This is a genomic window from Schumannella sp. GW821-FHT10F01 (assembly GCF_058809295.1).
Map to the genome: position 1 here is coordinate 56,870 of NZ_JBXASM010000006.1, position 108,943 is coordinate 165,812.

A 108,943-nucleotide genomic window follows, 5' to 3' on the forward strand; every position below is an offset into this window, starting at 1 on the left:
GAAGATGAACCACTCGTGCTCGAGCTCCGGGCCCTCGCCGATCTCCCACCCCATGCCGGTGAAGATGTCGGCCATCCGGTCCATGAGCAGGCCGAGCGGATGCCGGGCTCCCTCGCGTCGCCGCGACGGCAGCGCCGTGACGTCGATCGTCTCGCGCGCGAGGCGGGCGGTCTCCTCCGCGACGAGCACGACCGCCTCCTGGTCGGCGAGCGCCTGGTTCACCCGTCCGCGGGCCTGGCCGACGAGCTTGCCCGCGGCGGCCTTCCGGTCGCCGGGCAGGTCGCGGATGGCGGCGTTGAGCCGCGCGAGCGGCGAGCCCTCGGCGGTGTGCGCGCTGCGGGCCGCCTTCAGCGTCGCGGAATCGGAGGCCGTCGCGATCGCGGCGAGCGCGGCGTCGACCGCGTCGGCGACCGACTGCTCGGTGATCTCCGGGGTGGAGTCGGGGGTCTCGGACACGGTAGACGAGCCTACCGGCGGAGCGCTCGACTACTCGCCGACGGCCTGCAGCAGCCGCGCGCGCTGCGCGAAGGCGGACTCGTAGAGACAGACCGACGCGGCGGTGGCGAGGTTCATCGACTCCGCGTGGCCGTAGATCGGCACCCGCACGCTGCGGTCGGCGAGCGCGATCTGCTCGTCGGGCAGGCCGTGCGCCTCGTTGCCGAACAGCCAGGCGGTCGGTCCGTCGAGCTCGCCCGCGGCCCGCACGTCGAGCAGGTCCACCCCGTCGATGTCGGCCGCGAGCACCCGGATGCCCACCGAGCGCAGCGCGTCGAGCGCCTCGGCCAGCTCGACGTCCTGCGCGAAGGGCAGGTGGAAGATCGAGCCGGTGGTCGAGCGGACGACCTTCGGGTTGTAGATGTCGACGCTGCGGCCGGTCAGCACGACGGCGTCCGCGCCGGCGGCATCCGCGGCCCGGATGATGGTGCCGGCGTTGCCGGGGTCGCGAACCTCCTCGAGAACGGCGACGAGCCGCGGTCGGGTGGCGACGAGGTCGGCGAGCGAGGTCGTGAAGTGGCGGCCGGTGGCGACGACGCCCTGCGGCGTGACGGTGTCGGCCATCGCCTCGAGCACCTGCTCGGTGACGTGCTTCACCTCGAGCCCCGCGCGGGCGGCGCCGGCGACGAGATCGGGGTGCCGCTCCACCGCGGCGCGCGTCGCGAAGAGCTCGACGAGCACGTCCGGGTGGTACTGCAGCGCCTCCGACACGGCCTGGCGCCCCTCGATGAGGAACAGTCCCGTGTCGGCTCGGGCGGCGCGCTTGGCCAGCTTGGCCACCGCGCGAACCCGCGGAGACCGCGGATTGTCGATCATGGCGCACAGCGTAACGAGAAAGCGCGTCCGAAACGGAAACGGCGCGCACCCCCGTTCGGGATGCGCGCCGTCACAGGCCGAGCAGGTCAGGCGACCGGCTGGACCTTCGCGTTGACGTCGGCCGGCAGGGCCTTCTTGGCCGTCTCGACGATCGTGGCGAACGTCGCGGCGTCGTTCACGGCGAGGTCGGCCAGGATGCGACGGTCCACCTCGACGCCGGCCAGGGCCAGGCCCTGGATGAGCCGGTTGTAGGTGAGGCCGTTGGCGCGCGACGCGGCGTTGATGCGCTGGATCCACAGGCGACGGAACTCGCCCTTCTTCGCGTGACGGTCGCGGTACGCGTAGACGAGGGAGTGGGTGACCTGCTCCTTGGCCTTGCGGTAGAGGCGCGACCGCTGACCGCGGTAGCCCTCGGCGCGCTCCAGGATGACCCGGCGCTTCTTGTGGGCGTTGACGGCCCGCTTGACTCTTGCCATTTCTCTAGTCCTTCTTCGTTCCGGGCCGGATCACTTGCCGAGGAGGCGCTTGATGATCTTCGCCTCGCCGGGCGCGATGATGACGTCGCGGTTCTGGCGGCGGGTCACGCGCGACGACTTGTGCTCGAGGTGGTGGCGCATGCCCGAGCCCTGCTTCTTGACCTTGCCGGTGCCGGTGATCTTGAAGCGCTTCTTCGCACCGGAGTGCGTCTTCTGCTTAGGCATTCTCTTCCTTCGTCTGGACGGCGGCGTCTGCCGCCGGTGCGGCAGCGTCTGCCGTGGTCTCGACCGGGGTGCCGGCCTCGTTCGTGGGGCGCGCGCGGTTCGCGGCGCGCTTCGCGTTGGCCTCGGCCTTCGCGTCGACCTTGCTCTTCAGCGGACCGATGATCATCACCATGTTGCGGCCGTCCTGGACGGGCCGCGACTCGACGGTGCCGAACTCCGAGACGTCCTCGGCGAAGCGCTGCAGCAGCCGCACGCCCTGCTCGGGACGCGACTGCTCACGGCCGCGGAACAGGATCATCGCCTTGACCTTGTCGCCGCCCTGGAGGAAGCCCTCCGCGCGCTTGAGCTTGGTCTCGTAGTCGTGCTTGTCGATCTTCAGGCGGAAGCGCACCTCCTTGAGGATGGTGTTCGCCTGGTTGCGACGAGCCTCCTTGGCCTTCTGCGCCGCCTCGTACTTGAACTTGCCGTAGTCCATGATCTTGACGACCGGCGGGCGCGAGTTCGGGGCCACCTCGACGAGATCGAGGTCGGCCTCCTGCGCCAGCTTGAGCGCCTGCTCGATGCGGACGACGCCGACCTGCTCCCCGTTGGGTCCGACGAGGCGCACCTCGGGGACTCGGATGCGGTCGTTCGTTCTGGGATCGCTGATGCGTTGCTCCTGTTACTCGGTCTGACTGACACGAGAGGAGGGACGCCGCGGAACGAACCGCCACTGCACCCTGGCTGCCCGGCGGTGGTGCGTGCCGGGCGGAGTGCGAACGACCTCGGCGACCTGGACGGCCGACGGGTGGGATCTCTCCTCTTGCGGACCCGGGACAGGCGTGCCCCGAGAACCTGTCGAGGATAGCAGACGGGCGGCGGATCCGGCAGGCCGCGCTCGCCTAGGCTGGAGCGGTGAGCGACTCCGGGTCCCAGCGATTCTCCTACGACGAGGCCATGGACGGGGTGCCGGCGGTCGACGGCGAGGTGCGCGACATCGGCGAGGTGCCCGCGGTCGAGGTGATCAACACCGTCGCGATCCACCTGCTCAGCGCCGCCGCCGTGAAATGCGGGCTCGCGGAGGAGGGCGACGCCGCACTCGACCTCGACGAGGCCCGCAAGCTCATCGACGCCCTCGCCGGACTCGTCACAGCCGCGGCGCCGTCGCTCGGCGACCACCACGCCCGCGCGCTGCGCGACGGCCTCCGCTCGGTGCAGCTCGCGTTCCGCGAGGCGTCGTCGCACCCGGACCCGATCGGCAAGGGCCCCGGCGAGAAGTGGACGGGGCCGGTCACCTAGACCGGACCCGCCTCAGTCAGCTCTCCTCGGCCGGGACGAGGCGCAGGGCGATCGAGTCGACCGCCTCGGTGAGCGCGGCGTCCTCGGCCCAGCGCGCGCCGAGCCGGCGCGTGATCGCGGCGATCCGCTCCGCGTCGAGACCGGCGCGCAGCGCGAGCACGACGACGATCTCCGGGCCCGCGAGGCGCGCCTCCGGGTCGCCAGCCGTGACACGCGCGGCGAGCACGTCGAGCTCGTCCGCGACGTCGCGGTCCACGGCGGCGGCGACGCGCGGGTCGTCGACCGCGGGCACCCAGTGCTCGCCGAGCGCGAGCGCGCGGAGCGCCGGGCGGCGGACGGCGAACTCGGTCGGCGAGGTCGGGTCGAGCACGACGAGGTCGGTGCCCTCCCCCGCGGCCGCGAGGGCGACCCGCCGCGCCTCCACCGGGATGGGCCGCGCCGCGGGATTCCAGGCGGCGAGCGTCTCGACCCCGCTGAACGCCGGCAGCACCCGTCGGCCGTCCGGCCCGGACACCGTGACGATCGAGAGCTCCTGGGTCTTGTCGACGAGGTGGCCCGCGGGCCCGATGCCCTCGTCGCCGCGCTCTGCGAGCAGCGGCACGAGCAGGCGCGCGCCCCGGAGCGCCTCGAGCACGTCCTGCTGCGCGAGCTCGTGCGCGCGGAACCGGCGCAGGGCCTCGATCAGGCGCGGATCCGGCTTCCCGTCGTCGCCGGCGGCCGGGTTCGGCTCGAACCGCCGGCCCGCCCACGGCGTGCCGGCGCTGTCCGCACCTCCGGCCTCCGAGCTCACGGCCGGCCGGCGACCTCCAGCGCCTCGGCCAGCGTGAACGCGCCGGCGTAGAGGGCCTTGCCGACGATGGCGCCCTCGACCCCGAGCGGCACGAGGTCGCGCAGCGCGCGCAGGTCGTCGAGGCTCGAGACGCCGCCGGAGGCGATCACCGGCTTGCCGGTGCGCTCCGTCATCGCGGTCAGCAGCTCGAGGTTCGGGCCGTTGAGCATGCCGTCGCGGGCGACATCCGTCACGACGTAGCGGGCGCAGCCGGCGGCCTCGAGGCGCGCGAGCACCTCCCAGATGTTGCCGCCCTCCCGGGTCCAGCCGCGGGCGGCGAGCGTCTCGCCGCGCACGTCGAGCCCGACGGCGACGCGGTCGCCGTAGTCGCGGGCGACGCGGTCGGCCCACTCCGGGTCCTCGAGCGCGGCCGTGCCGAGGTTGACGCGGCGGGCGCCGGTCGCGAGCGCGGCCTCGAGCGACGCGTCGTCGCGGATGCCGCCGGAGAGCTCGATGCTGACGCCCTCCGGGATGCGGTCGATCACGCGGCGGATCACGGCGCGGTTGTCGCCGCGGCCGAACGCCGCGTCGAGGTCGACGAGGTGGATCCACTCCGCGCCCTGCTCGACCCACTCCGCGGCGGCGTCGGCCGGGTCGCCGTAGGAGGTCTCGGACCCCGCCGCGCCCTGGGTGAGGCGCACGGCCTGGCCGTCGGCCACGTCGACGGCGGGCAGGAGGATGAGGCGGTCGGTCACAGCGATCGGATCCAGTTCGTCAGCAGGCGGATGCCGGCGGCGCCGGACTTCTCGGGGTGGAACTGCGTGGCCGCGAGCGGGCCGTTCTCGACGGCCGCGACGAACGGCCCGCCGTGGTCGGCCCAGGTGACGGTCGGCGCCGCGCGGCGCGCGTCCGGCTCCAGCGTCCACTCGCGCGCGGCGTAGGAGTGCACGAAGTAGAAGCGCTCGTCGGCGATGCCGTCGAACAGGACGCTGTCCGCGTCGGCGCTGACGGTGTTCCAGCCCATGTGCGGCAGCACCGGCGCGTCGAGGCGGTCGACCACGCCGGGCCATTCTCCGAGGCCCTCGGTGTCGGTGCCGCGCTCGATGCCGCGCTCGAACAGCACCTGCATGCCGACGCAGATGCCGAGCACCGGGCGGCCGCCGGCGAGCCGGCGGTCGACGAGCTCGTCGCCGTGCACCGCGCGCAGCGCGCCCATGACCGCGGCGAAGGCGCCGACGCCCGGCACGAGCAGTCCGCCGGCCTCCATCACCGCGGCGCGGTCGGCGGTGAGCTCCACGTCGGCGCCGGCCAGCTCGAGCGCCTTGACCGCGGAGTGGACGTTGCCGGATCCGTAGTCGAGCACCACGACGGACGGACGCGCCACTACAGCGCGCCCTTCGTCGACGGGATGCCGCGCACGCGCGCATCCGGCTCCACCGCGGCCCGGAACGCACGCGCGAACGCCTTGAACTCGGCCTCGGCGATGTGGTGCGGGTCGCGGCCCGCGAGCAGGTTCACATGCACGGTCAGGCCGCCGTTGAACGCGATCGCCTCGAAGACGTGCCGCACCATCGAGCCGGTGAAGTGGCCGCCGATGAGGTGCAGCGCGAACCCCTCCGGTTCGCCGCCGTGCACGAGGTACGGGCGTCCGGACACGTCGACGACCGCCTGCGCGAGGGCGTCGTCGAGCGGCACGAGCGCGTCGCCGTAGCGGCCGATGCCCGACTTGTCGCCGAGGGCCTGGCGGATCGCCTGCCCGAGCACGATGCCGGTGTCCTCGACCGTGTGGTGCACGTCGATGTCGGTGTCGCCCGTCGCGCGCACCGTCAGGTCGACGAGCGAGTGCTTCGCGAACGCCGTGAGCAGGTGGTCGAAGAACGGCACCGACGTCGAGATGTCGGACGTGCCCGTGCCGTCGAGGTCGATGCTCAGCTCGATGCTCGACTCGCTCGTGGAGCGGGTGAGGGAGGCGCTGCGGCTCATGCGCTCAGCCTACTTGCGCGCGGGCGCGCCCCCGGGCCCGAGCGCCCGCAGGGACTCGAGGAACCAGGTGGTCTCCGCCTCGGTGCCGGCCGTGACGCGGAGGGCGTTCGGGATGCCGACGTCGCGCACGAGGATGTCGCGCTCGAGCAGCGCCTCGAAGGTCGCGTGCGGATCGTCGACCCCGCCGAACAGCACGAAGTTCGCGTGGCTGTCGTACGGCGAGTAGCCGAGCTCGGCGAGCTCGCCGAGCAGCCGGTCGCGCTGGCCCCGGATGTCGCCGACCATCGCGAGCATCTCGGGCGCGTGCTGGAGCGCGGCCACCGCCGCCGCCTGCGTCAGCGCCGACAGGTGGTAGGGCAGCCGGACGAGCCGGAGCGCGTCGATCGCGGCCGGATCGGCGACGAGGTAGCCGACGCGGCCGCCCGCGAAGGCGAAGGCCTTGCTCATGGTGCGCGACACGAGCAGCCGCTCGCGGCCGGGCAGCAGGGTCAGCGCCGTCGGGGTGCCCTCGGGCATGAACTCGGCGTAGGCCTCGTCGACCATGACCATGCCGCCGGTCGCGTCGTAGGCGGCCGCGATGGTCTCGAGCGCCAGCGCCGTGCCGGTCGGGTTGTTCGGGGCGCAGAAGAACACGAGGTCCGGACGCTCGCGCTCGATCGCCGCGACGGCCGTCTCGGGCGAGATCGCGTACCGGGCGTCGCGCTCCGCCGGAACCCACCGGGTGCCCGTGCCCGCGGCGATGATCGGGTGCATCGAATAGGTCGGCGGGAAGCCGAGCACCGAGCGGCCGGGGCCCCCGAACGCCTGGAGGATGTGCTGGATCACCTCGTTCGAGCCGTTCGCCGCCCAGACCTGCGCCGGATCGACGTACTGCGGCTCGACGCCCGAGCCGGGACCGCCTGCGGTCGACAGATACGACGCGAGGTGCTCGCGGAGCAGCGTGAACTCGCGGTCCGGGTACCGGTTGATCGTGAGGATCGCGCCGGCGACGGCCTCGACGACCGAGCGGGCCACATCCTCCGGCACCGGGTGCGTGTTCTCGTTGACGTTGAGCGCGTAGCGGACCGGCTGCTGCGGTGCGCCGTACGGCGTCTGCCCGCGGAGGTCGTCGCGGATCGGGAGATCGGAGAGCGGACTCACCCGCCGAGCCTACCGAGCGGCAGGGGGTCGACCGGTGCTAGCCGCGAGCGGGCTCAGCGACCCAGGTCGGTCGGGACGGCGATCCGCTCGCCGGCGCGGAGGTCGCCGGACGCGAGCTGGTTCAGGTCGACGATCCGGTCGACGACGACGCGGCGGTCGGCTCCGGGAGCGACGTCGCCCGCGATCGTCCAGAGGGTGTCCCCCGGCTGCACGGTCACGTAGGCGAAGTCGCCGGTCGCGGACGAGGCGGCGTGCGGGCCGGCCTGGTCGGCTGCGGCGGCCTGGCCGAGCCCGACGACCACGGCGCCGAACGCGAGCGGCGTGGCGATGAGCACGGCGACGACGGCACGGCCGCGGCGCGTGATCCGCAGGCGCGGACCCGTCGCGGTCGACGAGGTCGCGGCAGTGGAGACCGGACGCCGCACCGGGCGGGCAGGGGCGGCGGTGCGGCGGATCCCGGTTCCGATGGCGATGGCGCTCATGGCTGCCTCCTGGCTGCTGATGTCGGGGGAGATGGTGCTCGTGCGTGTGCGTGCGATGGTCTGGACAGGTCCGCCCGGCACTCGGCCGGGAGTGCCGGGTCGAACCTGTGTTTCGAATGTATCTTCTATCGAACGCATGTTCAACCCCTTCTGCTCTGCGGCTCCGCTCCGGCCGATCCGCCGGTTCCGCCCTCGGAAACAGGGATATCGGCATCCACCGACATCGCGACACACTCGAACGGATGTTTGGTACGACACCCTGGACCGGATACAGTTCCGAATGTCTGGACACACATCACCAGATGCCACCGACATCGGGAGACGCGCATGAGCGACCAGCCCACGAGCGGACCGTCAGCGGCCGGCGGCACGCGCCGCCGACGCAGCCTCAGCGAGAAGCAGCTGGCGATCCTGGAGGCGATCCAGCTCTCCGTCGCGCGCCAGGGGTATCCGCCGAGCATGCGCGAGATCGGCGACGCCGTCGGCCTGTCGTCTCTCTCCAGCGTCACGCACCAGCTCAACCAGCTCGAGCTCAGCGGCTACCTCCGCCGCGACCCGAAGCGGCCCCGTGCGCTCGAAGTGCTCATCGACCTGCCCGGCTCCGAGTCCCCCGCCGACTCCGCGCCCCCGGTCGGCGACGCCGCGATGGTGCCGCTCGTCGGCCGCATCGCCGCCGGCGTGCCGATCACCGCGGAGCAGCAGGTCGAGGAGGTCTTCCCGCTCCCCCGCCAGCTGGTCGGCAAGGGCGAGCTCTTCATGCTCAAGGTGTCGGGCGAGTCGATGATCGACGCCGCCATCTGCGACGGCGACTGGGTCGTCGTGCGCACGCAGAACACGGCCGAGAACGGCGAGATCGTCGCCGCCATGCTCGACGGCGAGGCGACCGTCAAGGTGTTCCGGCAGCGCGACGGCCACACCTGGCTGCTGCCCCGCAACACGGCGTTCGAGCCGATCCTCGGCGACCAGGCCGAGGTGCTCGGCAAGGTCGTCGCGATCCTCCGCGCCGTCTAGCCGGAGGTCTCCCCCGCGCCCGGCGTCGACGGCCGGACCGCCGACGCGGCATTCGTCGTCGTGCTCGACTATGCACTCGTCGCCCCGGTCGACGGCTCGCTCGTCGGCCCGACTCGTCGTGCCTCGCGGCGCCGGACCACGTGCCACGCCAGGCACAGGAGCACCGCCAGCGCGACGGCGCCGCCGATCGACACGACGGCGACCCGGAATACGAGCGACGGCGTGAGCGGACCCGCGCCGCCGAGTATCCCGGCCGCCCAGACGCCGGCCGCGAGCAGCACCCACGTGCCGGCGACGGCCGCCCGCGCCGCGTGCCGCAGCCGGGGCGGTGTCGTCGCGGGGCGCGGCTCCGGTGCCGTGCACCGCATCCAGCGCGCCGCCCAGACGGCGAGCACGACGAGTCCCGCGACCGTCGACGCGTGCTGCAGCCAGCGGGAGAGCTCGAGCGGCCCGAGCCGTGTGCTCCAGAGCGGGAGGACCGTCGCGAGCCCGTCCGGATGCGTGAACCAGTCCCACGCGAGATGGGTCGCGATCCCGATCAGCGCGGCCGCGAGCGCGAGGAGCGCCGTGCGGACCGCGGTGCCGAGCGCCGTGCGTCCGCGTCCGAGTACGGGCCGGGGCGGCATCCGCTCGCGCAGCGCGTCGGGTGCGAGGTCGACGACGGGCGCGCGCAGCACCCCCCACCAGAGCGCGAGCGCTGCGAGGGCGATGAGCGGATCGACCGTGACGGCGCCGAGCAGCGAGTGGGTCAGCCCGCGCGGCACGCCGAGCGGCGCGTAGTACGGGAGGTCCGGCGCCATCGTGCCGAGCACCAGCGCCGCGGCGGGCAGCGGCGTGCGGAGGAACGGCAGCGCCGCGGCCGCGTGGCTCGGGGTGAAGGGCACGGCTCAGTATCGGGAGCGGGCGGGCGCGTCCGGATCAGCCGCGCGACGGACATCCGCCGTGCGTCTCCTGCGTGCCGAGCGGGTCGCTCGCCTGCATGCCGGGCGGGGGCCGCTCGCCTGTATGCCCGCGAGCCGGCGCGACCGGTCCGCACGCCCGGCCCGGCACTCCCGGCTCAGACCCCCGCGGCCACCCGCCCCCGCACGCGCAGGGTCGCGGCGACCACGTTCTCGAGCGAGGCGACCGTCTCGTCGTAGCCGCGGGTCTTGAGCCCGCAGTCCGGGTTCACCCAGAGCAGCGTGCGCGGCACGCCCGTGAGGGCGGTCTCGAGCAGCTCGGTCACCTCGTCGACGCCCGGCACGCGGGGCGAGTGGATGTCGTAGACGCCCGGTCCGATGCCGCGGGAGAAGCCGCTGCGCTCGAGATCCCGCACCACGTCCATCCGCGAGCGCGCCGCCTCGATCGAGGTGACGTCGGCATCGAGGCCGTCGATCGCGTCGATGACCACGCCGAACTCGGAGTAGCAGAGGTGCGTGTGGATCTGCGTCGCGTCCGCGACCCCGGCCGTGGCGAGCCGGAACGAGCCGACCGACCAGTCCAGGTAGGCCGGCTGGTCCGCGGCCTTGAGCGGCAGCAGCTCCCGCAGCGCCGGCTCGTCGACCTGCACGATCCGGATGCCGGCGGACTCGAGGTCGGCGATCTCGTCGCGCAGCGCGAGGGCTACCTGATCGGCCGTGTCGCCGAGCGGCTGGTCGTCGCGCACGAACGACCAGGCGAGGATTGTCACCGGTCCCGTCAGCATGCCCTTCACCGGCTTCGCCGTGAGGCTCTGCGTGAACACCGACCACTCGACCGTGATCGGCGCGGGCCGCGACACGTCGCCCCAGAGGATCGACGGCCGCGTCGCGCGCGAGCCGTACGACTGCACCCAGCCGTTCCGCGTCACCGCGAAGCCGTCGAGGTGCTCGGCGAAGTACTGCACCATGTCGTTGCGCTCCGGCTCGCCGTGCACGAGCACGTCGAGCCCGATCCGCTCCTGGAGGTCGACGACGCGGCGGATCTCGTCGCGGAGGAAGCCGGTGTACTCGTCGTCGGTGATCTGCCCGGCGGCGAACCGCGCCCGCTCGCGCCGGATGTCGCCGGTCTGCGGGAAGGACCCGATCGTCGTCGTGGGCAGCAGCGGCAGGCCGAGCGCGGCCTCCTGGGCCGTGCGCCGTGCGGCGGCGTCGCCGCGAGTGCGATCGGCCTCGGCGAGGGTAGCGGCGCGCTGCCGCACCGCCCCGTCGCGCACGCCGGGGGCCGACAGCCGGTCCTCGAGCGCCGCGGCCGCGGCGTCGAGCTCGGCCGCGATCGCGTCCCGGCCATCGACGAGCCCGCGGGCCAGCACGGCGACCTGCTCGACCTTCTGGTCGGCGAACGCGAGCCACGACCGCAGCCGCGGGTCGAGCTGCGGCTCGTCCTCCACGTCGTGCGGGGTGTGGAACAGGCTCGTCGACGTGCCGGCGGCGATGGACGGCGACACGGCGCGCAGCTCCTCGAGACGCGAGAACGCGCCCGCCAGGTCGCCGCGCCAGATGTTGTGGCCGTCGATCACGCCGCCGACCAGCACCTTGTCGGTGGTGATGCCCGACGGCACCGCGCCGCGGACCAGGTCGAGTGCGATCGCGTCGATCGGCGCGTCGGCGAGCACCGGCAGCGCCGCGTCGAGGGCCGCGTAGGGCGCCGCGACGAGGATGCCGAGCGGACGGTCCGCGCCGAGCGCGGCGTACGCCGTCCGGGCGGCGTCCCGCAGGGCCTCGGACGACGCCGGGAGCGACTCGCTCACGAGCGCCGGCTCGTCGAGCTGCACCCATCGGGCGCCGGCCTCCGCGAGTCGCCCGAGCAGCTCGCGGTAGACGGGCAGCAGGTCCGCGAGCCGCGACAGCGGGTCGAAGCCCTCGGGGGCGCCGTCCTCCGCCTTCGCGAGCGCGAGCAGGGTGACGGGGCCGACGATGACGGGCCGGGTGACCAGGCCCTCCGCATGGGCCTCGCGCACCTGCTCCACGAGGCGGTCGGAGGCGAGCCGGAACGCCGTGCCGGGTCCGATCTCGGGCACCAGGTAGTGGTAGTTCGAGTCGAACCATTTCGTCATCTCGAGCGGCGGACGCTCCCCCTCGCCACGCGCGAGCGTGAAGTAGCCGGCGAGGTCGACGCGGCCCTCGTCGTCCGCCAGGTCGGCGAACCGCGCCGGGATGGCCCCGACGGTCACGGCGGCGTCGAGCACCTGGTCGTAGAAGCTGAACGACTCCGGGATCGCCGAGTCGCCGCGGCCCAGGCCGAGGGCGGCGAGCCGCGTGCGGGTGGCGGTGCGGAGCCCGGCGGCCTCGGCCTCGAGGGCCTCGGCGTCGATGCGGCCGGCCCAGAAGGACTCGACCGCGCGCTTGAGCTCGCGGCGGCGGCCCAGTCGCGGGTAGCCCAGGATGGTGCCGGCAGGGAACACGGGTGTCTCGGTCATGGTCTCCTCGAATCGCGTGAGGGACGCATGCCGGGCTCGGCTTCGGTCCTGCCGCCCGTCGGACGACCGTTCCACCGTAGCGAGGCGCCCCGCCGCGCGTCGAAGATGACGCCCGGTTTCAGCGGCCGCCGGAGGCCCGCGGGAGGCCGGCCGCCGGCCCGCCGGAGGCCCGCCGCCGAGCATCCGGAGCGGGCCGCGGCTACCCTATGCGGGTGCCCCCGACGCTCGTCTCCCGCTCCCCGCTCGACATCGAGGGCGTGCCCCGTCCGGAGCGGTCGCAGGCGCTCCTCGACGCCGTCCGCTCCCGCGTCGTCATCGCCGACGGCGCCATGGGCACGATGCTGCAGGCCGTCGAGCCGAGCATTGAGGACTTCCAGCACCACGAGGGCTGCAACGAGATCCTCAACGTCACCCGCCCCGACATCGTCGCGGACGTGCACAGCACCTACCTCGAGACCGGCATCGACGCGATCGAGACGAACACGTTCGGCGCGAACTGGTCGAACCTGTCCGACTACGGCATCGAGGACCGCATCGAGGAGCTCGCGGAGGCCGGCGCCGCGATCGCCCGCCGCACCGCCGAGTCGTTCGAGGCGCGCGACGGCCGGATGCGCTGGGTGCTCGGCTCGATGGGCCCCGGCACGAAGCTGCCGAGCCTCGGCCACACGACCTACGAGAACCTCAAGACGACGTTCGCCCAGCAGGCCGTCGGCCTGATCCGCGGCGGTGCCGACGCGCTGCTCATCGAGACCTCGCAGGACCTGCTGCAGACGAAGTCGGCCGTGAACGGCTGCAAGCAGGCCATCGTCGAGACCGGCGTGCGCGTGCCGATCTTCGTGGAGGTCACCGTCGAGACCACGGGCACGATGCTCATGGGCAGCGAGATCGGCGCGGCGCTCACCACGCTCGAGCCGCTCGGCATCGACATGATCGGCCTCAACTGCGCCACCGGCCCGACCGAGATGAGCGAGCACCTCCGCCACCTGTCGCAGCACGCCCGCGTGCCCGTCATGTGCATGCCGAACGCCGGCCTCCCGATCCTCACGGCCGACGGCGCGAGCTATCCGCTCACCCCGGACGAGCTCGCGACCGCGCACGAGCAGTTCGTCAAGGAGTTCGGCCTCGGCCTCGTCGGCGGCTGCTGCGGCACGACCCCGGAGCACCTCCGCGCGGTCGTCGAGCGGATCGGCGGCACCGCCGCCCGCGAGCGCGCGATCGAGGTGGAGGCCGGCGTCGCCAGCCTCTACCAGCACGTGCCGTTCCGCCAGGACGCCTCCTACCTGGCGATCGGCGAGCGGACGAACGCGAACGGCTCCCTCGCGTTCCGCAACGCGATGCTCGAGTCGCGCTGGGAGGACTGCGTCGACATCGCGCGGGCCCAGGTGCGCGAGGGCGCCCACCTGCTCGACGTCTGCATCGACTACGTGGGGCGCGACGGCGTGGCCGACGTGCGCGAGGTCGTCTCGCGGCTCGCGAGCGCCTCGACGCTGCCGCTCGTCGTCGACTCGACCGAGCCGGCGGTGCTGCAGGCCGGCATGGAGCTCATCGGCGGCCGCCCGGTCGTCAACTCGGTCAACTTCGAGGACGGCGACGGGCCGGACTCCCGCTTCGGCCGGATCATGCCGCTCGTCCAGGAGCACGGCGCCGCGGTCGTCGCGCTGACCATCGACGAGCAGGGCCAGGCGCGCACCGCCGACGACAAGGTGCGCATCGCCTCGCGGCTCGTCGACGCGCTCGTCGGCGACTGGGGCATGCGCGTCGACGACATCATCGTCGACGCCCTGACGTTCCCGATCGCCACCGGCCAGGAGGAGACCCGGCGCGACGCGATCGAGACGATCGAGGCGATCCGCCGCATCACGGCGAAGTACCCCGGCATCCACACCACGCTCGGCGTCTCGAACGTGTCGTTCGGCCTCAACCCGGCGGCCCGCTCGGTGCTGAACTCCGTGTTCCTGCACGAGGCCGTCGAGGCCGGCCTCGACTCCGCGATCGTCAACGCCGCGAAGATCGTGCCGCTGGCCTCCATCTCCGACGAGCAGCGCAAGGTCGCGCTCGACCTGGTCTGGGACCGCCGTGAGCGCGCCGAGGACGGCTCGGTCACCTACGACCCCCTCGCCACGATGCTCGACCTGTTCGCGGGCGTCGACTCCGCGGCGCTGCGCGACCAGCGCGCGGCCGAGCTGGCGGCCCTGCCGGTCGGCGAGCGGCTGGAGCGGCGCATCATCGACGGCGCCGCCAAGGGGCTCGACGCGGACCTCGAGGAGGCGATGGCCGGCGGCCTCACCGCGCTCGAGATCGTCAACGTGCACCTCCTGGCCGGCATGCAGGTCGTCGGCGAGCGCTTCGGCAAGGGCGAGATGCAGCTGCCGTTCGTGCTGCAGTCCGCCGAGGTCATGAAGACCGCGGTCGCGCTGCTCGAGCCGCACATGGAGCGCACGGAGGCCTCCGGCAAGGGCACGATCGTGCTCGGCACGGTGCGCGGCGACGTGCACGACATCGGCAAGAACCTGGTCGACATCATCCTGACCAACAACGGCTACGACGTGATCAACATCGGCATCAAGCAGCCGCTCAGCGCCTTCATCGAGGCCGCGGAGGAGCACGGCGCCGACGTGATCGGCATGAGCGGCCTGCTCGTGAAGTCGACCGTGGTGATGAAGGAGAACCTGCAGGAGCTGTCGTCCCGCGGGCTCGGCACCCGCTGGCCGGTGCTGCTCGGCGGCGCCGCGCTCACGCGCACCTTCGTCGAGGACGACCTCCAGTCGCAGTTCGACGGCACCGTGCGCTACGCCCGCGACGCCTTCGAGGGCCTCGCGCTCATGGAGCCGCTGGTCGCGATCGCGCGCGGCGCGGAGCCGGAGTCGGTCGGTCTCCCCGCGCTGAAGAAGCGCATCCACGCCCGCACCACCCCGCAGACCACCGAGCCGGAGAACATGCCGGCGCGGTCGGCGGTCGCCGCGGACAACCCGATCCCCGCCCCGCCGTTCTGGGGCACGCGGATCGTGAAGGGCGTGGCGCTGGCCGAGTACGCCGCGTTCCTCGACGAGCGCGCGACGTTCATGGGGCAGTGGGGGCTCAAGCCGGGCCGCGGCGACGACGGCGCCAGCTACGAGGAGCTCGTCGAGCAGGAGGGTCGGCCGCGCCTGCGCTACTGGCTCGACCGCATCCTCACCGAGGGCATCCTCGACGCGTCCGTCGTCTACGGCTACTTCCCGGTCTACTCCGAGGGCGACGACCTCGTCGTGCTGCACCACGGCGACGACCCGACGGGCGCGCTCGGCGTGCCCGGCCTGCTCTCGCCGGACGGCGGATCGGGCGGCGCGGTCGGCACCGAGCGGATGCGCTTCAGCTTCCCGCGCCAGCGCCGCGACGAGCACCTCTGCCTCGCCGACTACATCCGGTCGAAGGACTCCGGGCAGGTCGACGTGCTGGGCGTGCAGCTCGTGACCGCGGGCTCCGCCGTCGACGCGGTGACCGCGCGGCTGTTCGCCGAGAACCGCTACCGCGACTACCTCGAGCTCAACGGGCTCACCATGCAGCTCACCGAGTCGCTCGCCGAGTACTGGCACTCGCGGGTGCGGGCGGAGCTCGGCTACGCCGCCCAGGACCCGACGGACCTCGAGGGCATGCTCAAGGTGCGCTACCGGGGTGCCCGCTTCTCGCTCGGCTACCCGGCGTGCCCGGAGATGGAGGACCGCCGCAAGGTGGTCGAGCTGCTCAAGCCCGAGCGGATGGGGGTGGAGCTGTCGGAGGAGCTGCAGCTGCATCCGGAGCAGTCGACGGACGCGTTCGTGTTCCACCACCCGGACGCGCGCTACTTCTCGGTCTGACGCCCGCCGCGGCGCCGCGTCCGGCGCCGCCGAGCCGCGCCCGGCGGAGGGCGGACAGCACCGCCGGTCCGACGAGCGCGATGCCGACGGCGGACGTGATCGCCCGCACGGTGTCCCAGGTCAGGGTCGACGTGACGAGCGAGTACAGCCCGAACGACGCGAGGTTGCGGCCGAGCGGCGCGCCGGGCTCGTACGAGAGGCCGGTGCCCGATCCGACGGCGAACGGCCAGAACCAGAGGTTCATGATGAGCCCGAAGGCGTAGGCCGCGACCACGCCGTACCCGGCCAGCAGCACGGTCTCCGCGACCGCCCGGCGCCGCGGCGTCCGTCCGCCGGTGCGCGGCAGCAGGCCGGCGCCCGCGGCGACCCAGCCGCAGGCGAAGGCCTGGAACGGCGTCCACGGCCCGATGCCGCCCCAGAGCACGGACGACAGCGCGATCGTCGTGATGCCGAGCAGCAGGCCGAAGCGGGCGCCGTAGGCGCGGCCGGCGAGGATCAGGACGATGAAGACGGCCTCGACGCCGCCGACGCCGGTGCTCGCGATGCGCACGGCGGCGCCGACCGCGCTGAGCACGCCGAGCATCGCGACGGTGCGGGCGTTGTGCATCTCGCGGTCGAGCAGCAGGGCCACCGCGACGACGAGGGCGGGCAGCAGCGCGACGGCGACGACCGGCACGGCCGCCTGGGCCTCCTCCGGGACTGCGGCCACGACGAGCGGCCAGGCGAAGCCCGCGAGGGCCGCGAGGCTCGTGGCGGCGAGCGCCCACCCGGTCCAGCGCCGGCTCATCGGGCGGCCTCCGCCTCGAGCACGCGCCCGGCGCCCATCGCGATGCCGCGACCGGCCCGGTGCGCCGCGAACCCGGCGTCGTGGGTCGCGAAGAGCACCGCCGCGCCGTCCTCGGCCGCCCGCATCAGAGCCGCGCCCACGGTCCGGCGCGCCGCCGGGTCGAGGCCGCGCGTCGGCTCGTCGACGAGCAGCACGCGCGGGCGCGCGGAGAGCTGGACGGCGATGACGAGGCAGAGCCGCTGGCCGGAAGACAGGTCGCGCGGATGCCGGTCGAGCAGCTCGTCGAGGTCCGCGTCGTCGAGCGCCAGGAGGCGCTGCAGCACCGCCGCGGTCGGCGCGGCGCCGGCGGCGGCCCGGCGGTCCGCGCGGCGGCACTCCCCCGCGGCGCTCGTCGCGAACAGCAGGTCGTCGAACGCCTCCGGCACGAGCGCGACGGCACCACGGCGCTCCCGCCGGCGGAGGGACGCGACGTCGCCGCCATCCACGAGGACCGTGCCCGTCTCCCTCGGTCGCGCGATCGCCCGGAGGAGCGTGCTCTTCCCGGCCCCGTTCGGACCGGTCAGTGCGACGAGCTCCCCCGCCGCGAGCGAGAGGCGCGCGTCCTCGACGGCGGCGACGCCCGCGTGGCGGACCGTCACGCCCCGGATCTCGGCGATCGGCGGGCGGGCGGGGGCGGCGTCCGTCGCCCCCGCGGCCTCCGTGGTCTGCGTGGTCTCCTCGCCGCCGAGACGGAGGTCGGAGTCCGGGCCGGCCCCGTGTTCAGACCCGGATCCGCGCGCGAGGCGACGCGCCGTGCCGCCCGCGAGCACGATCCGGGCGTCCGCCACCGCGGCCCACTCGGCGATCGCGTGGTCCGCGACGACGACGCAGACCCCGTCGCGGTGCGCGAGCTGATCCACGACCTCGACGATGCGCACCCGCGCCGCCGCGTCGAGGTCGGCGAGCGGCTCGTCGAGCAGCAGCACGCGCGGGCGGGCGGCGAGGGCGCCGCCGATGGCCACCAGGCAGGCCTCCCCCGCCGACAGCGCGGTGACCGGACGCCCCACGAGGTGCTCGATGCGCAGCTCGGCGGCGACCTCCGCGACCCGGCGGTCGATCGCGGCCGCGTCATCCCCGCGCACGGCGAGCGCGAAGCCGAGCTCCCCCGCGACGGAGTCGGCGACGAACGACAGCGGCACCGGCGGCACGACGCCGACCACCGCGGCCGTATCCCGCGGCGGCACCGCGAGGCGGTCGACGCCGGCGACGAGGATCCGACCGGACTGCTCGCCGTCGTCGAGGTGCTGGTGCAGCCCGCTGACGGCGCGCAGCAGCGTCGACTTGCCCGAGCCGGTCGGTCCGCTGACGAGCGTCAGTGCGCCCGCGGGGAGCTCGAGGTCGAGTCCGGAGAGCACGGTCCGGCCCGCGAAGCCGAGTGCGGCGCCGTCGAGCACGACGGCGGCCCCGGCGGCGACGTCATCGTCGGCGCCGGCGTCATCCCGCGGTCGTGCCGGTCGCGTGGCGGCGAAGCCGCGCAGCTCCATCGCGGCGCCGAGGGCGATGGCCCGCTCGACCGTCTGCTCGAGCACCGGGACGAGCAGCGACGCGAGCGACCGCTCCCCCCGCAGCTCGCGCGCCTCGCGCACGCGGACGACCGCGTCGCGCAGTGCCGGGAACGTCGACCAGGCGACGACGAGCGAGCGGGCGACCGTGCGGAGCGGCCCCCGCGCGGCGCCGCGGGCCAGCAGCGCCGGCAGGTCGACGAGCGCCGTCAGCACGCCGATCGCGAGCACGACGGCGGCGAACGGCACCGCGCTCATCGCCGCCGCGGCGACGCCGCCCGTCGTGATCGGCCCGAGCAGCGTGATGTGCGCGAACGGGCCCGCGAGCCGGATCGACGGCAGGTCGACGAGCAGCACGCCGCCGCCCGAGCCGCCGCCGAACACGATCCGGTAGACGACGCGCAGCAGCACGAACCCGACGGCCAGCAGCGCCGCCGAGCGCAGTCCCGCGAGCCGGCCCCGGTGCATCAGCCCTTCGGCGGCGTCGAGTCGTCGCCCTGCGTGTAGACGAGGCCGAGCGACTGGCCGGCCTCCACCTTCTGCTCGTTCACGCCGACCTGCGCGTACTCCCACGCGGCGTCGGCGGAGGTCTTCACCCAGACGGCCCAGTATCCGGTCGACGAGAGCGTCGCGCACGAGTCCTCGGCGGGCGTGGGCTTGTCCTCGACGCGGCAGACCACGGCGTCGCCGTAGTCGGCGGTGCCCTCGGTCGCGATGCCGGCGTCCTTCAGCACGTCGGTGGCGACGCCGGCCTTGCCGCAGGCGTCCACCGGGTCGCCGCCGAGCGCGCCGAACTCCACGCGCACGGTGACGTCGGTGCACTCCGCGGGGGCGGACGAGGTCGGCGAGGCGGACGGGGTCTTCGTCTCGGCGGTGCCGGCCGTGCCGCCGGCGCAGCCGGTCAGGGCGAGCGCGAGCAGCAGCGGGGCGGCGGCGCGGGCCAGGAGGGTTCGCGTCGGGGTCGAGGCGGTCATGCGGTGGTCTCCCTGGAGGTGGTGAGGATCCCCGCCTCGCGGAGGACCGCGAGGGGGGCGTCGGATCGGTTGAAGGTGTACAGGTGCACGCCGGGGGCGCCGCCGGCCAGCACGTCGCGCGCCAGCTCGGCCGCGTGGCTGATGCCGGCCGCGGCGGGATCGTCGGCCCCGAGCAGCAGTGCGCGGAGCCGCTCCGGCATCCGCTCGCCGGTGAGCTCGAGCACGCGGTGCAGCCGCGGCTCGCTGAGCACCGGCATGATGCCCGGCAGGATCGGCATGGTCACGCCGGCCGCCCGCGCGTCGTCGACGAAGCCGAGGTAGTCGTCGGCCTCGAAGAAGAGCTGCGTGATGGCGAGGTTCGCCCCCGCCGCCTCCTTCGCGAGCAGCGTGTCGAGGTCCTGCGCGCGCGAGCGGGAGCTCGGATGCCCGTTCGGGAACGCGGCGACCGCGATCGTGGCCCGGCGCCCGGAGCTGAGGCGGCGCGCGGCGGGCACGCCCGGCAGCGGATGCGCCTGGAACGGCTCGCGCTCGGCCTGCACGCCGTGGATGAGCTGCACGAGCTCACTCGCGCTGCCGAAGTCGCCGAGCACGATCTCCGCCTCGGGCACGCCCTGCGGCGGGTCGCCGCGGAGGGCGAGGAAGCTCGTGATGCCGGCGTCCATGAACTCGCGCAGCAGGCGCGAGGCGTCGGCGTAGGTGGATCCGACCGCCGTGAAGTGCGCCATCGGCGAGATGTCGGTCTCGTGCACGAGACGGCGGAGCAGGTCGAGGGAGACGTCGCGGGAGGAGCCGTTCGCCCCGTAGGTCACGGAGATGAAGGCCGGACGCGAGGCGACGAGCTCGACGAGCGCGACGTCGAGGGACTTCGCGGCGGCCGGCGAGCGCGGCGGCAGGATCTCGAAGGAGAACCGGGGCGGGGCGTCCTCGACGGAGGCCGCGACGGCCTCCGCGCGATCGTGTCCAGTCATCCTGACCCTCCGATGACGGCGCCGACGGCGCCGCTCCGTGGGGCGGGTGCCGGGCTCGGCGGTCGCTCCGCGCCTCGGGATCCCGCGGCGCGCGTCGATCCTAGCGGAGCCCCGCCACGGCCCGGCGGCGCGTCGCCGCGCGTCCGGATCAGACCGCCCGGGCGTCCTCCGCCGCCATCGCGCGCAGCTGCGCCGCGACCGCCTCGGTGGCGAGGATCGTGAGGCGGGTGCCGGCCTCCTCGTAGGCCGTGTCGATGATCCGCGCGTTCGCGTGGGCGAACGACACGATCGCGCCGCGGTCGTAGGGCACGAGCAGCTCGACCTCGACGTCCGGCTGCGGCAGCAGGTCGGCGATCCGCTGCTGCAGCTCGGCGACCCCCTCCCCCGTGCGGGCGGAGACGAACAGGGCGCCGGGCTCGAGGCCGCGCAGCACGAGCCGCGTGGGCTCGTCGAGCAGATCGGCCTTGTTGAACACCACGATCTCGGGCAGGTCGCGGGCGCCCGCCTCGCCGATCACGTCGCGCACGGTCGCCATCTGCGCCGACGGGTCCGGATGCGCGCCGTCGACCACGTGGACGACGACGTCGGACTCGCCGACCTCCTCGAGCGTGGAGCGGAACGCCTCGACCAGCTGGTGCGGCAGGTTGCGTACGAAGCCGACCGTGTCGCTCAGCGTGTAGAGCCGGCCGTCGGCGGTGCGCGAGCGGCGCACCGTCGGGTCGAGCGTCGCGAACAGCGCGTTCTCGACGAGCACGCCGGCCCGCGTGATGCGGTTCAGCAGGCTCGACTTGCCGGCGTTCGTGTACCCGGTGATCGCGACGCCGGGCACGGCGTAGCGGTCGCGGTTCGCGCGCTTCGCCTCACGGGCGGGCGCGTAGCCCTTGATCTGCCGGCGCAGCTTCGCCATCCGGGTGTGGATGCGGCGGCGATCGAGCTCGATCTTCGTCTCACCGGGTCCGCGGCTGCCCATGCCCTGGCCGCCGGCGGCCTGGCCGCCCGCCTGCCTGGACATCGACTCGCCCCAGCCGCGGAGGCGCGGCAGCAGGTACTCGAGCTGCGCGAGCTCGACCTGCGCCTTGCCCTCCCGGCTCTTCGCGTGCTGGCTGAAGATGTCGAGGATGACGGCCGTGCGGTCGATGACCTTGACCTTCACCACGTCCTCGAGCGCACGGCGCTGGCTCGGCGCGAGCTCCGTGTCGGCGATCACGGTGTCGGCGCCGAGGCTCGCCACGATGGCGGCGAGCTCGTCGGCCTTGCCGCGGCCGATGTAGGTGGCGGGGTCCGGGTGCGGACGCCGCTGCAGCAGGCCGTCGAGTACCGAGGCGCCCGCGGTCTCGGCGAGCGCGGCGAGCTCGCGCAGCGAGTTCTCCGCGTCGTCGAGCGTGCCGCCGGAGTAGACGCCGATGAGCACGACGTTCTCGAGCCGCAGCTGCCGGTACTCGACCTCGGTGACGTCCTCGAGCTCGGTGCTGAGGCCGGCGACGCGGCGCAGGGCGGCGCGCTCCTCGCGGTCGAGCTGGTCGCCGTCGCGATCGTCGAGGTAGTCGTCGCGATCCTGCAGCGCGGAGGCGCGGGAGCCCGCGCCGAAGCGCGCCACGGCGGCGCGCCGGCCGTCGGAGGCCAGCACGCGGTCGACGGCGTCGGCGGACGCGGTCTCGAGGGAGGTGTCCACGGCGTCCTCGTCGCGGATCGGATCGGAGTCGGTCATCAGGCGGTTAACGATAGTTCCTTACCAGTCGATAGGTTCTGTTCATGGAGGGCGACCACTACTTCTCGGCGCAGCCCGGCAGCGACTTCGTCCCGAAGCGGGTGCCGGTGACGCTCGCCGGGCGGCACGTCGAGGTCGAGACCTCGGGCGGCATCTTCAGTCCGGATCGCATCGACACGGGCACCTCGGTGCTGCTCGGCACGGTCCCGACCCCGCCGCCGGGCGGGCATCTGCTCGACCTCGGCTGCGGCTGGGGGCCGATCGCCCTCACGCTCGCGCTCGAGTCGCCGCGATCCACGGTGTGGGCCGTCGACGTCAACGAGCGCGCCCTCGAGCTGACGCGCCGGAACGCGCTCACCCTGGGGCTCGACAATGTCAACGCCGTGACGCCCGACGGTGTTCCCGACGACGTCGAGTTCCGCACCATCTGGTCGAACCCGCCGATCCGCGTCGGCAAGAACGAGCTGCACGCGCTGCTCGAGCGCTGGCTGCCGCGGCTCGGCCCCGGATCGGATGCCTGGCTCGTCGTGCAGCGCAACCTCGGCTCCGACTCGCTGCACCGCTGGCTGCAGGCGGAGATGCACGACGACGCGGCCGTGCTCCGCGCGGCGACCGGCAAGGGCTACCGGGTGCTCAGGGTGCGCCGGCGCGGCGACGAGCCGCTGCCGCTCGGCGACGACTGAGCGGGCCCCTCCTCCGGCGTCGCACTCGGCCACCGGACGGCGCCGGCCGCCCGGCCGACGACCGGGACCAGCGTCGCCGCCCGGAACGCGAGCAACCCGAGCAGCGCGCCGGCCGTGTTCGCGAGCAGGTCGTCGATGTCCGCGACGCGCCCGGTGCTGATCGTGGCGTCCATCAGCAGCTGCGTGAGCTCGATGCCGAGGCTGATCGCGGCGGCGACCGCGAGCATCCGCAGCGCGCTCGGACGTCGCAGGAGGAGCGGCAGCAGCACGCCGAGCGGCACGAACAGCAGCACGTTGAGCGCGATGCCCTCGGGATCCGCGTCGGCGAGCGGCACGAGCTGGACGAACGCCCCGAACGGCGCCAGCTGCGACCGGGACTCGCCGAGCAGCAGGCCGAACGGCAGGAGCACCGAGCGCAGCACGCCGACCCCGTAGACGCAGACCACGATCGCGAGCCCGAGCCGCGGCAGGGTCAGCGCGGCGCGGCGCCGCAGCCGGGCGAGCAGCAGCAGGAACGCGATGGCGGCCGGCACGAGCAGGGTCGGGAACGCCGGGATCGCGAGGTGGACGTCGAGGGGCACCCTGCGACGGTACGCACGGTGCTCACTCACTCGGATCGGCCGAGCGGATGAGGCCGCGCGACTGGAGGGGGAGGTCGGGGCTTCGACAGGCTCAGCCACCCGGGGCGGCTCAGCCACCCGGGGCGGCTCAGCCACCCGGGTCGGCTCAACCGCCCCCGGGTCGGATGCGGGCTACGCCTCGATGACGCCCGTGAACATGAGCTCGGCGGGGCCGCTGAGCTCCGCGTGCTCGACGCCGTTCCGGCCGAACATGCGTACGCCGAGCACGCCGCCCGGCACCCGGACCTCCCAGCTGTCGGGCGCCGAGTCCCCGGCCCACCAGCGGGTCGCCACGGCCGCCGCGGCCGCACCGGTGCCGCACGAGAGCGTCTCGCCGCTGCCGCGCTCGTGCACGCGCATCCGGATGCGGCCGATCCCCGCCGCGATGAGCGGCTCCGCGGGCACGACGAACTCGATGTTCGCGCCGTGCTCGGGGCGCGGGGTGACCTTCGGCGCGCGGGCCAGGTCGAGGGCCTCCAGCTCGTCGTCGTCGGCGAGCGCGACCACGACGTGCGGGTTGCCCATGTCGATCGCGAGCCCGGGGCGGTCGACGTCGAGCCCGGTCGCGGCGACGAGCTCGTCGCCCGGGTCGATGCTGAAGGCGCCGAGGTCGGCGGCCCACCCCTCCTCGGTGCGGCGGAGCGCCCGGACGCCGGTCCGGGTGCCGATCGAGACGGTCTGGCCGACGGCGATCTCGGCCAGCCCCTCGGTGATCAGGTACTCGCCGAACACCCGGATGCCGTTGCCGCACATCTCGGCGACGCTGCCGTCGGCGTTGCGGTAGTCCATGAACCACTCGGCCGACGGGTCCTCCTCGAGCGACGCGGCGCCGTCCGGGATCGCGGCGCTGCGCACGGCGCGGATGACGCCGTCGCCGCCGACGCCGAACCGGCGGTGCGCGATCACGCGCACGCGCTCCGGCGGCAGGTCGAGCGCGCCGTCCGGGTCGCTGAGCAGCACGAAGTCGTTGCCCGTGCCCTGGCCCTTGGTGAAGCGGAGGGTGTCCACGGGATCAGGCTAGCCGCGCGACGACGGCCTCGACTGCGAGGTCGGTGCGGCGCGGGTCGTCGGCGTCGAGCCGGAGCGCGGTGTCGTCCCGCCGGAACCACGAGACCTGGCGCCGCGCGTACCGCCGGGTCAGCGCGGCGGTCTGCTCGATCGCGTCCCGCTCCCCCGTCTCGCCGTGCAGCTGCGCCAGCGCCTGGGCGTAGCCGATCGCGCGCGCGGCGGTCGTGCCCAGCCCCGCCGGCTCGAGCCGCGCGACCTCCTCGACGAGCCCGTCGCGCCACATCCGCTCGACGCGCGCGTCGAGCCGCGGCACGAGCGCGGCCCGGTCGAGGCCGAGCGCGAGGGTCACGGTCGGCATCCACGTCGTCCGCTCGTCGGGCAGGCCGGAGCCGAACGGCTCGCCGGTCAGCTCGATCACCTCGAGCGCCCGCACCAGCCGCCGGCCGTTCGCGGGCCCGATCGCCGTCGCGGCGTCCGGGTCCAGCGCCCGCAGGCGCACATGCATCGCGCCCGGTCCGGACGCCGCGAGCTCCGCCTCGAGCCGGGCGCGCACCTCCGGGTCGCGCGCCGGGAAGGCGAAGTCGCCGACGACGCTCGCGACGTAGAGGCCGCTGCCGCCGACGAGGATCGGAACGGCGCCGCGCGCGACGATGCCCGCGATCGCCTCGCGCGCGGCAGGCTGGTACGCCGCGACGCTGGCATCCTCGCGCGGCTCCAGCACGTCGAGGAGGTGGTGCGGGATGCCGCGGCGCTCCGCCTCCGGCAGCTTCGCGGTGCCGACGTCCATGCCGCGGTAGAGCTGCATCGCGTCGGCGTTGACGATCTCCGCCGGACGCCCGCGCGCGGCGAGCCGCTCGGCGAGGTCGAGCGAGAGGGCGCTCTTGCCCGTACCGGTGGCGCCGACGACGGTGACGAGCAGCCCGTCCGGGGCGACCTCGGTCACGCCCGTCCGATCAGCGGACGGACGCGGCGCCGAGCCCGTCGCGCAGCATCGGCAGTCCGAGCCCGATCCCGCCGCCGGACGCCGTCGTGGTGCCGTGGGCGGGCACGCCGCACGACTCCGCGTCCTGGCGGTCCCAGGCGTCGCCCGAGCGTGTGCGGCGCACCGGCACCGGCGAGCCGTCCGCCGAGTCGGCGATGAGGTAGTGCGGGGTGGCGCGGCTGACCGTGACGGTGGCGACGTCGCCCGGGCGCGGCACGGGGCTGCCCTCGGTGAGCTCGAAGTGGACGAGCCGGCCATCCTCGGCGCGGCCGGACCAGCGGCGGGTCTCGGCGTCGCGGCGGCCTTCACCGGGCGCGACGAGCACCTCGACGGACCGGCCGACGAGCGCCGCGCTCTCCTCTCCCGAGATGCGCTCCTGGAGCTCGATCAGGCGCTCGTAGCGCTCCTGCACGACCTCCTTCGGCAGCTGGTCGGCCATCGTCGCGGCGGGCGTGCCCGGCCGGATCGAGTACTGGAACGTGAAGGCGCTCGCGAAGCGGGCCTGCTCGACGACCCGGAGCGTCTCGGCGAAGTCCTCCTCGGTCTCGCCGGGGAAGCCGACGATGATGTCGGTGCTGATCGCTGCCTGGGGCATCCGATCGCGCACGCGGTCGAGGATGCCGAGGAAGCGCTCGGAGCGGTAGGAGCGCCGCATGGCCTTGAGCACGCGATCGGAGCCGGACTGCAGCGGCATGTGCAGCTGCGGCATCACGGACGGGGTCTCCGCCATCGCGTCGATCACGTCGTCGGTGAACGCGGCCGGGTGCGGGCTCGTGAAGCGGATGCGCTCCAGCCCCTCGATGGCGCCCGCGGCGCGCAGCAGCTTGCCGAACGCCTGGCGGTCGCCGAACTCGACGCCGTAGGAGTTCACGTTCTGGCCGAGCAGCGTGACCTCGATCGCGCCGTCGTCGACGAGCAGCTGGATCTCGCTGAGGATGTCGCCGGGCCGGCGGTCGCGCTCCTTGCCGCGCAGCGCGGGCACGATGCAGAAGGTGCAGGTGTTGTTGCAGCCGACGCTGATCGACACCCAGCCGCTCGCGAGCGACTCGCGGCGCGTGGGCAGCGTGGACGGGAACACGTCGAGCGACTCGAGGATCTCGAGCTGCGCCTCGTCGTTGTGGCGAGCCCGCTCGAGCAGGGTCGGGAGCGAGCCCATGTTGTGGGTGCCGAACACGACGTCCACCCAGGGCGCCTTGTCGAGGATGGTCGACTTGTCCTTCTGGGCGAGGCAGCCGCCGACGGCGATCTGCATGCCGTCCCGCTCGCGCTTCGCGGCGGCGAGGTGCCCGAGGGTGCCGTAGAGCTTGTTGTCCGCGTTCTCGCGCACCGCGCAGGTGTTGATCACGACGACGTCCGCGGCCGAGCCGAGATCGGCCTTCACGTAGCCGGCGGCCTCGAGCGAGCCGCTGAGCCGCTCGGAGTCGTGCGCGTTCATCTGGCACCCGAACGTGCGCACCTCGTAGGTGCGGCCCGTCGTGGGGCGCGGGGCGGGTGAGGTCTCGACCAGCGTCATGGTGGCGACAGTCTACGTCCGGCGGATGCCGCCGACCGGCGCTCGCGGGTCCGCTCAGACGTGCTCGGCGACGCCCCGGCAGACGGTGAGGAACAGCTCGATCGCGCGGACGCTCTCGCCGCGGCCGACCCGCTTGGAGATCATCGTGCGCGGGAAGACCAGCACGGGTCCGGCACCGGCGAGCAGCGCGGGATCGCGGCCGTACTCGTCCTCGACGAGGACCCACGGCACGCCGAGCCGCTCCGCGAGCGCATCGCCCAGCACCACGCCGAGCGCCTCGAGCTCCCAGGACGCGGACGGATCCACGCCCGAGGCCAGCACGGCGTCGACCTGCTGCAGGCGCACCGCCGCGTCGGCCGCTGCGGCGCGGACGCCGGAGCCGCCGTCGGCGCGCTCGGCGACCCAGGCTCGCTGCTGGTCGAGCTCGGCGAGCGTGCCGGCATCGAGCTCGGTGATGGTCTGCTCAGCGGGCATGGGAACCCCCGTCGTGTCGACGCGCCCGTCGGGACCGGACGCGATGTGCTCCGACGGTAGCCCGGCCCTCCCCGCCCCGTCGCCCCCGCATTCGGGGAGCACCCGCGTGACCGCAGCGGGCCGGCAGGGCCTCGATCGGCGCTCGATCCGCAGCCGATCAGAGCTCGATCCGGCGAGGACCGCGGGCAGGAGGACGCGAGACCGCCTCGCACACGGCCCGTCCGCGCAGCCGGGCGAACTCGTGCGGCGGCAGACCGAGGGTGTCCGCGAAGTCGCGCAGGGAGGCGAACGGAGCCGCGCTCCGGGCTTCGACGGCGCTCCGCGCGAGCTCCGGCGTCATGCCCGGGAGCTCCGCGAGCTGCCGCTCGGGTGCGGAGTTGACATCGATCGGCGGGCCGGCGCTGGCCGACACGGATCCGGTCTCGGGCACCCGCACGGATCCGGTCCCGGTGGACGCGGCGGCCGACGATCCGCCCGCGGCCGTCGTGGACGCGCCCGACGCGCGAGTTCGTCGGGTGCGGGGCTTCGCCGATCCGCGGCGGCGCCGCGCCGGGGCGGCCGGCCGCTCCGCCGAGTCCGGCCCGCTCGCCGTATCGAGCAGCGCGGCACGCTCCCGGTCGGCGGCGGCGACGAGCGCGACGGCCTCGGCCGGCGACTCGACGACGGACCGCCCGCCCGACACGCGCCGGCGCGGCGTCGACGGCCGGCCGCCGGCCGTCGCGGCTCGCCCGCCGGCGCTCGGGATGCCGTCGCGGCCGGGGCTGCGCGACCCGGGGCCGATCATCCGCTGGCCGTTCTCACGTCGCCAGACGAGCGTCCGCAGCAGCTGGCGGTTGACGATGATCGCGTGCACGAGCGCGACGAGCTGCACGATGCCCGACAGCACGATGACGACGGCCGCGTCGTCGATCGAGCGGAGCACGATCAGCGCCACGCCGTAGATCGCGGCGCCGACGAAGGCGGAGGTCTGGAACGCGAGCACCCCGGCGATGAGGAAGCCGAGCCAGGTCGTCCAGCCGTAGGGCACGAGCACCAGCAGGATCCAGGAGCTGGCGCCGAGCAGCAGCCCCCAGCTCGGCGGACGCTCGATGCTCGGAGTCCAGCTCACGATCCGTCCCTGACGTCGAGCAGCATCGTCACCGTCTGGTCCTCGCCGACCGACTCCGAGACCAGGTCCAGTCCGGCAGCACCGGCGCGCTGCCGGATCCGGTCCGCGACGGCGGACTGCACCCGCGCCGCGTAGGCGCGGTCGAGGTCGGTCAGCAGCGCGACGACCCGATCCTGCTCCGGCTCGGCGACGCCGGGGCGGGAGACGTGCGCGGTCCAGACGCCGTCCTCGGCGCGGTGCATCTCCAGCTCCAGCTCGCCGGCCCTGGCGCGCACGTGGTCGTCACCGGACTCGACCTCGTCGGCGCCGAGATCCTCCAGCGCCGCGCGGAGCAGGCCGATGTCCTTCATCCGCGTGCGCACCTGCAGCGCGGCGGATCCGTCGGCGAGGCTCGCGATCCCGTTCGCAGCGCCCGCGGCGCCGGCGGCGCTCGTGGCGGCCCCCGTCGCGAGGGCGGCGATCATCCAGGGCAGCAGGATGATGGTGGCGCTCATGGCGCGCTCCTTCCGGAGTCGGTCTGCCGGTCCGCCACGCGGTCCGTGCGCGGTCCGAGGTCGTCGAGCAGCTCGGCCAGCACGGCGTCGTCGGCCCAGCCGTTGACGGCGACGGTGCCGTCGCGGGCGATGCGCACCTCGAGCCGGTCGCGCCCGCCGTCGCGCTCGAGCCGGGCGACCTCCGCCGCGTAGACGGGTGTGAGCGCGCGGAGGCCCTGGTTCTCGGAGCCGATCCAGGGACGGCGGTGGTCCGGCCGCTCCCGCAGGAACGGCCCGTCGGCGAGCAGGTCGGTCGCCGCGAGCAGCCGAGCGAGGTCGGGCCGTCGCTCCGCCCAGCGCACGAGGTCGCCGTGGCGGTAGCCGGTGAACGTCATCACGGTCAGACCGCGGGCGCGGAACGCCTCGGCGACCGCGGCCGTGGCGTCAGCCTGATCCATCGGCTCGCCGCCGAGCAGCGTGAGTCCCTCGGCGCCGGCCGCCGCCGCCTCGTCGGCGAAGCGCTCACCGGCCGCCGCCGCATCCTCCCGGATGCCGCCGCGGTCCGCCCAGAGGTGCGGATTGAAGCAGCCGGGGCAGCGCACCGAGCAGCCCTGCACCCAGAGCGCAGCGCGGATTCCCGGGCCCTCCACCGACGTCGCGGCGAGGAATCGGGCCCAGGCCAGCGGTGCGCCGACGGCCGCGGCCGGCGCCGTCGCGGCGAGATCGAGTGCGATCACGTGTCGCCGCCGACCGTCTGCGTGTCCTCGTCCTGCGCGGCCGTGGCGGCCGACGCGCGCCGCTGCGCCGCGGCATCCACGTCCTCGGTCGCGCGGGCCCGCGCGTAGTCGGCGGTGTAGGTCGAATCCACGACCTCGGCGTCGAGCAGGTCCTCGAGCACGGAGAAGTAGTCGAGGCACTCCTCGCCGACCATGCCGACCGTCTCGGCCTCCACCGCGCCGTCGCGCGAGATCCGCACCACCAGCTGCTTGCGTGCCATCGCCGTCGTCCTCTCGTCCTCGTGCCGGCTCAGAACTCGACCGTGCGGCCGCCGCGGCGCACCGCGGCCGGCGCCGGTGGCGCGGCGGGCTCGGTCGCCACCGCCTCGGTCGGCGCGATGTCCTCGCTGCCGGTGGCGCGGACGGCGCGGATCTCCGCCCAGCGTCGGATCCGCTCGACCTGCTCGGACTGCGTGATCGACAGCGGGATGGTCGTGGTGATCGCGTGCTCGAGATCGCCGACGACCACCTCGCGATGGTCGTTCCACGCCTCGTACAGCCCGACGACGACGGCCTGCTCGATCTCCGCGCCGGAGTAGCCGTCGCTGATCTCGGCGAGGTCGTCGAGCGCCGTCGGATCGACGGCCAGCGCGGCGAGCCCGTTGCCGTCGCGCGAGCGCGCGCCGAGCTGGATGGCCCAGATCTGCCGGCGCTCCAGCTGGGTCGGCAGGTCGACGAAGAACACCTCGTCGAAGCGGCCCTTGCGGATGAACTCCGGCGGCAGCGACTCGATGTTGTTCGCGGTCGCGACGACGAATACCGGCGCGGTCTTCTCCTGCATCCAGGTCAGGAAGTAGCCGAAGACCCGCGCACTCGTGCCCGCGTCCTGCTGGCCGGATACCCCCGAGAATCCCTTCTCGATCTCGTCGACCCAGAGGATGCAGGGCGCGGCCGCCTCGGCCGTGGCGATGGCCGTGCGCAGGTTCTGCTCCGATGAGCCGACGAGCCCGGAGAAGACCCGGCCGATGTCGAGGCGGAGCAGGGGCAGGCCCCAGCTCGCCGCCGTCGACTTCGCCGTGAGGGACTTGCCGCAGCCCGGCACCCCCGTGATGAGCACGCCCTTCGGTGACGGGAGGCCGAAGGCCTCGGCCCCGCTGAGCCAGGCGCCCTCCCGCCGCGACAGCCAGCGCTTGAGGTTGCTGAGCCCGCCGACGCCGTCGAGGTCCAGGTCGTTCTTCAGGAACTCCAGCAGCCCCGCCTTGCGCACGGCCTGGCGCTTCTCGTCGAGCACCACGGCGATGTCGGCCCGGTCGAGTCGGCCGTCGTCGACCATCGCGCGGGCGAAGGCGTTCTCCGCCTCGATCATGGTGAGTCCGAGCGCCGCCTGCACCAGCTGCTCCCGGACCTTCGCGTCGGCGTCGACCTTCACGCCGGCGCTGCGGTTCGCGTCGATGAGGGTGTCGAGCAGGACGGCGAGCTCGTCGCGGCCCGGCAGGGGGAAGTCGAGCAGGGTGGTCAGCTTGTCGAGCTCCGGCGGGATCGCACGCACGGCCGACGCGAGCACGATCGTCTTCGCCGCCTCCGACTGCCGGAAGTCGAGGGCCGCCTCCTTCAGCTTGCGGATCACCGTGGGATCGCCGGGCCGGTGGTCGGTGCCGAGCTGGGCGTGCAGGTCGTTGAACAGGTAGACCGCACTCTCCTCGGCGGCCATCGCCACCTCCAGCGCCCGGACGGCGCCTGCGGTGTTGCCGACGACCTTGCCGTCGGGGCCGACCAGGCCGACGGTGGTCGACCAGGTCCACACCGGACGAGGGCGTCGGAGCGCGCCGGCCACCCTGGTGACCTCGTCGAGGACCCGGAGCTCCTCGCTCGACTCGATGTAGATGAGCGGCAGGCGCGCCTTCAGCGCGTCGTCGAGCACGTCGGCGAATCCGCGGTGCGCAGCGGCCATCAGGTGCCTTCCGGATCGGGGTCTGGCGACGGGGTCGTGCTCGGAGCGGGGCTGCCGCCCGGAGCCGGATCCCCGCCGGCGCCGGTGCCCGGCGAGGGCGAGGCGAGTTCGTCGATGTCGATGAACCAGGCGCCGCGGTCGGCATCCGACTGCACCTGGAAGATCACGGTGCGGCTGAGCTTCCACGACACCCGCGTGTCGACCGGGTCGGACTCGATGATCGGAGTCTCGTCGCCGTCATCGGTCCAGATCCGGAACAGGAAGAGTCCCTCCCCCTCGAACCGGACGTGCGCGCTGAGCGCATCTCCTCGGTAGACGAGGAACCGGTTGCCCTTGCCGCCCTGCGTGTCCGTGATCTCGTCCGCCTCCAGACCGGCGATCTTCAGGCGCCACGCACCGTCCGAGCGGACCCAGATGCGGACGCCGTGCTCGAACGGGATCGCGAGCACCTGCTCGTCGTCCGCGTAGATCGAGCCGATGCTCGCCGGGAAGTAGTAGCGGTCGATCTCGTCGGTCGGATCGTCGGCGTACAGCCGCACATACGCGTCACCGGTCGAGCCGACCGGGGAGATCACGAGCGGCTGGGTCGCCTCGGCGTCGGGCAGCTCGATGTAGCCGCTCCGGTCGGCGAACCACTCGTCGCCGTCGTGCTGGGCGGCGAGCGGCCGATCCGCATCCCAGGGGTAGTCGCCGCGCTCGCCGCCGAGCGCGCCGGTGACGCCGGCGAATCCGGTGCCGATGGTGATGAACCCGATGAGGGTGACGACGACCGACGCGGAGACGCTCACCCAGGCGGTCGCAACCCGGATGCGGCGTTCCGCGGCACCGCTGAGCGCGGCGAGGCTGTTCGACATGCGCTCGGCACCCCCTGAACCGGACGAGAAGTGTTCACTTCCCAGGGTAGGGGTCCGGAGGCGGGCGATGCCTCCGGGACACCGCCCGTCGCCGGCGCAGAATCAGCGGAAGCGGACGGTCGAGCCGGGGTTTCGGGGCAGCGCGGCGTCGACCGCGGTGCGGATCGTGCTGCCGGAGTAGCCGCGGCGCGCGAGCCACGACGAGAGCCGGCGCACGGCGGTGTCGTGGTCGAGCCCGCGCAGCTGGCGAGCGCGGCCGGCGGCCAGCTCGCGGGCGCGGGCGAGCTCGTCGCCGGTGTCGATCAGCTCGAGCGCGTACTCGATGGCCGCGGGCGAGAGCAGCCGGCGCGTCAGCTCGGCGGCGACCCCGGTGCGCCCGAGGCCCTTGCGCTCCTGCAGCGTGCCGACGAGGTTCTGCGCCAGCGCGATGTCGTCGATGAGCCCCACCGACTCCAGCCGCACGATCTCCGTCTCGATCGCCTCGGCACCGGCACCCCGATCGCGCAGCGTGCGCTCGAGCTCACGGCGCGAGAGTCCACGGCGTCCGAGCGCGCGCATCGAGACGGCCTCGATGCGATGGGCAGGCAGCTCGTCGTCGTCGTCCTCCGACTCGGCGTCGTGCTCCGATGCGGCCGCGTGCTCCGAGGCGGCTTCGGCCGCCGACCCTGCCCGATCCGACGCCGCTCCGGCCGGCGCGGCGCCGATGACCGGCACGTTCCAGCGGGCGGCGGCGCGCTCGTCCGGGGTCGCCGCGGACGCATCCGGTCCGGCATCCGCTCCGTTCGCCGACCCTCCGGCCGAGGCGCGCTCGTCGGCCCCCGACTCCCCGGTCTCTGCCTCGCCGGTCTCTGCCTCGCCATAGACGCTGCGCAGGGTCGGCAGCCGGGACCCGGCCGGGTGATCGCCGATACGACGAGAGCCGTCGGACGGCCTCGGAGTGCCGGGCAGGTAGGTGACCGGGGCCAGCCGGTCGTCGGACTCGCTCATCGTGCGCTCCTCGGACTGTCGCGGTGGATGGGTGGCGCCGGAAGGGGCTGGTCTGACGAACGCGCCGGCTCAGCAGATGCGCGTGTCTGACAGGAGCACCGGGCCCGCGGAACGCGAGCCCGGCCTCCGGGTCAGGCGCTGGCGGCCTTGCGCGAGGCGATCTTCTCCTGGATCGAGTCGACCGGAGCCGCCTCGACGGCAGCGGCCTTGCCGGCGGCGCCGATACCCAGCTTCGTGAGGATCTTCGTCTCGATCTCGGCGGCGGTGTCCGGGTTCTCGAGCAGGAAGTTGCGCGCGTTCTCCTTGCCCTGGCCCAGCTGGTCGCCGTCGTAGGTGTACCAGGCGCCGGACTTGCGCACGATCTCGTGCTCGACGCCGTAGTCGATCAGGCTGCCCTCGCGGGAGATGCCGACGCCGTAGAGGATGTCGAACTCGGCCTGCTTGAAGGGCGGCGCCATCTTGTTCTTGACGACCTTGACGCGGGTGCGGTTGCCGACCGCGTCGGCGCCGTCCTTCAGCGTCTCGATGCGGCGGATGTCGAGGCGGACCGACGCGTAGAACTTCAGCGCCTTGCCGCCCGCGGTGGTCTCCGGGCTGCCGAAGAACACGCCGATCTTCTCGCGCAGCTGGTTGATGAAGATCATCGTGGTCTGCGTCTGGTTCAGTCCGCCGGTGAGCTTGCGGAGCGCCTGCGACATGAGGCGGGCCTGGAGGCCGACGTGGGAGTCGCCCATCTCGCCCTCGATCTCGGCGCGCGGCACGAGCGCCGCGACGGAGTCGATGACGATGAGGTCGATCGAGCCGGAGCGCACGAGCATGTCGGCGATCTCGAGCGCCTGCTCGCCGGTGTCGGGCTGCGAGACGAGCAGCGAGTCGATGTCGACGCCGAGCTTCTTGGCGTACTCGGGGTCGAGCGCGTGCTCCGCGTCGATGAACGCCGCGATGCCGCCGTTGCGCTGGGCGTTGGCGATCGCGTGCAGCGTCAGCGTCGTCTTTCCGGACGACTCCGGGCCGTAGATCTCGATGATGCGGCCGCGCGGGAGCCCGCCGATGCCGAGCGCGACGTCGAGGGCGATGGAGCCGGTCGGGATGACGGCGACGGGGGCGCGCTCGTCGCTGCCGAGCCGCATCACCGTGCCCTTTCCGAACTGTCGGTCGATCTGGGCGAGCGCGGTCTCGAGGGCCTTCTCGCGGTCTGCGGTGGTGGGCATATCGGTCTTCCTCCATGTTCGGCGAGCGTCGCTCGCGGTTGCCGCCCATCTGCTGTCGTCGTCGCCATCGACCGATGGTGCAAGGTCTCCGGCATCCCGACAGGGCTACGGCTCGTCTCCGAACCGATGTCCCGCACGCTACGCCCGGGCTCCGACATCCAGTGGGAGCGACGGGCCGTCATGTGCAGTTCACGGGTTCGAACGAGCCTGTGGAGGAAGGATATCCACATCCGAACGGATGTTCGAGAGATCTCCGCGCGGCGTGTCGGAGGTCAGCGCGCGCCGGGCTGCGGCAGCCCGACGCCGTGACGGCGCGCCACGGGCACGTCGTGGGCGACGCAGAGGGCCGCCCAGACGTCGCCGGCGGGCACGCCGGCCTCGAGCGCCTCGTCCGGCGTGCGCGAGCCGAGCTCGGCGAGCACGGTGTCCTGCGTCAGCACGCGGCCGTAGGCGCCGCCGAACTCGTCGGCGACCGCCCGGCGGAACTCGGTGAGCTTCATGATCTCCACGCTAGGACGACGAAGCCCCGGTCCGCACGGGACCGGGGCTCGATGTCGTGGTGCTCAGCGCGCGACGAGCCCGCTGTCGAACTCGGCGACGAGCTCGTCGGGCAGCGTGTCGGGGACGACGGGCCGGAGCGATCCGGCATCCACGCCCTCGAGCACGGCCAGGCGGTCGCCGACCTCGCGCATGATCATCGAGATCGGGGTGTCCAGGGCGTCGGCGACCGACGCGAGGATCTCCGAGCTCGCTTCCTTCTGCCCGCGCTCCACCTCGCTGAGGTAGCCCAGGGCGACGCTCGCGCGGCTCGCGACCTGGCGCAGCGTCATGGCCTTCTGCAGGCGCACATCGCGGAGGACGTCGCCGATCTCCTGACGAACCAGAACCATGGGATCCTCCTTCACTCGTACCTGCCGACCCGGACCGGGCGGCAACTGTAACACCGTCCCGGTTCGTCGATGCTAACCAGGACGGACTGTGTGCCACGTGTGTGACTCGGTGGTTTTAACCTGATCGAAACGGACGCTATTCCTGAAGTCCCAATCGGAGGGACGCCGCGCCCGGCCGTTCACGCCTCCGAGGAGTCGAGCAGCTCGCCGAGCAGCACCAGGGATTCGGAGACGACGGCCCGTCGGATGGCCCCGCGGTCGCCGTCGAGCCGGAGCGCCCGCACGCGAACGTCACCATCGAGGGCAGCCGCGATGAACGCGGTGCCCGCCGGGTGCCCGTCCTGCGGCCCGGGACCGGCGACGCCGGTCGTGCCGAGGCCCGCGCGCGCCGGCACGCCGTCGACCGCCAGCGCCGTCCGGACGCGGTCCGCGAGCTGGCGCGCCACCTCCGGATGCACGGGTCCGTGCTCGGCGAGCAGCGCGGCGTCGACCCCGACCACCGACCGCTTGATCGCGGTGTCGTAGGCGACCACTCCCCCGCGCAGCACCTCGGAGACGCCGGGCACGGACACCAGCTCGGCGACCAGCAGCCCGCCGGTCAGCGACTCGGCGACCGCGAGGGTGAGCTCCCGCCGGCGGAGCCGCTCGACGATCCGCTCGACGGCGGTCACGCCGCCGGATGCTCCGGCAGGACGTGCTCGGAGCGGACGCGGTCCGCCCGCCGCGCCTGCACGAGGTACTCGATGCCGCTGTAGACGGTGAGGACGAGCGCGATGCCCATGAGCACCCAGCCGAGCACGAGGTACCAGTCGCCGACGAGGCGGTCGAGCGGCACGAGCATGACCGACACCGCGACGGACTGCGCCCAGGTCTTGATCTTGCCGGCGAGCGACGCGGCGATCACGCGGTCGCGCAACGCGATGAAGCGGAAGACGGTGATGCCGACCTCGCGGAGCAGGATGAGCGCGGTGACCCACCACCACAGCTCGCCGAGGATCGAGAGGCCGACCAGCGCGCCGCCGATGAGGATCTTGTCGGCGATCGGATCGACGAGCTTGCCGAAGTCGGTGACGAGGTTGAGCCGGCGGGCCAGGAACCCGTCGACCGAGTCGGTGAGGATCGCGACCAGGAACAGCGCGGCGGCCACCCAGCGGAGCACGCCGTCGCGCCCGTCGTCGATGAGCAGGAGCCAAACGAACACCGGCGCCATGAGGATCCGGACGACGGTGATGATGTTGGCGATGTTGCCCAGGCTCGCGCGGCCCTCGCCGTCGCTCACGACGCGCCCCCGCATCGGGTTCTGACGCGGCTCGGATACGGCCACCGCCTACCCCCTGCCGGTCAGATCCCAGGCGTCCTCGTCCGAGGGGCCGTCGTCCTCAGGATAGCCGCTGGTCATCGCCCCGATCGGGTCGTCGTCCCCGGTCATCCCGCCGGTCGGCGGCACCGACCGCGGCGCGGAGGATGCCGGGGCGCCCTCGCCGGACGGACCGCCGCCGCGCAGGCGGGCGAGCACATCCGGGAGCTGGTCGGCGGAGACCAGCAGATCGCGGGCCTTCGAGCCCTCGGAGGGGCCGACGATCTCGCGCGACTCGAGCAGGTCCATCAGGCGACCGGCCTTGGCGAAGCCGACTCGGAGCTTGCGCTGCAGCATCGACGTCGAGCCGAACTGCGTGTTCACCACGAGCTCGGCGGCCTGGAGCAGCAGCTCGAGGTCGTCGCCGATGTCGGCGTCGATCTCGCGCTTCTCGACGACCGCGGCGACGTCGTCGCGGTACTCGGGGCGGGCCTGCTCGGTGACGTGGCCGACGACGGCCGCGATCTCGGCCTCCTGCACCCAGGCGCCCTGCACGCGGATCGCCTTCGAGGCGCCCATGGGCAGGAACAGGCCGTCGCCGTGACCGATGAGCTTCTCGGCGCCGGGCTGGTCGAGGATGACGCGGGAGTCGGTCATGCTCGACACCGCGAAGGCCAGCCGCGACGGCACATTCGCCTTGATGAGGCCCGTCACCACGTCGACGCTCGGCCGCTGGGTCGCGAGCACGAGGTGGATGCCGGCGGCGCGCGCGAGCTGCGTGATGCGCACGATCGAGTCCTCGACGTCGCGCGGGGCGACCATCATGAGGTCGGCGAGCTCGTCGACGACGACGAGCAGGTACGGGTAGGGCTGGAGCTTGCGCTCGGACCCGGCGGGCAGCTTGATCTCGTCGGCCAGCACGGCGCGGTTGAAGTCGTCGACGTGGCGGAACCCGAACGACGCGAGGTCGTCGTACCGCATGTCCATCTCCTTCACGACCCACTGCAGCGCCTCGGCGGCCTTCTTCGGGTTCGTGATGATGGGCGTGATGAGGTGGGGCACGCCGGTGTAGGCGGCCAGCTCGACCCGCTTCGGGTCGATGAGCACCATCCGCACCTCGGCGGGCTTCGCGCGCATGAGCACGCTCGTGATCATCGAGTTGATGAACGTCGACTTGCCGGAGCCGGTGGAGCCGGCCACGAGGAGGTGGGGCATCTTCGCGAGGTTCGCGACGACGAAGCCGCCCTCGACGTCCTTGCCCAGGCCGATCGTCATCGGATGCGGGTTCTTCGTGGCCGACCCGGAGCGCAGCACGTCGCCGAGCGACACGATCTCGCGATCGCGGTTCGGGATCTCGACGCCGATGGCGCTCTTGCCGGGGATCGGCGAGAGGATCGTGACCTCGTTCGAGGCGACCGCGTAGGAGAGGTTCTTCGCGAGCGCGGTGACGCGCTCGACCTTGACGCCGTGCCCGAGCTCGATCTCGTAGCGCGTCACGCTCGGGCCGCGGGTGAACCCGGTGACCTTCGCGTCGACCTGGAACTGGCCGAGCACGCTCGTGATCGCGGCGATGATCTCGTCGTTCGCCGGGGTCTTCAGCTTCGGCGGCGTGCCGGCGCCGAGCATGGCGGCCGTCGGCAGGCGGTACGGGCGGCGGGACGCGGGAGCACCGCGCGGAGCGGGAGCCGGTGCGGCCTCCTCGCCGGGCTGGTCGAGCGCGACGGCGCCGAGCACCTCGGTCGCGCCGTCGTCGCGGATGCCGGTGGCGACGCCCGTCTCCACCTCGCCGGTGAAGCGCTTGACGGCGTCCTCGGCACGCACGAGGTCCTCGAGCAGCTCGAGGTCGAAGCCGCCGTCGGCGGCAGGCTCCGGGGTGATGGCGGTCTCCGCCTCCGACTCGTCGACGACGGGCGTGTCGAAGGCGTCGTTCTTCTTCGGCTTGCCGCGACGCCACCAGGGCATCGAGGTCTCGTCGTCCATGTCGAGGCCGAGGTCGGTCAGCGAACCCAGCTCCTGGCTGTCGCCGTCCGCCGCGGCGGCCGCGGCCTCCTTCTCGGGCAGCTGCTCGCCGAAGAGCCAGGCGTAGAGCTCGCGCACGCGGCGGCCGATCCGGTTCGGCGGCGTCTTCGTCATGATGAAGAGCGAGAGCGCGAGCAGCACGGCGACGACCGGCGCCGAGTACCAGGGCGAGCCCAGCGACGCGAGCGGCTGCGCCACGATCCAGCCGACGACGCCGCCCGCCCTAGCCAGCCCGACGATCCCGTCGGCCGGCTGCGGCAGGCCGAGCGCGAGGTGGCTGATGCCGGCGACGCTGGTCAGGAACAGGAGCAGTCCGATGCCGATGCGCGTGTTATCGTGCACGCTCGACGGGTGCCGGAAGAGCCACACGGCGAACAGCAGCATGATCACCGGAAGCGCGTACGCGACGCGGCCGAGCAGCCCGCCGAACGTCCACGCGTCGAGCCCGATCGCGACGTCGTCGGCGGCGTAGAACCACTCGACCGCCGCGCCGGCGATCGCCAGGAGCACGAGCAGGAACGGCACGCCGTCGCGGCGCTCCTCCTTGGCCAGGGTCTCGGTGCCGAACAGGCGTGCGGCGCCGCCGACGATGTGGGCGAGCCCGAGCCAGGCGCGGACCAGCAGGCCGGGCCGCTCGTCGACCGGCGTGACCGTCGACCTCGATGCCGACTTCGCCGGGAGCTTCTTCGTGACCGCCTGGCTGTCCGACGAGCGCGAGCGAGTGCCGCCGGAGCGCGCCGAGCCCGAGCGCGTCGACGTCGTCCGCGTCGAGGTGCCGGAACCGCGCGCGCGGGATCCCGACCGGGTGCTCGTGGCCATGGGCACACGGTAGACGCGGGCTGTGCCCCGGTCGGGGAGGCTGGGCGCGTGTCCAGCGGCTGGGTACGCTCGGCGGAGAACTGAGGGGAGTTCGAGATGAGACTGTTCGGGCGACGACGTCGCGAGACCCCGGAGGAGATCGACGCCGACACCGTGCTGATGGCGCGGGACGTGCTCGCGGCGTCCGGGGCAGCCATCGAGATCCAGGGAGCCGGTACGCCGGATGTCGCACTGGCGACGGATCAGGGCGTGCTCCCGCTCTACAACCTGATGGCACTGGCGCGGAACGCCGATCCTCGCGATCGCCGGGCGCTCGTCGAGCGCCACCTGCGCATCGCGCAGGGCACCGGCGGCCTCCCCGCGCCGGGATCGCTCCCCGTCGACGAACTCCGGCGGCGCATCCGGACGCGGCTGCTGCCGGCAGACTTCGGCGGACCGATCAGCACCGACTACCAGCGGGCGTTCGGCCCCGGCCTCGCCGTGGTGCTCGGGCTGGACTTCGAGGAGTCGGTGCAGACGCTCGGCGACGAGGCGGTCGCGAGCCTGGCGCTGCCGCTCGACGAGCTGTACGCCGTCGGCGCCGCGAACGTCGCTCGCGAGCCGATCGACTCCCGCGCCGAGCCCGTGCCCGGGATCGTCGTGCTGGAGGGCGAGTCGATGTTCATCGCGTCGAAGGCCGTCGACCTGCCATCCCTGCTCGCGTCCGAGGGTGCGACGGCGCCGCTCGGGGTCGTCTTCTCCGTGCCGTACCGGCACGCCCTCCTGTACACGCTGCTGAGCGGCCCCGACTCGCTCGCCGCCATCCAGTCCCTCTTCAGCGTCACCCTGGGGATCACCTCGGGCGAGGCCCACGCGATCCCCGGGGGCCCGGTCGACGACGGCATCTGGTTCTGGCGCGACGGGGTGACGCAGCGGATCGGCGGGCGTCAGGAGGACGGCGGGTACGGGATCGTGGTCGAGGACGCCTTCCAGGCCGCGCTCGAGGAGCTCGCCGGGGCCTGAGGACCTGCGTGGATGAGGGGCGTCGCCTCAGCAGCCGCCGGCGTCGGAGCCGGAGACCCGGATCGGCTCAGGCCTTGCAGCCGGGCACGTCGTCGGTGGCGACGAGGCCGACCGGGTCGCTGCCGACGGGGCGTGCGGAGAGGGCGAAGACCCTGCCCACCTGATCGGGCTGCCAGTAGCCGGAGCCGTCGTCGACGGTCACCTCCAGCGTGAGCTGGCCGACCGTGCCGGCGACGATGTAGAGGTCGCTGAGCCCGAGGTGCACGACGCCCGCGGGCTGCGGGTAGTGCTCGCGCACCGCGGAGACGGGATCGCCGACGTGCACGCCCTCGGTGGTGCCGATCGCCGTGCCGAGCACGACGATCCAGTCGACGTCGCCGTCGCGGGTGCCGCTCGAGTCGAGCTGGAACACCTGGCTGTCCGAGCCGCCGTAGAAGCCGGCGCCGCTCGGGAAGTCGGCCGACCAGGCGCCGCTGTAGGCGTCGCCCGGCTGGGCGCTGCCGCCGTCGCAGGCGTCCGCATCCCACGCCGCGAGCACCTCCGCCGCCGCATCCGGCACCGGCTTCCCCATCCGGAGCGAGTGGTCGCGATCCGGGCCGACGAGGCCGTCCGCGTCGAGCGCGAGGTCGTCGAGCGCGGGCCGAGCCGACGAGGTGGGGCTCGCACCCGCCGGGTCGTCGGCCGGCGATGACGACCCGGGCGGCGACGACGGCGACGTGCAGGCCGCGAGGGCGAGCACGAGCGCGACGACCGGCAGCGCGGCGGCGATCCGCATCGGCATCCTCCGAGGGTAGACGAGCCCGTTCAGCAGCGGATCGCGTCAGTAGCGGATCGCGTCGATCGGCTTCACGCGCACCGCGACGATGGCGGGCAGGAGCCCCGCGAGCGCGCCCACGCCGGCGGCGACGAGCAGGCCGAAGACCGCCGCCGAGAACGGGAAGCCCGGCACGTCCTGCAGGCCGGCGTTCTGCTCCAGCCAGTCGGTGACCCACGGGTTCTTGAGGCCGAGGATGGCCAGGATCACGCCGACGGCGCCCGCGGCGACCGTCGCGACGACGCTCTCCATCATCACGCCGAGGAACACCCTGGCCGCCGTCGAGCCGAAGCTGCGCCGGATGCCGATCTCCCGCACGCGGGTGCGCACCGTCACCATCGAGATGTTCACCAGCCCGAGCGCGCCGAGCAGCAGGATCAGCCCCGCGGCCGCGCCGACCACGATCTTGAACAGCAGCAGCGGATCCGGCCCGGCGTACGCCGCGTAGTCGTTGCGGTTGACGTCGACCTGCCAGCCGTCGCCGACGCGACGCTGCAGGTCCGCCGCCATCCGCGAGCTGATCTCGCGCGACTGCGACGGCGGCACCCACGCCTCGTAGGAGAGGTTGAGCCCGTACATCTGCTCGTCGGCCGTCGGACCGGTCTCCGCCGTCATCCGCGCGTACGAGTCGTAGAGCAGGAAGGCGGACGGGCTGCCCTCGTAGCCGCCAGGGGTGACGCCGATGATCACGGCGGTCGCCGGCGCCGGCGAGATGAGGCGCAGCGTCGGATGCGTGCTGAGGTCCGGCGAGCCGAGCGACTTCCAGAACACCGAGTCGATGATGATCGCCGGCGCGAGGCGCTGGGTGTCGTCGTCGCGGAACCAGCCGCCCTGCGACAGCCGCACGCGGTGCATCGTGCCCCAGTCGGCGTCGACGGCCTGCACCTGCACGAACTGCGTGCCGGTCGTCGTCGCCGCGGTCACCTGCGTGTACTGGATGCGGCTCCACCAGTCGATGCCGAACCGGTCCATCTCCGCGGCGACGAGCGGCTGGTAGTCGCCCTGGTACGCGACGCCGGTGCTCGGCTGGTACGGCGTGCCGATGCTGAGCAGCGCCGGACGCCCCTGCTGCCGCTCGAGACTCTCCGTCACCGACTGCTGGGCGACGGCGCCGATCGCGGCGACCCCGGTGAGCGCCAGCACCGCGAGCGCGACGCCGATGAGGCTGAGGATGACGCGCGCCTTGTGCGTGCGGAACTCGCCCCACGCCTCGACGACCGCGCCGACCAGGAACTCGACGACCCTCATGCGGCGCCGCCGTCCTGACCGGCGAGCGGGCGGGGTGCCGGCAGGCCGGTGTCGGACTCCCCGGCACTCGACGCGCCCGGGCTCGATCCGGCGACACCCGACCCGGCGATGGGCACGCCCGCGGCGGCGCCGACCAGATCGGCCCCGGCCGGCGTCAGCACGCCGCGGTCGAGCCGGTAGTGCCGTCGCGCGAGCGCGGCGACGTTCGGGTCGTGCGTGATCGTGATGAGCGCGGCGCCGGAGGCCTCCGCCACCTCGTCGAGGAGGCGCATGACCGTCGCGCCGGTGTCGACGTCGAGGGCGCCGGTCGGCTCGTCCGCGAGGATCAGCCGCGGGCCGCGCACGAGCGCGCGGGCGATCGCGACGCGCTGCTGCTCGCCGCCCGACAGCTGCGAGGGCAGCGAGGCGAGCCGCTCGCCGAGTCCGACGCGCTCGAGCATCTCGGTCGCGATCCGCTGCCGGCGCCAGAACTGGCGACCCCGCGCGTACAGCAAGGGGGTCATCACGTTCTCGAGCGCCGAGCGGCCGGGGAGCAGATTGAACTGCTGGAAGATGAAGCCGACATCGCGGCCGCGGCGCAGATCGCGCTGGCGGGCGCTCATCCGCTCGAGCGGCACCTCGTCGAACACGAGGCGGCCGTCTGTCGGCTCGTCGAGCAGCCCGAGCAGGTTCAGCAGCGTGGACTTGCCGCTGCCCGACCGGCCCACGATGCTGACGTGGTCGCCGACCTCCACCTCGATGTCGATGCCGCGCAGGATGTGCAGCGGCGGCGCGTCCGGGAGCTCGACGGTGCGCGTCACGCCCTCGAGCCGGAGCAGGCTCATCCGCCCGCGCCCTGCTGGGCCTCGGCGTCGGAGCCCGGCACGTACTGCAGCACGGTGTCGCCCTGCTTCACGCCCTCGGTGATCTGCACGACCTCGCCGTCGTTGATGCCGAGCGTCACGGCCGTCTTCTTCGGCGTGCCGTCATCGCCCGGCAGGTAGATCGTGCCGGGTCCGCCCGCGGAGCCCTCGACGGCCGTGACCGGCACGACGAGCGCGCCCTCGGCGACGCCGCCGGAGATGACGAGCTTCGCGGCGATGCCGCTGAAGACCGTGACCCCGGCGGGCACCGCGCAGCGCACGGCGGTGCTCGAGGTGGACCCGGTCGACGCGCCGGTCGACGGGTCGGTGCCGGTCGAGCCGCCGGTGCCGGCGCCCGTGCCGGAGAGCGGGGTGGTGATCGTGAGGCCCGTGCAGGTGAACGGCTGCGGTCCGCCGGAGATCGTGACCGTGCCCTCGGTGGGCCGGTTGAGCAGGCGGTACTGCTGCTCCGGCGGCATCGAGCCGACGACGCTGAACGTCGGCGGCGCGACCTGCGCGAGCGCGTCCCCGATCGAGACCAGCTGGCCGGGCAGCAGCGGCAGGTCGCTCAGCGTGCCGGCGGCGCCGGCCGCGATGGTGACGGTCTTCGCGGCGGGCGGCGTGGCGCCCTCCGGGAGGTTCGAGAGGTCCGGCTGGGTGCGCACGGTCGCGATCGCCGTGCCGGCCTCCACCTGCTGGCCGACCTTCGCGAGCACCTTGAGCACGGTGCCGGCCGCGGTGGCGCGGACCTCGACGGCCGGATCGGCGGTGATCGTCGCATCGACCTTCACGTCGTTGCGCACGGTCTTCTTCTCGACCTGCACGACCGGGTCCTGCACCGAGCCGGTGGGGATGGAGTGGTCGGCCGCCTCGGTGAGGCCGCCGAAGAACGCCAGCTTGACCAGGGCGGCCGCCACGGCCGCGAAGATCACGATCCTGAGGATCGGGAAGACCCACTTGCGGGCGACGCTCATGGCGCTCCTTCGATGTCGGGGAGGGGTCCGCGGGGACGGATGCCGGGCCAGCCTAGGGAGCGGCCGGGGCCTCCGCGTCCTCCGAGCGGCACGACTCGCGAGGAATCATCCGGAAGGATGATCATCCCCTCCGGGGTGTCAGGGAGGACCCTGATCCGGACACCCTGATCCGGACACCGGGACGCGGAACGGCCCGGCAGCGCGGGTGCGCTGCCGGGCCGTCCGGCCGTTCGGGGTCCTCCGCTCAGGCCTCGATGACCACCGGGATGATCATCGGGCGGCGGCGGTGCTTCGTGTTGACCCAGCGGCCCACCGTGCGTCGCACGACCTGGCTGTAGCCGTGCTGGTCGCGCGTGCCGCCGGCGGCCGCCTCCGACAGCGCCTGGATGATCTTCGGGCGCACGTCGTCGAAGATCTCCTCGTCCTCGGCGAAGCCGCGCGCCTGGATCTCGGGGCCCACGATCACGCGGCCGGTCTGCTTGTCGACCGCGACGAAGATCGAGATGAAGCCCTCCTCGGCGAGGATCCGGCGATCCTTGAGGTCGGCGTCCGTGATCTCGCCGACCGACGAGCCGTCGACGTAGACGAAGCCGAGGTCGAGCTGGCCGGCGACCCGCACCTGGCCGTCGCGGAGATCGAGCACGAGCCCGTTCTCGCCGACGAAGGTGCGCTCGGGCGGCACGCCGGTGTCCTGCGCCAGCTCGGCGCTCGCCTTGAGGTGGCGGGCCTCGCCGTGCACCGGCAGCACGTTGCGCGGCTTGAGGATGTTGAAGCAGTAGAGCAGCTCGCCGGCGGCCGCGTGGCCGGAGACGTGCACCTTCGCGTTGCCCTTGTGCACAACCGTGGCGCCGAGCTTCGTCAGCCCGTTGATGACGCGGTAGACCGCGTTCTCGTTGCCGGGGATCAGGCTCGAGGCGAGGATCACCGTGTCGCCCGGTCCGGGCTCGATCTGGTGGTCGAGGTTCGCCATCCGCGCGAGCACGGCCATCGGCTCGCCCTGCGATCCGGTGGACATGAAGACGACCCTGTCGTCCGGCAGGTCCAGCGCCTCCTTGAGGTCGACCAGCACGCCCTCGGGCACCTTGAGGTAGCCGAGCTCCGACGCGATGCCCATGTTGCGCACCATGCTGCGGCCGATGAGGGCGACGCGGCGGCCGTTCGCCACGGCGGCGTCCATCACCTGCTGCACGCGGTGCACGTGGCTCGAGAAGCTCGCCACGATCACGCGCCGCTTCGCGCGGGCGATCACCGTCTCGAGCACCGGGCCGATGTCGCGCTCCAGGGGCGTGAAGCCCGGCACGTCGGCGTTCGTCGAGTCGGGCAGGAAGAGGTCGACGCCCTCCTCGCCGAGGCGGGCGAACGCGCGGAGGTCGGTGATCCGGTCGTCCAGCGGCAGCTGGTCCATCTTGAAGTCGCCGGTGTGCAGCACGAGACCGGCGGGCGTGCGGATGGCGACGGCCAGCGCATCCGGGATGGAGTGGTTCACGGCGACGAACTCGGTCGTGAACGGGCCGAGCACCTCGCGCTGCCCCTCCTTCACCGTCAGCGTGTACGGCTGGATCCGGTGCTCCTTGAGCTTCGCCTCCACCAGCGCGAGCGTGAGGGTGGAGCCGATGAGCGGGATGTCGCGGCGGAGCCGGAGCAGGTACGGCACTGCGCCGATGTGGTCCTCGTGGCCGTGCGTCAGCACGACCCCGACCACGTCGTCGAGCCGGTCCCGGATCGGCGAGAAGTCCGGCAGGATCAGGTCGACGCCGGGCTGGTGCTCCTCGGGGAAGAGCACGCCGCAGTCGACGATGAGCAGCTTGCCCTCGAACTCGTAGACGGTCATGTTGCGGCCGATCTCGCCGAGTCCGCCGATCGGGATGACCCGGAGCGTGCCCTTCTCGAGTCGGGCGGGTTCGAATACCTCGGAGGCGGTCATGCGCTCTCCCTCTGTGTCTGATCTCCGCGGCTGGGCCGCGGGCTTGCGTGCGGGGCCGTGAGCCCCCTGTCGACGACGTCGGACGCGCTCAGCGCGTCGTGCCGGCCACCTTCGGCAGCGCGCCGCCGGCGGCGGCGTTGCGATCCGGGCGGAAGTTCTTGAAGTCGAGGCCGGGCACGTCCTTCACGAGGGCGATCTCATCCTCGATGAGGGCGGCCTCCGCCTCCTCCGGTCCCACGAGCGGGAGCCGGACGCGCGGGCTGGAGATGCGACCCAGCCCGTGCAGGATGTACTTGGTCGCGACGGTGCCGGGGATGTGCGTCATCACGGCGCGCACCAGCGGCTCCAGGTTCTTATGCGCCGCCGTCGCGGTCGCGAGGTCGTTCGCGTTCACCGCGTCGACGATGGTGCGGAATGGCGCGCTGGCGATGTTCGCCGTCACCGAGATGACGCCGGATCCGCCGATCGCCATCTCCGGCAGCGTCATCGCGTCGTCGCCCGCGAAGTAGAGCAGGTCCGTCTGGTTCATGACGCGGCTGACCTCGCTGAGGTCGCCCTTCGCATCCTTGATCGCGAGCACGTTCGGGTGCTTCGCGATGCGGAGGATCGTCTCGTACCTGATCGGGATGCCGGTGCGCCCGGGGATGTCGTACAGGATCACCGGGAGGTCCGTGGCATCCGCGATCATCCGGAAGTGCGTGAGCACGCCCGCCTGCGTCGGCTTGTTGTAGTACGGCGTGACGATCATGATGCCGTCGGCGCCGGCCTTCTCGCTCTTCCGGTAGAGCTCGATCGCGTGCGCGGTCTCGTTCGACCCGCCGCCCGTGACGACCTTCGCGCGACCCGCGCTGACATCCTTCGCGACCTCGACCAGGCGGAGCTTCTCGGGGTCGGTGAGCGTGCTCGTCTCCCCCGTCGTGCCGGTGACGACGATGCCGTCCGCGCCGTCGACGATCACCCGGTCGATGTGCTTCTCCACGTCGGACCATGCGACCTCGCCGTCGGCGGTGAACGGGGTCACCAGCGCGACGAGCACCTGTCCGAACGGGTTCTGGGGGGTCACCCCTCCAGGGTAGTGGTCGGGCCGGGGTGGGCGGGGTCCCGGTGGGCGGGGCCGCGTGGCCGGGCTGCTCCGTTCTGCAGGACCGACCTGTTGTGCAGGACCGCTCGGTCGTTCGCCATGTGAATGCGACCGATTTCTCCTGCAGAACGGCGGTGGCCGAACGGTGAGGGCGGTCATGCCTGCCGCCGCACGTCACCGCGGACGACGGCGCCGATCAGCGCGCCTCGGACCGAGGCCTCGTCATGCATCACCTGCCAGTAGAGGAACCGGAGGCTGCGGACGCCGCGCTCGCTCAGTGCTGCGTCCCGCCGCCGATCGCGGAGCGGATCGGGATGATGGGCCCTGCTGTCCACCTCGACGACGAGATCCGAGCCGAGCAGGAAGTCGACCCGGCCGACGCCGGCGATCTCCACCTGCTGGCGGTACGGGAGCCCGAGCTCGGCGAGGATCAGCTTCATCCTCGACTCGGAACCGCTCTCCGAGTCGGCTGACACCAGACGCTCGACCTTCCGCATGGTCGGGACCGCTGCGGCGATCCGCTTCCCCTCCGCCACGGTCAGCAGCCTGCGGTGGACAGCCGACTCGAGCACCGAGAACGCGTCGTCCGGTCCGAAGCACGCGGCGACGTGGTCGATCACCGCCGGCAGGGGCTCCAGCGCTCGAACGGGAGCCGCGACCCAGTGCACGCGGACACCCGACGCGAGCCGAGCACGTCGATCATGCGGTGCACGCAGCCGAGCGGAACTGGAGGGCACGGCTACGTGCAGGCGCTCATCGGTCGACTCCGGTACCCAGATGCCCATCAGCTCCGCCGCACTGATGCAGGCGACGGCTCCCCCGACCCGGACTGCGCGGACGACGGCCGGGGGCGCGCTCGCATCGACGTACCACCCCTTCCTCGGGCGGAGAACCTCGCCGGCGCGATGCGCGATCCGGAGCAGCCCCGGTCCGATGCCGACGGCGGCGAGCTCGGAGGCGCGAGCCACGCCGCCGAATCGACCGAGCGCACTCCGGACAGTCACATCCCGAGGATGCGCCGGCCACGGTCATCCGGATCGGTTCGCACCCGATCTGTGGACAGAGGTCCCGCTCTCCACAGCCGCCCGCCGATCCGTTCCGCAGGACTGATCCGTTCTGCAGGACCCGTCGGCCGGGAATCGGGTGGATCGCGGCCGAAAGTCCTGCCGAACGGATCAGGACCCCGAGCCCGAGCGCTACGGGGCGACTCGGCCGTTGGCCTCGAACGCCGCGTGGGTGAGGGGCATGAGGCCCTTCCAGGTGTCCTCCATCTGCTCCGCCGCCATCTCGATCTCGCGCTGCGGGAACGACGGGAAGTGCGAGTCCTCGCGCTTCGTGCGGAGGGACAGGAAGTTCATGAGCGAGCGCGCGTTCATCGTCACGTACATCGACGAGTACAGGTTCAGCGGCAGCACGATGCGGGCGACCTCGCGGGCGATGCCGGCGTCGAGCATCCGGCGGTACGAGGCGTAGGCCTCCGTCGAGACGGCGCGCGCCTCGGCGACCGCCAGCTCGGTCTGCTCCGGGGTGCCGTCCTCGAACGAGTAGGCGCCGGGCTTGCCGACCTGCACGAGGCGGCGCTCCGGACCGGGCACGTAGAAGACCGGCCGCATCTCGCGGTACCGGCCGGACTCCTCGTTGTACGAGGCGATCCGGTGCCGCATGAACTCGCGGAACACGAAGATCGGCGCCTGCACGTAGAACGTCATCGAGTTGTGCTCGAACGGCGAGCCGTGGCGGTCGCGCATGAGGTAGTTGATGAGGCCGCGATCGCGGTCGGATGCCTCGGCTCCGGATGCCGCCTTCTCGAGCGTCTGCTCCCCCTGCGTTGAGACGCGCGCGGCGAACAGCACGTCGGAGTCGTTCGCACTGGAGCGGACCAGCTCCACGGCGATGTCGGAGCGGAACTGGATCTCGGGGGCGTCGTCGGCGGGCACGGCCTTCACCCTATCGACGGCCGGCGACGCGGCCGGGAGCGACGAGCCGGCCGGCGGCCCCACCGGCCCCGCGCCGCTCGTCATATCCGGTCATACAGGCCTCGCGGGCGCGCGCGAGGCGTAGCTTCCCGCCATGACCGCCGCCATCGCCGTGCTCGCGCTGCTCGTCGTCGCCACGGCGACGGGGCTCGCCTGGCGCGCGACGACGGGCCGCGCACGCCGCACGGCGTCCGGCTCGCCCGTCGACGACGAGTTCGCCGGGCTGCTCGGCGACCGCGCCACCCTGCTGCAGTTCTCGAGCGAGCACTGCGCGCCGTGCCGGGCGACGAGCCGGCTCCTGTCCGGCCTGGCCGTCGACGGCATCCGGCACGTCGAAGTGGATGTCGCGGAGCGGCCGGACCTCGCGGCCCGCCACCACGTGCTCCAGACGCCGACGACGCTCGTGCTCGATCCGGACGGACGGGTGCGTGCGCGGATCGGCGGCGCGCCGCGACCGGATGCCCTCCGCACCGAGCTCGCGGCGGTGCTCGCGTGACCGCCGCATCCGGTGCGGGAGCCGCGCGCCCCGGCATCGACCCGCGCGGTCCGCGGTTCGGGGCGGCCATCACCGGCGTCACCCTCCTCGTCGTGGTCGCACTCGGGCTCTCCGGCCCGGTGGCCGGCATCGTCGCCATCGCCCTGCTGGCGGCGCAGACCGCGCTGTTCGCGTGGGGCGCGTTCGCGGGCATCGCGCGGCATCCGTACGGTGCGCTGTTCAAGCGGCTCGTGCGTCCGCGCCTCGCGGCGCCGGCCGAGCTCGAGGACCCGGCTCCCCCGACCTTCGCGCAGGGCGTCGGCTTCGTCATCACGCTCGTCGGCACCGTGCTCGCGCTCGTGCTCGGCCCGGTGGCGGCCGTGGTCGCGGCGGGGCTCGCGTTCGTCGCGGCGTTCCTCAACTCGGTGTTCGGGCTCTGCCTCGGCTGCCTGCTCTACGTGCTGCTCGTGCGGGTCGGCCTGCTCGGACGCCGGAGCCTGACGGCGCGCTGACCGCCCCGGTCGGGAGCGTCCACGGCGCGCTAGCGTGGAGGTCCCCCGACGTGAGGAGTTCCCCCATGGCAGTCACCAGCGAGGCCACCACGCTCTGGTTCGGCGATCTGACGAGCGGATCGGGCACGACGTCGCTCGACTCGTCCGACCTCGCCGAGTTCAAGGTCGACTGGAAGGCGCGCTCCGAGGGCGAGGCGTCGACGACGACGCCCGAGGAGCTCCTCGGCGCCGCGCACTCCGCCTGCTACGCGATGGCGTTCTCGAACGCGCTCGCCGGCAACGGCACCCCGCCGGAGAGCCTGCAGGTCACCGCCGCGGTGACGTTCGACATCCAGCAGGGCGGCATCACCGGCAGCCACCTGCTCGTGAGCGCGAAGATCCCGGGCCTGTCGCAGGAGGAATTCACCCGGCTCGCCGAGGAGGCCAAGGCGGGCTGCCCGGTCTCGAAGGCGCTCGCGGGCATCCCGATCACCCTCGAAGCCAGCCTGGCCTGATCGTGCCGCGGCGGCGCACCCCGCTGCGGGTGGTGGTCGCCGGCGGCTCGGGCCTCATCGGCACCGAGCTCGTGCGGCGGCTGCGCGAGGAGGGCGATGACGTGGTGCGGCTCGTCCGCGGCACGCCGTCCGCTCCCGACGAGGTGAACTGGGCGCCGGCCGCCGGCGTGCTCGACGACGGCGTGCTCGACGGCGCGGACGCGGTGATCAACCTCGCGGGCGCGTCGATCGGACGGATCCCGTGGACGCCGTCGTACCGGAAGACGCTCGTGGACAGCCGGATCGAGCCGACCCGGCTGCTCGCCGCGGCGATGGGCCGCGTGCCGTCGCCGCCGCGCACGTTCCTCAGCGCCTCCGCGGTGGGCTTCTACGGCGACCGCCCCGGCTCGCGCCTGACCGAGGAGTCGGAGGCCGGTACCGGCTTCCTGCCCCGACTGGTCGAGGACTGGGAGGCGGCCGCACGACTGGCGCCGAAACGCACGCGGGTCGTGCACCTGCGCACCGCCGTGGTCGTCGCGCCGAAGGGCGGCGGGCTCGCGCCGGTCCGCTCGCTGACGGCGGTCGGACTCGGGGCGCGGATGGGCACCGGCGGCCAGGTGTGGCCGTGGATCTCGCTGCACGACGAGGTCGGGGCGATCGTGCACCTGCTCCGCTCGCGGCTCAGCGGACCGGTCAACCTCGCCGGGCCGACCCCGGCCACGAGCGACCGGATCACCCACGAGTTCGCGCGGCTCATGCACCGCCCCTACCTGTTCACCGTCCCGGAGCCGGTGATCGGCGTGCTCGGGGAGGCGGGCCGCCGTCTGCTGCTCGACAGCGCCACCGTGCTGCCGACCCGGCTCGAGGCGGACGGCTTCGTCTGGCGGCACGAGACGGCGGAGGCGGCGATCTCGGCAGCCCTGACCGGCGGGTCCTGACCCCGGTCGATCAGCCGTCGGACGGACCCGCAGCCCGCGACAGCCGGATGGCGCTCCGCGTCGCCCAGCGCGCGCGGCGCCGGTCACCGGCGGCGTCGTACGCGAGCGCGAGCCGGAACCACGCCCGCCAGTCCTCCGGCGCGGCCTCGACGGCCTCCCGGTAGCGCGGAAACGCGGCGTCGGCCGCCGCCCGCTCGATGCGTCCGCTCGCCTCGACCGGCAGCTCCTCGGCGGGCACGCCGCCCTCGCGCTCGAGCCGCTCGGCCAGCCGCTCGGCCCGGACGGCGAAGAGCAGCTCCGCGGCGAGCGCCCAGAGCCCGACCAGCGGCAGCACGATGAGCGCGATGCCCATGCCGGTGGCGATCGGCTCGCCGACGCGGAGCAGCACCACGGCATACCAGATCGCGAACACCAGGTAGAGCAGCAGCAGGGCGCTCATGACGAGCGCCGCCGCGCGGGTGCGGCCGCTCATCGCGCCCCGGGGACGGGCTCGGGGACGGGCCCGGCGTCGGGGTCGGGCCCGGCAGCGGTCCCGGTCCCGGCGTCGGTCCTGATCACAGGCCGAGGAGCGAGTCGAGGCCCACGACGAGGCCGCGGGTCGCCGGCAGGGCGCGCAGCGCGAGCAGGATGCCCTTCTCGTAGGACGCGTTCGAGATCGTCTCGTGGCGCAGGGTGAGCAGCTCGCCCTCGCCGCCGAAGACGACTTCCTGCTGCGCCTGCACGCCGCGGAGTCGGAGGCTGTGGATCGGGATCGAGGCGACCTGCTGTCCTCGGGCGCGCTGATCCGCGTGCGGGGCGTCGACCGGGCCGAGCCGGGCGCGCGCGGCGGCCATGAGCTCGGCGGTGCGGACGGCGGTGCCCGAGGGGGAGTCGACCTTGCCGGCGTGATGCGCCTCCACGATCTCGACCGAGCCGAAGTGCGGTGCGGCGAGGGCCGCGAAGCGGGTGGCGAGCACCGAGCCGATGGAGAAGTTCGGCACGACGATCGCGCCGAGCGACGGCAGCGCCTCGAGGCGCCGGCGCAGCACGGCGAGCCGCTCGGCCGACCAGCCGGACGTGCCCACCAGCACCGGGATGCCGCGGTCGAGCGCACCGTCGACGATCGCCGGGGAGGACGAGGGCACGGTGAGGTCGATCACGGCGTCGGCGCCGGCGATCCGGTCGAGCGGATCGGCGGAGCCGAGCCCCGCCGCCAGCTCGAGGTCGTCCTCGCGCTCGATCAGCCCGGTTGCGAGCCGCCCCATCCTGCCCGTCGCGCCGACGACGGCGACCCTGAGAACCATGGTGCCCAGCCTAGGCTCGGGGCATGGTGTCCCGGGACTTCCGCGAGGTCGCGGCCGACGAGCCGCCCGCGCTCGGGCTGCTCGAGCGGTACTTCGCGGAGCGTGCCGCCTCGTTCCCGCCGGCGCAGGGGGTCTACCGCCCGGCACGCCCCGCGGCGTCGGTGTTCGACGACGGCGTGTTCCTGGTGCTCGAGCTCGACGGCGTGCCGAGCGGTGTCGGCGGCATCCGGCGGCTGCCCGACCCCGCGCCCGGCGCGCGCCGCTTCGAGGTGAAGCACGTCTGGGTCGAGCCGGGCTCGCGCGGCGGCGGATCGGGCCGCGCCCTGATGGAGGAGCTCGAGCGGCACGCCCGCGACCTCGGCGGCACGGAGCTCGTGCTCGACACGAACCGGGTGCTCGAGTCAGCCGGCGCGCTCTACGCGCGGCTCGGCTTCACGCCGATCCCGGCCTACAACGACAACCCGAACGCGACCGACTGGTACCGGAAGGCGCTGTAGCGGGCTTCGACAGGCTCAGCCATCCGAGGGCGACTCAGTAGGGCTGCTCGACCGCCAGGCCGGTCCGCAGCTCGACCGGCAGGTGGCCGAGGTCGTTGTGCGTCAGCAGCACGGGCGGCTTCGCCGAGCGGATGCGGATGATGGTGAGCCCGCAGTTCGCCTGGCCGACGCCCATCCAGCGCCAGTCCGCCGCGCCGAACGCCTCGCGCACGAACCAGGCGATCACGAAGTTGTGGGTGATCAGCAGCTCGTGGGTGTCGTCGCGGGTCGGCGAGAACCACTCGGCCACCGCATCCGCCATCTGCGCCTGGCCGGCCTCGATCTGCTCCTCGGTCACGCCGCCGAAGAACGACTCGAACGAGTGCGGCATGTCCGGCGTCGGACCGGTCGGGATGCAGTCCATCAGCAGGGCGGACGGCTTCGCCTCGAGCGCCGGCATCCGCTCGGTCATGATCTGCGCGGTCTGCTGGGCGCGCTCGAGCGGGGAGGTCCAGGCGGCGTCGAACGGCACGCCGCCGAGCCGCTCGGCGATGGCGCGCGCCTGGCGCACGCCGCGAGAGCTCAGCGGGCCGTCGGGCAGGCCGTGCTCGGCGTCCCGCTGCTCGCCGTGCCGCACCAGGTAGAGGAAGCGCGACATCTCAGGCCGCCGGCAGCTCGTCGACCGGCAGGTCGCCGGGATCCATCGAGCCGACGGCGGCGATGCTGAGCGGACGCGCCGCCAGCTCCGCCGCGAGCGAGCGGACGTCGGTGGCGGTGACGGCGTCGATGCGCCGGATCGTCTCGTCGAGGTCGACGAACTCGCCGGTCGTCAGCTCGGAGCGGCCCAGCCGCGACATCCGGGTGTCGGAGTCCTCGAGCGCGAGGGCGGAGGCGCCGCCGATCTGGCCGCGGGCGCGGCCGAGCTCCTCCGCGCCGACCGGCTCCTCGGCGAGCCGCCGCAGCTCGCCGAGCATGAGCTCGGCGACGACGCCCGCGCGCTGCGGGGAGCAGCCCGCGTACATGCCGAACAGCCCCGCGTCGGAGTAGCCGGAGGCGAACGAGTAGACCGAGTAGGCCAGGCCGCGCTTCTCGCGGATCTCCTGGAACAGCCGCGACGACATGCCGCCGCCGAGCACGGAGTTGAGCACGCTGAGGGCGGGGCGCCGGTCGTCGGTGGCCGACCAGCCGGCCGTGCCGAGCAGCAGGTTCACCTGCTCGAGGTCGCGGTCGACGACGGCGAGCGCGCTCCCCCGGCGCACCGGCTCGGCGAGGGGGCTGCGGCGCGCGACCGGGTCGGCGGCCGCGGCGGGGTCCCATCCGGCGTCGGCGAGCGCGCGGCCGACCCAGGCGAGCAGGAGGTCGTGGTCCACGGCGCCGGCGACCGTGATGACGAGGTCGCGCGGCCGGTAGTTGCGCCCGTAGTGCGCGACGACGGCGTCGCGGCCGACCGCCGCGATCGAGTCCGGGCTGCCGCCGATCGGACGGCCGAGCGGATGATCGCCGAAGACCGCCTCGAAGAAGCGCTCGTTGACGACGTCGCCCGGGTCGTCGTCGGCCATGGCGAGCTCCTCGAGGATGACGCCGCGCTCGCTCTCGAACTCGTCGCGGTCGATCACCGAGGAGGTGAACATGTCCGCGAGCACGCTGACGGCCATCTCGAGGTCCTGGTCACGCACCTTCGCGTAGTAGCACGTGTGCTCTTTCGCGGTGAGCGCGTTGTGCTCGCCGCCGACCGAGTCGAAGGCCACGGCGATGTCGAGCGCGGTGCGCCTCGCGGTGCCCTTGAAGAGCAGGTGCTCCAGGAAGTGCGTGGCCCCGTAGACGCCGTCGTGCTCGTCGCGGGAGCCCACCGCGACCCAGAAGCCGACGGTGGCGCTCTGGGCGCCGGGAACCCGCTCGCTGAGCACGCGGACGCCGCTCGGGAGGACGGTGCGCCGGAGCTCCGCCCCTCCGGAGACCGGGGCGTGCAGCTCCGGGAGATCGAGCGGGAGGGCGACCGGTCCGTTCATCGAGGGAAGCCTACGGCACCGGGTTCCCCCGAACTGGGGCCCGACATGCGGACAGACAGACCACTCTGTCTGTCCGCAATGCTGTAGATTCATCTCAGGCCGCGGAGCTCCGGGGCCGTCACAGACACCTCGACCGAGGCGACGCGGGCTCGTCCCCAACTGAAGTCCGCGGTACGCCGGTCCCGAACCGGTCGAGGTGGGCGGCCCCGTCTCCGTCGGCGTACCCGAACCCGAAACCCGAGGAGACACCGTGAGCGACGCGCTCCGCGCCGCGGCGGCCCCTGCACCCGCCCGCGTCCCGACCACCCGACCGATGGCACCCGCCAAGCTCCGCATCCTGGAGACGGCCGACGCGCTCTTCACCCTGGAGGGCATCCGCAGCGTCGGCATCGACCGCCTCATCAGCGAGTCGAAGGTGACGAAGGCCACGTTCTACAAGCACTACGGCTCGAAGGACCGGCTGATCAGCGACTACGTCGCCTACCGCCACCGCCGCACCGCCGAGCGCGTGGAGGCCCGCGGCGCCGCCGAGGACCTGCTCCGCGGCGTGATCGACGACGCCGTCTCCGACATCGACGCGGACGGGTTCCGCGGCGACGCGTTCCTCAACGCGGCCGCCGAGTTCCCTGACCCGACGCACCCCGTGCGCAACGCCGTGCGCGAGCACCGCGAGTGGCTCGCCGACACGCTCGAGAGCGCGCTGCGCGACGTGGGCCACCCGCTCCCGGGCGACGCCGCCGACGAGCTCGTGCTCGCCCGCGACGGCGCGCTGAGCGGCGCCTACGCCGGCGACCCGATCGCGGCGAAGGCCGCCCTCGGGCGCGTGCTCGACCGGCTGCTCGCCGCCTAGGCGGGCATCCCGCCCGCCTGGCGGGCGCTCGACTCCGCGGGACCCGAACCCGCGGCACCTGCGGCACCCGAAGCCGCAGAACCGGCTGCCGCCGCCGGGATCCCCTCCGCCGCATCGCCGCGTGCGGCCGGCGGCGGCGCCGACTCCCCACGCTCCGACTCCCCCAGCACCGAGTCGATGAGCCCGGGGAACCGCTCCTCGAGCTCCGCCCGGCGCAGCTGGATGGTGTGGGTGCGTCCGCTGACGGCGGTGCGCGTGAGCCCCGACTCCCGCAGCGTCTTGAAGTGGTGCGAGAGCGTCGACTTCTGCACGTCGAGATCCCAGAACGTCTCGTTCTTCGGGCACGGCGCACCGTCGCCGAGGCGCTGCAGGATCTGCAGCCGCACCGGATCGGCCAGGGCGCGGAGCACGTCCACCAGCTCCACGTCGGCCATATCGGGCGACGGGTACTCGGCGCTCATCGGCGCAACTCCTCCCATTTGTTCGACGTTTATCGAACAAAGTGCTAGCGTGATCGTATGACGACCGTCGAACCATCGTACCCCCGGGCCACCGGACGTCTCCTGATCCTCGCCGCCGCGATGTTCGTGGTCGGCACCAACGCCTTCGTGATCGCCGGGCTCCTGCCGCAGATGGCTGCGGACCTCGGCGTGCCCTCGTCGCAGGTCAGCCTCGCCATCACCTGGTATTCGCTCGTCGTCGCCCTCGCCTCCCCGCTCGTCGCGATCCTGCTGGCGCGGGTGCCGCGCAAGCTGCTCCTGGCCGGCGGACTGGCCGTGTTCACGGCCGGCACCGCGATCGCCGCGGCGGCACCGGATGTCGCGGTCTTCGACCTCGGACGCATCGTCTCCGGCTTCGGCGGCGCCGCGCTCGTACCCACCGCCACCGCCGCGGCCGCGGCGCTCGTGCCGCCCGCGCGCCGCGGCCGGGCGCTCGCGCTCGTCGGGGCGGGGTTCACGCTCGCCACGGCCGTCGGCGCGCCGTTCGGCACCGCCCTCGGCGGCGCGGCCGGCTGGCGGGTGCCGATCCTCATCATCGTCGGCGCCGGCGCGCTGCTCACCGTGCTGCTCGCGGCCGCCGTGACCGTGCCGCTGCCGTCGCTCGTGCCGCTGCGCCGGCGGCTGGCGCCGCTGCGCAACCCGCGCGTGCTCGCGCCGCTCGGCGCCACCCTGCTCATGATCGCGGGGTTCAACATCGTCTACATCTTCAGCTCGACCGTCGCGAGTGCCGCCACCGGCGGCGACCCGACGCTGCTCGCCGCGCTGCTGCTCGCCTACGGCGTCGCGGGCGTCGTCGGCAACGCCGTCGCCGGGCCGCTGACCGACCGACTCGGCAGCCGCGCGCTCGGCGGCATCGCCCTCGGCGGGCAGGCCGTGGTGCTCGCGCTGCTGCCGCTCGCCGAGCCGTCGTTCGCGGCGCTCGCGCTGCTGTTCGCCCTGTGGGGCGTCGTCGCGTTCGCCGCGGCCGTGCCGGTGCAGCACCGCCTCGTCGCCGTCGATCCGGAGACCGCCGCGATGGCGCTCTCCTGGTACTCGACCGCGATGTACCTCGGCATCGCCGTCGCCCCGCTGGCGGGCGGCGCCGCGGCCTCGGCCGGCGGCGGGACGGCGCTCGCCCTCACCGGCGCCGTGGCCGTCGCGCTGGCGCTCGCCGCGTTCCTGGCCGGGTTCGCTCGGCGCCGTACCGTCGGCGCCGTCGCCTCCCCCGTGCCGGCCGACGGCGCGCTCGACTGAGCCGGACCGATCGCCGGGACGAGCCGGACGCGCCGATCAGAGCCCGGCGCTGGCGCGGTCGAGCCGGTCCAGCTGCTGACGGCTGAGCCGCACGCGCGGCGCCGCCATGAGGTCGACGACCTGCTCCGGCGCCGTCGCGGACACGACCGGCGCCACGACGAGCGGACGGGCGAGCAGCCAGGCCAGCGCGATGGCGGCCGGCGTGACGCCGTGCGCCTCCGCCACCTCGTCGAGCGCTGCGAGCACGCGCATGCCCTGCCTCGTGGCGTAGCGGGCGACCTCGCGCCCGCGGGCTGCCCTGGCGAGCTCGGCCCGGGAGCGGTACTTGCCGCTGAGGAATCCGCCCGCCAGCGCGAAGCGCGGCATGACGGCGAGCGCCTGGCGCTCGGCCACGGCGGCCAGACCCGACTCGTACTCCGCCCGGTGCACGAGGCTGTAGCGGTTCTGCAGCGCGACCATCGGCGCGACGCCGAGGTGGGCGCAGGCGATGCGGGCGAGGAACAGCCGCTCGCCGGTGTGGTCCGATCCGCCGAACCAGCGCACCTTGCCGGCCCGGATCAGCTCGTCGACCGCCAGCAGCGTCTCGTCGAACTCCACCTCCGGATCGTCGACGTGGAGGTAGAGCAGGTCGATCCGGTCCGTCTGGAGGCGCCCGAGGCTGTCCTCGACGGCGGAGCGGATCGCGCTCGCCGACAGACCCTGGTGGTCCGGCCCCTTGCCGATCTTCGTCGCCACGACCATGTCGTCGCGCACGCGGCGCTCGGCCATCCACTGGCCGATCATCACCTCGCTGCGGCCGCCCGCGTAGGCGTCGGCGGTGTCGACGAAGTTGCCGCCGAGCTCGCGGTAGGCGTCGAGCACGGCGGTCGTGGCGCGGCCGCCGGCCGTCCAGCCGAACACGTTGCCGCTCAGCGCGAGCGGGAAGACGTCGAGGTCGGATTCGCCGAGCCGGCGCCGCCGGATCGGCTCGCCGCCGACGATCGCCGCGGTCTCGGCCGTGGTGGGACGCACGACGGAGCCGGCCGCTGCGCCGCCGCTCTCGCTCACGTGTCCGCTCCCCTGCCGGAGCGTCCGTCGAGCGGCTGGGTCCGCCCGCCCGCACCGGCTTTCGAGGCAGGCTAGCCCAGCGCCCGGGGCGCCGCGCGGCGCACGGCCGAATCGTTACCGAACGGCGGCAGGGAGTTCCGGGACAGCCCGGAGGCCGTCCATCCCGGCGTCCTAGCCTGGCGACGACCCGGCCGTTTCCGCGGCCACGCCACGACAGGAAGGACACGCATGAACGACCCGAACTGGAGACTCCCCGAGGTGCCGCGGTTCCCGCTGTCGAGCCCTGATGTCGCCGACGGCGGCGAGCTGCCGACCTGGGCGCGCTCGGGCATCATGGGCGCCGGCGGCGAGGACCGCTCGCCCGCCCTCGAGTGGAGCGACGTGCCCGAGGGCACGAAGAGCCTCGTGCTCACCTGCTACGACCCCGACGCCCCGACCGGCAGCGGCTTCTGGCACTGGGCCGTGATCGACCTGCCGGCCGGCACCGACTCGCTGCCGGCCGACGCCGGGAACCCGGATGCCGGGCTGCTGCCCGACGGCGCCCGCGCCTGGCGCAACGAGATCGGCCTCGAGCGCTTCCTCGGCGCCGCGCCGCCGTCGGGCCACGGACCGCACCGCTACGTGTTCACGGTCACGGCGCTCGACGTCGACCGGCTCGAGGTGGATGCGGGCGCGACGCCCGCGGTGGTCGGCTTCTCGATGCTCGGCCACGTGCTCGGCCGCGCCCAGTTGACCGCGACCACCGAGACGCCGTAGCCCGAGCGCGAGCCCGAGACGGCGAGAGGCCCGCCCCGCAGCAGCGGGACGGGCCTCTCGTGGTCTCGTCGGGGGCTTCGCCGGGCTCAGCCGCCCGATGGGCCGATCAGCCCTCGGCCGGAGCCTCCGGGCCGTCGGCGGCCGCGGCGGACGACTCGGTGTCGCCGCCCTCGGTGTCCTCGACCACCGGGGCGAGCGACAGCTTGCCGCGGTCGTCCATCTTGGTGATCTCGACCTGGATCTTCTGGCCGACGCTGAGCACGTCCTCGACGTTCTCGACGCGCTTGCCGCCCGCGAGCTTGCGCACCTCGGAGATGTGCAGCAGGCCGTCCTTGCCCGGGAGGAGCGAGACGAACGCGCCGAACGACGCGATCTTCACGACCGTGCCGAGGAAGCGCTCCCCGACCTCCGGGTTGACCGGGTTGCCGATCGCGAGCACCTGGGCGCGCGCGGCCTCGGCCGACGGGCCGTCGACGGCGCCGATGTAGACGGTGCCGTCCTCCTCGATGGAGATGTCGGCGCCGGTCTCGTCCTGGATGCCGTTGATCGTCTTGCCCTTGGGGCCGATCAGCTCGCCGATCTTGTCGACCGGGATCTGCACGCTGATCACGCGCGGGGCGGTCGGCGCCATCTCGTCCGGGCCGTCGATCGCCTGGTTCAGCACCGAGAGGATGACCGTGCGGGCCTCCTTCGCCTGCTTCAGCGCACCGTCGAGCACCGACGACGGGAGACCCGCCAGCTTGGTGTCGAGCTGGATCGCGGTGACGAACTCGCTGGTGCCGGCGACCTTGAAGTCCATGTCGCCGAGCGCGTCCTCCGCACCGAGGATGTCGGTGAGGGCCGCGTAGCGGGTCTCGCCGTCGACCTCGTCCGAGATGAGGCCCATGGCGATGCCGGCGACCGGGGCGCGCAGCGGCACACCGGCGTTGAGCAGCGACAGGGTCGAGGCGCAGACGGAGCCCATCGACGTCGAGCCGTTGGAGCCGAGCGCCTCGGACACCTGGCGGATCGCGTAGGGGAACTCCTCGCGCGGCGGCAGCACCGGCACGAGCGCGCGCTCGGCCAGGAAGCCGTGCCCGATCTCGCGGCGCTTCGGCGAGCCGACGCGGCCGGTCTCGCCGGTCGAGTACGGCGGGAAGTTGTAGTGGTGCAGGTAGCGCTTCTTCGTGACCGGGGCCAGCGAGTCGATCTGCTGCTCCATCTTGAGCATGTTCAGCGTGGTGACGCCCAGGATCTGGGTCTCGCCGCGCTGGAAGATCGCCGAGCCGTGGACGCGCGGGATGACCTGCACCTCGGCGTCGAGCGCGCGGATGTCGGTCAGGCCGCGGCCGTCGATGCGGACGCCCTCGGTCAGCACGCGGGTGCGCATGATCTTCTTCGAGACCGACTTGTAGGCCGCGGAGACCTCGCCGTTGGCGGACTCGGGCAGACGGCCCTCGGCGACCTCGGCGGCGATGTGCGCCTTGACGCGGTCCTTGAGGGCGTCGTCGGCGTTCTGGCGCTCGACCTTGTCGGCGATCTGGTAGATCGGCTTCAGCTCGTCGTAGGCGAAGCCGGCGACGGCGTCGTACACGTCCTGCTGGTACGGCGGGAAGAGCGGGAACTCCTGGATGGCCTTCGCGGACTGCTCGGCGAGCGACTGCTGCGCCTTGATGAGCTGCTTGAGGAACGGCTTCGACGCCTCGAGGCCCTGCGCGACGACGGTCTCGTCCGGCTTGGTGGCGCCGGCGCGGATGAGCTCCCAGCTGCCCTCGGTGGCCTCGGCCTCGACCATCATGATCGCGACGTCCTCGTTGCCGTCCTTGTCGGTGACGAGGCGGCCGGCGACGGTGAGGTCGAACACGGCCTCCGACAGCTGGCTGAACTTCGGGAACGCGACCCACTGGTCGTCGATCAGCGCGAGGCGGATGCCGCCGACCGGGCCGTAGAACGGCAGGCCGGAGATCTGGGTCGACGCGGAGGCCGCGTTGATCGCCAGGGCGTCGTAGAACTCGTCGGGCGCGATGCTCAGCACCGTGATGACGATCTGCACCTCGTTGCGCAGGCCCTCGACGAAGGTCGGGCGCAGCGGGCGGTCGATGAGGCGGCAGACGAGGATCGCCTCGGTCGAGGGACGGCCTTCGCGGCGGAAGAACGAGCCGGGGATCTTGCCGGCGGCGTACGCGCGCTCCTCGACGTCGACCGTCAGCGGGAAGAAGTCGAAGCCGTCGCGGGGGTGCTTGCCGGCGCTGGTGGCGCTGAGCAGCATGGTGTCCTCGTCGAGGTACGCGGCGACGGCGCCCTGGGACTGCTGGGCGAGACGGCCGGTCTCGAAGCGGACGGTGCGGGTGCCGTACTTGCCGTTGTCGAGAACGGCCTCGGCGAACTTGATCTCGGGACCTTCCAAAGGTCACACACTCCTAGAACAAGGAGCAGGAGCGGGCAGGAAGACGACGGCGGGTGGATGCTCGGCATCCGGCCGCGGACCGCTCGCTGTTCTGGCCAACAGTAGAAGTGCACCGAATCGCGTGCCGATCGGCACCGTTTCGGGAGACCACCACCGGTGACCAGCTTCGTGCCGGCCTGCTCCGTAGGGGCGACCACCGGTCGGTGGTCATCCCGAGTCTAGCAGGAGGCCCTCAGCCGGGTCCGGGGAGGACTCGCCGGGCGCCTACACGCCGTCCGCGGCGACCGGCGGCAGCTCGTCGCGGCCGAGGCCGCGGTAGTCCCAGCCGGCGGCGCGCCAGGCGACCCGGTCGAGCCGGTTGCGCGCGTCGAGCACGACTCGGCCGCGCGCCAGCTCGGCGACCCGGACCGGATCGAGCTGCCGGTACTCGGTCCACTCGGTGAGCATCGCGACGGCGTCCGCGTCGGTCACCGCCTCCTCGGCCGTGTCGACGATGCGGAGGTCGGGGCGCATCGCCTTCGCGCGCTCGCCCGCCGCCGGGTCGTGCGCGACCACGTCGGCGCCGAGCTGCGTCAGCTCCGCGGCCACCGAGAGCGCGGGCGAATCGCGGAGGTCGTCGGAGTCCGGCTTGAACGCGAGGCCGAGCACCGCGATCCGCTGCCCGGCGAGCTCGCCGCCGAGCATCGAGCGCAGCAGGTCGACCGCGCGGTGGCGACGGGCGATGTTGATCGTGTCGACGTCGCGCAGCAGCGCGGTGAGGCCGTCCGCGCCGAGCTCGCCGGCGCGGGCGGCGTAGGCCCGGATGTCCTTCGGCAGGCAGCCACCGCCGAAGCCGAGGCCGGCGCCGAGGAAGCGGCGTCCGATGCGGTCGTCGTGACCGAGCGCATCGGCGAGGGTCTCGATGTCGGCTCCCGCGGCAGCGCAGACGTCGGCGACGGCGTTGATGAACGAGATCTTCATGGCGAGGAACGCGTTGGCGCTCGCCTTGACGAGCTCGGCGGTGGCGAGGTCGGCGGCGATGCGCGGCACGCCGGCCTCGAGCTGCGCGGCGTACGCGGTGTCGAGGGCGAGGGCGGCGCGGTGGGCGTCGTCCGGGTCCTTCGGGAGGCCGTAGACGATCCGGTCGGGGCGGAGGGTGTCGTCGACGGCGTGGCCCTCGCGCAGGAACTCGGGGTTCCAGGCGAGCGCGACCGCGACGGGGATGCGCAGCCGGAGGCGCTCGGCGGTGCCGACGGGCACGGTCGACTTGCCCGCGATCACGGAGCCGGGCGCGAGGTGCGGCGCGAGCGCGTCGACCGCGGACTCGAGGTAGCTGAGGTCGGCCTCGTCGCTCCCCCGCCGCTGCGGGGTGCCGACGGCGAGGAAGTGGAGCTCCGCGTCGGCGGCGTCGGCGAAGTCGGTCGAGAACCGCAGCCGGCCGGACGCGATGCCCGCCTGCAGGATCGGCTCGAAGTCCGGCTCGTGGAACGGCGCGACGCCGCCCGAGAGCAGCTCCACCTTGCCGGGGTCGACGTCGATGCCGACCACGTCGTGCCCGGAGGCCGCCATGCCGGCGGCGTGGACCGCACCGAGGTAGCCGCAGCCGATGACCGAGATCCGCATGGGGTCTCCTTCTCGCGGGGTCCCCGCGAGGACCGTCAGGCCTCCACAGGGCTGACGCGCACTGCGGAGGTGTGCTTGGCCGGCAGCCCGTCACCGGCCCGCCGCCCCCGCACCCGGCGCCCCGCCCATGGCATCGCGTGCTGGCGGAGCCAGCGTAGCGTGGTGAGCCATTCTCCGGGAGTCGCATCCTCGTCGTCGTGCACGGCCGCATCGAGGGCGCCGAGCAGACCCGCGCCGGGGATGCCGAGGGCCGCTGCGGCGCGGTAGCAGAGCGCCCGATGCCCCATCGAGCTGAGGTGCACGCGGTCGTCGGCGAAGGCCCGGACGTCGGCGAGCTCCGGTGCCCCGAGCACGTCGAGGAAGACCGCGCCGTGCTCGGCGCACTGCGCGGCCAGCGCGCGGTTGAAGCGGCGCACGCGGGCGCGGAGCGGGGCGAGTCCGCGGTACGGCGGGATGAAGACCCCGACGACGAGCACGTCGCTGCCGCCCTCCCGGAGCCGCCGGATGCCGTCGCCGAGCTCGGCGGCGAGCCGCTCCGGATCGGCGCGGAGCCGCACGAGGTCGTTCGCGCCGCCGAGCACCGTCACGAGGTCGGCACGCAGCTCGAGCGCCCGCGGCAGCTGCTCGCCGACGATCTCGCCGATGCGCTTGCTGCGCACGGCGAGGTTCGCGTAGTCGAGGCCGCGGCCGGAGTCGCCGCTCGCGAGCAGCATCGCGAGCCGGTCCGCCCAGCCGCGCCACTGCCCGGCGGCCTGGCGCGAGGCGTCGCACAGCCCCTCGGTGAGCGAGTCGCCGAGGGCGACGTATCGCGCCCACCGCTGCTCGCGAGCCCGGCCGGGCACCGCGATGCCGCGGGTGACGCGCACGTCGTCGTAGTGGTCGAGCAGCTCGTCGCCGAGCCGCTCCCAGGTGCGCTCGGCGACGGACGCGCGGGCCTCGGCCGCGAACGCGCGGCGCTTGCCGTCGTCGCCGGCGAGATCGGCGACGCGGTCGCGCAGGTCGCCGAGGTCGCCCGGGCGGTAGAGCCAGCCGGTGCGGCTGGAGCGCACGAGGTCGAGCGGGCCGCCCTTGCCGGTGGCGACCACGGGCACCCCGCTGGCGAGCGCCTCCTGGATCGTCTGGCAGAAGGTCTCGTGCTCGCCGGGATGCACGAAGAGGTCGAAGCTCGCGACCGTGCGGGCGAGGTCCTCGCCGCTGCGGAAGCCGAGGAAGCGCGCCGCGGGCAGCTGCCGCTCCAGCTCGGGGCGGCTCGGGCCGTCGCCGACGATCACGACGCGGACGCCGGGCATCGCGCTGAGCACGGCCAGATCCTCGACCTGCTTCTCGGGCGCCAGGCGGCCGACGTAGCCGACGATCGCCTCGCCGCCGGGAGCGAGCCGCCGGCGCAGCTCCTCGTCGCGGCGGTCCGGGTGGAACAGCTCCGCGTCGACGCCGCGCGCCCACAGCCGCACCCGCTCGACCCCGAGCGCCTCGAGTCCGGCGATGGCGGCGCTCGACGGCGCGAGCGTGCGGTCGGCGCGGTTGTGCAGCCGCACCAGGTGACGCTCGAGCATCCCCTCGGCGCCGGGCACCCCGTAGCGCGAGGCGTAGCCCGCGATGTCGGTCTGGTACACCGCGACCGTCGGCACGCCGAGCGCCTCCGCCGCGCGCTGACCCTGCAGGCCGAGCACGAACGGCGACGCGAGGTGCACCACGTCGGGGCGGAAGTCGCCGAGCACGGTGGTGAGCGTGCGCGTCGCGGCGAGCGCGATCCGCACCTGCGGGTAGCCGGGCCACGGCAGCGACCGGTAGCCGGTGAAGCCGGCGCCGTGCATCCGCGCGGTGTCGAGCACCGCGCGGCCAGGACCGGGGGCGAGCACGAGGGCCTCGTGGCCCTGGCGCTCGAGGTGCCGGAGCACCTGGATCAGCGAATTGGTGACGCCGTTCATGTGGGGCAGGAACGACTCGGCGATCAGTGCGACCCTCACGGCTCCCAGGGTGCCGCCCCGCGCGGCGCGGCGCCCGCCGCCGCGGGTCGGATCACCGGAGCTTCCGCATCCCGTCGCCGGATGGTCGCCCGCGCGTCCCCATCCGGTCGCCGGCGTCGCCCGCGGGTCGCCGCCGCGTCATCCGGCGTTCACCGGCTCCGGCGACCCTGGTGCCGTGGCCGAGGACTGGATCCGCGAGCTCGCCTCGTCGCCCTGGCTGCTGCCGGGGCTGTTCCTGCTCGTCGTCGCCGACGCCTTCGTCGTGGTGCTGCCGAGCGAGACCGTCGTCGTCGCGCTGGGCGCGCTCGCGGCCGCGACCGGGAACCCGGCGCTCGGCCTCGTCATCCCGGTGGCGGCGGCGGGTGCGCTCGTCGGCGACAGCGCGCTGTTCTGGATCGGCCGGCGGATCGGCGTCGACCGCTGGCGCTGGCAGCGCGGCCGGCGCATCGCCGCGGCGCTCGCGCGGACGCGGCGCACGGTGCTCCGGCGACCGGCCGTGCTCGTGTTCACGGCGCGCTACATCCCGTTCGCGCGGATCGCGGTGAACCTCTCGGCGGGGGCCGCGGGGCTCCCCTACCGCCGCTTCCTGCCGCTCAGCGCCGCGGCGGGCGTGGGCTGGGCCTGCTACAACACGGCCGTCGGCGCGCTCTTCGGCGCCGCCCTGGGGTCGCGTCCGCTGCTCGCGATCGGGTGCTCGGTGGTCGTCGCGATCGCGCTCGGGTTCGGCGTCGACGCGCTGGTGCGCCGGCTGGGGCGTCGCGTCGACGCGGCGGCCGATTCCGACCCTGCGGAATGAGGGGTCAGACCCGGCCGAAGCCGCCGGAGGGGTCGAAGCCGGCGGGCAGCGCGAAGGGGTCGCGGGGACCGCTGTCGCGCACCGAGCGGAGCACGGCCGCGGCGAGCTCAGCCCCCGCGCGGTCGATGCGGTCGGCGAGCGCGTCCGGGCCGCCCCAGTCGGACGACGCGGCGTAGACCCCGGTCGGCACCGGCTCTGCGCGGAGGTAGGCGAACAGCGGCCGCAGCGCGTAGTCGATCGCGAGCGAGTGGCGCTCGGTGCCGCCTGTCGCGCCGAGCAGCACCGGCATCCCGGTCAGCGCGGTCGCGTCGAGCCCGTCGACGAACGACTTGAACAGCCCGCTGTAGCTCGTGGTGAAGATCGGCGTGACCGCGACCACGCCGTCGGCGCGCTCGAGCGCCGCGAACGCCTCGGCGAGCCGCGGCGACGCGAAGCCGGTGAGCAGCCGGTCGGTGATGTCGTGGGCGAGGTCGCGCAGCTCGATCACCCGGGTCTCCACCGGGCCGTCGGCCGAGAGCCCGGCCGCCGCGGCCGCCAGCAGCCGGTCGGCGAGCAGGCGGGTCGAGGACGGCTGCGACAGCCCGGCCGAGACCGCGACGAGCGTGCGGGCGGTCATCGGGCCACCGCCCCGTCGGCCGTCGCGTCGGCGGTGGACTCGTCGGCGGCGGACGCGTTCTCAGCCGCCGCATCCCGCGCCGCCACGAGCGCGGCGTGGGTCGGTGCGTCCGGCACCTCGGCCGGGCGGCCGGCCTCGAGCTCGCGGCGGAGCACCGGCACGACCTCGCCGCCGAGCAGGTCGAGCTGCTCGAGCACGGTCTTCAGCGGGAGGCCGGCGTGGTCGACGAGGAACAGCTGGCGCTGGTAGTCGCCGAAGTGCTCGCGCATCGCGGCGTAGCGGTCGATGACCTGCTGCGGGCTGCCGACCGTGAGCGGCGTCTGCGCCGTGAAGTCCTCGAGGGAGGGTCCGTGGCCGTACACCGGCGCGCTGTCGAAGTACGGGCGGAACTCGTCGACGGCCGCCTGCGAGTCCTTCCGCATGAAGACCTGGCCGCCGAGGCCGACGATCGCCTGGGCCTGCGAGCCGTGCCCGTAGTGCTCGAAGCGCTGCCGGTAGAAGGCGATGAGCTGCTGGAAGTGCTCCTTCGGCCAGAAGATGTTGTTCGCGAAGAAGCCGTCGCCGTAGTACGCGGCCTGCTCGGCGATCTCGGGGCTGCGGATGGAGCCGTGCCAGACGAACGGCGCGACGCCGTCGAGCGGCCGCGGCGTCGAGGTGAAGCCCTGCAGCGGCGTGCGGAACTGGCCCTGCCAGTCGACGACCTCGGTGTCCCAGAGGCGACGCAGCAGCGCGTAGTTCTCGATCGCGAGCGGGATGCCCTGGCGGATGTCCTTGCCGAACCACGGGTACACCGGGCCGGTGTTGCCGCGGCCGAGCATGAGGTCGACGCGGCCGCCGGCGACGTGCTGCAGCATCGCGAAGTCCTCGGCGATCTTCACCGGGTCGTTCGTGGTGATGAGCGTCGTGCTCGTCGTGAGCTGCAGCGTCGTGGTCTGCGCCGCGAGGTACGCGAGCGTCGTGGTCGGCGACGACGACCAGAACGGCGGGTTGTGGTGCTCGCCGAGCGCGAAGACGTCGAGCCCGACCTCCTCGGCGTGCCGCGCGATAGTCAGCGTGTCCTGGATCCGCTGGGCCTCGCTGACGGTGGTCCGGGTGGTCGGGTCCTCCGTGATGTCGCTCACGGTGAAGATCCCGAACTGCATCGCGCTCATGTCGCTCCTTGGTGCCGATCCGCTGGTCAATGCGTTTGCATGGATCGGAACGCCCCGGACCCTCCGGGCATTCCCGATGCCGTCAGAAGCCGAGGCGACCGAGCTGCTTCGGGTCGCGCTGCCACTCCTTGGCGACCTTCACGCGCAGGGAGAGGAACACCTGCTTGCCGACGAGCGGCTCGATCGAGGCCCGGGCGCGGGCGCCGATCTCCTGCAGCCGCTCGCCGCCGCGGCCGATGATGATGCCCTTCTGGCTGTCGCGCTCCACCCAGACGTTCGCGTAGACCTCGAGCAGGTCCTTGTCGTCGCGGTCGACGAGATCGTCGAGCGTGACGGCGAGCGAGTGCGGCAGCTCGTCGTTGACGCCCTCGAGCGCGGCCTCGCGCACGAGCTCCGCGATGCGGGTGTCGAGCGACTCGTCGGTGATCGCGTCCTCCGGGTAGAGCCGCTCGGAGCGCGGCAGCAGGCTCACGAGCTCCGCGACGAGCAGGTCGAGCTGGATGCGGCTGGTCGCCGAGACCGGGATGATCGCCTCCCAGTCGCGCAGCTCGCTGAGCTGGAGCAGCCGCTCCGCCACGACCGGGCGGGGCGCCGCGTCGATCTTCGTGACGATGCCGACCTTCTTCGCGTGCGGGTGCTTGTCGAGCTCCGCGTCGATGAACCGGTCGCCCGGGCCGAGCTTCTCGTCGGCGGGGATGCAGAAGCCGATCACGTCGACGTCGCCGAGCGTCTCCTGCACGACGTCGTTGAGGCGCTGGCCGAGCAGGGTGCGCGGCCGGTGCACGCCCGGGGTGTCGACGATCACGAGCTGGCCGTCGGGACGGTGCACGACGCCGCGGATCGCCCGCCGGGTGGTCTGCGGCTTGGAGGAGGTGATCGCCACCTTCTCGCCGACGAGCGCGTTGGTCAGCGTCGACTTGCCGACGTTCGGACGGCCGACGAACGTGGCGAAGCCGGCCCGGAAGCCGCCGCCCGGACCCGCCCGGCCGCCGCCCTCGTGCGCGGCCTCGTGCTCGTCCCGCTCAGGCGCGCTTGAACTCATCGTGTCCCCTCCGATCCGACGGCTCGTCGACGAGCGCCTCCTCGACCTCGGCGAGCGCCGGGTCGCGCTCGACCACGATGGTCCGCAGCAGCCGGCGACGGCCCTCGAGCCGCTCGGCCCGCAGCAGCAGCCCGGACACCGTGACGGTCGAGCCCGGCACCGGCAGCCGGCCGAGCTGCTTCGTGAGCAGGCCGCCGACGCTGTCGACGTCCTCGTCGTCGAGCTCGATGCCGAACAGGTCGCCGATCTCATCGGTCGGCAGCCGCGCGCTGACGCGGAACACGCCCGGCGCGAGCTCGGACACGTCCGGGGTGTCGCGGTCGTACTCGTCGCTGATGTCGCCGACGAGCTCCTCGATGAGGTCCTCCATGGTCACCAGGCCCGCGATGCCGCCGTACTCGTCGACGACCATCGCGAGGTGGTTCGACTCGGTCTGCATCATCCGCAGCGTGTCGTCGGCCTTCTTCGACTCGGGCACGAAGTTCGCCGGGCGCGCGAGCGATGCGGCCGTCGCGCGGGCGCCGGGCTTCTCCGAGAGCAGCCGCGCCACGTCGCGCAGGTACAGGATGCCGATCACCTCGTCGGCGTCGCGGCCGACCACCGGCATCCGCGAGACGCCGGTGCGCAGGAACTGCGCCATGGCGGCGGACGAGCTCGTGTCGTCGTCGACGGTGATCATGTCGGTGCGCGGGATCATGACCTCGCGCACGACCGTGTCGCCCCACTCGAAGATCGAGTGGATGAGCTCGCGGTCGTCCTCCTCGAGCACGTCGAGCTCGGCGGCCTCGTCGACCATGGAGAGCAGCTGCTCCTCGCTGGAGAACGTCGCCGCCCGCGGCCGGCCCGGCGTCACCCGGTTGCCGATCGCGACGAGCAGGTTGGCCACGGGGCCGAGCACGAAGCGGAGGAAGTGCACGAGCAGCGCGGAGAAGCGCAGGATGCCGCGCGGATGGGTGCGGCCGACGCTGCGCGGGCTCGACCCGACGAGCACGAACGAGGCGGCCGTCATGATCGCGACCGAGATGATCAGCACGAGCCACCACTGCTCGACGATCGACGAGAAGGCGAGCGCCACGAGCACCGCGGCGGTGGTCTCGGCCAGGATCCTGACGAAGTTGACCGCGTTGACGTGCGCCCCGACGTCCTGGGCGATGGCCTCGAGGGAGCGGCGGGCGCGGGAGGTGGTCGAGAGCTCGGCGATCTCGGCACGGCTCATCGCCCCGAGGGCGGCATCCGCGGAGGCGAGCAGGCCGCCGAAGGCGACGAGCAGGGCCGCGACGGCGAGGAACACGCCGACGAGCACGGGTCAGCCCTCCTGGGCGGCGAACCCGGCGAGGATGTCGCGCTGGATGCCGAACATCTCCTTCTCCTCGTCCGGCTCCGCGTGGTCGAAGCCGAGCAGGTGGAGGATGCCGTGGGCGGTGAGCAGCAGCAGCTCGTCGTGCGTGGAGTGGCCGGCGGTCGCCGCCTGCTCGACGGCGACCTGGGGGCAGAGCACGATCGAGCCGAGCAGCCCCTCCGGCGAGACCTCGTCGTCGGACCCGGGCCGCAGCTCGTCCATCGGGAAGCTCAGCACGTCGGTCGGCCCCGGCTCGTCCATCCACTGCACGTGGAGCTGCTCCATGGCGCCTTCGTCGACGAGCTCGATCTCGAGGTCGGCGTCCGGGTGCACCCGCATGTGATCGAGGGCGAACACGGCGAGACGGAGCAGCGAGGCCTCGTCGGCCTCCATCCCCGACTCGTTGTGGATCTCGATCGACATCAGCGCCCTCTCTGCCACGGCGGGCGGGTGTCCTGTGCGGGACGGCCGCGGCGCGCGGCGCGGTTGGGTCCGTCGGGGTGCTGAGCGTTCGCATCGGCGGCGCGGTCGCGCTCGAAGCGGCGCGCCTGCTGCTGCTCGTCGTAGACCGAGTAGGCGTCGACGATGCGGCCGACGAGCGAGTGGCGCACCACGTCCTCCGAGGTGAGGCGGGCGAAGTGGATGTCGTCGATGCCGTCGAGCACGCGGGTGACGAGGCGGAGGCCCGAGGCCTGCGCCGGCAGGTCGACCTGGGTGATGTCGCCGGTGACCACCATCCGCGTGCCGAAGCCGAGGCGCGTGAGGAACATCTTCATCTGCTCGGGCGTCGTGTTCTGCGCCTCGTCGAGCACGACGAACGCGTTGTTCAGCGTGCGGCCGCGCATGTAGGCGAGCGGGGCGACCTCGACCGTGCCGCTGGCGAGCAGCTTGGGCACGATCTCCGGGTCCATCATCTCGTTCAGCGCGTCGTACAGCGGGCGCAGGTAGGGGTCGATCTTGTCGGTCAGCGTGCCGGGCAGGAAGCCGAGCCGCTCCCCCGCCTCGATCGCCGGGCGGGACAGGATGATCCGCTCGACCTCCTTGCGCTGCAGCGCCTGCACGGCCTTCGCCATCGCGAGATAGGTCTTGCCGGTGCCGGCCGGGCCGATGCCGAAGGTGATGGTGTTGAGGTCGATCGCGTCGACGTAGGCCTTCTGGCCGAGCGTCTTCGGGCGGATCGTCTTGCCGCGGCTCGTGAGGATCGCCTGGCTCAGCACCTCGGCGGGGCTGCCCTCGCCGGAGTCGAGCATGCGGCGCGACGTGGTGACCTCGGTGTCGCCGAGCTCCACGCCGTCGCGCACCATCCGCACCAGCTCCTCGACGAGGCGCAGCGCGGCGCGCACCTGGTCGCCCTCGCCCTCGAGGGTCACGTGATTGCCCCGCACGTGCACCTGCACGTCGGGGTACTGCCGCTCGATGGTGCTCAGCAGCCGGTCCTGCGGGCCGAGCAGCCGCACCATGGCGACGCCGTCGACCTCCAGCTCGGCGCGCTCGGGCGCGGAGCCCGGGACGGGGGTGTCACTCGGTGCCAAGGGAGCCTTCCTCGAGGTGCCCGCCCAGGATGTGGGCGTGGACGTGGAACACGGTCTGGCCGGCGTCGGCGCCGGTGTTGAAGACGAGGCGGAACGAGCCGCCGCTGTGCTCGTCGGCGAGCCGCTGGGCGGTCGCGACGATGTGGGCGAGCAGCCCGGGGTCCTCGCCGGCGAGCTGCGTGACGTTCGCGTAGCGCGCCGTCTTCGGCACGACGAGCAGGTGCACGGGCGCCTTCGGAGCGATGTCGGGGAACGCGATCACCAGGTCGTCCTCGTAGACGATGTCGGCGGGGATCTCGCGCGCGACGATGCGCTCGAAGATCGTCGGCTCGCTCTCGCTCATGGCTCCATGCTATCGGCGGGGCGGGTCGCCCGGCCGGGCCCGGGGCGGGCGGTCAGGACTCGGCGTCCCAGAGCGCGCGGTAGTACGCGATCCGCTCGGGGTCGGGCGCGATGCCGTACGCGTCGTAGAACGCGGGCTCCCAGCCGTCCCCGTAGTTCCAGCCGAGCGACATCGCGGCCACGGCGAGGTCGGCCCAGCGGTCGGCGACGGCGAGGTCGCCGACGTCGACGGTCGCCGCGAAGCGGCCGTCGGCGTCGAGCAGGGTGTTCGGCGAGCAGGCGTCGCCGTGCACCACCACCGCGTCGACCGGCGGCCGCGTGCCGAGGGAGGCCGGCGTCCGGGTGGTCCACGAGTCCCATCCGACGGGCACGTCGTCGACCGGCAGCGAGTGCAGGCGGCGGAGGCCCTCGGCGATCGCCAGCACGGGCCGCTCCGGGTCGGCGCGCCAGCGGTCGATCACGGCCGAGTCGGCGGGGATCGCGGCCGTGAGCAGCCACTGGCCGCCGACGCCGTCCGCGTCGTCGCGGCCGGAGTCGAGCAGGCGCGGCGCCGGATGCCGGCCCTCCAGCCACCGCAGGCGCCGGGCCTCGCGGCGCAGGTCGATCCCGGCCGCATCCGGGCTCCACTTCAGGTAGCGGTCGCCGAGGCGCCAGGTCTGGCCGTGCAGCTCGTTGTGCCAGACCAGCTCGGGCGCCTCGTCGCCGCGCAGCCGGTCGACGATCGGCGCCCGCATCTCGCCGGGAGCGAGCTCGTGATAGCGGCGATGCCACTCCTCGTCGGTCGGCTCGCGCTGCAGCGCGGGGTCGGGCTGCCGCGCCGGGTCGGCGTGCAGCGCCGGCTCGGCGTGCTCCGGCGTCGTCACCAGCGGCCGAGCCGCACGTCGAGCGCCGCGAGCGCGGCCGGGCCCGCGGTGGAGGTGCGCAGCACCTCCGGCCCGAGCCGCACGATCCGGGCGCCGGACTCCGCGAGGCGGTCGAGCTCGCGCGGCGAGACGCCGCCCTCCGGGCCGACGACGAGGGTGATGCGCCCGGTCGACGGCAGGTCCACGGCGGAGATCGCGACCTCGCCGCCGGGATCGAGCACGAGCACCGTGCCGGGCAGCGCCGCGAGGTCCGCGGTCGAGGCGAGCGGCGCGACGACCGGCACCCGGCTGCGGATGCTCTGCTTCGCGGCCTCGCGCACGATCGCCACCCAGCGCGCGTGCGCCTTGGCGGCCTTCGCGCCCTCCCAGCGGACGACCGACCGCTCCGCGGCCCACGGCACGATGCCGGCGACGCCGAGCTCCGTCGCCGCCTGCACGGCCAGCTCGTCGCGGTCGCCCTTCGCGAGCGCCTGCGCGAGCCAGATCGCCGGCTCGGCGGCGGGATCCGCGCGCACCGACGCGATCTCGAGCATGAGCTCGCCGTCGTCGACGCCGACCACCGGCCCCTCGACGACGAGCCCGCTGCCGTCGCCGATCGCGATCCGCTCGCCGACGCGCGTGCGGGCCACCTGGAGCGCGTGCCGCGCCTCCGCCCCGCGCAGGATCACCCGCTTCCCGACCACCGCGTCCGCGGGGTCGAGTGCGTCGTCGAGGTAGAGCCAGGCCATGGGCCTAGAGGTTGAGGAACCGGTCGCGCAGCTTGGCGAAGAGCCCCTGCTGGAAGTGGCTGAACTCGGGCTTGATCGGCGGGCGGCTCGCGGCGAACTGCTCGAAGATGGCCTGCTCGCGCGAGTTGAGCCGCACCGGCGTGACGACCTGCATGCCGACCTTGAGGTCGCCGCGGCCGTTGCCGCGCAGGTGCGTGATGCCGCGCTCCTTCACGGTGACGACGTCGCCGCTCTGGGTGCCTGGCTTCACGGCGACGTCGATCGGCTGGCCGTCGAGTCCGGTGAGCGTGGCGCTCGTGCCGAGCACGGCGTCCGTCATCTGCACTTCGAGGGTCGCGAGCAGGTCGTCGCCGTTCCGACTGAAGACGTCGTGGTGCTTGACCTTGACCTCGAGGTAGAGGTCGCCGTTCGCGCCGCCCGCGGGGCCCGCCTCGCCCTCGCCGGGCAGGTGGATGCGCACGCCGGTGTCGACGCCGGCCGGGATGTCGACGCCGATGCGGCGCTTCGAGCGGACTCGGCCCTGGCCCGCGCAGGACGGGCAGGGGTTCGGGATGACCGTGCCGTAGCCGCGGCAGGTGCCGCACGGCGCGGAGGTCATCACGTTGCCGAGCAGCGAGCGCACGGAGCGCTGGATCTGGCCGGTGCCGCGGCACATGTCGCAGGTGACCGCGTGGGTGCCCGGCGCGCAGCAGCTGCCCTGGCAGGCGTCGCAGAGCACGGCGGTGTCGATCTCGAGGTCGCGCGGCGAGCCGAACACGACCTCCTCGAGCTCCACCTCGATGCGCAGCAGCGCATCCTGCCCGCGCTCGGTGCGCGACCGGGGGCCGGCGGTGGTGCGCTGGTTGTTGAAGAAGGTCTCGAAGATGTCGCCGAAGCCGAACGCGCCAGAGCCGAACGACGCGGCGTCGCCGAGGTCGAAGCGCTGGCGCTGCTGCGGGTCGCTCAGCACGTCGTACGCGTGCGTGACCTGCTTGAAGCGCTCGGCCGCGTCCTCGCTCGGGTTGACGTCGGGGTGCAGCTCGCGCGCGAGCCGGCGGTACGCCTTCTTGATGTCGTCGGGCGAGGCGTCACGGGAGACGCCGAGCACCTCGTAATGGTCGACAGTTGCCACGGATGAAGCTCCTAGCTGGTCTCGCCGAGCAGGCGGGACAGGTAGCGGGCGACGGCGCGGACGGCCGCCATGTTGTTCGAGTAGTCCATACGGGTGGGGCCGAGCAGGCCGAGCCGGGCGGTGCTGCCGCCGAGCGCGGAGTAGCTGCCCGCGAGCAGCGCGATCTCCTCGAGGCCGGTGCCGGCGTTCTCGCGGCCGATGCGGGCCGCGACGCCCGCCTCGTCGATGTCCATCTCGCTGAACAGCCGCAGCAGGGTGACCTGGTGCTCGATGGCCTCGAGCACCGGGAAGATGCTGCCGCGGAAGTCGCTCTCGGTGCGCGCGAGGTTCGCGGCGCCGGCGAGCACGAGCCGGTCCTGCCGGGTGTCGGCGACCTGCGCCGAGATCGCGGCGGCCACCGCCTCCACCAGCTCGCGCCGGGCCGGCGGCACGGAGTCCGGCAGCGCGCGGAGCACCGGCGGCACCTCGCCGAGGGTGAGGCCCAGCAGGTCGGTGTTGAGGCGGGCGCGCAGCTCGGCCACGTAGTCCTCGTCGGCGGCCGCGCCGGTCTCGAGCAGGCGCTGGTCGACGCGGCCGGCATCCGTGATGAGCACGGTCATGAGCCGGCCGGGGCCGAGGGAGACGAGCTCGACGTGCCGCACGCGGGCGCTGCCGAACTCGGGGTACTGGGCGATGGCGACCTGGTTCGTCAGCTGCGACAGCAGCCGCACGGTGCGCGAGAGCACGTCGTCGAGGTCGCTCGACTGGTCGAGGAACGCCTCGATCGCGCGGCGCTGCACCGGGCTCAGCGGGCGCAGATCGGCGAGCTGGTCGACGAAGACGCGGTAGCCCTTGTCGGTCGGCACCCGTCCTGAGGAGGTGTGCGGTGCCGCGATGAGCTCCTCCTCCTCGAGCAGCGCCATGTCGTTGCGGATGGTCGCAGCGGACACGCCGAACGCGTGGCGCTCGACGATCGACTTGGAGCCGACCGGCTCGCGGCTGGCGACGTAGTCCTGCACGATCACACGGAGGACCTCGAGACCCCGCTCGGAGACCATGGCGCCCTCCCTCCCGAACCTGGCACTCGACATCGGAGACTGCCAAGTGTAGCGCGAGCCTCCCGCGCGCCGTCGTTGCCAGTCCGCCTGGCGACCCGATAACTTGTGGGCTGATCGGCATGGCGAGGGCACTCCATGCTCGCCCGCCGGCCGATCGGGTGCACCTCCCAGAATCGGGGGCACTCCCTGACGACGAAAGGCCGACCCCCATGACGGACCCCACCGCCCAGCCCGGCCCCGGCGACCAGCCGGCTCCCGGAGCACCGAACCCCGGGTACCAGGGACAGCCCGGGTACCAGGGCCAGCCCGGTCCCGGCTACCAGCAGCAGCCCGGCCAGCCCGGCCCCGGCTACCAGCAGGCCCCCGGCCAGCAGTACGGCGCGCCCGTCGGCGCCCCGCCGCTGAGCCCGGCCGAGGACAAGCAGTACGCCGGCTTCGCGCACCTCGGCGGCATCATCGGCCTCTGGCCGTCGCTCATCATCTACCTGGTCTTCAAGGACCGCGGCCCGTTCGTCACGCAGGAGTCGAAGGAGGCCCTGAACTTCCAGCTGACGCTGCTGATCGGCTGGGCCGCCGGCTTCATCCTGTCGTTCCTGCTCATCGGCCTCATCGTGATCCCGGTCGTGTGGGTGCTCGGCATCGTGTTCTCGATCATCGGCTTCACGAAGGTCAACGCGGGCGAGGCGTACCGCTACCCCTTCAACATCCGCTTCATCAAGTGAGCTGACGGAACGGCCGGGTCCCTCGGGGCCCGGCCGTTCCTGCGTCCGGGCTCGGGTGGCGGAGCTCAGTCGGGCAGCAGGCGGCGCACCACGGCGTCGGCGAGCAGCCGCCCGGCCCGCGTCAGCACGATGCGGCCGCGGAACGCGGGCGCCGGCTCGACCAGCCCGTCCGCGATGAGCCCGGCGACGGCCGTGCGCCCCGCCGGCTCCAGCACCGCGGCGTCGAGCCCGTCGACGATCCGCGTCTCCAGCAGCACGCGCTCGACCCGTCGGGTCTCGGCGTCGAGCGTCTCGCGTGCGTGGGCTGGGCTCACGCCGCGGCCGAGCCGCTCCGCGTACGCGGCCGGGTGCTTCACGTTCCACCAGCGCACGCCGCCGACGTGGGAGTGCGCGCCCGGGCCGATGCCCCACCAGTCCTCGCCCGTCCAGTACGACAGGTTGTGCCGGCTGCGCTGCACCGGGGTGCGCGCCCAGTTGCTCACCTCGTACCAGGAGTAGCCGGCCGCGGCGAGCGCGTCGTCCGCCAGCTCGTAGAGCTCGGCCTGCAGGTCATCGTCGGGCGCCGGCACCTCGCCGCGGGAGATCTGCCGCGCGAGCTTCGTGCCCCGTTCGACGATGAGCGCGTACGCCGAGACGTGGTCGGGCTCCTCGGCGAGCACCGCGTCGAGCGACCGGCGCCAGTCGTCGGCGCTCTCCCCCGGCGTGCCGTAGATGAGGTCGAGGCTGACGTCGAGCCCGGCCTCCCGCGCCCAGCGGACGACGAGCGGCACGCGCGCGGGATCGTGCGTGCGCTCGAGCGTCGCGAGCACGTGCGGCACGGCGGACTGCATGCCGAAGCTGACCCGCGTCACGCCGGCCGCGGCGAGCGCGGCGAGCGACTCCCGGTCGACGGAGTCGGGATTCGCCTCCGTCGTGACCTCGGCGCCGGGCGCCAGGCCCCAGGCATCGCGAACCGACGCAAGCATGGAGGCGAGGTCGGACGACGGGAGGATCGTGGGCGTGCCGCCGCCGAAGAACACGGTCGAGACGGGGCGCCCGCCGGCGCCGGCGGCGGCGAGCACGCCGGCGGCGAGCCCGACCTCCGCGATCGCCTGCGCCGCGTAGTCGCGCTGGTGCACGCCGCGCACCTCGTCGGCCGTGTAGGTGTTGAAGTCGCAGTAGCCGCAGCGCACGCGGCAGTACGGCACGTGCAGGTACACGCCGAAGGCCCGGTCCTCGGCGCCCTCCGCGACGGAGGCGGGCAGCCCGCCGTCCTCCGGGGCCGGGTCGCCGTCGGGCAGGATCGACGGCATCAGGCGGAGGCCGGGATGGGCCCGGCGAGCGCGCGGAGGTAGCGCGCGGTGTAGAACGCCTGCGTCAGCCGCAGCAGCGGGTCCACGAGCTTCCAGCCGAGCGTCGGCGGCCGCGAGAACGCGCGCACGGTGAACCAGACGGAGCCGTCGTCGGAGCGCTCGACGATGAAGGCCTCCTCGCCCGACTCCGCGTGACCCGGCAGCGTGCCGTAGGCGAAGCCGCGACGATTCGGCTCGTCGACGACGTACACGACCCGTGCGGGGAAGCGGAAGCGCAGGAACAGGAAGCGGATGCCGAGCAGGGCCGAGTCGCCCGGGCGCAGCAGCGCAGTGCCGTCCGGCGCGTAGATGCGCTCCGAGTGCTCGCCGACGACGGCCGGCGCGACGGGCTCGCCCGCGTCGTCGAAGCCGACCGGCTGGTAGCTCAGCACGGTCGCCTCGGCGGGCGCCTCCTCGACCTCGACGCTGAAGCCGGCCGACTTCTGCACGCCCCAGGTGAGCGTGCGGGCGGTCGCCCAGTCCCAGCGCTCCGGGCCGTGGCCGATGAGCGCGCGGCGCTCGATGGGGCGGAATCCGGCCGGCGGGTAGTCGAGGAGGTCCGGCGCGCGGGTCGCCCCGACGGCGGCATAGGTCACGGCGCGCTCCCAGAGCGGGCCGCGCGTCACGAGCGCTCCTCCACGGCTCCAGGGTAATCGAGGCGCCCGGCCGCGCCGATCCGGCCGGGCGGGGCCGATCCGTCCAGGGCCGGGCCTCAGCCGATCGGATCCGAGGTGCCGAGCTGCCAGACCGCGACGCCGTGCAGCCCGCGCTGGCGCGCCAGCTCGCGACGCGCATCGAGCGTGCGCCGATCCGACCACCACAGCACGGAGCCGTCGTCGAGCTCGGCGGTCCACTCCTGCTGCCGCGCGCTCCAGCTCGCCGCATCGCCGGCGAGCTCGCGCGACCGCGCGACGGAGAGCTGGAGGTCGCCGGTTCCGCCGCCCTCGTCCCACCGGTCGCCGTAGGCCGCGACGCCGAGGTCGGTCATCTCGGGCGGGAGGCCGGCCTGCTCGATCGCCGTCAGGGCGCGCCGCACCCAGGGCGTCCCGCCGATCCCGATCCGGCGTCGAGGTAGCCCTCGACCGGCATCGTGGTCGCTCCGAGTCCGCAGCCGCTCAGCCCCGCGGCGATCACTGCCGCCGCGGCGAGGGACGCGACGCGGCGTCGTGCGCGACGCGGCTCCGCCATCCGCACAGCGTACGGCGGCCGGGACGCCGCGCGGCTCAGCCCTCCTGCGTGCCCTGGAGGTGCCCGCGGGCGAGCACGTGCCCGGCGACGAGCGGACGCAGCGCCGCGAAGCCGGAGACCGGGGTGCTCGAGGGGATCGCCCGGTCGAGCGCGTAGAGCAGGAAGTCGTAGCGGTGTACGCCGTGGCCCGGCAGCGCGCCGGGGCCCTGGTAGCCCGTGCGCCGGGCGAACGCGGGCACGAAGCGCACGCCGGGTGCCGGGGCGCGGGCCGCGAGCGCGCCCTCCGCCAGCTCGGCGGGCTCCGGCGGCAGCAGCGCGATCATGTGCAGCGCGGGGCGCGCGAACGGCACGTCGGGATCCTCCATCACGAGCAGCAGCTGCGCCGTGTCGGCCGGGAGCCCCGACCAGGCGAGCTGCGGCGAGCGGTTCGCGCCGCGCGGTGCGTTCGCGTCGGGGATCGGGGCGCCGTGCGCGAACGACGTGCTGGTCAGGACGAGCGCGTCCGGCGCGGCGAGCTCCGGCATCCGCTGGATGCTGTTCGCGGGGTCGGCGCGCCGGTTGCGGAGCAGGCGTCCGAGCACCGCCACCGAGGCGCGGACGGCGGGGGTCGCCCGCGGGGACTGCCGTGGCGCGCTCACGAGGCGGCCACCCGGTCGAGGATGTCCGCGGCTCGCTCGAGCACGCGGCGGTCGCGCTCGCCGAGCGCCGCGAGTCCGGACTCGAACCACTCCCGCGCGGGACCCCGCGCCTCCTCGTGCACGGAGCGGCCGCGCTCGGTCGCGTTAAGCAGCACGCGGCGGCCGTCGGCGGGATCAGGCGTGCGTGCGACGAGCCCGTCCGCGGCGAGCCGGTTGACGCTCTGGCTGACGGACGCCGGAGTCACCCGCTCGCGGTCGGCCAGCGCGGTCAGGGTCAGCGGCCCCTCCTTGACGAGCACGCCGAGCGCCGCGACGGCCGCGTAGCCGAGGTCGCCGTCGGCGCGGAGCGCGCGCATCCGGCGGGTGAGCAGCGAGATCGAGGTGCGGAGCCGCGCGCTGAGCTCCGTCGTGCGGGTATCGACCATATTCGTTAGCATACCTGAGGACTTTCATTCGGTATACGTAGGAACCGGCGGACATGACGACACGCGAGGCCACGGCGAGCAGGCCCTTCGGGGCGCGATTCACGCTGCCGCTGCTGCTCGGCTCGACCCTGAACCCGATCAACAGCTCCATGATCGCGGTGGGACTGGCCGGGATCGCCGCCGACTTCCGGCTCGGGCCAGGGGCCGCCGCCTCGCTCGTCTCCGTGCTCTACCTCTGCAGCGCGGTGGCGCAGCCGACGATGGGCAAGCTCGCCGCGATCTTCGGCCCGCGTCGGGTGTTCCTCGCGGGCACGGCGCTGCTGCTCCTCGCCGGGGTCGTCGGCGCCGCCGCACCGGCCTTCTGGGTGCTGCTCCTGTCGCGCGCGCTCATCGGCATCGGCACCTCCGCGGCGTATCCGACCGCCATGGCCATGGTGCGCCGGCGTGCCGACGAGCTCGGCACCGGCGTGCCGAGCCGGGTGCTCGGCGGCTTCGGCATCGCGGCGCAGATCACGATCGTGCTCGGGCTGCCCATCGGCGGCGTGCTGGCCGGCACGCTGGGCTGGCGCGCGATCTTCTTCGTCAACGTGCCGCTCGCCATCGTGGTGTTCGCGTTCGCGTTCCTCGGCATCGAGCGCGATCCGCCGCGCGAGGGCCGCGGCGCGCTCGCGACCGTGCGGGCGATGGACCTGCCGGGCATCGGGCTCTTCGCGGTCTCGGTCGTGGCCGCGCTCGTCTTCCTCGCCGACCTCGCCGACCCGGTCTGGTGGCTCATCCCGGTCGCGCTCGTCGGCGTCGCGGCGCTGATCCTGCGCGAGCAGCGTGCGGGCTCCCCGCTCATCGACGTGCGGATGCTCGCGGCCAACGGCCCGCTGCAGCGCACCTACCTGCGGCAGCTGCTCATGGGCCTCGGCACGTACACCGCGCTGTACGGCGTCAGCCAGTGGATGGAGGCGGGCGCCGGGTACACCGCCCTGCAGGTCGGCCTGATCATGCTCCCGCTGTCGGGTGTCAGCATGGTCGTCGCCCGCATCAACTCGGTGCGGGGCTGGGTGCGCCGACCGCTGGTCGTCGGCGCCGTCTCGATGCTCGCCGCGGGCGTCGCGATCGTGTTCATCGACAGCACGTCCGGCGTGCTCGCCCTGATCGGGCTGTCGGTGCTCTTCGGGCTGCCGAACGGGCTCTCCGGCTATCCGAACCAGGCGACGCTCTACGTGCAGGCGCCGGCCGAGCAGATCGGCGTCGCCTCCGGGCTGTCGAGGACGGCGGCCTACCTCGGCGCGATCTTCTCGGCGAGCGTCATCAGCCTGACCTTCGGCGACCGGATCACCGACGACGGCTTCCACCGGATCGGCTGGGTCGTGGTCGGCATCGGCGTCGCCGCGATCCTGCTCTCCGTGCTCGATCGCCGCATCCCCCTCGTCGCGCGCGGCGAGGGCTGAGCCGGGCGGCGCGTCAGTCCTCCGGCGGCACCCGGAACACGAGCCGGGCGAGCAGCGGGCCGAGCGCCAGGATCGCGGTCAGCACGACGAGCGCCCCGGCCGCCATGGCGAGCAGCACGCTGCCCGAGGCGATCGCGGCGACGATGGCCGCGACGGCGAGCAGCCCGGTCACGGTCGGCGGCACGACGACCCGCGCGCTCACGCGCCGGCCCCGCTCAGCTCCGGATGCTCGGCCAGGAACGGGTCGACGAGCGCCGCCGGCGAGACCGCGAGCCAGGCGTCGGTGATGATCTCCGCGAGCCGGTCGGCGGGCACCCGCTCGAGCTGCACGAGCACGGCCGGGAACCCCTCGAAGTGCTGGATGGTCAGCGTCCAGTCGGGTTCGGCGGCGAGGAGCGCGGCCTTCTCGCCCTCGTCCGCGACGCGCGCCGCGAGGATGGGGCCGTCCGGCAGCGGTCCGGGCTCGCGCCCGCGATCCGCCTTCGTGAACGGACGGTCCCAGACGAACGCGGTGCCGGTGGTCCAGGCGCGGTGCTGGAAGCGGACGACCTCCTCGACGCCGGGGAGCCCGTGCGCGATCCGCTCGACGTCGGTCCAGTCGGCCATGGCGCGAGGCTACGCGCGCGGGGCGTCCGGGTCGACCCCGTCGGCCGGGTCGTCGCGCGCGTCGTCGTCGCCGTCCTCGTCCTCACCGCGCAGCTCCCACGGCAGCGCCTGCGCGTCGAGCTCGATCGGATCCGGCGGCGGCTCGTCGAACGGCGTCGTCCAGATCGGCGAGAGCAGCGTGGCAGCGGTCGCGTTCCGCGTCGCGGACGCCAGCGCGTCGGCCTCCGGCGAACGCGGACCGAGCAGGCGCCGCCGGAGCCGCGACAGCGCGGGCGTGCGGCCGTTCCAGCCGTCCTCGTGCCCGTCGCCGCTCATGACCACACGGTAGCCGTGCGACCCGGACGGGGACGGACTACTTCTTCTTGTCCTTCGTCTCGACGTCACCCGAGAGGGCGGCGATGAAGGCCTCCTGAGGGACCTCGACGCGGCCGACCATCTTCATCCGCTTCTTGCCCTCCTTCTGCTTCTCGAGCAGCTTGCGCTTGCGGGTGATGTCGCCGCCGTAGCACTTGGCGAGCACGTCCTTGCGCATCGCGCGGATCGACTCGCGGGCGATGATGCGCGCGCCGATCGCGGCCTGGATCGGCACCTCGAACTGCTGGCGCGGGATCAGCTCGCGCAGCCGCTGCGCCATCATCGTGCCGTAGGCGTAGGCCTTGTCCTTGTGCACGATGGCGCTGAACGCGTCGACGGCCTCGCCCTGCAGCAGGATGTCGACCTTCACGAGGTCGCCGGGAGCCTCGCCCGCCGGCTCGTAGTCGAGCGACGCGTAGCCCTGCGTCTTCGACTTCAACTGGTCGAAGAAGTCGAAGACGATCTCGCCGAGCGGGAGGGTGTACTTCAGCTCGACGCGGTCCTCGCCGAGGTAGTCCATCGACTTCATGGTGCCGCGGCGGGTCTGGCAGAGCTCCATGATCGCGCCGACGTAGTCCTTCGGCGCGAGGATCGACGCGTTGACGACCGGCTCGAGCACCTCCGAGATCTTCGCGCCCGTCGGGTACTCGCTCGGGTTGGTGACCGTGACCGTCTTCCGGTCCTCCGTCGTCACCTGGTACGGCACGCTCGGCGCCGTCGTGATGAGGTCGAGGTCGAACTCGCGGCGCAGGCGCTCGGTGATGATCTCGAGGTGCAGCAGGCCGAGGAAGCCGCAGCGGAAGCCGAAGCCGAGCGCGACGGAGGTCTCCGGCTCGTACTGCAGGGCGGCATCCGACAGCTTCAGCTTGTCGAGCGCGTCGCGCAGGTCCGGGTAGTCCGAGCCGTCGATCGGGTAGACGCCCGAGAACACCATCGGCAGCGGATCGGTATAGCCCGGCAGCGCTTCGGTCGCGGGCTTCGACGCGGTCGTGACGGTGTCGCCGACCTTCGACTGGCGCACGTCCTTCACGCCGGTGATGAGGTAGCCCACCTCGCCGACGGCGAGGCCCTTCGAGGGGGTCGGCTCGGGCGAGCTCACGCCGATCTCGAGGATGTCGTGGGTCGCGCGCGTCGACATCATCTGGATGCGCTCCCGCGGGTTCAACCGGCCGTCGATCATGCGGACGTAGGTGACCACGCCGCGGTACGAGTCGTAGACGGAGTCGAAGATCATCGCGCGGGCGGGGCCCTCGGCCCGGCCGGTCGGCGCGGGGATGCGCTGCACGACGGTGTCGAGCAGCGCCTCGACGCCGGCGCCGGTCTTGCCGGACACCCGGAGCACGTCGTCCGGATCGCCGCCGATGAGCTGCGCGAGCTCGCGGGCGTACTTGTCGGGGTCGGCGGCCGGGAGGTCGATCTTATTGAGGACCGGGATGATCTCGAGGTCGTTGTCGAGCGCGAGGTAGAGGTTCGCGAGCGTCTGCGCCTCGATGCCCTGCGCGGCGTCGACGAGCAGGATCGCGCCCTCGCAGGCGGCGAGCGAGCGCGACACCTCGTAGGTGAAGTCGACGTGGCCGGGGGTGTCGATCATGTTCAGCGCGAACGTCGAGCCGTCGAGCGCCCAGGGCATGCGCACGGCCTGGCTCTTGATCGTGATGCCGCGCTCGCGCTCGATGTCCATGCGGTCGAGGTACTGCGCGCGCATGTCGCGGTCGGACACGACGCCCGTGATGCCGAGCATCCGGTCCGCCAGCGTGGACTTGCCGTGATCGATGTGCGCGATGATGCAGAAGTTCCGGATGCTCGACGGGTCGGTCGAGGCCGGCTCGAGGGGCTTCAGGGCGCGCGGGGACATGTCGCAACGATTCTCGCATCCCCGCGACGGCGCCGCCGACAGGGGAGGTCGGCGGCGCCACCGGACGGCCGGCCGCGGTCAGCCGGCCGTCGACGCCGGTCGTCAGTTGAAGAGCGGCGCGAGGAAGAAGAACGGCAGGGCGACCGCGGCGCCGAGGGCGAGCAGTGCGACCCACCAGAACAGCGAGAAGATGCCGAGCCCGATGCCCCAGGCCGCCATCACGCGGTCGGTCGGATGCGCCGACTCGCGGCGCGCGATGACGCCGAAGACGATGCCGAGGATCGCCGGGATGCCGAGCGCCAGCACGATCGAGGCGGACGAGAGCACGAGGCTCGCGATCGCCCACGGGTTGCGGACCGAGCCGGCGGGGGCGGGTGCCGGGTAGGGGTACTGGAAGGCGGTGGCGTCGGTCGGCACCGGCTGGGGAGCGGCGGTGTCGAGCTCGGGAGCGGTGCTGGTGCGGTCCGCGTCGGGGACCGGGGTGGTGGTCGTGTCCATGCCTCCGACGCTACGGACGATGCACCGCCCGGAGGCGGGGGCGAACCCCCGGAAGCCGGGCGGCGATCCACCGGATTCCGCTCAGGCGGACGGCGTGGACGACGGCGACAGGGCGGACGGCGTCGGCGACGGCAGGCGGCGGATGCCCTCGAGGAGGTCCTCCTCCGTCGCGGCGAGGCAGAGGCGGATCCAGCCCTCCCCCGAGCGCCCGAACGCGCTCCCCGGCGCGACGGCGACCCGCTCGGCGAGGAGGAGGCGCTCCGCCCAGCCGGCCACGTCGCCGTCCGTCGCGTACGCGACGTCGACCCAGAGGTAGAACGCGCCGGACGGCTCCAGGTAGCGGATGCCGCGCTCGTCGAGCAGCGCCGTGGCGGCCGCCAGGTTGCGCCGGTAGTGGGCGGCGGCCCGCTCCACGTGCTCCTGCTCACCCGTGATCGCGGCGATCGCCGCGTGCTGGGCCGGCAGGTTGACGCAGCTGATCATCGCCTCCTGCAGCGTCCGCATGGTCGCCGAGAGGCCGGGCGGGGTCACCAGGTAGCCGACGCGGATGCCGGTGAGCGCATACGTCTTCGACAGCGAGAACGCACTGAGCACCCGGTCCTCGTCGTCGAACGCGGAGATGCTGACGTGCGGGCCGCCCCAGCTGAACGCCTCGTAGACCTCGTCGCTGATGACCCACAGGTCGTGCGCGCGGGCGAAGGCGAGCAGCTCGCGCAGCGTCTCGGCCGGGAACACCGCGCCGAGCGGGTTGGACGGCGAGTTGACGATGATCGCGCGGGTGCGGTCGCCGACGATCCGCTCCAGCTCGTCGATGCTCGGCAGGAAGCCGCGCTCCGGCGTCAGCGAGTACGGCACCGGGGTCGCGTCGAGCATCCGCGCGCCCATCGTGAACGTCGTGTAGCCCGGATCCGGCACGAGCACCTCGTCGCCGGCCGCGAGCACCAGCTGCAGGGCGAGGTAGATCGCCTGCGTCGCGCCGACCGTGACCCAGACCTGCTCGACGGCGACGTCGAGGCCGTTGCGCTCGTGCAGCTTCTCGACGATCGCGCGGCGCAGCGGCAGGATGCCGCCGTTCGGGTTGTAGTCGGTGTCGTCGCGCTGCCAGGCGGCCTGCGCGGCCGCCGTGATGTGGGGCGCGACGGGCACGTCCGGCTCGCCCACGCCGAGCGAGATGACGCCGTCGAGCTCGGCCGCGATCTCGTAGATTCGGCGGATGCCCGACCCGGGCACCGACGGGATGTGCGGCGCGAGGGAGGGCATGCGCTCAGGCTAGCCGCCGCATAGCATCGGGCTCGTGCCCGCCCCCGTCGTCCTCGTCCACGGGCTCGGCGGGTCGCCGGAGGACTGGGACGCGGTGCGCGCGGCGCTCGAGTCCGCCGGCCGCGCCGTGGTGGCTCCGACGCTGCCCGGCCACGGGTCCCGCACCCGCGAGACGTTCCGCCTCGGCGGCGCGGTGTCGGCCGTGTCGGACGCCGCCGAGTCGGTCATGAGCGGCGCCGACGTCACCGGCGCGGACGCGGACGCCGCGGGCTCGGACGCGGGTGCCGTACTCGCGCCGCTGCTCGTCGGCCGCGGACTCGGCGGGCACCTGGCGATCGCGGCCGGCGCCTCCGGCACGCCCGCCTCCGCCGTCATCGCCGCCGGCATCGGCACGGAGGTGCTCGGCTGGGTGCTCGACAGCTACCGGATCGCCGACACCACCTCCGCGCTCCTGCCCGACCGCGGCGCCGCAGTCGACGCGTGGGCCGGCGACGGCGTGCTCGACCGCGGCTCGGCGCGCGCGGAGGGCAGCCGCGTGCTCGGGCCCGCGCTCGACGACCTCGCGCGTTTCCCGGTGCTCGACGCGATCCGCCGCACCCCGGCGCCCGTGCTCGTGCTCAACGGCGCGCGCGACCGCTTCCGGTTCCAGGAGCGCGCCCTCCGCCGTGCCGGTGCGACCGTGCACCGGGCCGGGCCGGAGCGTCTCGCCGAGCGGATCGCCGACCCCGCCGCCTTCGCCCGACTGCTCGAGGAGCTCGTCCCGTGACCACGCCCGACTTCATCCTCCGGCTGCGCGAGTCGGTCGGCCACGAGCTGCTCTGGCTCTCGGGCGTCTCCGCCGTCGTCGTGCGGACGCGGCCGGCCGGCGACGAGGAGGTGCTCGTCGTGCGCCGTGCCGACGACGCCACCTGGGAGCCGGTGGCCGGCGTCATCGAGCCCGGCGAGCATCCCGCGGAGACCGCCGTGCGGGAGGTCGCCGAGGAGGCCGGGGTCGTCGCGGAGGTCGAGCGGATCGCCGGCGTCACCGTCGACGCGCCCGTGACGTACCCGAACGGCGACCGCGCGCAGTACCTGGCCGTCGTGGTGCGCTGCCGGTGGATCTCCGGCGAGCCGCGTCCCGTCGACGGCGAGGCCACCGAGGCGCGCTGGCTCCCTGTGTCCGAGCTCGACGCCCTCGAGCCGCCGATGCCCGCCCACAAGCGGCGCCGGATCGAGTGGGCGCTGCGTGACGACGAGCGCGCCGCCTTCGAGCGCTGAGGCCCGGAATCGCGGGTATCGCCCGGCTCCCGCGCTCTGGTAACGTTGACCCTCGGTTTTGCGTGTGGTTCCCACCACGCGATTCGCCCGAGAGCGCCCCTCTACCGCTGCGACGGCAACATCCACTCGTACGTACCTCAAGAGAGAAGCTGACCTATGGCGAACATCAAGTCGCAGATCAAGCGCATCGGCACCAACAAGAAGGCCCAGGAGCGCAACAAGGCGGTCAAGAGCCAGCTCAAGACCGCCCTCCGCGTCACCCGCGAGGCCGTCACCGCCGGCGACAAGGCCAAGGCCACCGCCGCGCTGGCCACCGCGTCCAAGAAGCTGGACAAGGCCGTGTCGAAGGGCGTCATCCACCGCAACCAGGCCGCGAACCGCAAGTCGGCGATCGCGAAGCAGGTCGCGTCGATCGCCTGATCGATCCCGCACGTCGAAGGCCCCCGTCCGGATGGACGGGGGCCTTCGTGCGTGCGGGGGCAGGTGCGAGGGCTGTCGCGGAGCCCTCAGGTGCGGCCGAGCGTCGGCGCGCTCAGGCGCGGATGCCGCGGGAGCCGATCGTGCGGATCATCCGCTCGAGCGCATAGACCGGATCGCGGCCGCCGCCCTTGACCTGGGCGTCGGCCTCGGCGAGGGCGCTGATGGCGACGCCGAGCCCCTCGTCGGTCCAGCCCTGGAGGTCGCGCCGGGCGCGGTCGACCTGCCACGGCGCCATGCCGAAGCGGGAGGCGAGCTCGCCGCTCGATCCCCGTGCCCCGCTGAGCTTCGCCATGCCGCGCACCTTCATCGCGAACGCGGCCACCATCGGCACCGGATCGGCGCCGGACGCGAGCGCGTGACGCAGCAGCCCGAGCGCCTCGCCGGTGCGGCCGACGATCGCGGCGTCGGCGACGGCGAACGCGGTGGTCTCCACCCGGCCGCCGTAGTAGCGGTCGACGACCTTCTCGGTGACCTCGTCCGACGTGTCGGCCAGCAGCTGGCGGCACGCGGCCGCGAGCTCCGCCAGGTCGTCGGTGAAGGCCGAGGTCAGGGCGCGGAGCGCGCCGCCGGAGATGCGGCGGCCGGCTGAGCGGAATTCCGCCGCCACGAAGTCGGCGCGCTCGGAGTCGCGCTTGAGCTCGGCGCACGGCACCTCGATGCCGCCGCCCGTGCCGGCGCGCACGGCGTCGAGCAGCTTCTTGCCACGCACGCCGCTCGCGTGACGGAGCACGAGATAGCAGTCCTCGGCCGGTGCCGCGAGGTACGCGAGCGCGTCGTCGAGGAACGCGTCGGACGCCTTCTCCACGCCGTCCACCCGGAGCAGCCGCGGCTCGCCGAACAGCGACGGGCTCGCGAGCGTGAGCAGCTCGCCGGGTGCGTAGGAGGAGGCCTCGAGGTCGGTCACCTCGAGGCTCGGGTCCTCGGCGCGGAGCACGTCGCGCAGCAGCCGCTGCGCGCGATCCGCGAGCACCGTCTCGGGTCCGCTGATCAGGACGACCGGGGCCGGGCGGACCTGGTCCCAGGCGAGCTGCGGGATCGCGGTCTTCGTGCCCCGCGCGGCCGGCCTGCTCGGCATCCGTCCCTCCGTTCTCGGTCGCTCCGAGCGTACCGGCGGGCGCCGACGCCCGCCGACACCGGGTGGCCGGTCGGCGGGGTGACGGCCGGGGCGGGGTGGTGGCCGCGGCGGAGTGACGGCCGGGGCGGTGCGGGCCGGCGGCTACTCCCAGGGCTTCGGGATCTGCGGGATGATCAGCCACAGCCCGAACAGCACCGTCGCCACGCAGATCGCGAGGCAGACGACCGCGCCGAGCGTCGCGGCCGCGGGCCGGCGTCCGTGCTCGATCTCGCCCCCGTCTGCGCTGCCGGCCGCGAGCAGCCGCAGCGAGAACGCGTAGAAGACCGCGATGCCGACGGCCGCGGCGAAGGCGACCCCCAGCACGACGCCGAAGGCGCCCCAGTCGATCGTGATCATCGCGATCCCTCCTCGTCGGTTCCGGCCGGCACCAGCTCGGGCGCGCCCTCGCCGCCGGACTCCTCGTTCACGTTGTGCTGGGTCACCGGGTTTCGGCGCGCGCCGATCGCGAAGGCGACGGCGCCGCCGAGCGCCAGGACGGCGACGATGACGACGCCCGCCGATCCGAGCCCTGCGGCGAGCAGCGCGGCGAGCCCGCCGACGAGCGCCGCGGCCGGCAGGGTGAGCACCCAGCCCGTCGCGATGCGGCCGACGATGCCCCACCGCACGGACGCGAGCCGCTTGCCGAGCCCGGCGCCGATCACCGAGCCCGAGGTGACCTGGGTGGTCGACAGCGCGAAGCCGAGGTGGCTCGACGCGAGGATCGTCGCCGCGGAGCTCGCCTCGGCGGCGAAGCCCTGCGGGCTCTCGACGTCGGTGATCCGCTTGCCGACCGTCCGCATGATGCGCCAGCCGCCCATGTAGGTGCCCATGGCGATCGCGAGCCCGCAGGCCAGGATCACCCAGAGCTGGGGACCTGATCCGGCCGGCTGCAGCCCCGACGCGATGAGGGCCAGCGTGATGACGCCCATCGTCTTCTGGGCGTCGTTCGTGCCGTGCGCGAGGGAGACGAGCGAGGCCGAGATCGTCTGCCCGTGCCGGAAGCCGGTCGTCGCGCCGGCGGTCCTGGCGTGGTGCGTGATCCGGTACACGGCGAACGTCGCGACGAGGGCGATGAACCCGGCGATCAGCGGAGAGAGCAGCGCCGGGAGGATCACCTTCGACATCAGCACGCCCCAGTCCACGGCGCCGATGCCGACGCCGATCACGGCCGCGCCGATGAGCCCGCCGAACAGCGCATGGCTCGAGCTGGAGGGCAGGCCGAAGAACCAGGTGGTGAGGTTCCAGAGCACGGCGCCGACCAGGCCGGCGAAGATCAGCGTCGGACCGACCTCGACGCCGCCGTCGCCCTCCTTGATGATGCCGTTCGAGATCGTCTTCGCGACCTCGGTCGACAGGAACGCGCCGACGAGGTTCAGCACCGCCGAGATGGCGACCGCGACTCGCGGCTTCAGGGCTCCGGTCGCCACGGACGTCGCCATCGCGTTCGCCGTGTCGTGGAAGCCGTTCGTGAAGTCGAAGGCCAGGGCGATGACGACCACCAGCACGACGACGAGGATCTGATCCATGGCGGACCCCTTCCGCGCCCGGCCCGGGGGTGGTCGGACACGGGGACGGTAGGAGCGCGGGGTGAACTGGGGATGAACGCGGCCGCCGCGTCCAGGCGGCTCCCGGGTGCCGCGTGCCGGGTACCGGGTGCCGAGTGCCGAGTGCCGGTCATCCCGGATCCCGCCGCTCGGTCCAGAGCGCGATCCGGCCGCCGCCGCGATCCGCGACGAGAACCAGACCGTCGCGATCGCTCCGCGCCACGCGGGTGCCGGCATCCGCGAGCATGCCCAGGGCCGACGCGGTCGGATGGCCGTAGTCGTTGTCGGCGCCGACGCCGATCAGCCCGACGGACGCGCCGATCGCGGTGTAGAGCCGCGGATCCTGATCGGCCGAGCCGTGGTGGGCGACCTTGACGACGTCGTAGCGGCCGAGTCGCGCCGACCCGAGCAGCCGAGCCTGCGACTCGCGCCCGAGGTCGCCGAGGAGCAGCCCGGCGAGGCAGCCGGTGCCGTCGCGGCAGCCCGGACCGGGCTCGACCGACAGCGTGACGCTGGCCGGGTTGCCCGGCTCAACGCCGCGCGGCGGCGGCCAGAGCACCGTCCAGACGAGCAGGCCGAGCGTGCCCGTCAGCCCCGCGACCCCGGCATCGACCCGCGCGCCGCCGCGGCGGACCCGCTCCGCGACCCGGTCGTCGTCCGTGCCGCTGCTCGGGCCGATGAGCGCACGGTCGACGCGGCCGACGACCGCGTCGACCCCGCCCACGTGGTCGAGGTCGTAGTGGGTCAGCACGAGCAGGTCGATCCGCTCGATGCCGAGCGCGCGCAGGCAGACGGCGAGCAGCGCCGGGTCGGGGCCGGTGTCGACGAGCGCGATCTCGCCCGCGCTGCGGATCACCGTCGCGTCGCCCTGGCCGATGTCGCAGAGCGCGTACTGCCAGTCCCCCGGGCGTCCAGCCGCGGTCGCCACGGCCGAGCCCGCCGCGCCGCCCGCCCAGCCGGCCAGCACGAGGAGGATTACGGCGCCGGATGCCGTGCGGAGCCGCCGCCGCCGCGCGAGCACGGCGACGAGCGCCGCCGCGGTGAGAGCGGAGAGCAGGAGCGCTCCGCCCGCGCCCGACAGCCACGGGAGCTGCGCCGCCGGCAGCGACGAGGCGGCACGGGCGACGGCGCCGATCCACGCGGACGGCAGCCACGCCACCGCCGCGAGCACCCCGCCCGCCGGCGGGCTCACGCCGCCGACGACGCAGGCGAGCAGCCCGAGCACGGTCGCGATCGGCGCCGCGGGCTCGGCGAGCAGGTTCGCCGGAACGCCGTACAGCGGCACGACCGGCGCGAGCAGCAGCAGGACGGGCTGACAGGCGAGCTGCGCCGCGACCGGCACGGAGATCGCGAGCGCGAGCCAGGGCGGCAGCACCCGCTCGAGCCGCATCGCCAGCGGACGCGCGAGCAGCAGGAGCCCGCCGGTCGCGAGCACCGAGAGCGCGAAGCCGTAGTCCCGAGCGAGCGCGGGATCCGCGATCAGGAGCACGATGACGGCCGTCGAGAGCAGCGGCACGCCGCGCACCGGCCGGCCGAGCGCGGTCGCGACGAGCACGAGCGCCGCCATGGCCGCGGCGCGGAGCACGCTCGGCTGCGGAGTCACGAGCACGACGAACGCGCCGAGCACGACGAGCGCCGCACCGATCCGCACCAGCCGCGGCGCGCCGAGCAGCGCGAGCCCGCCGGCGGCCAGGGCCACCACCACGGCGCAGTTCGCACCGGACACCGCGGTCAGGTGGGTGAGGCTCGCGCCCTTCATCGCCGTCGCGAGGGGCTCGTCCACCCGACTCGTGTCGCCGACCGCGAGTCCGGGCAGCAGGCGCCCGCCGTCCCCGGGCAGCCGCTCGGACGCGACGACGAGCCGGGCACGGAGCTCGGCGGTCGCCGCGAGCAGCGGTGGCGGACGGCCGGCGACGTCGGGCGATCCGCGGGCGAACACGAGGAACGCGACGTCGTCGCCGGGCTCGGTCGCGCGGAGCGTGCCGCGCAGCCGCAGCGGCGTGCCCGGCGCCGTCGAGGCGGGCAGCGGCGCGAACAGCAGCGCCGGCGACTCCCCGCGCCACTCCGCATCGACCGTGCCGACGCCGTGCAGCACCAGCTCGACCCGGCCGTCCACCGGCGGGGCGGCCGTCGTCGCCTCGATCTCCACGGCTCGCCCCGACGCGGACGCCTCGGCGAGCAGCGGCGGACGGACGGCGCGCTCGTGCGCGGCCGCCACCGTGAGGCCGAGCGCACCGGCGGCGAGCGCGGTCGCGATCAGCGGCGCGGCGGCCACCAGCGGTATCGCGGCGATCGGCGGCACGACGTCGATCGGCCGCGCGGATCGTCCCGGTCTCCGACGTCCCGCCGGCCCATTCCTGCCTCCGGGACCGGCCCGCCGGCGCGCCAGGATCGCGAGTGCCGCCGCCGCGCCCGCCGCGACCCAGGCGAGGAGGATCGGCAGCCGCGGATCCGCGACGGCCGAGCCGAGTCCGGTCGCGAGCCAGATCGCGGCCGCGGGCGGGAGCAGCCGGAGGTCGGCCGGGCGCGGCGTCACACGGTCACCAGCGGCGCGAGCTGCTCGAAGGTCTTGTCGCCGATCCCGCTCACGGCGCGGAGGTCCTCGACGGACGCGAAGCGCCCGTTCTGCTCGCGCCAGGCGAGGATGCGCTGGGCGAGCGCGGGACCGACGCGCGGCAGGGTCTCGAGCGCGGCCTGATCCGCCGAGTTGAGGTTCACCTTGGCGGAGCCCGGCCCGCCGGCGGCGCCGCCCGTCCCTCCGCCGCCGGTGCCGCTCCCGGCCGCCACGGGTGGCGGCTCCCCCACGGCGGGCACCACGAGCTGCTCGCCGTCCGACAGCGGACGGGCGAGGTTCACCGCGGCCGGATCCGCCTCGGGGGTGAGCCCGCCGGCGGCCGCCACGGCGTCGATCACGCGTGCTCCGGGTGCCAGGCGATAGAGGCCCGGGGCTCGGACGCGCCCGACCACATGCACGTAGAGCGCGGCGCCGGCCGCCTGGGGCGGGTCGCCCGACGCGCCGCCGGACGCACGCCCGGACCCGGACGCCCGCGCCGGTCCGGACGGCGCGGGCGTGGCGGAGGCGGACCCGTCCGGCTCGACGACCGCGGTCGCCCCGGACGGCCCGAGCAGCGCCGCGACCACGGCCGCACCGAGGGCGACCAGGACGAGCAGCACGGCAGCACCCGCGGCGATCCGGAGCCGCGCTCTCCCCGGATCGGGGGCGAGCGGATCGGTCACCCTCCGACGCTAGGAAGGCGCGTCGGGCCCGCGCGGGCTCGGGTGCGGATCCGGGGATGGGTGCTCGTGGCGGGCCGCTGGGGAGGAGCGGATGCGGCTCGCGCCGCGGCGGCGGGGGCTTCGATACGCGCCCCAGGGGGCGCTACTCAGCCATCGGGCTCGGCGCCCTCGGCGGCGCTGCCCAGCCACCGGGCTCGGCGCCCTCGGCGGCGCAGCTCAGCCATCGGGCTCGGCGCCTTCGGCGACACTGCTCAGCCATCGGGCTCGGCGCCCTCGGCGCCGCTACTCAGCAATCGAGTTCGGGCCGGCATCCGGCGCTCAGCGCACCGTCGCGATGCTCACCACCCGCGGGGCGCGGACGATCACGTTCGCGATCTCCTTGCCGCTGAGCGCCCGCTGCACGCCCGCGGAGCTCCGGGCCAGCTTCTCCAGCTCGTCCGAGGAGATGTTCGGCGAGACGGTCAGGCGGTCGCGCACCTTGCCGTCGACCTGCACGACGCAGACCGTCGACTCCTCGACGAGCAGCGTCGGGTCGGCCTTGCGCAGCCCGGCGAATGCGACGTCGCTCTCGTAGCCGAGGCGCTGCCACATGTCCGCGGCCGTGTAGGGCGCGAACAGGCTCAGCAGCACCGCGACGACCTCGGCGGCCTCGCGCACGGCGGGGTCGCCGGCGCCCGGACCGGCGTCGATCGTCTTGCGGATGACGTTGACGAGCTCCATGAGGCGCGCGACGACGACGTTGAACTTGAACGCCTCGATGAGGCCGGGCGCCTCGGAGAGCAGGCGGTGCGTCGCGCGCCGCAGCACCGCGTCCCCGCCCTTCCACTCGACGTCGGGCGACGAGGTGACCTCGCCGGAGACGCGCCAGGCGCGGGCCAGGAACTTCGCGGAGCCGGCCGGCGACACGTCCGCCCAGTCGATGTCGTCCTCCGGCGGCCCGGCGAAGGCCATCGTGAGGCGCACCGCGTCGACGCCGTGCTCGTCGAGCTGCTCGGCCAGGCTCACGATGTTGCCGCGGCTCTTCGACATCGCCGAGCCGTTCATGCCCACCATGCCCTGGTTCAGCAGCGCGCTGAACGGCTCGGTGAACGAGACGTAGCCGAGGTCGAAGAGCACCTTCGTGATGAAGCGCGCGTACAGCAGGTGCAGGATCGCGTGCGTGACACCGCCGACGTACTGGTCGACCGGCGCCCACTTCTCGGCCTCGGCCGGGTCGAAGGCGCGATCCGGGTCCTGCGGGTTGAGGAAGCGCAGGAAGTACCACGACGAGTCGACGAACGTGTCCATCGTGTCGGGGTCGCGCAGGGCCGGCGAGCCGTCGCGCGGATCCGCGACCTCCACCCAGTCGGTCGCCGCGGCGAGCGGCGACTTGCCCTTCGGCTGCAGGTCGAGGCCGTCGGTCGGCGGCAGGACGACCGGCAGCTGGTCCTCGGGAACGGGGATCAGCTCGCCGTCGGCGCCGTGGATGATCGGGATGGGCGTGCCCCAGTAGCGCTGGCGGGAGATCAGCCAGTCGCGCAGGCGGTAGGTCTTCGCCGCGCGGCCCGCGCCGGACTCCTCGAGCAGCTGGATGACGCGGCGGATCGCGTTCGACTTCGACAGCCCGTCCAGCGGGCCGGAGTTGATCATCCGGCCGTCGCCGCTCAGCGCCTGCCCCGTCGAGGCGGGGTCGAGCTGCGGGATGTCGCCGGCCTCGAGCATCTCCTCGGTGATGACCGGGATGGCGCCGGTGACGGGCGCGTTCGTGTCCACGACGACCTTGACCGGCAGGCCGAACTTCACCGCGAAGTCGAGGTCGCGCTGGTCGTGCGCCGGCACGGCCATGACCGCGCCGTGGCCGTAGTCCGCCAGCACGTAGTCGGCGGCCCAGATGGGCAGCCGCTCGCCGTTCACCGGGTTGATCGCGAACCGGTTCAGCGGCACGCCGGTCTTCTCGCGGGTCGCGTCCTGCCGGTCGATCTCGCTCGTCTTCTGGGTGGTCTCCAGGTAGTCCTGGAACGCCATCCGGGTCTCGGCGTCCGTCCCGGCGACCAGCTCGGCGGCCAGGTCGGAGTCGGGCGCGATCACCATGAAGGTCGCGCCGAACAGCGTGTCCGGTCGGGTCGTGAAGACCGGCACGCGGCCCTCCCGGCCCTCCACCTCGAACTCGACCTCGGCGCCGGTGGAGCGGCCGATCCAGTTGCGCTGCATGGCCAGCACCTTCGAGGGCCAGCTGCCCTCCAGCTGGTTCAGGTCGTCGAGCAGCCGGTCGGCGTAGTCGGTGATCTTGAAGTACCACTGGGTCAGCTGCTTCTTCGTCACGACGTTGTCGCAGCGCTCGCAGCGGCCGTCGACGACCTGCTCGTTGGCCAGCACGGTCTGGTCGAACGGGCACCAGTTGACCCAGCTGGCCTTCCGGTACGCGAGGCCCTTCTCGTGCATCTTCAGGAACAGCCACTGGTTCCACTTGTAGTAGTCCGGGTCGCTGGTGTGCAGCACGCGGTCCCAGTCGAAGCTGGCCGCGTAGCGCTTCATCGAGTGCTTCTGCTGCTCGATGTTCGCGTAGGTCCACTCGCGCGGGTCGACCCCGCGCTTGATCGCGGCGTTCTCGGCGGGCAGGCCGAACGAGTCCCAGCCGATCGGATGGAGCACGTTGAAGCCCTGCTGGCGCCAGTAGCGCGCGATCACGTCGCCGAGCGCGTACGCCTCCGCGTGGCCCATGTGCAGGTCGCCGGACGGGTACGGGAACATGTCGAGCACGTACTTGCGCGGGCGCTTGTCGGACGGGTCGGAGGTCGAGAACGGGCGCGTCGCCTCCCAGGTGGCGAGCCACCTGTCCTGGATGCTGGCGATGTCGTACTCGGTGCTCTGATCGCGGTCCTGCAGGGTCACGGAACTCTCATTCATGCGGGGGACGGACGCCGCGGCGCGGAGATCCGGCATCCAGCGTAGCCAACGCGCGGAGGCCCTCCCGCGTTCCCGGTGACCCGGCAGGCTCAGTCGCGGCGGGCCCGGGCGCCGAGCGCGGCGAGCAGCGGCGCCGCCTTGATCGCGGTCTCCTCGAGCTCCGCCTCGGGATCGGAGAGGGCGGTGATGCCGCCGCCGGTGCCGATGACGGCCCGCCCGCCGGCCAGCACGATCGTGCGGATCGTCATGGCGAGATCGACGGACCCGTCGACGCCGAGGTAGCCGAAGGCGCCGGCGTACGGGCCCCGCGCGCGGTCCTCGAGGCCGTCGAGGATCTCGGTCGCGCGCCGCTTCGGCGCGCCCGTCATCGACCCCGCCGGGAAGCACGCGGCGACCGCGTCAACCGGGTCGGCGTCGGCGCGGAGCCGTCCGCGCACGGTGCTGACGAGCTGGTGCACCTGCGCGTAGCTCTCCACCTCGAGCAGGCTCGACACCTCCACCGTCGCCGGGTCGCAGACCCGCGACAGGTCGTTGCGCATGAGGTCGACGATCATGACGTTCTCGGCGCGCTCCTTGTCGCTCGCCAGCAGCTCGGCCGCGAGCGCCGCGTCGGAGGCCGGGTCGTCGCCGCGCCGCCGGGTGCCCTTGATCGGGCTGGTGGACACCGTGCCGTCGGCGCCGATGCCGAGGAACCGCTCCGGCGAGGCGCTGACGAGCGCGACGCCGCCGATCCGCAGCAGCGCGCCGTGGTGGCTCGGGCTCGCCGAGCGCACGCGCAGGTACAGATCGAGCGGATCCGGGTCGGCCGCCACTTCGATCTCGGTCGTGAGGCAGAGCTGGTACGCCTCGCCGTCGCGGATGGCGCGGCGGCAGGCGTCGATCATCGCGAGGTAGCGGGCGCTGTCGTCGCGCCAGCGCCCCCGGGTCGGGGCGGGCGCCCGCGGCGCCGGGAACGCGGACCGCATCGCCTCGTCGAGCTCCGCGGCGACGCGGGCGCGCCACTCGCCGAGCTCGCCGGTCCAGTCGTCCTCGTCGGAACCGGACTCGTCGGAGTCGGCCCCGTCGGAGCCGGCCCCGTCGCGGTCCGGCGCGAGCGCCACGAGCTCGGCCTCCCCCGTCGTCCCGTCGATCAGCACCGCGCGCTCGACGGCGAGGAACGCGGCATCCGGCAGCGCGGAGGCGTGCCGCACGTCGGCCCCGGTGGTCTCGCCGCGGAGCTCGTAGCCGAGCCAGCCGACGAGACCCGGCGCGAACGCCGGCTCGGACGACCGCGCCGCGCCGTCGTCCGCCGACGTGCGCTCCCCCGGATCCGCCGCGCCGAGCCGGGCGAGCTCCTCGCGCAGCGCCGGCAGCACGGGCGACGACAGGACGACCCGGCGCCCGGTCGCGAGCACGCTGAGCCCCGCATCGCCGCTGTCGAGCCACACGGCGTCGTCCCAGCGGGCCATCAGCGATCTCGCGGCGCGCACGGGCTCGAATCCGCCTCCGAGCCGATGCCGCAGGATCCGCCGCCCCATACGCTGAATCCTATGGATGCCGCCGCCGTCTCCCGCTGGCAGGGCGGCGCGCTCGTGCCGCTCGACGACTGCGAGACGTCGCCCGAGCGCACCCTCGCCGCCGACTCGTGGCTCGTGCGCGACGGCGCCGTGCGAGCACTCGACCTGCACCGGCGGCGCTTCGCGGACGCGCTGCCCGACGACGCCGTCGACCACGACCCCGCCGCGTTCTGGCGGTCCGCGGTTGCCGCGCTGCCCCGGGAGGGCGACTGGTTCCCCCGGGTCGAGGCCGTGCGCCGCGCCGGCGGCGGCCTCGAGCTGCGGTTGCGGGTGCGCCCCGCGCCCGAGCTGCGCGCCGGCATCCGCGTGGTCACGTGGGACGGCGACGACCCGCGCATCGCGCCGCGCACGAAGGGCCCCGACCTGGAGGCGATGACCCGCCTGCGCACACTCGCCCAGGGCGCCGGCGCGGACGAGTCGGTGCTGCTCGATGCGGACGGCGCCGTCGCCGAGGGCTCCACCACGTGCCTGGTGTGGTGGCGCGGCGACGCGCTCTGCCTGCCGGCCGACGACATCGCGCGCATCGACAGCGTCACCGTCCGCAGCGTGCTCGCCCTCGCGGCGGCGCTCGGCGTCGACGTGCTGCGCGAGCGCGCCGCCCCCGCCGAGCTCGAGGGACTCGAGGTCTGGGCGCTCAACGCGCTGCACGGCATCCGCATCGTCGCGGAGTGGGTCGACGGGCCGTCGACCGCGGAGGAGCCCGGACGGCGAGCGACGTGGCAGGCGCGGCTCGACGCGCTCCGCCGACCGCTGCCCGCGCCCGACGCCGTCCCCTCGGAGCTCTGAATGGACCAGCTCCCGTGAATGAGATCCTCGACTGGATCCTCGGGCTCGTGCAGTCCGTGGATCCCTGGCTGCGGATCGTGCTGTCCGGCGTGGCCATGTTCTGCGAGACCTCGGTGCTGCTCGGCCTCGTCGTGCCGGGCGACACGATCGTGCTCGTCTCGAGCACGGCGACCGTGGGGCCGGTCGAGTACGCCGCGCTGCTCGCAGCCGTGGTGATCGGCTCGCTCGGCGGCGAGTCGGTCGGCTTCGCGCTCGGCCGGTACTTCGGCCCGCGCATCCGGCACTCCCGGCTCGGGCGCCGCCTCGGCGAGCACAACTGGGCGCGAGCGGAGCGCTACCTGCGGCGGCGCGGCGGCATGGCCGTGTTCGCGTCGCGGTTCCTGCCGGTGCTGCACTCGCTCATCCCCCTCACCGTCGGGATGAGCGGCATGCCGTTCCGCCGGTTCCTGCGGTGGACGATCCCCGCCTGCCTGATCTGGGCCGCCGGCTACGTGACCGTCGGCTGGCTCGCCGCTGACAGCTACCGCCAGCTCGCAGGGGAGCTGAAGTGGGCCGGCTGGGTGTTCGCGGGCGTGCTCGTGCTGTTCTGGGTCGTCGTGCTGCTCGTGAAGCGGGCGATCGAGCGCGCCGAGGCCCGGCACATGCACGAGGATACGGCGGACGCCCCGGCGCCGGACCCGGACGCCCCCGGCGCGGATGCCCCGGACGCGGGAGAGCCCCCGACCGCCTGAGCGGCCGAGGGCTCCCGTGCTGCGGAGCGGACGGGCTCAGTCGAGCCCGGCCTCCTTCAGCCAGTCCTTCGCGACGGTCTCGGGCGAGGCCTTCTCGTCGCCCGACATCCGCTTGTTCCACTTCTGGAGGTCCTCGGTGGTCAGCTTCGCGGAGACCGCGTTGAGGATGTCGTCCAGGTCGGAGGTCGACTTCTTCGCGGACACGATCGGCACGATCTGCTGCGACGCGAAGAGGTTCTTCGGGTCCTTCAGCGTGACGAGGTCGTTCTCACTGATCGACGGGGTCGTCGAGTAGATGTCGGCCACCTGCACGGTGCCGTCGAGCAGCGCCTTCAGCGTCGCCGGACCGCCGGAGTCGTTGATGGCCTGGAACTGGAGATTGTTCAGCCCGTAGACCGACTGCAGGCCCTTGATGCCGTCGGGGCGGGAGTTGAACTCCGGGTTCGCGGCGATCGAGACGCTGGACAGCTTGGACAGGTCCTCGATCGAGGTGACGCCGTTCGTCTCGGAGAAGTCCTTCGTCACGTTGAGCGAGTCGGCGTCGGCGGCCTCGGAGAAGTCGAGCGCCTTGAGGTCGGAGCCCAGGGCGGTCTTCAGCTCGGAGGCGACGTCGTCGGACGACTTGCCGGTGGCCTTCTCGTCGAGGTACACGAGGATGCTGCCGGCGTACTCGGGGACGAGGTCGATCTCGCCCTTCTGCAGGGCCGCGATGTAGGCCGCGCGCGCGCCGATGTTCAGCTTGTACGTGACCTTGTAGCCCTTCGCCTCGAGAGCCTGGCCATAGGCCTCGGCGAGCGCCTTGCTCTCGTCGAAGTTGGCCGAGCCGATGGTGACGGTCTTGGCGTCGCTGCTGCCGCCGCTGCCGCTGCCGCCGAGCGAGTCGCTGGAGGCGCAGCCGGCGAGGGCGACAGCAGCTCCGGCGGCGAGGGCGAGTGCTGTGAACGCCCGTCGGGAGATGCGGTTCATGAGGGTGTCCCTTCTTGGATGGGGGTTCCTGGCGTCGCGGACGGGGAGGTCCGGACGCGAGGTCTGCGGGCGGCCTGGGCGCGCGGAACGCCGCGCGGAGCCGCCAGGAACTGGACGAGGGCGAGGATGCCTTCGAGGAGCAGCGCGATCGCGGTGACGAGCAGCGCGCCCGCGAGCACCTGATCGAACCGGTTCGACGCGATGCCGTCGATGAGGTAGCGGCCGAGGCCGCCGTACGCGAACGTCGAGGCGACGGTGGTGGTGGCGAAGACCTGCAGCACCGACGAGCGCAGGCCGCCGATGACGAGCGGGGCGGCGAGCGGCCACTCGACCCGGGCCACGATCTGGCCCTCCGTCATGCCCATGGCGCGCGCGGCGTCGATCGTGGTGCGGTCGACGGCGCCGACGCCCGCGTAGGTGCCGGCCAGCATCGGCGGGATGCCGAGGATGACGAGCACGATCAGCGCCGGGATGATGCCCTGCACGAAGCCGATGCCCATGAGCAGGATGAAGATCGAGAGCAGGCCGAGGGTCGGCAGCGCGCGGGCGATGTTGCTGATCAGCACCGCGACGGTCGCGCCCTTGCCGGTGTGCCCGATCACGAAGCCGATCGGCACCGCGATGAGCACGATCACGACCATCGCGATCGCCGTCGGGATGAGCGACTCGACGATGCGCTGGAGGATGCCGGACGATCCGCCCCAGTTGGCGCCGTCGAACAGGAAGGCCAGGGCCTGCGCGAAGATCATGCGGACACCTCCGTGCGGCGGGGACGGCGGGTCGCGCGGCCGCGGCTCCACGGCGTCAGCAGGCGGCCGATGCCGTTGATGACCAGGTCGAAGACCGCGGCGAGCAGCAGCACGATGACGATGCCGACGGCGGCCTCGAAGAAGAACGAGCGCTGGAACGCCTCGGTGAAGAGGTTGCCGAGCGTGTCGATGCCGACGATGACGCCGACCGTGGCGAGGCTCACGGTGCTGACGGAGACGACACGGAGGCTGGCGAACAGCACCGGCAGCGCGAGCGGCAGCTCGACGGCGAAGAAGCGCTGGCCGCGCGAGAAGCCGACGGCCTCCGCGGACTGCACGACGTCCGCGGACACGGAGGCGAACGCATCCGTCGCGGAGCGCACCATGAGCGCGAGCCCGTACACGGTCAGGGCGATGACGAGGTTCGTCGGGTCGAGGATCGGCAGGCCGAGGATCGACGGCACGAGCACGAGCAGCGCGAGGCCCGGGATCGTGTAGGCGATGTCGCCGAGCGTGAGCAGGATGCCGCGGGCGATGCGCGAGCGGCTGGCCGCGTAGCCGAGCGGGATGGCCAGGACGAAGCTGACGACGATCGGGATGACGCTGAGCACGACATGCGCCCAGGTCAGCTCGCCGATCGTCGGGAGGTTCGACCACAGCCACTGCATCAGGCGTCTCCCGCCTGGTCCGTCTTGTTCGAGACGCTGCGCGACTTCGGCGTGGCGTCGGTGGTGGCCAGACGTCCGCCCGGCGCGGAGAGCAGGCCGGCCGGGTAGCCGCCGGCGTCGACGAGCAGCAGGTCGTCGCCGTCCGGGGTGGCCGTCGAGCTCACGGCGAGGCGGCGCTTGCCGCGGTCGGCGCCGATGAACGAGCCGACGAAGTCGGTGGCCGGGTTGGCGAGGATCTCCGCCGGGGTGCCCTGCTGCACGATGTGGCCGCCGCGCTCGAGGATGACCACCTGGTCGCCGAGCAGGAACGCCTCGTCGATGTCGTGCGTGACGAACACGATGGTCTTGTCGAGCTCGCGCTGGAGCCGCAGCACCTCGCGCTGCAGCTCGTCGCGCACGATCGGGTCGACGGCGCCGAACGGCTCGTCCATGAGGAGCACGTTCGGGTCGGTCGCGAGACCGCGGGCGACGCCGACGCGCTGCTGCTGCCCGCCGGAGAGCTGCGACGGATAGCGCTCCGCCATCGCCCGGTCGAGCCCCACGACGTCCATGAGCTCGAGCGCCCGCGCACGGGCCTCGGCCTTCGGCGTGCCGCTGAGCACGGGCACGGTCGCGATGTTGTCCACGACCTTGCGGTGCGGCAGCAGCCCGGAGTTCTGCATGACGTAGCCGATCGAGCGGCGCAGCTTCACGGGCTCGACCGACGCGACGTCGACGCCGTCGATCTCGATCGTGCCGGACGACGGGTCGACCATCCGGTTGATCATGCGCATGAGCGTGGTCTTGCCGGAGCCGCTGGAGCCCACGAGCACGGTGACCGCGCGCGCCGGGATCTGCAGCGAGAAGCCCTCGACGGCGTGCGTGCCGTCGGGGAAGGTCTTCGAGACGTCGCGGAACTCGATCATCGGGGCCTTCCATGAAGTAGCCGACAGGTCTTGTGGGGGTGCCGGAGCGCCGGCCCTCGTGCGAGCACGACGGCCGACCAGCAGTCAAGCACTATCCCCAGCCGCCGACATCGGCCGCGTAACAAGGTGTCAGGTTCCGCACAGACGACGACGCCCGCCGTCCGGGAGGACGGCGGGCGTCGGATGCCGTGGCGGCGCCGGATCGGGCGCAGCCGGGTCAGGCGAAGTGCGGGGCGACGAGCGCCTGCATGACCTCGCGGCTCTTCTCGAGGTAGCCGCGATCGCCGCCGGCGTCGCGCGAGAACGCTCGGGCCAGGAGGGCGTCGGAGGCCTCGAAGGCGGCCTGGAAGGCGAGGCGGGCATCCGGGCCGTCGGCCACCTGGAAGCGCTCGACGAGGGCGTCGAACATCCGGTCGGCCAGCACGCTGTTCACGGGCTCGCCCTCGGCCGGACGCAGGTCGATCACGTCGCCGAGGCGGAGCGAGGCGAAGCCGGGCTCGGAGCGGAACGCCTCGGTGATGGTCTCGAAGACCTCGGCGAGCGCGCCGGTCCACGTGGTGGCCTCGGTGCCGACGATCGTCTGCACGGCCTGGTCGCCCACGCGCTCGAAGTTGCGGGCCGCGAGGCTCTGCAGCACGGCGATGCGGTCGGGGAAGTAGCGGTAGACGGTGCCGATCGAGGCACCCGCGCGCTCGGCGACCATCGCGGTCGTGAGGCGCTCGTAGCCGATCTCGTCGATGACCTGCGCGGCGGCGTCGAGCAGGGCCGCGAGACGGGCCGTGCTGCGGGCCTGCACGGGCTCGTTGCGGATGAGCGCGGCAGCGCCGCGGGGGGACATGATCTGGGTGTCTGACATGGGGGGCTCCTCAACCTGATCCGAAGTCGAGTCTAGCCCGATAATCCCTCGGAAAGTGGAGTCAGCGCCTCATGACACACTGAGAACATGCACAGCGCCGCCTCTGCGGATCGGCGGCCGGGAGCGACTCCGCACCTCGCCGCACGGCTCGAGGACTCGCTGCACGGGTGGCGCGAACGACGCGGTCGCCGCCGCGGCGGCGTCGAGACCGTGATCCCCTTCGCCGGCTACGGCGGCGACGGCTGGATCCGGGTGCTCTGCCGGGTCGTGCTGCAGAAGCCGGGCGCGCGCACGCCGAACCCGCTCGAGGGCCTCCGCGGCTGGCGCAGCTTCACCAGCGTGCCGGTCAGCGAGGCGCGGATCGTCGTCGAGGCAGGGGGGACGCGCACCGAGGTGCGGGCCGACCGCGGCGGGGTCGTCGACGAGCGGATCCCGGCCTCCCTCGAGCCCGGATGGCAGGCCATCCGGCTCCACGCCGAGGGCAGGGAGCCGGTCGAGACCCGCGTGTTCGTGGTCGCCGAGGGCGCCGGCTTCGGCATCGTGTCCGACATCGACGACACCGTCATGGTGACGGCGCTCCCGCGACCGCTGCTGGCCGCGTGGAACACCTTCGTGCTCGACGAGCACGCCCGCCAGCCGGTGCCCGGGATGGCCGTGCTCTACGACCGGCTGAGCCGGGCGCACCCCGGAGCGCCGGTCGTCTACCTCTCGACCGGCGCCTGGAACGTGGCGCCGGTGCTGACGCGGTTCCTCAGCCGGAACCTGTACCCGGCCGGTCCGCTGCTGCTGACCGACTGGGGACCGACCCACGACCGGCTGTTCCGGAGCGGACCGGAGCACAAGCGCACGAGCCTTGCTCGCCTCGCGGCGGATTTCCCCGGCATCCGGTGGCTGCTGGTCGGCGACGACGGCCAGCACGACCCCGACCTCTACGGCGAGTTCTCGAGGGAGCACCCGGACCGGGTCGCCGGGATCGCGATCCGCAACCTCACCCCGAGCCAGGCGGTGCTCGCGGGCGGCCGCAGCACCGAGGGCACCGGGTCGCCGGCGCCCGTCGTCTCCGCATCCGACGGCGCGGGCCTCGCCGACAAGCTGGCCGAGATCGACCTGCTCTGAAGGCACGTCCCGAGGGGAGCCTGGGAAAGCGTGCAGGCACGCCGGGACGCCTTGACCGTGTCGGGGGCCGTTGCTACCGTCGAACCACCTCCGAGTCCCCCATTCGGAGGACACGGGAGCGCTCCCCCGACCGCTCCCGCGTGCTGACCCCTTCACCCGAGAGGATCAGCCGGCTCCTCCGCCGTGCTGCACCGTGCCCGAACACGTCATCGCCCCCACTGCCCCGGACGCGCTCCCCCCAGCGCGCGGGGCTCTCGAGCGTCCGGCGGTCGGAGCACGGCACACGCCGTGGGGAGCGACCGGCTCGCGCCGGGCGGCCTCGCCGCGCGTGCGCGAGCGCTAGGACTCCTCTCCCCGGCCGGCGGATCCCCCCGTCCGCCGCCGGGGAGATGGAGGCCCGCGACCAGGCCGATCGTCCGGCCGGCTCCCGCGTCGCAGGTCCGCGCCATACTGGCGCCATGGCGAGCAGGGACACCTCCGCGGCACGTCGACGTCTCGGGGCGCTCCGCCTCGCGGCCCAGTCGATCGCCGAGCCCGCCGCCGACCCGTCGGCCGCCGCCCGCCGGATGCTCGCCGTGCAGGGCCAGGACCTGCCCGGCGCGCTGTGGTCGATCGGACTCCGCTCGGGGGCGCCGAGGGCCGCGGTCGAGGCCGAGCTCGCGGACGGCGACCTGGTGCGCTCGTGGCCGATGCGCGGCACGCTGCACGTGATCGCCCGCGACGACCTCGGCTGGCTCCTCGAGCTCACCGGCGAGCGGGCCGTCGCCGGCTGGGCCGGGCGGCGACGCCAGCTCGAGCTGGTCGACGACGACCTGGCCCGCGCGGCCGCGGTGTGCCGGGAGCGGCTCGCCGGCACGACACTCGAGCGCCGCGAACTGCTCGACGCGATCGCCGGATCCGGCGTCTCGATCGCCGGCCAGCGCGGCGCGAACCTGCTCGTCTGGCTCGCGCAGACGGGCGTCGTGCTGATCCGCGACGGCAGCCGGTTCGCGCTCGCCGATGAGCACCTCCCGGAGCCGCGCGGGCTCGACCGCCCCGCGGCGCTCGCCGAACTCGGCCGGCGCTACCTGGCCGGCCACGGCCCGGCCACCGTCCACGACCTCGCCTGGTGGGCGGGCATCACGGTCGCCGACGCGAAGACCGCCGTCGCAGGCGCCCGGGACGAGCTGGACGAGCTCGTGCTCGACGGCACGACCTACTATCTGCCGCTCGGAGCGGGCGCAGCGGGCGACGGCCCGTCCGCGGCCGGGTCCGGGGCGGCGAGGTCCGGCGCGGCCGAAGCCGCTGCGTCCGGCGTGCACGCCCTGCCGGGGTTCGACGAGTACGTGCTCGGCTACACCGACCGCGCGGTCGCGCTCGGCGACTCGCCCCTCGACCGGGTCGTGCCGGGCTCGAACGGGATGTTCCTGCCGACGATCGTGATCGACGGCGCGATCGCCGCCACCTGGCGCCGCGACACCCGCGGCCGCCGCACCCGGGTGGCGCTGGAGGCGTGGCAGCGCATCCCGGTCAGGCGGATGCCCGCCGTACGCCGGGCGCTGCAGGGCTGGGCGTCGTTCGCCGGCCAGGAGCTCGAGCTCGTCGAGGGCTGAGCCCGGCGCCGCGATCGGCCCACGGGCGTCCAGACCGCGATCAGCCGCCGGTCCGCGATCAGCGGGCCGGACCGGGATCAGCGGTCGGGCAGCCAGGTCAGCGCGCCGAACTCCTCGACGGCGAGGCCGAGCGCGTCGAGGTCCTCCGCGGCGCGGCGGCGCAGCTCGGGCAGCTCGACGCCCTCGCGGGAGAGCAGGTCGACCCCCGCCGGCGTGACGAGCGAGCGCTCGAAGCGGATCGCGAGCACGTCGTCATCGAGTCCGCTGACCACCCAGCGGCTCGACAGCAGCCCGAGCGCGCCGGCCCCGCGCCAGACGAAGTGCGCCGCGTCGCCCTCGCCGCGCAGCCGGTCGCGGCCGACGATGGCGCGGGCGCCGCGCCGCTCGTCGTCGTACTCGACGCGGTCGGTGAGCACGAGCGGCTGCTCCGAGACGAGTCCGTACTCGAAGACGGGGTGACGGCGGTCGCCCCGGATCCACATCGGGAAGTTCGTGGCGCGGAGCGTCCAGCGTCCGGGCAGCTGCCCGGCCAGGACGTCCGCCGGCGGAGTCGGCGTCATCGCGGCCACGGTAGCGCGACGCGGCCGTGAGTCCGCCGAGGCGCGGCGGGCGCGGGGCTAGCCTGACGCCATGTCCCGGCTCCTCGACCTCCTGCGGTCGACGCATCCGGGCCCGACGCTGGCCGTCACCGTGCTCGCCGTGCTGCTCGCCGCTGGCGCCCGGGCGTCCGCGGGGTCGATCGTGCTCGTCGGCGTCGCCGTGCTCGCGAACCAGCTCTCCGTCGGCCTCGCGAACGATGTGCTCGACGCGGGCCGCGACCGGGCCTCGGGACGCACGGACAAGCCGATCGCCGCCGGCCGCCTGCCGGAGCGGCCCATGCTCGGTCTGGCGATCGCGCTCGCCGTCGGCTCCCTGGTGCCGGCCGCGCTGCTCGGCCCGGCGGTGCTGATCGCGGCGGCCGTGTTCCTCACGGCCGGATGGTCGTACGATCTCGTGCTCAAGCACACCCCGCTGTCGCCGGTGCCCTACCTGGTCGGCTTCGGCTCGCTGCCCTGGATCGCGGCCGAGGCGGGCCGCGTACCGCACGCGCCGGCCTGGTGGGCCGTGGCCGCCGCTGCCCTGCTCGGCGCCGCCGGGCATCTCGCGAACGTGCTGCCGGACCTCGAGGAGGACCGGCGCGCCGGCGTCTCCGGACTCCCCCAGCGCCTCGGCCGCACCGGCTCCGTCGTGCTGTGCCTCGCGCTGCTGGCGGGCGCGGCCGTCGTGCTCTGGGTCGGCCTCGGCGGCTGGGCGGGCGTGGCCGTCGCGGTCGGCGGGCTCTCGCTGACCGCCGTCGCCGGCGTGCTCGCCGCCCGCGGCGGGGGCCGCGGCGTCTTCCGCGCGGTGATCGCGGCGGCGCTCGCCGACGCGGTCGCGCTCGCCCTCGCCGGACCGGGCGGCTCGTGAACCGATCCGGCCTCCGTACCGTTCTTCCAGATGGAGGTGGAGATGCCCGCGGATGACGCGACGGCACTGCGCGCGCTGCACGACGCGCACGCGGCCGTGCTCTGGCGGTTCGTCGTTCGTCTCACCGGCGACCGCGCCGGCGCCGACGACGTCGTGCAGGAGACGCTGCTGCGCGCCTGGCGCAGCCCCGGCATCCTCGACCAGGAGGTCGACTCGACCCGGTCGTGGCTGTTCCGCGTCGCCAGGAACCTCGTGATCGACGAGTTCCGCAGCGCCCGCAACCGGCACGAGCTGACCACCGAGGAGCTGCCGGACTCGGGCACCGCCGATCGCGTCGACCAGG

General features: G+C 73.6%; 114 protein-coding genes (2 of these 114 cut by a window edge). 25 read left to right on the plus strand and 89 right to left on the minus strand.

What is annotated here, in order from left to right:
• The 5 genes from pheS to infC form a co-directional block, all read right to left on the minus strand.
• Positions 1-456 carry the 5' end (the start) of a phenylalanine--tRNA ligase subunit alpha gene (pheS, locus tag AC1RSJ_RS08620; RefSeq protein WP_493117950.1) on the minus strand. 600 nt of this gene lie to the left of the window's left edge, so the window shows 456 of its 1,056 coding nt (coding positions 1-456); it begins with the start codon at positions 454-456; its stop codon lies beyond the left edge, outside the window.
• 30 nt (positions 457-486) lie between these two features.
• A complete protein-coding gene (locus tag AC1RSJ_RS08625) occupies positions 487-1,311 on the minus strand; it encodes a TrmH family RNA methyltransferase (protein ID WP_493117951.1) in 825 nt (274 codons plus the stop codon).
• An 86-nt stretch (positions 1,312-1,397) separates the two neighbouring features.
• Positions 1,398-1,787 carry a 50S ribosomal protein L20 gene (gene rplT, locus AC1RSJ_RS08630; RefSeq protein WP_493117952.1) on the minus strand — a complete coding sequence of 130 codons (390 nt, stop codon included), beginning with the start codon at positions 1,785-1,787 and terminating at the stop codon, positions 1,398-1,400.
• Positions 1,788-1,817: 30 nt separating this feature from the next.
• On the minus strand, positions 1,818-2,012 hold the full coding sequence (rpmI, locus tag AC1RSJ_RS08635; protein ID WP_493117953.1) for a 50S ribosomal protein L35: 195 nt from the start codon (positions 2,010-2,012) through the stop codon (positions 1,818-1,820).
• A complete protein-coding gene (gene infC, locus AC1RSJ_RS08640; RefSeq protein WP_493117954.1) occupies positions 2,005-2,619 on the minus strand; it encodes a translation initiation factor IF-3 in 615 nt (204 codons plus the stop codon). Before infC ends, rpmI begins: the two co-directional genes overlap by 8 nt.
• Before the next feature lie 329 nt (positions 2,620-2,948).
• Here infC and AC1RSJ_RS08645 point away from each other — a divergent pair, with 329 nt between their 5' ends.
• Positions 2,949-3,290, plus strand: coding sequence for a DUF1844 domain-containing protein (locus AC1RSJ_RS08645; protein ID WP_493118102.1), 342 nt, complete (start codon positions 2,949-2,951; stop codon positions 3,288-3,290).
• A 16-nt stretch (positions 3,291-3,306) separates the two neighbouring features.
• Here AC1RSJ_RS08645 and AC1RSJ_RS08650 read toward each other — a convergent pair whose 3' ends face one another.
• Genes AC1RSJ_RS08650 through AC1RSJ_RS08675 form a run of 6 tightly spaced genes read right to left on the minus strand, consistent with a single transcriptional unit; the run spans position 3,307 to position 7,664 of the window.
• Positions 3,307-4,080, minus strand: a complete 774-nt coding sequence (locus tag AC1RSJ_RS08650) for an SseB family protein (RefSeq protein ID WP_493117955.1) — start codon at positions 4,078-4,080, stop codon at positions 3,307-3,309.
• Positions 4,077-4,814, minus strand: a complete 738-nt coding sequence (gene priA, locus AC1RSJ_RS08655) for a bifunctional 1-(5-phosphoribosyl)-5-((5-phosphoribosylamino)methylideneamino)imidazole-4-carboxamide isomerase/phosphoribosylanthranilate isomerase PriA (RefSeq protein WP_493117956.1) — start codon at positions 4,812-4,814, stop codon at positions 4,077-4,079. Before priA ends, AC1RSJ_RS08650 begins: the two co-directional genes overlap by 4 nt.
• On the minus strand, positions 4,811-5,443 hold the full coding sequence (gene hisH, locus AC1RSJ_RS08660) for an imidazole glycerol phosphate synthase subunit HisH (protein WP_493117957.1): 633 nt from the start codon (positions 5,441-5,443) through the stop codon (positions 4,811-4,813). Before hisH ends, priA begins: the two co-directional genes overlap by 4 nt.
• Positions 5,443-6,042: an imidazoleglycerol-phosphate dehydratase HisB gene (gene hisB, locus AC1RSJ_RS08665; protein ID WP_493117958.1), complete on the minus strand. Its 600-nt coding sequence runs from the start codon at positions 6,040-6,042 to the stop codon at positions 5,443-5,445. Before hisB ends, hisH begins: the two co-directional genes overlap by 1 nt.
• 9 nt (positions 6,043-6,051) lie before the next feature.
• Positions 6,052-7,182: a histidinol-phosphate transaminase gene (locus AC1RSJ_RS08670; RefSeq protein WP_493117959.1), complete on the minus strand. Its 1,131-nt coding sequence runs from the start codon at positions 7,180-7,182 to the stop codon at positions 6,052-6,054.
• A gap of 53 nt (positions 7,183-7,235) precedes the next feature.
• Positions 7,236-7,664, minus strand: coding sequence for a LysM peptidoglycan-binding domain-containing protein (locus AC1RSJ_RS08675; protein ID WP_493117960.1), 429 nt, complete (start codon positions 7,662-7,664; stop codon positions 7,236-7,238).
• A 327-nt stretch (positions 7,665-7,991) separates the two neighbouring features.
• On the opposite strand from AC1RSJ_RS08675, the gene lexA reads away from it, so the two are divergent.
• Positions 7,992-8,675, plus strand: coding sequence for a transcriptional repressor LexA (gene lexA / locus AC1RSJ_RS08680; protein WP_493117961.1), 684 nt, complete (start codon positions 7,992-7,994; stop codon positions 8,673-8,675).
• A gap of 68 nt (positions 8,676-8,743) precedes the next feature.
• Here lexA and AC1RSJ_RS08685 read toward each other — a convergent pair whose 3' ends face one another.
• Both AC1RSJ_RS08685 and metE read right to left on the minus strand, forming a co-directional pair.
• Entirely contained in the window at positions 8,744-9,559 is an 816-nt protein-coding gene (locus AC1RSJ_RS08685; protein WP_493117962.1) for a DUF4184 family protein, read from the minus strand.
• Between the two features lie 173 nt (positions 9,560-9,732).
• Positions 9,733-12,051: a 5-methyltetrahydropteroyltriglutamate--homocysteine S-methyltransferase gene (gene metE / locus AC1RSJ_RS08690; protein ID WP_493117963.1), complete on the minus strand. Its 2,319-nt coding sequence runs from the start codon at positions 12,049-12,051 to the stop codon at positions 9,733-9,735.
• A gap of 212 nt (positions 12,052-12,263) precedes the next feature.
• Here metE and metH point away from each other — a divergent pair, with 212 nt between their 5' ends.
• Complete coding sequence (gene metH / locus AC1RSJ_RS08695) at positions 12,264-15,884, plus strand: methionine synthase (RefSeq protein ID WP_493117964.1); 3,621 nt, start codon at positions 12,264-12,266, stop codon at positions 15,882-15,884.
• On the opposite strand, the gene AC1RSJ_RS08700 is transcribed toward metH, so the two are convergent.
• The 5 genes from AC1RSJ_RS08700 to hflX form a co-directional block, all read right to left on the minus strand.
• Positions 15,772-16,671, minus strand: coding sequence for an ECF transporter S component (locus tag AC1RSJ_RS08700; RefSeq protein WP_493117965.1), 900 nt, complete (start codon positions 16,669-16,671; stop codon positions 15,772-15,774). The genes metH and AC1RSJ_RS08700 overlap by 113 nt on opposite strands.
• Positions 16,668-18,680 (minus strand): ATP-binding cassette domain-containing protein, encoded by a 2,013-nt coding sequence (locus tag AC1RSJ_RS08705; protein WP_493117966.1) that lies wholly within the window; start codon positions 18,678-18,680, stop codon positions 16,668-16,670. The genes AC1RSJ_RS08700 and AC1RSJ_RS08705 overlap by 4 nt, the downstream gene beginning before the upstream one ends.
• Entirely contained in the window at positions 18,680-19,186 is a 507-nt protein-coding gene (locus AC1RSJ_RS08710; RefSeq protein ID WP_493117967.1) for a hypothetical protein, read from the minus strand. The genes AC1RSJ_RS08705 and AC1RSJ_RS08710 overlap by 1 nt, the downstream gene beginning before the upstream one ends.
• Complete coding sequence (locus AC1RSJ_RS08715) at positions 19,183-20,154, minus strand: methylenetetrahydrofolate reductase (RefSeq protein ID WP_493117968.1); 972 nt, start codon at positions 20,152-20,154, stop codon at positions 19,183-19,185. Before AC1RSJ_RS08715 ends, AC1RSJ_RS08710 begins: the two co-directional genes overlap by 4 nt.
• A gap of 148 nt (positions 20,155-20,302) precedes the next feature.
• On the minus strand, positions 20,303-21,862 hold the full coding sequence (gene hflX, locus AC1RSJ_RS08720; protein ID WP_493117969.1) for a GTPase HflX: 1,560 nt from the start codon (positions 21,860-21,862) through the stop codon (positions 20,303-20,305).
• 44 nt (positions 21,863-21,906) lie between these two features.
• On the opposite strand from hflX, the gene AC1RSJ_RS08725 reads away from it, so the two are divergent.
• Positions 21,907-22,545: a class I SAM-dependent methyltransferase gene (locus AC1RSJ_RS08725; protein WP_493117970.1), complete on the plus strand. Its 639-nt coding sequence runs from the start codon at positions 21,907-21,909 to the stop codon at positions 22,543-22,545.
• On the opposite strand, the gene AC1RSJ_RS08730 is transcribed toward AC1RSJ_RS08725, so the two are convergent.
• The 18 genes from AC1RSJ_RS08730 to AC1RSJ_RS08815 form a co-directional block, all read right to left on the minus strand.
• Entirely contained in the window at positions 22,485-23,126 is a 642-nt protein-coding gene (locus tag AC1RSJ_RS08730; RefSeq protein WP_493117971.1) for a VanZ family protein, read from the minus strand. The genes AC1RSJ_RS08725 and AC1RSJ_RS08730 overlap by 61 nt on opposite strands.
• Positions 23,127-23,297: 171 nt before the next feature.
• Positions 23,298-24,173: a diaminopimelate epimerase gene (gene dapF / locus AC1RSJ_RS08735; protein ID WP_493117972.1), complete on the minus strand. Its 876-nt coding sequence runs from the start codon at positions 24,171-24,173 to the stop codon at positions 23,298-23,300.
• A 4-nt stretch (positions 24,174-24,177) separates the two neighbouring features.
• Positions 24,178-25,116 carry a tRNA (adenosine(37)-N6)-dimethylallyltransferase MiaA gene (gene miaA / locus AC1RSJ_RS08740; RefSeq protein WP_493117973.1) on the minus strand — a complete coding sequence of 313 codons (939 nt, stop codon included), beginning with the start codon at positions 25,114-25,116 and terminating at the stop codon, positions 24,178-24,180.
• Between the two features lie 10 nt (positions 25,117-25,126).
• On the minus strand, positions 25,127-26,668 hold the full coding sequence (miaB, locus tag AC1RSJ_RS08745) for a tRNA (N6-isopentenyl adenosine(37)-C2)-methylthiotransferase MiaB (RefSeq protein WP_493117974.1): 1,542 nt from the start codon (positions 26,666-26,668) through the stop codon (positions 25,127-25,129).
• 54 nt (positions 26,669-26,722) lie between these two features.
• Positions 26,723-27,142, minus strand: coding sequence for a DUF3806 domain-containing protein (locus AC1RSJ_RS08750; protein ID WP_493117975.1), 420 nt, complete (start codon positions 27,140-27,142; stop codon positions 26,723-26,725).
• Positions 27,143-27,299: 157 nt separating this feature from the next.
• Positions 27,300-28,250 carry a ComEA family DNA-binding protein gene (locus tag AC1RSJ_RS08755; RefSeq protein ID WP_493117976.1) on the minus strand — a complete coding sequence of 317 codons (951 nt, stop codon included), beginning with the start codon at positions 28,248-28,250 and terminating at the stop codon, positions 27,300-27,302.
• Positions 28,247-28,744, minus strand: coding sequence for a hypothetical protein (locus tag AC1RSJ_RS08760; protein WP_493117977.1), 498 nt, complete (start codon positions 28,742-28,744; stop codon positions 28,247-28,249). The genes AC1RSJ_RS08755 and AC1RSJ_RS08760 overlap by 4 nt, the downstream gene beginning before the upstream one ends.
• The gene (locus tag AC1RSJ_RS08765) at positions 28,741-29,460 is read right to left on the minus strand and encodes a 4Fe-4S single cluster domain-containing protein (protein ID WP_493117978.1); all 720 of its coding nucleotides are present in this window, start codon (positions 29,458-29,460) and stop codon (positions 28,741-28,743) included. The genes AC1RSJ_RS08760 and AC1RSJ_RS08765 overlap by 4 nt, the downstream gene beginning before the upstream one ends.
• Positions 29,457-29,720, minus strand: a complete 264-nt coding sequence (locus tag AC1RSJ_RS08770) for a DUF2997 domain-containing protein (protein ID WP_493117979.1) — start codon at positions 29,718-29,720, stop codon at positions 29,457-29,459. The genes AC1RSJ_RS08765 and AC1RSJ_RS08770 overlap by 4 nt, the downstream gene beginning before the upstream one ends.
• A gap of 29 nt (positions 29,721-29,749) precedes the next feature.
• The gene (locus AC1RSJ_RS08775) at positions 29,750-31,390 is read right to left on the minus strand and encodes an AAA family ATPase (RefSeq protein WP_493117980.1); all 1,641 of its coding nucleotides are present in this window, start codon (positions 31,388-31,390) and stop codon (positions 29,750-29,752) included.
• Positions 31,390-32,244: a hypothetical protein gene (locus AC1RSJ_RS08780; RefSeq protein WP_493117981.1), complete on the minus strand. Its 855-nt coding sequence runs from the start codon at positions 32,242-32,244 to the stop codon at positions 31,390-31,392. Before AC1RSJ_RS08780 ends, AC1RSJ_RS08775 begins: the two co-directional genes overlap by 1 nt.
• A 102-nt stretch (positions 32,245-32,346) precedes the next feature.
• The gene (locus tag AC1RSJ_RS08785; protein WP_493117982.1) at positions 32,347-33,231 is read right to left on the minus strand and encodes a regulatory protein RecX; all 885 of its coding nucleotides are present in this window, start codon (positions 33,229-33,231) and stop codon (positions 32,347-32,349) included.
• A gap of 131 nt (positions 33,232-33,362) precedes the next feature.
• Positions 33,363-34,442: a recombinase RecA gene (gene recA, locus AC1RSJ_RS08790; RefSeq protein ID WP_493117983.1), complete on the minus strand. Its 1,080-nt coding sequence runs from the start codon at positions 34,440-34,442 to the stop codon at positions 33,363-33,365.
• 272 nt (positions 34,443-34,714) lie between these two features.
• The gene (locus tag AC1RSJ_RS08795) at positions 34,715-34,942 is read right to left on the minus strand and encodes a DUF3046 domain-containing protein (protein ID WP_493117984.1); all 228 of its coding nucleotides are present in this window, start codon (positions 34,940-34,942) and stop codon (positions 34,715-34,717) included.
• A 63-nt stretch (positions 34,943-35,005) separates the two neighbouring features.
• A complete protein-coding gene (locus AC1RSJ_RS08800; protein WP_493117985.1) occupies positions 35,006-35,332 on the minus strand; it encodes a helix-turn-helix domain-containing protein in 327 nt (108 codons plus the stop codon).
• A gap of 179 nt (positions 35,333-35,511) precedes the next feature.
• Complete coding sequence (locus AC1RSJ_RS08805; RefSeq protein WP_493117986.1) at positions 35,512-36,003, minus strand: CinA family protein; 492 nt, start codon at positions 36,001-36,003, stop codon at positions 35,512-35,514.
• Complete coding sequence (gene pgsA / locus AC1RSJ_RS08810) at positions 36,000-36,626, minus strand: CDP-diacylglycerol--glycerol-3-phosphate 3-phosphatidyltransferase (RefSeq protein ID WP_493118103.1); 627 nt, start codon at positions 36,624-36,626, stop codon at positions 36,000-36,002. The genes AC1RSJ_RS08805 and pgsA overlap by 4 nt, the downstream gene beginning before the upstream one ends.
• 33 nt (positions 36,627-36,659) lie before the next feature.
• Positions 36,660-39,467 (minus strand): FtsK/SpoIIIE family DNA translocase, encoded by a 2,808-nt coding sequence (locus AC1RSJ_RS08815; protein ID WP_493117987.1) that lies wholly within the window; start codon positions 39,465-39,467, stop codon positions 36,660-36,662.
• 96 nt (positions 39,468-39,563) lie between these two features.
• Here AC1RSJ_RS08815 and AC1RSJ_RS08820 point away from each other — a divergent pair, with 96 nt between their 5' ends.
• On the plus strand, positions 39,564-40,469 hold the full coding sequence (locus AC1RSJ_RS08820; protein WP_493117988.1) for a hypothetical protein: 906 nt from the start codon (positions 39,564-39,566) through the stop codon (positions 40,467-40,469).
• 67 nt (positions 40,470-40,536) lie between these two features.
• On the opposite strand, the gene AC1RSJ_RS08825 is transcribed toward AC1RSJ_RS08820, so the two are convergent.
• From AC1RSJ_RS08825 to thyX, 8 genes are all read right to left on the minus strand, one after another.
• Entirely contained in the window at positions 40,537-41,250 is a 714-nt protein-coding gene (locus tag AC1RSJ_RS08825; RefSeq protein WP_493117989.1) for a hypothetical protein, read from the minus strand.
• A 39-nt stretch (positions 41,251-41,289) separates the two neighbouring features.
• Complete coding sequence (locus AC1RSJ_RS08830; RefSeq protein ID WP_493117990.1) at positions 41,290-42,531, minus strand: ABC transporter permease; 1,242 nt, start codon at positions 42,529-42,531, stop codon at positions 41,290-41,292.
• The gene (locus AC1RSJ_RS08835; protein WP_493117991.1) at positions 42,528-43,355 is read right to left on the minus strand and encodes an ABC transporter ATP-binding protein; all 828 of its coding nucleotides are present in this window, start codon (positions 43,353-43,355) and stop codon (positions 42,528-42,530) included. The genes AC1RSJ_RS08830 and AC1RSJ_RS08835 overlap by 4 nt, the downstream gene beginning before the upstream one ends.
• Positions 43,352-44,347, minus strand: coding sequence for an efflux RND transporter periplasmic adaptor subunit (locus tag AC1RSJ_RS08840; RefSeq protein WP_493117992.1), 996 nt, complete (start codon positions 44,345-44,347; stop codon positions 43,352-43,354). Before AC1RSJ_RS08840 ends, AC1RSJ_RS08835 begins: the two co-directional genes overlap by 4 nt.
• 244 nt (positions 44,348-44,591) lie before the next feature.
• On the minus strand, positions 44,592-46,271 hold the full coding sequence (locus AC1RSJ_RS08845; protein ID WP_493117993.1) for a ribonuclease J: 1,680 nt from the start codon (positions 46,269-46,271) through the stop codon (positions 44,592-44,594).
• 88 nt (positions 46,272-46,359) lie between these two features.
• Positions 46,360-47,334, minus strand: a complete 975-nt coding sequence (gene dapA / locus AC1RSJ_RS08850) for a 4-hydroxy-tetrahydrodipicolinate synthase (protein ID WP_493117994.1) — start codon at positions 47,332-47,334, stop codon at positions 46,360-46,362.
• A gap of 173 nt (positions 47,335-47,507) precedes the next feature.
• Entirely contained in the window at positions 47,508-48,020 is a 513-nt protein-coding gene (locus tag AC1RSJ_RS08855; protein ID WP_493117995.1) for an endonuclease domain-containing protein, read from the minus strand.
• A 528-nt stretch (positions 48,021-48,548) separates the two neighbouring features.
• Positions 48,549-49,289, minus strand: coding sequence for an FAD-dependent thymidylate synthase (gene thyX / locus AC1RSJ_RS08860; RefSeq protein WP_493117996.1), 741 nt, complete (start codon positions 49,287-49,289; stop codon positions 48,549-48,551).
• A 133-nt stretch (positions 49,290-49,422) separates the two neighbouring features.
• Here thyX and AC1RSJ_RS08865 point away from each other — a divergent pair, with 133 nt between their 5' ends.
• From AC1RSJ_RS08865 to AC1RSJ_RS08880, 4 genes are all read left to right on the plus strand, one after another.
• Complete coding sequence (locus AC1RSJ_RS08865) at positions 49,423-49,824, plus strand: TlpA family protein disulfide reductase (protein WP_493117997.1); 402 nt, start codon at positions 49,423-49,425, stop codon at positions 49,822-49,824.
• Positions 49,821-50,315 (plus strand): DUF4395 domain-containing protein, encoded by a 495-nt coding sequence (locus tag AC1RSJ_RS08870; protein WP_493117998.1) that lies wholly within the window; start codon positions 49,821-49,823, stop codon positions 50,313-50,315. The genes AC1RSJ_RS08865 and AC1RSJ_RS08870 overlap by 4 nt, the downstream gene beginning before the upstream one ends.
• Positions 50,316-50,380: 65 nt before the next feature.
• A complete protein-coding gene (locus tag AC1RSJ_RS08875) occupies positions 50,381-50,809 on the plus strand; it encodes an OsmC family peroxiredoxin (protein ID WP_493117999.1) in 429 nt (142 codons plus the stop codon).
• Between the two features lie 2 nt (positions 50,810-50,811).
• A complete protein-coding gene (locus AC1RSJ_RS08880; RefSeq protein WP_493118000.1) occupies positions 50,812-51,726 on the plus strand; it encodes a TIGR01777 family oxidoreductase in 915 nt (304 codons plus the stop codon).
• 10 nt (positions 51,727-51,736) lie between these two features.
• Here AC1RSJ_RS08880 and AC1RSJ_RS08885 read toward each other — a convergent pair whose 3' ends face one another.
• The gene (locus AC1RSJ_RS08885; RefSeq protein WP_493118001.1) at positions 51,737-52,198 is read right to left on the minus strand and encodes a tetratricopeptide repeat protein; all 462 of its coding nucleotides are present in this window, start codon (positions 52,196-52,198) and stop codon (positions 51,737-51,739) included.
• A gap of 82 nt (positions 52,199-52,280) precedes the next feature.
• Positions 52,281-53,009 carry a 4-hydroxy-tetrahydrodipicolinate reductase gene (dapB, locus tag AC1RSJ_RS08890; protein WP_493118002.1) on the minus strand — a complete coding sequence of 243 codons (729 nt, stop codon included), beginning with the start codon at positions 53,007-53,009 and terminating at the stop codon, positions 52,281-52,283.
• A gap of 23 nt (positions 53,010-53,032) precedes the next feature.
• On the opposite strand from dapB, the gene AC1RSJ_RS08895 reads away from it, so the two are divergent.
• Positions 53,033-53,506 (plus strand): GNAT family N-acetyltransferase, encoded by a 474-nt coding sequence (locus AC1RSJ_RS08895; RefSeq protein ID WP_493118003.1) that lies wholly within the window; start codon positions 53,033-53,035, stop codon positions 53,504-53,506.
• Positions 53,507-53,540: 34 nt separating this feature from the next.
• On the opposite strand, the gene AC1RSJ_RS08900 is transcribed toward AC1RSJ_RS08895, so the two are convergent.
• Both AC1RSJ_RS08900 and AC1RSJ_RS08905 read right to left on the minus strand, forming a co-directional pair.
• Positions 53,541-54,143 (minus strand): histidine phosphatase family protein, encoded by a 603-nt coding sequence (locus AC1RSJ_RS08900; protein WP_493118004.1) that lies wholly within the window; start codon positions 54,141-54,143, stop codon positions 53,541-53,543.
• A 1-nt stretch (position 54,144) separates the two neighbouring features.
• Positions 54,145-55,494 (minus strand): M16 family metallopeptidase, encoded by a 1,350-nt coding sequence (locus AC1RSJ_RS08905; protein WP_493118005.1) that lies wholly within the window; start codon positions 55,492-55,494, stop codon positions 54,145-54,147.
• A 250-nt stretch (positions 55,495-55,744) separates the two neighbouring features.
• Between AC1RSJ_RS08905 and AC1RSJ_RS08910 the strand changes: the two genes are divergently transcribed.
• Positions 55,745-56,344, plus strand: coding sequence for a TetR/AcrR family transcriptional regulator (locus AC1RSJ_RS08910; RefSeq protein ID WP_493118006.1), 600 nt, complete (start codon positions 55,745-55,747; stop codon positions 56,342-56,344).
• Here the strand turns inward: AC1RSJ_RS08910 and AC1RSJ_RS08915 are convergent.
• Positions 56,341-56,805, minus strand: a complete 465-nt coding sequence (locus AC1RSJ_RS08915) for an ArsR/SmtB family transcription factor (protein WP_493118007.1) — start codon at positions 56,803-56,805, stop codon at positions 56,341-56,343. The genes AC1RSJ_RS08910 and AC1RSJ_RS08915 overlap by 4 nt on opposite strands.
• Positions 56,806-56,862: 57 nt before the next feature.
• Between AC1RSJ_RS08915 and AC1RSJ_RS08920 the strand changes: the two genes are divergently transcribed.
• The gene (locus AC1RSJ_RS08920) at positions 56,863-58,077 is read left to right on the plus strand and encodes an MFS transporter (RefSeq protein ID WP_493118008.1); all 1,215 of its coding nucleotides are present in this window, start codon (positions 56,863-56,865) and stop codon (positions 58,075-58,077) included.
• Positions 58,078-58,113: 36 nt separating this feature from the next.
• Here the strand turns inward: AC1RSJ_RS08920 and AC1RSJ_RS08925 are convergent, their stop codons facing one another.
• Positions 58,114-59,124, minus strand: a complete 1,011-nt coding sequence (locus AC1RSJ_RS08925; protein WP_493118009.1) for an aldo/keto reductase — start codon at positions 59,122-59,124, stop codon at positions 58,114-58,116.
• 228 nt (positions 59,125-59,352) lie between these two features.
• Between AC1RSJ_RS08925 and AC1RSJ_RS08930 the strand changes: the two genes are divergently transcribed.
• The gene (locus tag AC1RSJ_RS08930) at positions 59,353-59,880 is read left to right on the plus strand and encodes a YbhB/YbcL family Raf kinase inhibitor-like protein (RefSeq protein WP_493118010.1); all 528 of its coding nucleotides are present in this window, start codon (positions 59,353-59,355) and stop codon (positions 59,878-59,880) included.
• Positions 59,881-59,986: 106 nt separating this feature from the next.
• Here AC1RSJ_RS08930 and AC1RSJ_RS08935 read toward each other — a convergent pair whose 3' ends face one another.
• The 3 genes from AC1RSJ_RS08935 to AC1RSJ_RS08945 all read right to left on the minus strand — a co-directional run bounded on the left by AC1RSJ_RS08935 (position 59,987) and on the right by AC1RSJ_RS08945 (position 65,835).
• On the minus strand, positions 59,987-62,266 hold the full coding sequence (locus tag AC1RSJ_RS08935) for a polyribonucleotide nucleotidyltransferase (RefSeq protein WP_493118011.1): 2,280 nt from the start codon (positions 62,264-62,266) through the stop codon (positions 59,987-59,989).
• Positions 62,267-62,530: 264 nt separating this feature from the next.
• On the minus strand, positions 62,531-63,868 hold the full coding sequence (locus tag AC1RSJ_RS08940; protein ID WP_493118012.1) for a UDP-glucose dehydrogenase family protein: 1,338 nt from the start codon (positions 63,866-63,868) through the stop codon (positions 62,531-62,533).
• Between the two features lie 35 nt (positions 63,869-63,903).
• Positions 63,904-65,835, minus strand: coding sequence for a GDSL-type esterase/lipase family protein (locus AC1RSJ_RS08945; RefSeq protein WP_493118013.1), 1,932 nt, complete (start codon positions 65,833-65,835; stop codon positions 63,904-63,906).
• Positions 65,836-66,010: 175 nt separating this feature from the next.
• On the opposite strand from AC1RSJ_RS08945, the gene AC1RSJ_RS08950 reads away from it, so the two are divergent.
• Positions 66,011-66,631: a DedA family protein gene (locus tag AC1RSJ_RS08950; RefSeq protein WP_493118014.1), complete on the plus strand. Its 621-nt coding sequence runs from the start codon at positions 66,011-66,013 to the stop codon at positions 66,629-66,631.
• A gap of 4 nt (positions 66,632-66,635) precedes the next feature.
• Here the strand turns inward: AC1RSJ_RS08950 and AC1RSJ_RS08955 are convergent, their stop codons facing one another.
• From AC1RSJ_RS08955 to hrcA, 11 genes are all read right to left on the minus strand, one after another.
• On the minus strand, positions 66,636-67,247 hold the full coding sequence (locus AC1RSJ_RS08955; RefSeq protein ID WP_493118015.1) for a CE1759 family FMN reductase: 612 nt from the start codon (positions 67,245-67,247) through the stop codon (positions 66,636-66,638).
• Complete coding sequence (locus tag AC1RSJ_RS08960; protein WP_493118104.1) at positions 67,244-68,389, minus strand: LLM class flavin-dependent oxidoreductase; 1,146 nt, start codon at positions 68,387-68,389, stop codon at positions 67,244-67,246. Before AC1RSJ_RS08960 ends, AC1RSJ_RS08955 begins: the two co-directional genes overlap by 4 nt.
• Positions 68,390-68,480: 91 nt before the next feature.
• Positions 68,481-69,440 (minus strand): GTPase Era, encoded by a 960-nt coding sequence (gene era / locus AC1RSJ_RS08965; protein ID WP_493118016.1) that lies wholly within the window; start codon positions 69,438-69,440, stop codon positions 68,481-68,483.
• Entirely contained in the window at positions 69,421-70,743 is a 1,323-nt protein-coding gene (locus AC1RSJ_RS08970; protein ID WP_493118017.1) for a hemolysin family protein, read from the minus strand. The genes era and AC1RSJ_RS08970 overlap by 20 nt, the downstream gene beginning before the upstream one ends.
• 3 nt (positions 70,744-70,746) lie before the next feature.
• A complete protein-coding gene (gene ybeY / locus AC1RSJ_RS08975; protein WP_493118018.1) occupies positions 70,747-71,202 on the minus strand; it encodes an rRNA maturation RNase YbeY in 456 nt (151 codons plus the stop codon).
• Complete coding sequence (locus tag AC1RSJ_RS08980; protein WP_493118105.1) at positions 71,202-72,239, minus strand: PhoH family protein; 1,038 nt, start codon at positions 72,237-72,239, stop codon at positions 71,202-71,204. The genes ybeY and AC1RSJ_RS08980 overlap by 1 nt, the downstream gene beginning before the upstream one ends.
• Positions 72,240-72,297: 58 nt before the next feature.
• A complete protein-coding gene (locus AC1RSJ_RS08985; RefSeq protein WP_493118019.1) occupies positions 72,298-72,654 on the minus strand; it encodes a histidine triad nucleotide-binding protein in 357 nt (118 codons plus the stop codon).
• Between the two features lie 52 nt (positions 72,655-72,706).
• Positions 72,707-73,516, minus strand: coding sequence for a phosphotransferase (locus tag AC1RSJ_RS08990; RefSeq protein WP_493118020.1), 810 nt, complete (start codon positions 73,514-73,516; stop codon positions 72,707-72,709).
• The gene (locus AC1RSJ_RS08995; RefSeq protein ID WP_493118021.1) at positions 73,513-74,244 is read right to left on the minus strand and encodes a 16S rRNA (uracil(1498)-N(3))-methyltransferase; all 732 of its coding nucleotides are present in this window, start codon (positions 74,242-74,244) and stop codon (positions 73,513-73,515) included. Before AC1RSJ_RS08995 ends, AC1RSJ_RS08990 begins: the two co-directional genes overlap by 4 nt.
• A 4-nt stretch (positions 74,245-74,248) precedes the next feature.
• Positions 74,249-75,355: a molecular chaperone DnaJ gene (gene dnaJ, locus AC1RSJ_RS09000; protein WP_493118022.1), complete on the minus strand. Its 1,107-nt coding sequence runs from the start codon at positions 75,353-75,355 to the stop codon at positions 74,249-74,251.
• A gap of 11 nt (positions 75,356-75,366) precedes the next feature.
• Entirely contained in the window at positions 75,367-76,392 is a 1,026-nt protein-coding gene (gene hrcA / locus AC1RSJ_RS09005; RefSeq protein ID WP_493118023.1) for a heat-inducible transcriptional repressor HrcA, read from the minus strand.
• A gap of 209 nt (positions 76,393-76,601) precedes the next feature.
• On the opposite strand from hrcA, the gene AC1RSJ_RS09010 reads away from it, so the two are divergent.
• The gene (locus tag AC1RSJ_RS09010) at positions 76,602-77,114 is read left to right on the plus strand and encodes a DUF4870 domain-containing protein (RefSeq protein WP_493118024.1); all 513 of its coding nucleotides are present in this window, start codon (positions 76,602-76,604) and stop codon (positions 77,112-77,114) included.
• Positions 77,115-77,179: 65 nt separating this feature from the next.
• Here the strand turns inward: AC1RSJ_RS09010 and hemW are convergent, their stop codons facing one another.
• From hemW to AC1RSJ_RS09040, 6 genes are all read right to left on the minus strand, one after another.
• Positions 77,180-78,406: a radical SAM family heme chaperone HemW gene (hemW, locus tag AC1RSJ_RS09015; protein ID WP_493118025.1), complete on the minus strand. Its 1,227-nt coding sequence runs from the start codon at positions 78,404-78,406 to the stop codon at positions 77,180-77,182.
• Entirely contained in the window at positions 78,406-79,071 is a 666-nt protein-coding gene (locus AC1RSJ_RS09020; protein WP_493118026.1) for a DUF1990 domain-containing protein, read from the minus strand. The genes hemW and AC1RSJ_RS09020 overlap by 1 nt, the downstream gene beginning before the upstream one ends.
• An 86-nt stretch (positions 79,072-79,157) precedes the next feature.
• The gene (locus AC1RSJ_RS09025) at positions 79,158-79,481 is read right to left on the minus strand and encodes a hypothetical protein (protein ID WP_493118027.1); all 324 of its coding nucleotides are present in this window, start codon (positions 79,479-79,481) and stop codon (positions 79,158-79,160) included.
• Positions 79,466-79,633 carry a hypothetical protein gene (locus AC1RSJ_RS09030; RefSeq protein ID WP_493118028.1) on the minus strand — a complete coding sequence of 56 codons (168 nt, stop codon included), beginning with the start codon at positions 79,631-79,633 and terminating at the stop codon, positions 79,466-79,468. Before AC1RSJ_RS09030 ends, AC1RSJ_RS09025 begins: the two co-directional genes overlap by 16 nt.
• A gap of 35 nt (positions 79,634-79,668) precedes the next feature.
• Positions 79,669-80,220 carry a YbhB/YbcL family Raf kinase inhibitor-like protein gene (locus tag AC1RSJ_RS09035; protein WP_493118029.1) on the minus strand — a complete coding sequence of 184 codons (552 nt, stop codon included), beginning with the start codon at positions 80,218-80,220 and terminating at the stop codon, positions 79,669-79,671.
• 47 nt (positions 80,221-80,267) lie between these two features.
• A complete protein-coding gene (locus AC1RSJ_RS09040; RefSeq protein WP_493118030.1) occupies positions 80,268-80,696 on the minus strand; it encodes a MarR family winged helix-turn-helix transcriptional regulator in 429 nt (142 codons plus the stop codon).
• Between the two features lie 53 nt (positions 80,697-80,749).
• Between AC1RSJ_RS09040 and AC1RSJ_RS09045 the strand changes: the two genes are divergently transcribed.
• A complete protein-coding gene (locus tag AC1RSJ_RS09045) occupies positions 80,750-82,138 on the plus strand; it encodes an MFS transporter (protein WP_493118031.1) in 1,389 nt (462 codons plus the stop codon).
• Between the two features lie 13 nt (positions 82,139-82,151).
• Here AC1RSJ_RS09045 and AC1RSJ_RS09050 read toward each other — a convergent pair whose 3' ends face one another.
• The 6 genes from AC1RSJ_RS09050 to AC1RSJ_RS09075 all read right to left on the minus strand — a co-directional run bounded on the left by AC1RSJ_RS09050 (position 82,152) and on the right by AC1RSJ_RS09075 (position 86,711).
• On the minus strand, positions 82,152-82,340 hold the full coding sequence (locus tag AC1RSJ_RS09050; protein ID WP_493118032.1) for a hypothetical protein: 189 nt from the start codon (positions 82,338-82,340) through the stop codon (positions 82,152-82,154).
• Positions 82,337-82,744, minus strand: a complete 408-nt coding sequence (locus AC1RSJ_RS09055; protein WP_493118033.1) for an MmcQ/YjbR family DNA-binding protein — start codon at positions 82,742-82,744, stop codon at positions 82,337-82,339. The genes AC1RSJ_RS09050 and AC1RSJ_RS09055 overlap by 4 nt, the downstream gene beginning before the upstream one ends.
• A 9-nt stretch (positions 82,745-82,753) precedes the next feature.
• On the minus strand, positions 82,754-83,059 hold the full coding sequence (locus AC1RSJ_RS09060; RefSeq protein WP_493118034.1) for a hypothetical protein: 306 nt from the start codon (positions 83,057-83,059) through the stop codon (positions 82,754-82,756).
• A 37-nt stretch (positions 83,060-83,096) separates the two neighbouring features.
• Complete coding sequence (gene lepA, locus AC1RSJ_RS09065) at positions 83,097-84,953, minus strand: translation elongation factor 4 (RefSeq protein WP_493118035.1); 1,857 nt, start codon at positions 84,951-84,953, stop codon at positions 83,097-83,099.
• A 102-nt stretch (positions 84,954-85,055) separates the two neighbouring features.
• Entirely contained in the window at positions 85,056-85,451 is a 396-nt protein-coding gene (locus AC1RSJ_RS09070; RefSeq protein ID WP_493118036.1) for a DUF4190 domain-containing protein, read from the minus strand.
• An 81-nt stretch (positions 85,452-85,532) separates the two neighbouring features.
• Positions 85,533-86,711, minus strand: coding sequence for a pyridoxal phosphate-dependent aminotransferase (locus AC1RSJ_RS09075; protein WP_493118037.1), 1,179 nt, complete (start codon positions 86,709-86,711; stop codon positions 85,533-85,535).
• Positions 86,712-86,745: 34 nt separating this feature from the next.
• Here AC1RSJ_RS09075 and AC1RSJ_RS09080 point away from each other — a divergent pair, with 34 nt between their 5' ends.
• The 3 genes from AC1RSJ_RS09080 to rpsT all read left to right on the plus strand — a co-directional run bounded on the left by AC1RSJ_RS09080 (position 86,746) and on the right by rpsT (position 88,388).
• Positions 86,746-87,477 (plus strand): alpha/beta fold hydrolase, encoded by a 732-nt coding sequence (locus AC1RSJ_RS09080; RefSeq protein WP_493118038.1) that lies wholly within the window; start codon positions 86,746-86,748, stop codon positions 87,475-87,477.
• The gene (locus tag AC1RSJ_RS09085) at positions 87,474-87,968 is read left to right on the plus strand and encodes an NUDIX hydrolase (protein ID WP_493118039.1); all 495 of its coding nucleotides are present in this window, start codon (positions 87,474-87,476) and stop codon (positions 87,966-87,968) included. The genes AC1RSJ_RS09080 and AC1RSJ_RS09085 overlap by 4 nt, the downstream gene beginning before the upstream one ends.
• 156 nt (positions 87,969-88,124) lie before the next feature.
• The gene (gene rpsT, locus AC1RSJ_RS09090; protein ID WP_493118040.1) at positions 88,125-88,388 is read left to right on the plus strand and encodes a 30S ribosomal protein S20; all 264 of its coding nucleotides are present in this window, start codon (positions 88,125-88,127) and stop codon (positions 88,386-88,388) included.
• 112 nt (positions 88,389-88,500) lie between these two features.
• Here rpsT and holA read toward each other — a convergent pair whose 3' ends face one another.
• The 7 genes from holA to AC1RSJ_RS09125 all read right to left on the minus strand — a co-directional run bounded on the left by holA (position 88,501) and on the right by AC1RSJ_RS09125 (position 98,698).
• Positions 88,501-89,523, minus strand: coding sequence for a DNA polymerase III subunit delta (holA, locus tag AC1RSJ_RS09095; protein ID WP_493118041.1), 1,023 nt, complete (start codon positions 89,521-89,523; stop codon positions 88,501-88,503).
• A 141-nt stretch (positions 89,524-89,664) separates the two neighbouring features.
• Positions 89,665-89,919 carry a hypothetical protein gene (locus AC1RSJ_RS09100; RefSeq protein WP_493118042.1) on the minus strand — a complete coding sequence of 85 codons (255 nt, stop codon included), beginning with the start codon at positions 89,917-89,919 and terminating at the stop codon, positions 89,665-89,667.
• Positions 89,916-91,088 carry an inorganic phosphate transporter gene (locus AC1RSJ_RS09105; protein ID WP_493118043.1) on the minus strand — a complete coding sequence of 391 codons (1,173 nt, stop codon included), beginning with the start codon at positions 91,086-91,088 and terminating at the stop codon, positions 89,916-89,918. Before AC1RSJ_RS09105 ends, AC1RSJ_RS09100 begins: the two co-directional genes overlap by 4 nt.
• Before the next feature lie 148 nt (positions 91,089-91,236).
• A complete protein-coding gene (locus AC1RSJ_RS09110) occupies positions 91,237-93,642 on the minus strand; it encodes a ComEC/Rec2 family competence protein (protein WP_493118044.1) in 2,406 nt (801 codons plus the stop codon).
• Positions 93,639-94,343: a helix-hairpin-helix domain-containing protein gene (locus AC1RSJ_RS09115; RefSeq protein ID WP_493118045.1), complete on the minus strand. Its 705-nt coding sequence runs from the start codon at positions 94,341-94,343 to the stop codon at positions 93,639-93,641. The genes AC1RSJ_RS09110 and AC1RSJ_RS09115 overlap by 4 nt, the downstream gene beginning before the upstream one ends.
• Positions 94,344-94,661: 318 nt before the next feature.
• The gene (leuS, locus tag AC1RSJ_RS09120; protein WP_493118046.1) at positions 94,662-97,229 is read right to left on the minus strand and encodes a leucine--tRNA ligase; all 2,568 of its coding nucleotides are present in this window, start codon (positions 97,227-97,229) and stop codon (positions 94,662-94,664) included.
• Between the two features lie 89 nt (positions 97,230-97,318).
• Positions 97,319-98,698: an anthranilate synthase component I family protein gene (locus tag AC1RSJ_RS09125; RefSeq protein WP_493118047.1), complete on the minus strand. Its 1,380-nt coding sequence runs from the start codon at positions 98,696-98,698 to the stop codon at positions 97,319-97,321.
• A 60-nt stretch (positions 98,699-98,758) separates the two neighbouring features.
• Here AC1RSJ_RS09125 and AC1RSJ_RS09130 point away from each other — a divergent pair, with 60 nt between their 5' ends.
• Complete coding sequence (locus AC1RSJ_RS09130) at positions 98,759-99,571, plus strand: aminotransferase class IV (RefSeq protein WP_493118048.1); 813 nt, start codon at positions 98,759-98,761, stop codon at positions 99,569-99,571.
• 14 nt (positions 99,572-99,585) lie between these two features.
• Positions 99,586-100,302 carry a DedA family protein gene (locus tag AC1RSJ_RS09135; RefSeq protein ID WP_493118049.1) on the plus strand — a complete coding sequence of 239 codons (717 nt, stop codon included), beginning with the start codon at positions 99,586-99,588 and terminating at the stop codon, positions 100,300-100,302.
• A 36-nt stretch (positions 100,303-100,338) separates the two neighbouring features.
• Here the strand turns inward: AC1RSJ_RS09135 and AC1RSJ_RS09140 are convergent, their stop codons facing one another.
• The 5 genes from AC1RSJ_RS09140 to AC1RSJ_RS09160 form a co-directional block, all read right to left on the minus strand.
• Positions 100,339-101,268: an ABC transporter substrate-binding protein gene (locus AC1RSJ_RS09140; protein WP_493118050.1), complete on the minus strand. Its 930-nt coding sequence runs from the start codon at positions 101,266-101,268 to the stop codon at positions 100,339-100,341.
• A complete protein-coding gene (locus AC1RSJ_RS09145) occupies positions 101,265-102,017 on the minus strand; it encodes an ABC transporter permease (RefSeq protein WP_493118051.1) in 753 nt (250 codons plus the stop codon). Before AC1RSJ_RS09145 ends, AC1RSJ_RS09140 begins: the two co-directional genes overlap by 4 nt.
• Complete coding sequence (locus AC1RSJ_RS09150; RefSeq protein WP_493118052.1) at positions 102,014-102,685, minus strand: ABC transporter permease; 672 nt, start codon at positions 102,683-102,685, stop codon at positions 102,014-102,016. The genes AC1RSJ_RS09145 and AC1RSJ_RS09150 overlap by 4 nt, the downstream gene beginning before the upstream one ends.
• Positions 102,685-103,590, minus strand: a complete 906-nt coding sequence (locus AC1RSJ_RS09155; protein WP_493118053.1) for an ABC transporter ATP-binding protein — start codon at positions 103,588-103,590, stop codon at positions 102,685-102,687. Before AC1RSJ_RS09155 ends, AC1RSJ_RS09150 begins: the two co-directional genes overlap by 1 nt.
• 217 nt (positions 103,591-103,807) lie before the next feature.
• Positions 103,808-104,446 (minus strand): TetR/AcrR family transcriptional regulator, encoded by a 639-nt coding sequence (locus AC1RSJ_RS09160; protein WP_493118054.1) that lies wholly within the window; start codon positions 104,444-104,446, stop codon positions 103,808-103,810.
• 87 nt (positions 104,447-104,533) lie between these two features.
• Here AC1RSJ_RS09160 and AC1RSJ_RS09165 point away from each other — a divergent pair, with 87 nt between their 5' ends.
• Together AC1RSJ_RS09165 and AC1RSJ_RS09170 are read left to right on the plus strand one after the other, a co-directional pair.
• Positions 104,534-105,562 carry an App1 family protein phosphatidate phosphatase gene (locus AC1RSJ_RS09165; RefSeq protein WP_493118055.1) on the plus strand — a complete coding sequence of 343 codons (1,029 nt, stop codon included), beginning with the start codon at positions 104,534-104,536 and terminating at the stop codon, positions 105,560-105,562.
• Between the two features lie 458 nt (positions 105,563-106,020).
• Positions 106,021-107,154 carry a winged helix DNA-binding domain-containing protein gene (locus AC1RSJ_RS09170; protein ID WP_493118056.1) on the plus strand — a complete coding sequence of 378 codons (1,134 nt, stop codon included), beginning with the start codon at positions 106,021-106,023 and terminating at the stop codon, positions 107,152-107,154.
• 77 nt (positions 107,155-107,231) lie between these two features.
• Here the strand turns inward: AC1RSJ_RS09170 and AC1RSJ_RS09175 are convergent, their stop codons facing one another.
• Positions 107,232-107,714 carry a hypothetical protein gene (locus AC1RSJ_RS09175; RefSeq protein WP_493118057.1) on the minus strand — a complete coding sequence of 161 codons (483 nt, stop codon included), beginning with the start codon at positions 107,712-107,714 and terminating at the stop codon, positions 107,232-107,234.
• A 70-nt stretch (positions 107,715-107,784) separates the two neighbouring features.
• Here AC1RSJ_RS09175 and AC1RSJ_RS09180 point away from each other — a divergent pair, with 70 nt between their 5' ends.
• Both AC1RSJ_RS09180 and AC1RSJ_RS09185 read left to right on the plus strand, forming a co-directional pair.
• Complete coding sequence (locus AC1RSJ_RS09180; protein WP_493118058.1) at positions 107,785-108,600, plus strand: UbiA family prenyltransferase; 816 nt, start codon at positions 107,785-107,787, stop codon at positions 108,598-108,600.
• A gap of 42 nt (positions 108,601-108,642) precedes the next feature.
• A protein-coding gene (locus AC1RSJ_RS09185) for a sigma-70 family RNA polymerase sigma factor (RefSeq protein ID WP_493118059.1) crosses the window boundary here: on the plus strand, positions 108,643-108,943 show its 5' portion. Its footprint extends 206 nt past the window's final position; 301 of the gene's 507 nt are visible here — the first part of the coding sequence; the start codon lies at positions 108,643-108,645; its stop codon lies off the right edge, out of view.

Excerpts from the sequence above, each read along its gene's own strand:
- lepA (WP_493118035.1), bottom strand. The coding sequence starts at position 84,953 with ATGTCCCCGCGCGCCCTGAAGCCCCTCGAGCCGGCCTCGACCGACCCG.
- AC1RSJ_RS08895 (WP_493118003.1), top strand. The coding sequence starts at position 53,033 with ATGGTGTCCCGGGACTTCCGCGAGGTCGCGGCCGACGAGCCGCCCGCG.
- AC1RSJ_RS08780 (WP_493117981.1), bottom strand. The coding sequence starts at position 32,244 with ATGTCGAACAGCCTCGCCGCGCTCAGCGGTGCCGCGGAACGCCGCATC.
- AC1RSJ_RS08675 (WP_493117960.1), bottom strand. The coding sequence starts at position 7,664 with ATGAGCGCCATCGCCATCGGAACCGGGATCCGCCGCACCGCCGCCCCT.
- AC1RSJ_RS09045 (WP_493118031.1), top strand. The coding sequence starts at position 80,750 with ATGACGACACGCGAGGCCACGGCGAGCAGGCCCTTCGGGGCGCGATTC.
- AC1RSJ_RS09100 (WP_493118042.1), bottom strand. The coding sequence starts at position 89,919 with ATGATCACGATCGACTGGGGCGCCTTCGGCGTCGTGCTGGGGGTCGCC.
- AC1RSJ_RS09075 (WP_493118037.1), bottom strand. The coding sequence starts at position 86,711 with ATGCCCTCCCTCGCGCCGCACATCCCGTCGGTGCCCGGGTCGGGCATC.
- AC1RSJ_RS08830 (WP_493117990.1), bottom strand. The coding sequence starts at position 42,531 with ATGAGGGTCGTCGAGTTCCTGGTCGGCGCGGTCGTCGAGGCGTGGGGC.
- miaB (WP_493117974.1), bottom strand. The coding sequence starts at position 26,668 with ATGACGCTGGTCGAGACCTCACCCGCCCCGCGCCCCACGACGGGCCGC.
- AC1RSJ_RS08705 (WP_493117966.1), bottom strand. The coding sequence starts at position 18,680 with ATGCACCGGGGCCGGCTCGCGGGACTGCGCTCGGCGGCGCTGCTGGCC.
- AC1RSJ_RS09150 (WP_493118052.1), bottom strand. The coding sequence starts at position 102,685 with ATGCAGTGGCTGTGGTCGAACCTCCCGACGATCGGCGAGCTGACCTGG.
- AC1RSJ_RS09060 (WP_493118034.1), bottom strand. The coding sequence starts at position 83,059 with ATGAGCGGCGACGGGCACGAGGACGGCTGGAACGGCCGCACGCCCGCG.
- AC1RSJ_RS08800 (WP_493117985.1), bottom strand. The coding sequence starts at position 35,332 with ATGGTTCTGGTTCGTCAGGAGATCGGCGACGTCCTCCGCGATGTGCGC.
- AC1RSJ_RS09155 (WP_493118053.1), bottom strand. The coding sequence starts at position 103,590 with ATGATCGAGTTCCGCGACGTCTCGAAGACCTTCCCCGACGGCACGCAC.
- AC1RSJ_RS08955 (WP_493118015.1), bottom strand. The coding sequence starts at position 67,247 with ATGACCGCCCGCACGCTCGTCGCGGTCTCGGCCGGGCTGTCGCAGCCG.
- AC1RSJ_RS08625 (WP_493117951.1), bottom strand. The coding sequence starts at position 1,311 with ATGATCGACAATCCGCGGTCTCCGCGGGTTCGCGCGGTGGCCAAGCTG.
- era (WP_493118016.1), bottom strand. The coding sequence starts at position 69,440 with ATGAGTTCAAGCGCGCCTGAGCGGGACGAGCACGAGGCCGCGCACGAG.
- rpsT (WP_493118040.1), top strand. The coding sequence starts at position 88,125 with ATGGCGAACATCAAGTCGCAGATCAAGCGCATCGGCACCAACAAGAAG.
- dapB (WP_493118002.1), bottom strand. The coding sequence starts at position 53,009 with ATGGTTCTCAGGGTCGCCGTCGTCGGCGCGACGGGCAGGATGGGGCGG.
- AC1RSJ_RS09105 (WP_493118043.1), bottom strand. The coding sequence starts at position 91,088 with ATGGATCAGATCCTCGTCGTCGTGCTGGTGGTCGTCATCGCCCTGGCC.
- AC1RSJ_RS08905 (WP_493118005.1), bottom strand. The coding sequence starts at position 55,494 with ATGAACGGACCGGTCGCCCTCCCGCTCGATCTCCCGGAGCTGCACGCC.
- AC1RSJ_RS08915 (WP_493118007.1), bottom strand. The coding sequence starts at position 56,805 with ATGAGCGCCGAGTACCCGTCGCCCGATATGGCCGACGTGGAGCTGGTG.
- AC1RSJ_RS09140 (WP_493118050.1), bottom strand. The coding sequence starts at position 101,268 with ATGAACCGCATCTCCCGACGGGCGTTCACAGCACTCGCCCTCGCCGCC.
- recA (WP_493117983.1), bottom strand. The coding sequence starts at position 34,442 with ATGCCCACCACCGCAGACCGCGAGAAGGCCCTCGAGACCGCGCTCGCC.
- AC1RSJ_RS08700 (WP_493117965.1), bottom strand. The coding sequence starts at position 16,671 with ATGAGCCGGCGCTGGACCGGGTGGGCGCTCGCCGCCACGAGCCTCGCG.
- holA (WP_493118041.1), bottom strand. The coding sequence starts at position 89,523 with ATGCCGAGCAGGCCGGCCGCGCGGGGCACGAAGACCGCGATCCCGCAG.
- AC1RSJ_RS09055 (WP_493118033.1), bottom strand. The coding sequence starts at position 82,744 with ATGGCCGACTGGACCGACGTCGAGCGGATCGCGCACGGGCTCCCCGGC.
- AC1RSJ_RS08715 (WP_493117968.1), bottom strand. The coding sequence starts at position 20,154 with ATGACTGGACACGATCGCGCGGAGGCCGTCGCGGCCTCCGTCGAGGAC.
- AC1RSJ_RS08845 (WP_493117993.1), bottom strand. The coding sequence starts at position 46,271 with ATGACCGCCTCCGAGGTATTCGAACCCGCCCGACTCGAGAAGGGCACG.
- lexA (WP_493117961.1), top strand. The coding sequence starts at position 7,992 with ATGAGCGACCAGCCCACGAGCGGACCGTCAGCGGCCGGCGGCACGCGC.
- AC1RSJ_RS08760 (WP_493117977.1), bottom strand. The coding sequence starts at position 28,744 with ATGAGCGCCACCATCATCCTGCTGCCCTGGATGATCGCCGCCCTCGCG.
- AC1RSJ_RS08835 (WP_493117991.1), bottom strand. The coding sequence starts at position 43,355 with ATGAGCCTGCTCCGGCTCGAGGGCGTGACGCGCACCGTCGAGCTCCCG.
- AC1RSJ_RS08985 (WP_493118019.1), bottom strand. The coding sequence starts at position 72,654 with ATGAGCGAGAGCGAGCCGACGATCTTCGAGCGCATCGTCGCGCGCGAG.
- AC1RSJ_RS08795 (WP_493117984.1), bottom strand. The coding sequence starts at position 34,942 with ATGAAGCTCACCGAGTTCCGCCGGGCGGTCGCCGACGAGTTCGGCGGC.
- hemW (WP_493118025.1), bottom strand. The coding sequence starts at position 78,406 with ATGCCGTCGATCCTGCCCGACGGCGACCCGGCCCCGGAGGACGGCGGG.
- AC1RSJ_RS08920 (WP_493118008.1), top strand. The coding sequence starts at position 56,863 with ATGACGACCGTCGAACCATCGTACCCCCGGGCCACCGGACGTCTCCTG.
- AC1RSJ_RS08875 (WP_493117999.1), top strand. The coding sequence starts at position 50,381 with ATGGCAGTCACCAGCGAGGCCACCACGCTCTGGTTCGGCGATCTGACG.
- rplT (WP_493117952.1), bottom strand. The coding sequence starts at position 1,787 with ATGGCAAGAGTCAAGCGGGCCGTCAACGCCCACAAGAAGCGCCGGGTC.
- AC1RSJ_RS09160 (WP_493118054.1), bottom strand. The coding sequence starts at position 104,446 with ATGTCAGACACCCAGATCATGTCCCCCCGCGGCGCTGCCGCGCTCATC.
- leuS (WP_493118046.1), bottom strand. The coding sequence starts at position 97,229 with ATGAATGAGAGTTCCGTGACCCTGCAGGACCGCGATCAGAGCACCGAG.
- AC1RSJ_RS08960 (WP_493118104.1), bottom strand. The coding sequence starts at position 68,389 with ATGCAGTTCGGGATCTTCACCGTGAGCGACATCACGGAGGACCCGACC.
- AC1RSJ_RS08940 (WP_493118012.1), bottom strand. The coding sequence starts at position 63,868 with ATGCGGATCTCGGTCATCGGCTGCGGCTACCTCGGTGCGGTCCACGCC.
- AC1RSJ_RS08775 (WP_493117980.1), bottom strand. The coding sequence starts at position 31,390 with ATGGCCGCTGCGCACCGCGGATTCGCCGACGTGCTCGACGACGCGCTG.
- AC1RSJ_RS08980 (WP_493118105.1), bottom strand. The coding sequence starts at position 72,239 with ATGGTGCGGCTGCTCGGCCCGCAGGACCGGCTGCTGAGCACCATCGAG.
- AC1RSJ_RS08840 (WP_493117992.1), bottom strand. The coding sequence starts at position 44,347 with ATGAGCGTCGCCCGCAAGTGGGTCTTCCCGATCCTCAGGATCGTGATC.
- AC1RSJ_RS09180 (WP_493118058.1), top strand. The coding sequence starts at position 107,785 with ATGTCCCGGCTCCTCGACCTCCTGCGGTCGACGCATCCGGGCCCGACG.
- AC1RSJ_RS08995 (WP_493118021.1), bottom strand. The coding sequence starts at position 74,244 with ATGGCCTGGCTCTACCTCGACGACGCACTCGACCCCGCGGACGCGGTG.
- AC1RSJ_RS08750 (WP_493117975.1), bottom strand. The coding sequence starts at position 27,142 with ATGCCCGCTGAGCAGACCATCACCGAGCTCGATGCCGGCACGCTCGCC.
- AC1RSJ_RS09165 (WP_493118055.1), top strand. The coding sequence starts at position 104,534 with ATGCACAGCGCCGCCTCTGCGGATCGGCGGCCGGGAGCGACTCCGCAC.
- AC1RSJ_RS09170 (WP_493118056.1), top strand. The coding sequence starts at position 106,021 with ATGGCGAGCAGGGACACCTCCGCGGCACGTCGACGTCTCGGGGCGCTC.
- metE (WP_493117963.1), bottom strand. The coding sequence starts at position 12,051 with ATGACCGAGACACCCGTGTTCCCTGCCGGCACCATCCTGGGCTACCCG.
- AC1RSJ_RS09030 (WP_493118028.1), bottom strand. The coding sequence starts at position 79,633 with ATGGCGGAGCCGCGTCGCGCACGACGCCGCGTCGCGTCCCTCGCCGCG.
- AC1RSJ_RS08785 (WP_493117982.1), bottom strand. The coding sequence starts at position 33,231 with ATGAGCGAGTCCGACGACCGGCTGGCCCCGGTCACCTACCTGCCCGGC.
- AC1RSJ_RS08885 (WP_493118001.1), bottom strand. The coding sequence starts at position 52,198 with ATGAGCGGCCGCACCCGCGCGGCGGCGCTCGTCATGAGCGCCCTGCTG.
- hflX (WP_493117969.1), bottom strand. The coding sequence starts at position 21,862 with ATGACCGACTCCGATCCGATCCGCGACGAGGACGCCGTGGACACCTCC.
- AC1RSJ_RS08770 (WP_493117979.1), bottom strand. The coding sequence starts at position 29,720 with ATGGCACGCAAGCAGCTGGTGGTGCGGATCTCGCGCGACGGCGCGGTG.
- ybeY (WP_493118018.1), bottom strand. The coding sequence starts at position 71,202 with ATGTCGATCGAGATCCACAACGAGTCGGGGATGGAGGCCGACGAGGCC.
- AC1RSJ_RS09010 (WP_493118024.1), top strand. The coding sequence starts at position 76,602 with ATGACGGACCCCACCGCCCAGCCCGGCCCCGGCGACCAGCCGGCTCCC.
- AC1RSJ_RS09040 (WP_493118030.1), bottom strand. The coding sequence starts at position 80,696 with ATGGTCGATACCCGCACGACGGAGCTCAGCGCGCGGCTCCGCACCTCG.
- AC1RSJ_RS08930 (WP_493118010.1), top strand. The coding sequence starts at position 59,353 with ATGAACGACCCGAACTGGAGACTCCCCGAGGTGCCGCGGTTCCCGCTG.
- AC1RSJ_RS09070 (WP_493118036.1), bottom strand. The coding sequence starts at position 85,451 with ATGGACACGACCACCACCCCGGTCCCCGACGCGGACCGCACCAGCACC.
- AC1RSJ_RS08820 (WP_493117988.1), top strand. The coding sequence starts at position 39,564 with ATGAGACTGTTCGGGCGACGACGTCGCGAGACCCCGGAGGAGATCGAC.
- hrcA (WP_493118023.1), bottom strand. The coding sequence starts at position 76,392 with ATGGTCTCCGAGCGGGGTCTCGAGGTCCTCCGTGTGATCGTGCAGGAC.
- AC1RSJ_RS09130 (WP_493118048.1), top strand. The coding sequence starts at position 98,759 with ATGGATGCCGCCGCCGTCTCCCGCTGGCAGGGCGGCGCGCTCGTGCCG.
- AC1RSJ_RS09175 (WP_493118057.1), bottom strand. The coding sequence starts at position 107,714 with ATGACGCCGACTCCGCCGGCGGACGTCCTGGCCGGGCAGCTGCCCGGA.
- AC1RSJ_RS08725 (WP_493117970.1), top strand. The coding sequence starts at position 21,907 with ATGGAGGGCGACCACTACTTCTCGGCGCAGCCCGGCAGCGACTTCGTC.
- AC1RSJ_RS08645 (WP_493118102.1), top strand. The coding sequence starts at position 2,949 with ATGGACGGGGTGCCGGCGGTCGACGGCGAGGTGCGCGACATCGGCGAG.
- hisB (WP_493117958.1), bottom strand. The coding sequence starts at position 6,042 with ATGAGCCGCAGCGCCTCCCTCACCCGCTCCACGAGCGAGTCGAGCATC.
- AC1RSJ_RS08900 (WP_493118004.1), bottom strand. The coding sequence starts at position 54,143 with ATGTCGCGCTTCCTCTACCTGGTGCGGCACGGCGAGCAGCGGGACGCC.
- AC1RSJ_RS09145 (WP_493118051.1), bottom strand. The coding sequence starts at position 102,017 with ATGATCTTCGCGCAGGCCCTGGCCTTCCTGTTCGACGGCGCCAACTGG.
- AC1RSJ_RS08865 (WP_493117997.1), top strand. The coding sequence starts at position 49,423 with ATGACCGCCGCCATCGCCGTGCTCGCGCTGCTCGTCGTCGCCACGGCG.
- pgsA (WP_493118103.1), bottom strand. The coding sequence starts at position 36,626 with ATGCGGGGGCGCGTCGTGAGCGACGGCGAGGGCCGCGCGAGCCTGGGC.
- rpmI (WP_493117953.1), bottom strand. The coding sequence starts at position 2,012 with ATGCCTAAGCAGAAGACGCACTCCGGTGCGAAGAAGCGCTTCAAGATC.
- AC1RSJ_RS08825 (WP_493117989.1), bottom strand. The coding sequence starts at position 41,250 with ATGCCGATGCGGATCGCCGCCGCGCTGCCGGTCGTCGCGCTCGTGCTC.
- AC1RSJ_RS08815 (WP_493117987.1), bottom strand. The coding sequence starts at position 39,467 with ATGGCCACGAGCACCCGGTCGGGATCCCGCGCGCGCGGTTCCGGCACC.
- AC1RSJ_RS08710 (WP_493117967.1), bottom strand. The coding sequence starts at position 19,186 with ATGACCGCCTCGACCCCGACGCGAACCCTCCTGGCCCGCGCCGCCGCC.